Source organism: Burkholderia sp. Ed8 (assembly GCF_040761425.1).
GTDB classification, from domain to species: domain Bacteria; phylum Pseudomonadota; class Gammaproteobacteria; order Burkholderiales; family Burkholderiaceae; genus Burkholderia; species Burkholderia seminalis.
Genome location: NZ_CP142885.1, coordinates 1,356,254 through 1,471,596 on the forward strand (window position 1 = coordinate 1,356,254; position 115,343 = coordinate 1,471,596).

Sequence of the window (115,343 nt, forward strand, 5' to 3'; positions counted from 1 at the left end):
CCGAGCTGGTGCGGCGGTAGGTGCCGGTGACCTCGTAGCCCTTGTCGAGCAGCAGCTTGGTCAGGTACGCACCGTCTTGGCCCGAAATCCCGGTGATGATGGCCTTCTTGCGAGTTTGGCTCATGGCGTTGTCCTGGTAGAAACGATGGATGGTGAAATTCAGGCGGTCGTGCCGGCGGCGGCCGGCAGCGCGCGGCGTGCGGGGCCGCGCGTCAGGCGCCGTTCGAAGCCGTACCAGCTCAGGGTCGCGTAAGCGAGCGTGATCGCCAGCGCGAGCGCGGCCGTGACGAAACGGTTCAGGTGCAGCGGCCAGAGCGCATACAGCACGCTCAGGTGGATCAGGTACACGGTGTAGCTGACGGTGCCGACGTAGACGAGCATCGGGTTCGTCAGCACGCGTTGCACGAGGCCGCGCCCGCGCAGCGCGATCACGACGATCGACGTGCACAGCAGCAGCGAGATGCTGTAGAGCGCCGCATTCGACAGCGGCGTGTTCGCGGCGCGAAAGCGCGGGAACGACAGGTGCAGCCAGCCGAGGATCGCGAGCGACACGAGCGCGCCGACGATCGCGAGCGGGTAGAACGGCTCCAGCGCGCGCCGGTCGCGGCGCAGCACGATCGCGAGCAAGGCGCCTGCCGCGAGCAGGTCCATCCGGAACGGCGTCAGGTAGTAGATCGGCCAGAACGAATCGAACCACGGCGTCGCGATCGCGCGCAGCACCGGCGCGGCGACGACCAGCGCGGCGGCGACCCACAGCAGCGCGCGCTCCGAGCACCACAGCACGACGAACGGCCAGAAGATGTAGAACTGCTCCTCGACCGCGAGCGACCACAGCACGTTCAGGCTGTCGTGGCCGATGCTGCCGAGCGACAGGCCGATGTTGGTCGAGAAAAATGCAAACCACGGCCAGTGCGGCAGCCAGCTCGCGCCGAACAGGAGCGTCGACACCACCAGCAGCAGCACGTACGGCGGCAGGATGCGGCGCACGCGGCGCGCATAGAAGTGGCTGAAGTACGACTGCCCGCGCGCCTTGCGATCGAGCAGGATGCCGGTGATCAGCAGGCCGCTCAGCACGAAGAACAGGTCGACGCCCATCCACAGCGGCGCTTTCAGCGCGTGCTGCAGGAACACGGCGCCCACCGCGATCGCACGCAGCCCGTCGAGCTGCACGATGCGGCCGTGTTGCGGCGGGGTCAGGTCGGCGGTTCGCGAGGTGCCCGTCATCGCGCCGCTCCTTTGCGACGCGCGGCGCGGGCCGCGGCGTGTCGCACATCCGATGCGTGAACGTAATGCATGCCTTTAAATGAAATATCGAGTCGAAATCGATTCTAGGGAAAAGAAATCGGCAAAAAAACGCGCGCCATTTATCTGACGGAAAACATTCAAATGCCGATTATTCCGGTCGCGAGATGAAAGATTGACGCCGGAGGCCCGCGGCAGGCGGTGCGGAGCGGCATTTTCTACGCGGTGGCGAGCGCAAGGCGGTCGATATTGCCGTTTTCGGATGCCGATTACTGCATGTTCCGGTTCGATATCTCCGGCAGAAACATCCCCAAATATTTCCAAATTTCTTGTGATTATTTTTGCTTGTAACCTGCATCGCGACGTTTGAAACCCATTTAGCGGCAGGGCGCGCCGGCGGTAATCCGCGGCGGCGCCGGCCGCTGTTGCATCAAGTCTGGAGAAGCGCATTGCGACGTCTGATTCTGGTAGGCATGACGGTAGGCGCGGCGCTGCTGACGAGCACCGCGCCGGCCGAAACGGTGTTGCCCGCGACGACGTCGTGGATCGGCAACACGTTCGGCTATGGCGATGGCAGCTGGACGCAAATCGACATCCGCGCGATCGCGGTGACGCCTGACGGCAAGGTGTATACGAATGCGCCGTGGGACGAGAGCGGGGCCGAGGCGAGCGTCTACCAGGACGGGAAGATGCTCGGCTTCGCCGGCGGCACGCACGGCTGGGGCAATCTCGGCGGCAATGCCATCGCGGTGAACGGCAAGTACGCGTATGTCGCGATCGGCGTCGGCAACGAGCGCGGTCACCTGCAGTCGCCCGGCATCTGGCCGGACAAGGGCAAGCAGTGGTTCGGCATCTCGCGGCGCACGATCGGCGACATGAAGCAGCCCGCGCCGTTTCGCGCGTCGCCGCAGGTCGCGCCGGGCGGGCGCGCCGACGCCGGCCGCGCGCGGATGGCCGCGAGCTTCATGATGATGAACGAGGTACCGGCCCCCGCGCGCTCGGAAGTGGGCGAGGCGAAGGCGGAAGTGGGCGGCCTCGCGGCCGACGACAAGACGTTGTTTGCGACGAATCCGTCGCGCGACGTCGTGGATGTCTACGACGCCGAGACGATGCAGCAGAAGGGCACGTGGAGCGCGCACGAGCCGGGCCGCATCGCGCTCGCCGGGGACGGCACGCTGTGGCTGCTGACCGATACGCTGACCGGGCCCGCGCATCTCGTGCACGTGCGCGCCGACGGCCGCAAGCTCGACGATGCGCCCGCGCTGCCGGACGGTACCGACGCCGTGGACGTGGCGGTCGACGCGAAAGGGGGCGTGCTCGTCGCGGACAACGGGCCGCGCCAGCAGATCCTGATTTTCTCGAAAGGCGGCAAGGGTTATGCGCAGTCCGGCACGTTCGGCGAGCGGGGCGGCATTTTCGCGGGCCCCGTGCCGGGGCGTCCCGGGCCGCAGCGCTTCAACGGGCTGACGGGCGTCGGCGTCGACCGCGCGGGCAACATCTACGTGTCGATGAACGGCATCGGGCCGCGCCACGACACGATCGGCGCCGGGCTCGGCGCGGTGCTCGAAAGCTACACGCCGGACGGCAAGCCGCGCTGGCAGGTGCAGGGGCTGCTGTTCGTCGACGGCGCGTGGCTCGACCCCGCGCGGCCGAACAGCGTGTACACGGGCAACAAGCGCTTCGAGCTCGACCTGTCGAAGCCGCCGGGCCAGGACTGGAAATACGTCGGCTTCCTGTCGAACCGCTTCAAGTATCCGGACGACCCGGTGTTTCACACCGATCAGTATCCCGGCATGCCGCTCGCGCGGCGGCTCGACGGCCGCACGTTCCTGTACCTGACCGACATGTACGCCGATCACCTGAAGATCTACCGCTTCGACGCGAAGCGCGACGGCGAGGTCGCGATTCCGTCGGGCCTGATCGCGGGCCGCGCGCGGCCGGTCGACAAGGTGCCGAACAAGCCGCCGGGCGGCGACTGGCTGTGGCGCGACGCGAACGGCAACGGCCGGCTCGACGCCGACGAATTCACGACCAACACGACGACCAAGGCGAGGGCGGGCGGCTGGGGCTGGTGGGTCGACACGAAGGGCGACATCTGGCGCACGAGCGACGTACGCGGCATTCACCGCTTCGCTTACGGCGGGCTCGACAAGGCCGGCAACCCGGTCTACTCGTACGACAAGGTCACGACCTACCCGATGCCGCAGCCGTTCACGCAGCTGCGCCGCGCGATCTACGACGCGCAGACCGACACGCTGTACGTGACCGGCTACACGGCCGATGCGCCGCCGCAGCCGGGCATCAACAAGGAAGTCGGGCGCGTGCTGGTGCGCTTCGACAAGTGGTCGACCGGCTCGCCCGTGGTGCGTTACACGGTCGCGCTGCCGTGGCAGCTCGATGCGAAACCGATCCTCGACCTGATCGGGATCACGGTCGAGGGCCGCTACATCTTCACCGTGGAGCCGGTCGGCAAGATCCACGTGTACGACAAGGACACCGGCAAGGAAGTGGGCGTGATGAGCCCGGGCGCCGAGGTCGGCAAGGCATCCGGCTGGGTCGACGTGCCGTTCGGCATCAGCGCATTCCGGCGCGAGAACGGCGAATACCTCGTGTTCGTCGAGGAAGACGCGCGCGGCAAGGTGCTCATGTATCGCTGGAAACCGTGACGGGCGGCGCGCCGTCGTCGACGTCACTCAAGGCTCAAGCATGGACAAAGGCATACTCAAGAACGTTTCGATCAACTTCATCGGGCTGATCCTGCCGACCTTCGTGTCGCTGGTGACGGTGCCCGCCTACATCCACGCGCTCGGTGTCGAGCGTTATGGCGTCGTCAGTCTCGTGTGGACGCTGATCGGCTATTTCGGGATCCTCGATCTCGGGATGAGCATGGCCGCGCAGAACCACATCTCCAAGGCGCTCGCGAGCGGCAATGCCGACGAAAGCGCGCGCGTGTTCTGGAGCGCGTTCTGGCTGAATCTCGGCACCGGCATCGTCGGCGGGCTGCTGATCTATTTCGGCGCGTTCGTCTACACCGCGTACTTCACGAAGGTGTCGGCCGCGATGCAGCACGAGGTGTATCTCGCGTTGCCGTGGCTCGCGCTCGCGATTCCGCTCGCGAACGTGTCGTGGGTGTTCGCCGGCGCGATCAACGGCGCCGAGCGGTTCGGCGTGTTCAACACGAACCAGACGATCGGCACCTTCCTGTTCCAGCTGCTGCCGCTCGGCGCCGCGTGGTGGATCGCGCCGAACCTGCAGACGGTGCTCGCGGCGGCCGTCGTCGCGCGCCTGATCGCGGCGGTGATGCTCGGCCAGGCCAGCATCAAGGTGCTCGGCATCCGGCGCATCGATCCGCCGCAGTGGGGCACCGCGAAAGGGCTGTTCAACTTCGGCGGCTGGATGCTGATCGCGAGCACGACCAGCATGATCGCCGACACGCTCGATCGCGTGATGCTCGGCGCCGGCATGGGCGCGAAGTTCGTTACCTACTACACGGTGCCGCAGAACCTCGTCACGCGCCTGAACATGCTGCCGAACGCGCTCGTGCGCACGCTGTTCCCGCGCCTGTCGGCGGTCGGCCGCGACCATGCCGACACGCTCGCGCGCCAGTCGCTCGAATTCCTGAACGGCGTGTTCACGCCGGTCGGCATCGTCGCGATCTTCGCGCTCGCGCCGTTCCTCACGCTGTGGGTCGGCGCCGATCTCGCCGCGCATTCGGCGCCGGTCGGCCGCGTGCTGGTGATCAGCGTGTGGCTCGTCGGCCAGGCGAGCGTGACGCGGATCCTGATCCAGTCGCAGGTCAATCCGGCCCGTGCGGCATTCGCCGGGCTCGTCGAGATGCCGTTCTTCGTCGGCGGCCTGTGGTTCGGCATTCATCACTTCGGGCTGATCGGCGCGGCGGTGGTCGTCGCGGCGCGCGCGCTGGTCGACTACGGCGTGCTGCTGTACCTGTCGGCGATCCGGATGCGCGCGATCGTGCTCGACATGCTCGCGCACCTCGCCTTCCTGCTGGCGAGCCTGTTCCTGGCGCAGGCATGGCCGGGGCTCGGCGAGTCGATCGGCATGTGCGCGGTCGTACTGGTGCTGAACGTCGCGTGGTCGCTCACGATGACGCCGGGGTTGCGTGCGCTCGTGCGCGACCTGTTTGTCCGTCTCAATGCGAGGAAAACCGTATGAATCGCGATCTGGCGGAACACGCCGTATTGAATCTCTCCACGGCCGATGCCGCCGTGGCCGAAGCCGGCGACGTCGCCGCCCTGCGCCGGCCCGTGCCGGCCGGGCGCGCCAGCGCGCGGCAGCCGTCGCGCGCGCTGCGCGTGGCGATCGTCCACGACTGGCTCGTCACCTATGCCGGCGCCGAGCGCGTGCTGGAGCAGATCGTCGCGTGCTTTCCCGACGCCGACCTGTTCAGCCTCGTCGATTTTCTCGACGACCGCGCATTCGTGCGCGGCAAGCCGGTGACGACGTCCTTCATCCAGAAGCTGCCGTTCGCGCGCACCAAGTACCGCGGCTACCTGCCGCTGATGCCGCTCGCGATCGAGCAGCTCGACGTGTCCGAGTACGACCTCGTGATCTCGAGCAGCCACGCGGTCGCGAAGGGCGTGCTGACGGGGCCGGACCAGGTGCACATCAGCTACGTGCATTCGCCGATCCGCTACGCGTGGGACCTGCAGCACCAGTATCTGGAGCAGTCGAATCTCACGCACGGGCCGAAATCGCTGCTCGCGCGGATGATTCTCCACTACATCCGCAACTGGGACACGCGCACCGCGAACGCGGTGGACGGCTTCGTCGCGAATTCCGCGTTCATCGCGCGACGCATCAAGAAGGTCTACCACCGCGACGCGGCGGTGATCTTCCCGCCGGTCGACGTCGACGCGTTTTCGCTGAACGCCGACAAGGAGGATTTCTACCTGACCGCGTCGCGGATGGTGCCGTACAAGAAGATCGACCTGATCGTCGAGGCTTTCTCGCACACGCCCGAGCGCAAGCTCGTCGTGATCGGCGACGGCCCCGAGATGCAGAAGATCCGCGCGAAGGCCGGCCCGAACGTCGAGATCATGGGCTATCAGCCGTTCGCGGTGCTGCACGACCGGATGCGGCGCGCGAAGGCGTTCGTGTTCGCGGCCGAGGAGGATTTCGGGATCTCGGTCGTCGAGGCGCAGGCGTGCGGCACGCCGGTGATCGCGTACGGCAAGGGCGGCGCGCTCGAGACCGTGCTCGACCCGCAGTCGAACCCGAACCCGACCGGGCTGTTCTTCGACGAACAGACGCCGCACGCGATCGTCGCGGCCGTCGACGACTTCGAGCGCGCGCCGCAGCGCTTCACGCCGGGCGCCTGCCGCACGAACGCGGAGCGGTTCTCCGCCGATACGTTCCGGCGGCGTTTCCTCGACTACGTGGAGGCGGCGCTGCCCGGTTCGACCGCGCAGCGCGGCACGGCGATCGCACCGATGCCGGCCGCGCGCGGCCCGGCGACGCTCGTGCTCGACCAGAGCGGCGTGCTCGGCGGCGCCGAGCTGTCGCTGCTCGAGATCATGAAGCACATGCGCGCGAACGCCGACGTGCTGCTGTTCGACGACGGCCCGTTCCGCGCGGCGCTCGACGAGATCGGCGCGCGTGTCGACGTGGTCGACCAGGGCGCGCTCGCCGGCGTGCGCAAGCAGGGCGGCGTGTCGTTCGGCGCGGTGAAGCAGCTCGTGCGGCTGGTGCGCGACGTCGCGCGCCGAGCGCGCCGCGCCGAAGTGATCTATGCGAACACGCAGCGCGCGATGGTCGTCGCCGCGCTGGCCGGGCGGCTCGCGCGCAAGCCGGTCGTCTGGCATCTGCGCGACATCGTCAGCACCGACCATTTCGGCAGCAAGCAGTTGCTGGCGATCAAGTATTGCGCACGGCTCGGCGTGACGCGCGTGATCGCGAACTCCGACGCGTCCGCGCAGGCGTTCCGCACGCTGACGGGCTTCACGCCGCAGCACGTCGACGTCGTGTTCAACGGTATTTCGGCCGAGCCGTTCGACGCGCTGGAAGGCGTCAACCCGGCCGCGCTGCGCACGCGCCTCGGGTTGCCCGAGCACGCGTGGCTCGTCGGCTCGTTCAGCCGCCTCGCGCGCTGGAAAGGGCAGCACGTGCTGCTGGAGGCCGCCGCACGGCATCCCGACATGCACGTGGTGCTGGTCGGCGCGCCGCTGTTCGGCGAGGACGAATACGCTGCGCAGCTGCACGAATTCGTCGCGCAACACGGGATGGACGAGCGGGTGCATTTCCTCGGGTTCCAGCGCGACGTGGCCGCCTGCATGACGGCGGTCGACGTCGTCGCGCATACGTCCATCACGCCGGAGCCGTTCGGGCGCGTGATCGTCGAAGGGATGCTCGCGCGCCGGCCGGTCGTCGCGGCCCGCGCGGGCGGCGTCGTCGAGATCATCGAGGACGGCGACAACGGGCTGCTTTGCGAGCCGGGCGATGCGATCGCGCTGGCCAGCGCGCTGGAGACGCTGAAGCGCGACGGTGCGCTGCGCGAGCGGCTCGTCGCGAGCGGGCGCGCGACGGCGGTGCGCCGCTTCGGCACCGAGACCTATGTGGAGCGCGTCGAGAAGATCCTTGCGGATACGGCGAAGGCCGCGAAGGCGAAGAAGCGGTAGCCGTTGCCGGCGCGCGCCGGCGGGAAACGAGCCCTCATGCGGCGGTGCGCCGCGTGAGGGCTTTGCTTTTCAGCGGGCATGATGGGTCCGGCGAGCGCCGGGCCGGGCGGTTTGCGGCGCGCATGACGCGCAAGACCGGGCGATCGCGTCTGGATGGCGACCATGAAGCGGGGCAGCCGCGCGGCGGAAACCGGCCGGGAACGGCATGGGCGGGCCCTGGTGCGGTCGGACGGCGGCAGGCTGCCCATCCCCGCACACCCCGGCATGCAACCGCGTGCCGGCCATGAAAACGCCCCCGCACGGCGACACGCCGCACGGGGGCGCCGATACCCGGCCGACTGCGTCAGACGGCCCGTTCGGGCCCCGGCGCGACGACGCGGGCCGGGCGGGTCGGCTTGAAGCTGGCCGACCACATCATCGCCGGCCGTTCGAACAGCCGGTAGAACAGGTACGCGACGGGGATCGCGGCGGCCATGAACGCGAACGACGGCCAGATCGACAGCTGCAGCTCGGAGTGGAACAGCACCGAGCCGAGGCAGACGAACAGCGGCAGGTGGACGAGGTACAGCGAGTAGCTGAAGTCGCCGAACCAGCTCAGCACGCGCAGCGGCGGCGTCGGGCGCGGCGGGCGGGCGAGCGCGCGGTACAGGAAGCACGCGAAGCCGGCCGACCACAGCTGGAACGCGCCGTACTGGCCGAAATGGAACGCGCCGCAGCCGGCGGCCAGCAGCACGGCGGCCGCGGCGTACCACGCGCGCGACGGCACGGGGGCGGCCGCGCCGCGCGCCTGCTGCGCACGCACGTCGGCGATCCATGCGCCGATCGTCCAGGACAGCCAGTACGACGTGAAGAACTGCAGGTCGTGCCGTTCGAGCAACCACGCCGACGCGACGTTGACGAGCGCGATCGCGGCCACGACGGCCGGCATGCCGATGCGCCGGCGCAGCGCGAACAGCAGCGGGTAGATCGCGTAGAACTGCACCTCGAGCGACAGCGTCCACAGCGCGCCGTTCGACCCGTACGTGTAGCCGGCCACGCCTTGCAGCGAGAACAGGTTCACGAGGAACGCGACGATGCCGACGTCGCGGATCTTGTGGCTGACGGGCTCGATCTGCAGGCTGACCGAGTCGAGCGCGAGCGTGAACAGCAGCGCCGCGAGCAGCACCGGATAGATGCGCGCGAACCGGCGCACCCAGAAGTTCGGCGCGTCGAGCCGGTACGCGGGATTGGCCGCGAGCTTGAGCGCCGCGTTGCGGTGGATGCAGTAGCCGCTGATCACGAAGAAGATCGGCACGCCGGCGGAGCCCCACGCGAACGGGAAGGTCAGGTAGCCGGCGATCACGCCCGGGTTCAGGGCATGACCGTAAGCCTGATGGAAGCTCTGCATGCCGACCCAGACGACCTGCCGGCAGTGGAAATAGGCGACGAGCAGCGCCGCGAAGCCGCGCATCGCGTCGATCACGTGTTCCTTGTGATCGGTGACGGGCGGCGCGGCCAGAGACGATCCGCTGAAAGCTTGCATGCGATTCGATTCCTTGCGACGGATGGAGGGGAAGTTTCACCCCATCGTAATGCGCAAGAATTCGATCAATGAATAAAAAAATCTTGCCCGGAAATAACGGTTTTCCACATGATGGATTTATCCCGGTCTGAAAGCGGTTCCGCGGGCGCGTCAATTATTTACCGATTTTTTTCTGATAGTTTGAAGTTCCAGATGATTGATGCAAGGAGCGGCAAGATGGACATGCATTGGATCGCGAGCGCTGCAGTACTGCTGGTCATGGCCGTGCTGTCTGCGTACCGGGAGGCGCTGAAGAACGAACCGATTCGCCCGGGTCTCGAACGGGGCGGCGTGCCCTATATCGAGGAATTCGAATCGTAAGAATTTGTATCCGGAAAATCGGTAATTTGTTTCTGTATCGGTACTCGGTCCGGCAATATCGACCGAATGGAAGGGATTATATTTTTTTCGGAATCATTGGGCAATCGTCCATATCGATAATGAGCGGAGTGGAATTGGCCGTGCCGTCGATTCTCGATATGCCGTTCGGAACACAATCGCGCCGGGTCGCGGGTCGACGCGGCGCAGTCAACGCAATCAGGATGCGAACATGTTGAAAGTCACCAAGGCCGTGTTCCCCGTTGCCGGTCTCGGCACGCGGTTCCTCCCGGCAACGAAGGCGAGCCCGAAGGAAATGTTGCCCGTCGTCGACAAGCCGCTGATTCAGTACGCGGTCGAGGAAGCGATCAACGCCGGTATCACCGAGATGATCTTCGTGACCGGGCGCAGCAAGCGCGCGATCGAGGATCACTTCGACAAGTCGTACGAGATCGAGGCCGAACTCGAGGCGCGCGGCAAGGAAAAGCTGCTCGAACTGGTGCGCGGCATCAAGCCGAGCAACGTCAACTGCTTCTACGTGCGCCAGCCGGAAGCACTCGGTCTCGGCCATGCGGTGCTGTGCGCGGAGAAGCTCGTGCACGGCGAGCCGTTCGCGGTGATCCTCGCCGACGACCTGCTGCATGGCGAGCAGCCGGTGCTCAAGCAGCTCGTCGACGTGTTCGACCACTATCACAGCTCGGTGATCGGCGTCGAGACGATCGCGCGCGAGGACAGCCGCTCGTACGGCGTCGTCGAAGGCCGCGAATGGGAAGAGGACGTCATCAAGCTGTCGGGCATCATCGAGAAGCCGGCGCCCGAAGATGCGCCGTCGAATCTCGGCGTGGTCGGCCGCTACGTGTTCATGCCGACGATCTTCGATCATCTGCGCAAGCTGAAGCCGGGCGCCGGCGGCGAACTGCAGCTGACCGACGCGGTCCAGTCGCTGCTCGCGAACGAGCAGGTGCTCGCGTATCGCTACTTCGGCACGCGCTTCGACTGCGGCAGCAAGATCGGCTATCTCAAGGCGACCGTCGAGCTCGCGCTCCAGCATCCGGAAGTGAGCCGCGAATTCGAGGCCTACCTGCGTACCTGTTTGCCCGCGCTGGCGGCTGTCGCATAGGCCGCTGCGCGCTCCGTCGTTTCAGGTGGTGGTTGTTCCGTTGGCCCCGGCCGCTCAGGCGCCGGGGCTTTTTTGCGTCCGCACGTGCGTGCGCGGTCGTGGTGCGCGAAGGCGGTGTGTCGTACCGGATTCGGGCGTGGGGCGCGGGGGCGCGGTACCGGCGCGGTGGTGCGCCGCGGCTTAAACCGGTGCCGAAGGGCCGACCCCAGGTGTATGCGTCGGCGGTTCCGAGAGCGTCACGCACACGACGTGCGTGAAGGCGCCGGGCCGGCCGGTGTCGCGAGATGACGCCGTGCCGCTGCTCGACGGGCGCCGGGCAGCGTGAAGGCGGGGCTGTTTTTCCGTCGTCGGACCGGAGGCGCGTCTGCGTGACCTTCAGCGCGGCGACGCGCTCGGTTGCGTGGCGAAGTGCCGGGCGAGCATCGTGGCGATCGGCTTCTTGAAGTCGAGCAGCCGCTTTTCGAGATAGCGCCAGGACAGGTGCGCAAGCAGCACGGCGAAGGCGAATTGCAGCATCTCGGGCAGTGCTTCACGGACGAATGCCGGCATCGGCACGTGCGCGAAGGACGCGGGCAGCACGCCGAAGCGCGTCGGAATCAGGTTGTGGAACAGGTAGAAGCCGTAGCTGATCGTGCCGAGATAGACGAGCGGGCCCCCGTCGAGCAGCGCGACGACGGGGTGGTCGGGCTCGCTGACGAGCCACAGCATCAGCGCGCCGAGCGACGCGGACAGGCCGAGGTCCGCGAGCCCCGCGACCGCGTCGGGCAGCGTCGTGCACGCGGGCAGCACGAGGAAGAACACGACGCCGGCCGCGCCGAGCCAGCCGGGCGGCACGCGACGCACGGCGGCCGTGCCGCGATCGGCAAGCGCCATCGCGCCGACGCCGCCGAGCGCGATCAGTGCGAAATTCCACGGGGAAAACGCGTAGATCAGCACCGGCGACGCATCGGACAGGTAGAGCGCGAGATGCGCGAGCGCGCACAGCGCGACGGCCGCGATGCCGAGCGCGACGTGTCGCGCGGCCGGTACCGCGAGCAGCGCGAGCGGCGCGATCAGGTAGAACTGCTGTTCAACCGCGAGGCTCCAGAAGTGCGACGTGGAGCCGGGCCAGCCGTCCTTCACGACACCGATCCAGTAATTCGACAGGAACACCGCGTGCCACGCGAGCCCCAGGTTGACGCCGCGCTGGTAGAACAGCGCGTGCGCGATCGCGAGCGCGGCGAGCAGCAGGTAGTACACGGGAAAGATCCGCAGCGCGCGCTTCGCGAGGAACAGCGCGAGCGCGTGGCGGCGCGTCATGGTGCCGCGTTCGACGGCCTGGCGGTTGCGATGCAGCTCGCCGACGATCAGGAATCCGCTGATGAGGAAAAACGTCCACACACCGAGCTTGCCGACGTCGACGGCAAGGACGTGGCCCTTGTGGGACAGGAAAACGAGGATGACGGCGAGGGCTCGCAGGCCGTCGAGTCCTTTGACGTATCTGACTTCGCGCATGGAGGCATCCGGGCATTGAGCGTGCCCAGTATAGGTGCGCAAATATCGAACGTAATTCGCGTTCCGACGTATACGTGAAGGCGTTTTTTGATGCTCGAGCGTCGATGAAGTCGGTCGCGCGCAACAAAACCTGCGGGAAACCCCGCGAAAACGCATAAAAGTACTGCACGAAGCGTCAAGGCGCTTGTAGAATCCGGCGTTGAAGCGCGCGCGTTGCACGCTTCGTGTATCCAACGACCACACCTGGTAGGAGAAACATGGCGACTTCCGCAAAAAAGGTGGCCAAGAAGGCTGCCGCACCGGCGACCAAGAAAGTGGCTGCCAAAAAGGCTGCGCCCGCGAAGAAAGTAGTGGCCAAGAAGGCTGTCGCGAAGGCAGCACCGGCTGCTCCGACGCCGCTGAAGGACAAGTTCACGAAGGCATCGCTCGCAACGCACATCGCTGAGCGCGCAGCTGTCGAAGTGAAGGCGGTCAAGGCAGTGCTCGCCGCACTCGAGAACGTCGTGCTGGGCTCGGTCCACAAGAAGGGCGCAGGCGAATTCACGCTGCCGGGTCTGCTGAAGATCACGGCACAAGTCGTGCCGGCGAAGAAGAAGCGCTTCGGCAAGGATCCGTTCTCGGGCGAAGAGCGTTGGTTCCCGGCGAAGCCGGCCAGCGTGCGCGTGAAGGCTCGTGCGCTGAAGAAGCTGAAGGACGCGGCAGCGTAATGCCGCGCAACGACTGCCGAATACGTGTCGGCAGCCGTTGCGGAGTCCAGCGATCCCCGTACGCGAAAGCGTGCGGGGATTTTTATTGTGCCGCGCCACTCGCGCGGCGGCGAAGCGGCGGCGCGGCGACGATGCGCGCCACGACGTGCGACGCGCGTTGCATCGCGTGCCGCCCACGCGCGATACCGAAGGCGAACTGCGAACCGCAGTGGCGCCGGACGCGGTTTCGCCGCAGCCCGGCCATGCGCCGCTCGCGCCGCGGCCGTTGCGTGTGCATCGCAACGCACGCAGTCGTGACTGAATTCATCCCGGACGAAATCGCCGGACAGGTCGGCACGGCACGCGCCGCGATCGAGCGGCATCTCGGCGCAACGCTGGCAGCTATCCACCTGTTCGGATCGGCGCTCGACGGCGGCTTGAAACCGCGCAGCGACATCGACCTGCTGGTGACGGTGGCGGCGCGACCCGACGAAACGGTGCGGCACGCGTTGATGCACGATCTGCTCGCCGTGTCGGCGCCGCCGCACGGCGCAGGCGGCTTGCGCGCACTGGAGGTCACCGTCGTCGCGCACGGCGACGTGGTGCCGTGGCGTCATCCGGCGCGGCGCGAACTGCAGTTCGGCGAATGGCTGCGCCGCGATCTCGAGGCCGGCATCGTCGAACCGCCGCTCGTCGATCACGATCTGGCGATCCTGCTGACGAAGGCGCGGCAGCACAGTGTCGCGCTGGCCGGGCCGCCCGCGGTCGCGCTGTTCGAGCCGGTGCCCGCGCGCGATTTCGCCGCCGCGCTGCTCGATACCGTTGCGCAATGGAACGCCGAGCCGGACTGGCGCGGCGACGAGTGCAATGTGGTGCTCGCACTCGCGCGTATCTGGTACAGCGCCGCGACCGGCACGATCGCCCCCAAGGACGTTGCCGCGGCATGGGTGCTGGCGCGCCTGCCGGACGCGTATCGGCCGGTGGTGGCCGCCGCGCGCGACGCCTATCTCGGGGGCGACGCAGGCGCGGCAATCCCGGCCGGCGAACCGCTCGCCGCCTTCATCGGCTACGCACGGCGGGCCGTCGAGTCGATGCTGCGGGCGTAGCGGCGGATGCCGGTCGTGCGATCGGCGATCGGTCACGCATGCGTCGCAGCCCGGCGGGTGTCGTCAGCCCGCCGTGCCCGCGAAGGCGGCTTTCAACGCGGCGTCGTCGAACTTGACCATCCGCATCATCGCCGCGGCCACGCGCGCCGCCTTGACCGGGTCGCGGTCGGCCATCATCGGGATGAGCGCTTCCGGAACGATCTGCCACGACACGCCATAACGATCCCTCAGCCAGCCGCAGGCGTCGGCCGTGCCGCCGTTGTCGATCAGCGCGTTCCAGTAGCGGTCGAGTTCCGCCTGGTCGGCGCAACTGACCAGCAGCGAGATCGCGTGATTGAACGTCTCCGTGCGCGGGTGGCTCATCGCGAAGAACGGCTGGCCGAACAGTTCGAATTCGACCATCCGTGTGCCGTCGGTGCCGGGCACGGCCGTGACGCGCACGATGCGCGAATCCGGAAAGATGCCGGCGTAGAAGGCCGCTGCTTCTTCGGCTTCCGTCGAATACCAGAGGAAGGGCGTGATCTTCTGAATCGTCATGGCGTATCTCCTGTATGAATGGGGCGACGCGCGAATCGCGTGCCGCCATCGACACGACGGACGACGGTTGCCGAAATCGACACGCTGCGGCACATCGCGATCGCACCGGACGAGCGGCGCCGGCAGTGCGGAGGATAGTCGCTCGGCGAACGGATGGCGATCGGCGCTCCGCAAACGGCGTTCCCGGCGCTTTGCAGCCGTCAGGCGCCGCTGCCGGCCGGTCGGCGTGCGTGGGGCTCGGGTTCCGGCCGCCGGCCCGTGCAGCGGCTGCCGGCGCGCGGGAGACGGACGAAAAAAAGCCAGCCGCGGCCGAAACCGGGGCTGGCTTTCCAGGTCGGCGGCAAGGCGTCGGAGACGCCGTGCACGCCGGAAACGTACTTCTTAGAACTTGTGACGCAGGCCGAGCGCGACGATTTCCTGCGAGCTCTTGCCGGCGATGCCGTACGAGCCGACCGACGCTTGCGCATCGGTACCGTCGGCGTTGTGGCCGCTGGCGTGCTGGTATGCGCCAACCAGGTAGACGTCGGTGCGCTTCGACAGCGAGTAGTCCGCGCCGAGCGAAACCTGATGGTACTTGGCGTCCGTCTGGCCGCTACCCTTCGTGTAGATGTAGCCGACGCCCAGCAGCAGCGGTGCCGATGCCTGGTACGTGACGAATGCGCGACCCGTGTTGTACTTCTGGTTCGTGCCGAAGCCCGAGTTCGCATCAGCCTTGTACTGCGCGTTGCTGTAGCCGAGGCCGAACGTCACCGGGCCGAATGCATACTGGCCGGCGACTTGCGCGATCCCGATCGACGATGCCGACGTGTACGCGTTGTTGATGAAGCTGCCCGAGCCGTCGAAGATCGCGTCCGACGTGCCGGCCCAGCCGGTGCGTTGGCCAACTGCATTCAGCGGCGACGAGTTGTTGGCGTGGAAGTAGCCAGCAGCCAGGCCGAGCGGGCCGTTGTTGTAGGCTGCAGCTGCCGCCCACGTCTGACCCTTGCCGGTTGCGCCGGCGACACCGCCGAGTGCGTACATCGCTTCGACCTGCAGGCCTGCCCAGACCGGCGACGTGTACTTGATCGCGTTGCTGACGCGCAGGCTGTTGTCGTTGTTGTCGACGTCGCCCGGCGTGGCGAACACGCTGCCGAAGTAGTTGTCAGCCGTGACTGCCTGAACCAGGTCGACCAGCGGGTCGTACTGGCGACCCAGCGTCAGCGTACCGTACTGGCTGCTTTCCAGGCCGACGAAAGCCTGGCGGCCGAACATGCGGCCACCCTGGCCCAGTGCACCCGATGCCGAGTTGAAGCCGTTTTCCAACTGGAAGATCGCCTTCAGGCCGCCACCGAGGTCTTCGGAACCCTTGAGGCCGAAGCGGCTGCCTTGCAGGTTGCCGCTACCCATCGACCACGAATTGTTACCTTGACCGTCGTTACCGTGAACGTACGTGATCGACGTGTCGATCACGCCGTAGAGCGTCACGCTCGACTGAGCCTGAGCAGCACCGGCAGCGCCCAGCAGGGCGAGCGAGAGGGTCGAGAGAGCAAGTTTCTTCATCGTTGAGTTTCTCCACGCAAGTGATTCATCGTTATTTGTTGCGGATTGGAGAATAGCTCAGTGCCATACACGCAAGAAAGCTTAAAAAATAAAGTGTCTCGAAAAGGTAACAGCGTGAAAAAGTCCATATATATCAAGCACATCAACGACTGTTCCTGTTTTTGAAACAGTTGACAATTGCTGCGTCGCGATTGTTTCAAAAGTTGATGTACCGGACGGCCTGGTGCCTGTTTTGCGGGGTTCCGTCATGGAAACGAGGGTGTGCAAACGTTTGCCGTTGCAGCAATGTTCGTGTGGGCACGCAAGGTGCGTGGGTCCGCCGCGCAAGGGCGCGGCGGGGGCAGCGGGGTGGCGGAGGGGCGCGCGGGGGCGGGCGTGCGTTGTGCCGGGCGCCGTCAGTTGCCGCGCGTAAGGTCGTTGCCGGCACCGGGTTGCGGTTCTGCGGCCGCCGCCGCCGCGGCGCCGGCCGGCCGATGCGCGTTGCCGCGCGCCGCCGCGAATTCCGCGCCGAGCAGCAGCACGATCGCGGAGAAGTACAGCCACATCAGCAGGACCGCGAACGATCCGGCCGCGCCGAATGCGCTGGCCGTGCCCGCATGCGCGAGGTACAGCGCGAACAGCTTCTTGCCGCCGGAGAACAGGATCGCCGACACGATGCCGCCGACCGCGGCGTCGCGCCACGCGACGCGCGCATCGGGCAGGAACTTCATCAACGACGCGAACGCGGCCGCGAGCACCGCGATGCCGACGAAGAACTGCACGAGGTTGGTGACGACCACATACGGCGAATTGCCCAGCAGCCAGGTGCCGACGAACGTGATCGCGGTATCGAGCACGAGCGACACGATCAGCAGGAACGCGACGCCGAGCACGAGTCCGAACGAGATCAGCCGCACGCGCACGAGCCCGAGCATGCTCGACCAGCGGTTCTCGGTGGCCGGCCAGATCACGCTGAGCGCGGCGCTGAGCGACGCGAACGTGGCCGACGCGCCGATCGCGAGCGCGGCGAACGAGATCAGCGTGGCCAGCCCGCCGCGCTCGCCCGCGCGGTGCGCGTTCTGCACGATGGTCTGGATGCTGGCCGCCGCGTCGTCGCCGATCAGCTGGTGCGCCTGCTCGAATACCTGGCCGCGCGCGGCATCGTCGCCGTAGAACCAGCCGGCCACCGCGATCACCATCACGAGCGTCGGCGCGAGCGAGAACGCGGAGAAAAACGCGATGCCGGCAGCCATCGCGGAGCAGCGGTCGGACGAGAAGCGCTTGAACGCGGTGAGGGCCCAGTTGGCCTGTTGCTGGGCGAGACGGGTTGCTTCGGAAGTGATCTGTCGTTTCATGACGGGTCGGTTGTGCGCGGCGCGCGGATCGTCGTGGTTCATCGGATTATTCGGTATTGATCCGAGGATTCGATCATAGTTGCCTGAACTGTCTATAATTCCTTTCAGTTTCACCCCACCCCACAATAACGCCGAGACCGCCATGCTACAAATGTCCCGGCGCCAGTTCCTGAAGGTGACGGCCACGTCGCTTGCCGGATCGAGTCTTGCCCTGATGGGCTTTTCTCCGTCCGAAGCGCTTGCCGAAGTCCGACAGTACAAGCTGGCGCGCACCGTCGAAACGCGCAACACCTGTCCTTACTGTTCAGTGGGTTGCGGCATCCTGATGTACAGCCTCGGAGACGGCGCGAAGAATGCGCAGCCGAGCATCATCCACATCGAAGGCGATCCCGACCATCCCGTCAATCGCGGCACGCTGTGCCCGAAGGGCGCCAGCCTGATCGACTTCATCCACAGCCCGAACCGCCTGACGCACCCCGAGTATCGCGCGCCCGGCTCGGACAAGTGGGAACCGATTTCGTGGAACGACGCGCTCGACCGCATCGCGAAGCTGATGAAGGCCGACCGCGACGCGAACTTCGTCGAGACGGCCGAAGACGGCTCGAAGGTCAACCGCTGGCTCACGACCGGCATGCTGGCCGCGTCGGCGGGCAGCAACGAGGTCGGCTACCTGACGCACAAGACTGTCCGCAGTCTCGGGATGCTCGCATTCGACAATCAGGCGCGTGTCTGACATGGCCCGACGGTGGCAGGTCTTGCCCCGACGTTTGGCCGTGGAGCGATGACGAACCATTGGGTCGACATCAAGAACGCGGACGTGATTCTCGTGATGGGCGGCAATGCAGCCGAGGCCCATCCGTGCGGTTTCAAGTGGGTAACCGAGGCGAAGGCGCACCGCAAGGCGCGGCTGATCGTCGTCGACCCGCGCTTTACGCGTACGGCCTCGGTGGCCGATTACTACGCGCCGATCCGCACCGGCACCGACATCGTCTTCCTGGGCGGGGTCATCAACTATCTGCTGACGAACGACAAGATCCAGCACGAGTACGTGAAGAACTACACGGACTTCTCGTTCATCGTGCGCGAGGATTTCGCGTTCAACGACGGCATCTACTCCGGTTATGACGCGGAGAAGCACGCGTACCCGGACAAATCGAGCTGGGACTACGAGCGCGGCGACGACGGCTTCGCGAAGGTCGACCCGACGCTGCAGCATCCGCGTTGCGTGTACAACCTGCTCAAGCAGCACTACGCGCGCTATACACCGGACATGGTCCAGCAGGTCTGCGGCACGCCGAAGGAGAAATTCCTGAAGGTGTGCGAGATGCTCGCGACCACGGCCGTTCCCGGCCGCGCCGGCACGGTGCTGTACGCACTCGGCTGGACCCACCATTCGACCGGCGCGCAGATCATCCGCACCGGCGCGATGGTGCAGTTGCTGCTCGGCAACATCGGCATCGCCGGCGGCGGGATGAACGCGCTGCGCGGCCACTCGAACATCCAGGGGTTGACCGACCTCGGGCTGATGTCGAACCTGCTGCCGGGCTACATGACGCTGCCGATGCAGTCCGAGCAGGATTTCGACGGCTACATCAAGAAGCGCACGCAACTGCCGCTGCGGCCGAACCAGTTGAGCTACTGGAAGAACTACAAGGCGTTCCACGTCAGCTTCATGAAGTCGTGGTGGGGCGACGCGGCGACCGCCGAGAACAACTGGGGCTACGACTACCTGCCGAAGCTGGACAAGCAGTACGACCTGCTGCAGGTGATCGAGCTGATGAATGCCGGCAAGATGAACGGCTACATCTGCCAGGGCTTCAACCCGCTCGCGGCGGCACCGTCGAAGGTGAAGACGGCAGCGGGCCTCGCGAAGCTGAAGTGGCTCGTGATCATGGATCCGCTCGCGACCGAGACGTCCGAGTTCTGGAAGCATCACGGCGACTACAACGACGTCGATGCGTCGAAGATCCAGACCGAGGTGTTCCGTCTGCCGACCACGTGCTTCGCGGAGGAAAACGGCTCGCTCGTGAGTTCGAGCCGCGTGCTGCAGTGGCACTGGAAGGGCGCGGAGCCGCCGGGCGACGCGAAGAGCGACCTCGAGATCATGTCGGGGCTGTTCCTGCGCATGCGCAAGCTGTACCAGAAGGACGGCGGCAAGTATCCGGACCCGATCGTGAACCTGACGTGGCCGTACGCGAACCCGGAAAGCCCGACGCCCGAAGAGCTCGCGATGGAGTTCAACGGCAAGGCGCTCGCCGACCTGCCCGACCCGAAGGATCCGGCCAAGACGCTCGTGAAGAAGGGCGAGCAGCTGGCCGCGTTCGCGCAATTGAAGGACGACGGCACGACCGCGAGCGGCTGCTGGATCTTCTGCGGCGCGTGGACGCAGGCCGGCAACCAGATGGGGCGGCGCGACAACTCCGACCCGACCGGCATCGGCCAGACGCTGAACTGGGCGTGGGCGTGGCCGGCGAACCGGCGGATCCTGTACAACCGCGCGTCGTGCGACGTCGCCGGCAAGCCGTTCGACCCGACCCGCAAGCTGATCGGCTGGAACGGCAGCGCGTGGAAGGGCGCCGACGTGCCGGACTTCAAGGCGGACGAGCCGCCCGAAAACGGGATGGGGCCGTTCATCATGAACCCGGAAGGCGTGGCGCGCTTCTTCGCCCGCGCGGGGATGAACGAAGGTCCGTTCCCCGAGCACTACGAGCCGTTCGAGACGCCGCTCGACGCGAACCCGCTGCACCCGAACAACCCGCAGGCGCTGAACAACCCGGCTGCCCGCGTGTTCGCGGACGACCGCGCGTCGTTCGGCAAGGCGGCGGAGTTCCCGCACGTGGCGACGACGTACCGGCTGACCGAGCATTTCCACTACTGGACCAAGCATGCGCGGCTGAACTCGATCATCCAGCCCGAGCAATTCGTCGAGATCGGCGAAGACCTCGCGAAGGAAGTCGGCGTCGCGCACGGCGAGCGCGTGAAGGTGTCGTCCAAGCGCGGCTACATCATCGCGGTCGCCCTCGTCACGAAGCGGATCAAGCCGCTGACGGTCGACGGCAAGAAGGTCCAGACGGTCGGCGTCCCGTTGCACTGGGGCTTCAAGGGTCTGACGAAGCCCGGCTATCTCGCCAATACCCTGACTCCGTCCGTGGGTGACGGCAACTCGTACACACCGGAATTCAAGTCGTTCCTGGTGAAGGTCGAAAAGGCGTAAGGGGAAAGAGATGGCATTGCAATCGCTGGATATCAAGCGCGTCTCGGCCACCACGACGCCACCGCCCACGGTGCGCGAACCGGTGACCGGGAGCGTCGCGAAGCTGATCGACGTATCGAAGTGCATCGGCTGCAAGGCATGCCAGACGGCGTGCATGGAATGGAACGACCTGCGTGACGAGGTCGGCACCAACGTCGGCGTGTACGACAACCCGGCCGACCTGACCGAGCATTCGTGGACGGTCATGCGGTTCTCCGAATACGAGAACCCGGCGGGCGACCTCGAGTGGCTGATCCGCAAGGACGGCTGCATGCACTGCGAGGATCCGGGCTGCCTGAAGGCGTGTCCGTCGCCGGGCGCGATCGTGCAGTACAACAACGGGATCGTCGACTTCCACGAGGAGAACTGCATCGGTTGCGGCTATTGCGTGACCGGTTGCCCGTTCAACGTTCCGCGGATCTCGAAGAAGGATCATCGCGCGTACAAGTGCACGCTCTGTTCCGACCGCGTCGCGGTCGGCCAGGAACCGGCCTGCGTGAAGACCTGCCCGACCGGCGCGATCGTGTTCGGCACCAAGGAGGACATGAAGCAGCACGCGGCCGAGCGGATCGAGGACCTGAAGGAGCGCGGCTTCGAGCATGCGGGGTTGTACGACCCGCAGGGCGTCTGCGGTACGCACGTGATGTACGTGCTGCACCACGCCGACAAACCGTCGCTGTACCACGGGCTGCCCGACAACCCGTCGATCAGCCCGATGGTGAAGCTGTGGAAGGGCATCGCGAAACCGCTCGCGGTCGCCGGCCTCGCGCTGACCGCGCTTGCCGGGTTCTTCCACTATGTCCGGGTCGGTCCGAACGAGGTGAGCGAAGAGGAAGAATCGGCCGCGCGCGACGAGGCGCGACGCATCAAGGAGGACGCGAAATGAACCACGACGACCCCAACCTGATCGTCCGCTACTCGGCGAACGAGCGCACGAACCACTGGATCACCGCGATCACGTTCGTGCTGCTCGCGCTGTCCGGGCTCGCGCTGTTCCATCCGTCGATGTTCTGGCTGACCGCGCTGTTCGGCGGCGGCCAGTGGACGCGGATCCTGCATCCGTTCGTCGGGCTCGTGATGTTCGTGTCGTTCGCGATCCTCGTCGTGCGCTTCTGGCACCACAACACGCTCGACGCGGACGATCGCCAGTGGCTGAAGCAGATCGGCGACGTGCTGACCAACCAGGAAGACAAGCTGCCGCCTGTCGGGCGCTATAACGCCGGGCAGAAGCTGCTATTCTTTACGTTGGTGGCGTGCCTGCTGCTGCTCCTGCTGTCGGGAGTCGTGATCTGGCGGCGCTACTTCTCGTTCTACTTCCCGATCGGGGTGATCCGCGCGGCCGCTGTCGTGCATGCCGTGGCGGCCTTCGTGCTGATCGCGAGCATCATCGTGCACATTTACGCAGCGTTGTGGGTGAAGGGCTCGATCGGCGCGATGGTGCGCGGCACCGTCACGCTGGGCTGGGCCCGCAAGCATCACCCGAAGTGGTTCCGTGAAAGCGTGAAATAACGCACTGGAGCGGAGCGCCTCGCCGATCGCGGCGGGCCGCTCCGCGCCTTCGCCGGAACTGCCCGAAAGCGCCGATGCGTCGGCGCTTGTTTTTTTGGAAGACATTTCTGTGACACAACGCATTCTCGAACCGACCGAGATCTCGGCACTCGATCATTCGGCCATTCCGCGCTTTCGCCTGCCGGAGCGCGCGACCGCGTTCGCGGCGCGCGCCGCGCGCCTGCGCAAGCTTGCCGACCTGAACCCGATCAGCGGCTACCTGCGGCTGATGGCCACCGTCGCCGACGCGCAGCATGCCACGCTGCAGACGCTGGACCTGCCGCTGCCGTCGAAGGAAGCGATCGCGCGTGCGCAGGAGCACTCGATGCCGCTCTTGCCGGCGCTCGACGGCGAGCGCGACGCACGCTGGCGCGCCGTGCTGTACGAACTGCTCGACCGCGTCGAAGGCGCCGGGCTCGTCAATCCGCAGCTCGCGAAACTGCTCGACCGGTTGCGCCTGATGGCGCCCGCCGAACTCGACGCGCAGGCCGACGCGATCCTCGCGCTGCGCTTCGCCGAAGTCGACCCGGCCACCGCGCCGTTCGTGATGGCCGCGCTGCAGGTGGTCTGGACGGACCTCGCGAGCCGCGTGACGCCGGCCGATGTCCCGTATCTCGACCAGCCGGGGCTGTGCCCCGTGTGCGGCACGCATCCGGTCGCGAGCGTCGTGCGGGTCGGCGGCCCGTACCAGGGCTACCGGTTCCTGCAGTGCGGGCTGTGCACGACCGAGTGGCACATGGTGCGCACGAAGTGCTCGCACTGCGATTCGACCAAGGGCATCGCGTACCACGGGATCGAGGGCGGCAGCGAAGCCGTCAAGGCCGAGTCGTGCGACGAGTGCAAGACCTATCGCAAGATCGGCTATCAGGAGAAGGACTACGAGTTCGAGCCGCTGGCGGACGATCTCGCCAGTCTCACGCTCGACCTGCTGATGAACGAGGCCGGCTATCAGCGCAGTTCGCCGAACCCGCTGCTGTGGCCGGACGTCGCGCGGGAAGCGGACTGACGGCACGGGCCGGGGGCGGCGCGCGAGCGCCGGCGCCGGCCGACTGCGAAGCATGAGACTGGAGCCACAACGACGTGACCGAACCGGGTGTGAATGAATTGAATGCGGTGCTGGCGCGCGTGCCGTCCGTCGAGCGCGTGCTGTCGTCGGCACCGTTGCAACCGCTGATCGCGGACTATGGCCGCACGCGCGTGCTGACTGCCGTGCGCGCCGAACTGGAGCGCTGGCGCACCGCCGCGCAGCACGATCCGGCCGCGGCCGAGCCGCTCGACGAGCCGCGCATCGCCGCCACCCTCGCGCGCACGCTGGCCGCGCAGAGCACGGGCGCCGTGCGTGCCGTGTTCAACCTGACCGGCACCGTACTGCACACGAATCTCGGGCGCGCGCTGTTGCCCGACGACGCGGTGCGCGCGGTGGTCGACGCGCTCACGCAGCCCGTCAACCTCGAATTCGATCTCGCCACGGGCCGCCGCGGCGATCGCGACGACCTGGTCGACGCTTTGCTGTGCGAACTGACGGGTGCGGAAGCCGCGACCGTCGTCAACAACAACGCGGCGGCCGTATTGCTGACGCTGTCGGCGCTTGCGACGAAGCGGGAAGTCGTCGTGTCGCGCGGCGAGCTGGTCGAGATCGGCGGCGCATTCCGCATTCCCGACATCATGAGCCGCGCCGGCGCGAAGCTGCGCGAGGTCGGCACGACCAATCGCACGCACCTGCGCGACTACGCGGATGCGATCGGCCCGCGCACGGCGCTGCTGATGAAGGTGCACTGCAGCAACTACGCGATCAGCGGCTTCACGAAGGAGGCGACGCTCGCCGAACTCGCGCCGCTCGCGCGCGAGCGCGGCGTGCCGGTCGCCGTCGATCTCGGCAGCGGCACGCTTGCCGACCTGTCGCAATGGGGGCTGCCGCATGAAACGACCGTGCAGGAAACCGTCGCCGCCGGGGCAAACGTTGTCACGTTCAGCGGCGACAAACTGCTCGGCGGGCCGCAGGCCGGCCTGATCGTCGGCGACCGCGCGCTGATCGCGAAGATCAAGAAGCATCCGCTCAAGCGCGCGCTGCGCGTCGGCAAGCTGACGCTCGCGGCGCTCGAACCCGTGCTGCGCCTGTACCAGGCGCCCGAATTCCTGCGCGACCGGCTCACGACGCTGCGTCTGCTGACGCGGCCGCAGCGCGAGATCGCCGAAGCGGCCGAGCGCGTGCGCCCGGTATTGCAGGCCGCGCTCGGCAGCGGATTCGACGTGGCGGTCGAGCCGATGTTCAGCCAGATCGGCAGCGGCGCGCTGCCGGTCGACCAGTTGCCGAGCGCCGGGCTCGTCGTGCGCACGGCGGACGGCAAGCGCGGCGGCCGTGCGCTCGTGCAGCTCGAGAAGCGGCTGCGCGAATGGCCGCGTCCGGTGATCGGCCGCATCGCGGACAACGCGCTGCGGCTCGACCTGCGCTGCCTCGAAGCCGCCGACGAAGCGGCGCTCGTCGCGCAATGCTCGCCGCTGGCGGGGCCCGCTGCATGATCGTCGGGACCGCGGGACACATCGACCACGGCAAGACGACGCTGGTGCGCGCGCTGACGGGCGTCGATACCGACCGCCTGAAGGAAGAGAAGGCGCGCGGGATTTCGATCGAGCTCGGTTACGCGTATACGCCGCTCGACAACGGCGACGTGCTCGGCCTGATCGACGTGCCGGGCCACGAGAAGCTGATTCATACGATGGCGGCGGGCGCGTGCGGGATCGACTTCGCGCTGCTCGTGATTGCCGCCGACGACGGCGTGATGCCGCAGACGCGCGAGCATCTCGCGATCCTGCAACTGCTCGGCGTCACGCATGGTGCCGTCGCGCTGACCAAATGCGATCGCGTCGACGGCGAGCGTGTGGCCGAGGTGCGCGACGAGATCGCCGCGTGGCTGCACGACTCGACGCTGGCCGGCGTGCCGATCTTCGAAACGCAGGCGACGGCAGCGGACGATCCGGGTGTCGCCGCGTTGAAGCGTCACCTGGCCGACGCGGCGATCGCGTGGCGCGCGCGCCGCGACGACGGGCTGTTCCGGCTCGCGGTCGACCGCGTGTTCACGCTCGCGGGGCAGGGCACGGTCGTGACGGGCACCGCGTTCGCGGGCCGTGTCGCGACGGGCGACACGCTCGCGATCGTGCGTACCGGCGGCGCGGCGCGTGTGCGCAGCATCCATGCGCAGAACCGGCCGGTCGAGATCGGCCGCGCGGGCGAACGGTGCGCGCTGAATCTGGCCGGTGTCGACAAGGCCGACGTCGAGCGCGGCGATACCGTCGCCGATGCGCGGCTCGCCGCGACGTCGCCGCGTCTGGACGTCGAGCTGACGCTGCTCGCGGATGCAGGGCTGTCGCTCACGCACTGGGCGCCGCTGCACGTGCATCTCGGCACGCTGCACCGCGTCGCCCATGTCGCGCTGCTCGACGGCGACACGCTCGCGGCCGGCCAGCGGATGCGCGTGCAACTGGTGTTCGACGAGCCGGTGTTCGCGCTGCCGGGCGACCGGTTCATCGTCCGTAATCCGCAGGCGACGCGCACCGTCGGCGGCGGCCGGGTGCTCGATCCGTTCGGGCCGGCCCGCAAGCGTCGTACGCCTGCCCGCCGCGCGTGGCTCGATGCGCTGGCCGCGTGGCTCGACGAAGGGCGTCTCGATGCGCTGCTCGCGCAGGCTCCGCTCGGCATTGCGCGCGCAACGCTCACGCATCTGACGGGCTTCGCGCCGAATGCGCTGGCGTTGCCGGAAGACGCGCGGGCGATCGGGCAGCGCGACGCCGCGTCGAACGACGGCGCGGTGATTTCGCATGCGCACTGGCGCACGCTGCAGACGCGGGCGATCGACACGCTGCGCACGTATCACGAACGCATGCCCGACGAGCAGGGGCTCGACGCCGCGCGCCTGCGGCGGATGGCCGCGCCGCTCGTCGGCGATGCGCTATGGCGCGCGCTCGTCGATGCGCTGGTGGCCGGCGGCGAAGTCGCGCGCAGCGGGCCGTGGCTGCATCTGCCGTCGCATTCGGTGAGCCTGGAGCCGCGCGAGGAAGCACTCGCGCGGCAACTGTTGCCGCTGATTCAGGCGGGGCGCTTCGATCCGCCGTGGGTGCGCGACCTGGCGCGCGACACGGGCGCGGCCGAGGACGCGGTGCGCGCGTTGCTGCGCAAGCTCGCGCGGCGCGGCGACGTGCACCAGGTCGTGCGCGACCTGTTCTATCACGCGGACGTCGCGCGCGAGCTGGCGGCGCTGGTCGCGCATCTCGCGCCGTCGCGCGGCGGCGGGCTCGATGCCGCGACATTTCGTGATGCGACGGGGCTCGGCCGCAAGCGTGCGATCCAGATTCTCGAGTTCTTCGACCGGGTTGGGTATACTCGCTTCCACCGCGATCTTCACTACCTGCGGCCTGACAGCGGTTGGGTGGGTATTCAGGCGTAGGCGCTCGTTGTTCTTGGGTTCTTTTCCCACGGAAGGCATTCGTATCCGGTGGTACGGCCGGGCTTCAAACCCGGTTGGGGGTGTCAGACACTCCCGGGTCAGTTCGACTCTGGCTGCCTTCCGCCACCGCGATTCCCCGCGATCGGTGCGCGCCGCACGGCGCATCGCGTCTTGATTCGCTCGTCTTGAATCTTCCTCGTGGGAACCACGCACCGAGCAGCAAGCGGTGACGGCAAGGCGGCGTACGCGTTGCTTGTCGCGAACGAGGAAAATCCATCCCTGCCGTCGCGGGTCCGCAGAATTTTTCCGATTCGAATCCCGAAATAAAAGAAGGGTGAATTGCCGTGGGCCTGGCCTGTAAAGCAGGATTATCTTTCGTGGACTGAAGCGGTGTGCGTCGATAATTGAATAAGTGAAGAATATCGCAATCAAAACGCTAATGGTGATTGTGCGATTTCCAGAAACTATCAAACTGATTTTGATCCCGATTCCGATCGGACCGGTTTTGTGACGCGGGTTTGCAAGCTTGGCCGGGCGCATTGTCGGACGTCGGGCGGACAGGATGCCAACGCCGTCGCGCCGTGCGTGCCGCGCTGCTCGACCCTTCAACTTTTCCGGAAATCTGTCGACAATGTAAGGCGTTGCATTCCGAAATCGAGAACTGATTATTCCGGTTGCTGTGCGTGGTTTTATTTGGCAGGATTTTCATCACGTTGCCCGGTCCTAAAAAACAAAGCGGTCGATAATTCAATTAACGTAAATGACACGTTCCGGATGAGCGACGGTTTGACGGAAAGACGACAAGAAAAGTGAAGAGGCGGCGAACAGGCGGCATCGTTCGCAATTGGTGAATCAATCGCTTGCCCGGCAATGTCGATGCGTCACGCCATCGATCCGGGTGAATCCGACACGGGGCGGTCATGGCGATACTCAAGAACGATTCTTCCGGGGAAGCGTGCCTGCTGCGCGCGTATCACGTGTTCGGCCGCGATGCCGCGCGCTGCGATACGGTCATCCGGGACGCATCGGTGTCCCGGGTCCATGCCCATATCCGCTGGAGCGGCGGTCTGTGGGAACTGCACGATCACAGCAGCAACGGCACGTCGGTATCGGGCGTGCCGTTGCGCGACGGCGAGCACGCGGTGCTGCGGCCCGGCGACGTGATCCGGTTCGGCCAGGCCGGTACCGCGCCGTGGCGCGTCGATGCGCTCGACGATCCGGCCGATACGCTGTGGCCGATACGCGGCGCCGCGCCGCCGATCGTGCTTGCGCCGAGCCAGACCCTGCCTGCCCGTGCCGCGCGGCCGATCACGATCGTCCGGTCGGCGGCCGGCGAATGGCTGTGCGACGATACGTTGCCGCCACGCACGCTCCATGACGGCGACGAAGTGTCGAGCGGCGACTGCACGTGGTGCGTGACGCTCGTGAGCCGCGGCTCGACGATGATGCTCGCCGCGCCCGCCGATCCCGCCCTGCCGGGGCATCTGCTCGAATTTTTCGTCAGCCGCAACGAAGAGCACGTGCGCATGCTGCTGCACGTGCGCGGCGGCGTGGTCGACCTCGGCGAACGGGCTCATCACTACAGCCTCGTCACGCTTGCGCGTGCCCGCTCGGCCGACATGCAGGCCGGCTACGACGCCGTGTCGCAAGGCTGGATCGACCTCGGCCGGCTGGCGCACATGCTGGGTATCGATCCGTCCCATGTCAACGTGCAGATTCACCGCGCGCGGAGCCAGTTCGCGGCGCTGCCGGGGCTCGACGCGAGCCAGCTCGTCGAGCGCCGGCGCGGCAGCGTCCGTTTCGGCGATTTTCCGTTCCGCATCATGCGCGGCGAGCATCTCGAATGCCAGTCGGTGCCGGGCGTCGCGCTGCGTATCGGCGCACTTCGTCCCGTGTCGGGCCCGGTCGTCCATTACTCGTGAACGCGGGGGAACAGGCCATGTTGCCGACCGTGTCCCGCACGCCCGAATCGCGGCAGCCCGTCGCGCCTTTCGCCGAGCTTGCCGGCAAGCGGCACTACCGGCTCGGCCCGCTGCTTGGCGAAGGCGGCAACGGCGTGGTGTTTCGCGCGACCTGCGGCGAAACGGGGCAGGCGGTCGCGATCAAGCTGATGCGCGACGATGGGGCGCGGACCGCGTCGGAGCGCGCGCACCAGCGCGCGCGCTTTCGGCGCGAGACGAGCCTGTGCGAAGCGCTGCGGCACCCGAACATCGTGGCGCTGCTGGACCGGGGGGAAGCGCCGGACGGGCGGCTGTTCGCGGTATTCGAGCTGGTGCAGGGCCTGACGGTGCGCGACCGGCTCGCGGCGCAGGGGCCGCTGTCGGCCGTCGACACCGGGCGCCTGATGACGGAAGTGCTCGACGCGCTCGCGGCCGCGCATCGGCGCGGCATCGTGCATCGGGACCTGAAACCGCAGAACATCGTGATCGCGATCGCCGATGACGGGCCGCACGCGAAGCTGCTCGATTTCGGCATCGGCGCATTGCTGCCCGGCGCCGAAGACGTCGCGCGCCAGACCGCGACGCTGGCGACCGAGGTGCTCGGTTCGCCGTCGTATTGCGCGCCCGAGCAACTGCGCAACGAGCCGCCGACGCCGAGAAGCGACCTCTATGCATGGGGCCTGGTCGTGATCGAATGCCTGACGGGCAATGTCGTCATGCACGGCGCGAGCGTGGCCGACATTCTTTATCAGCAGCTCAGCCCGGTGGATGTCGCGCTCCCGCCGTCGATCGCGTCGCATCCGCTCGGCGCGGTGCTGCGGCGCGCGCTGAACAAGAATCCGGAGCAGCGCGCCGCGTCGGCCGACGAACTGGCGCGGCAGTTCCGCGCGCTGAACTTCGCGGCGCTCGTCGGCCAGTTCGACGCCGGCCGTGCAGGCCGGCAGCTGCGCCCGCACCCGTTCGCGCCGCGCGGCGACACGATCGCGGCGGCCGGCGAGTACCGGCAGGTCACCACGCTGTGCTGTTGCGTGGCGATTGCCGGGGAGGGCCGGCAACGCCACGCGGGAGCCGATCATGGCGACCTGCTCGACGGCTACGAGGAGCAATGGCTGACCAAGTGCGCCGACATCGCCGTCGGCTACGGCGCGCACGCGGGCGGGCGGCTCGGCGATACGCTGCTGTTCCATTTCGGCTTGCAGGGCGACATCGACCGGCCCGCCCGCCGCGCGGCGCGCGCGGCGCTCGACATGGTGCGGGTGGCCGAGCGCGCGCGGCTGCCGGTACCGGCGACGGCCGGCGGCCTCGGCGGCGGCGACGGCTGGCGGGTCGAAGTGGCCGCCGCGATTCACGTCGGGCAGGTGCTTGCGCATGCATCGCACATGTCGGGCGTATCGACGCCCGCCGCGGCATCGCGATTGTTGAGGCTCGCCGGACCCGGGCAGATCCTGGTCAGCGACGATGCGCGGCTCGCGCTCGATCGGCATGCCGACCATCGGCCGACCGCGTTGCGGCTGGCGCGCGCGGGCCTCCTGCCGCAGCCGGTCCATGAATTGCTCGGCGAGCGCCGCGCCGATACGCCGTTCGATTCGCTCGACACCGGCGTGCGGGTACCGATGGTCGGCCGCACCCACGAGCTCGACGCGCTGTTGCGCCATTGGCAGGAGACGCTCGCGCGATACCGTCGCGCGATGCGCGGCGAGCCTGCGCCGCACGGCGTGCCGCGGCTCGTCGTCGGTGAAGCGGGAATCGGCAAGTCGCGCCTCGTGCACGAGCTGTGTGAGGCCGTGCGGATCCAGGGCCATGCGTTCGCGCATTGCGGGTGCCTGCCGGAACGCGAGAATCATGCGTTGTTTCCGGTCCTGCGGTTCATCGGCGCGCATTGGCATATCGACGCCGACAGTCCGGCCGGCGGCGCGCTCGACGCGATCGACACGATGATCGCGCCGCTCGAGTGCGATCATGCGGCGGCCCGCGCCGCGCTCGCCACCTGGCTGGGGCTGCCGTGCGATGCGAAGGGGTTCCTGTGGTCGAGCGTACGCGAACGGCACGCGCTGTTCGACGTCCTCGAACAGTTGATCGTGTCGCTCGGCAACGGCGCGCCGGTGCTGCTCGTCGTCGAGGACGTCCAGTGGATCGACCGCGCGACCGAGGATTTTCTCGCCTACCTGCAGCGCTCGCCGCGCGCGGCGGCGCTCGCCGTCGTCTTCACGTCGCGCCCCGAGAAGCTTGGCCGGTGGCGCGCCGCGACCGAGCGCCTGGTGCTGCGCCGCCTGCCGCGTGCCGACGCGCAGCGCCTGATGTCGGCGTACCTCGGGCAGGGCGTGCCCGATCCGGCCTGGCTCGACCCGCTTGCCCGCCGCACGGCCGGCATCCCGTTGTTCATCGAGGCCGTCGCGCGCGAGTTGACGACGAGCGGCGCGGACGGCGCGCTCGCGGGGCCGCGGGCAACGGATCCCTTTCCGCTTCCGCTGAGTCTCGGCGGCATGCTCGGTCTCGCGTTCGACCGGATCGACGATGCGCGCGACACCGCGCAGCTCGCCGCGACCATCGGGCTCGAGGTGGATGCGCAATTGCTCGCCGATGCATCGCCGCACGATCGGGCCACGCTCGACGGGCATCTGCGGCTGCTGCTCGAAGAGCGGATCGTGTACGCGCAACATCGGCGCGATCGGGTGTTCTATGCATTCCGCCACGCGTTGATCCGCGACGCGGCCTATGAATCGATGCCGCCCGCCGTGCGGCGCGGCAACCATGCGCGGGTCGGCCGCGCATTGATCGCGGAAGCCGATCGGGGCGCCGGTGCGCACACGTTCGGTGTCGCCGGGCACTTCGCGCGCGCGGGCGCCCTGGCCGACGCGATCGCGCACGGCATCGACGCGGCGCGCCGTGCGCTCGAGGGCGCGCGGTACGACGACGCGATCCGCTACGGGCAAGCCGTGTTCGAATGGCTCGGCAATGCCGACTACGCGCAACGCGAACACGACAGCGCACGCCTCCGCACGACGCTGACGCACGCGACGATGGCACGGTTCGGCTGGGCGGACCCGCAGGTGCGCGAGCATGCCGAGCTGCTGCTGCGGCAGGTGCGGACGCTCGACGACCCGGGGCTCGAGATCAGCGCGCTGTGGACCTTGTCGACCTACTACCACGTCGCGGGCGACCGTCCCACCGTGCGCGGGATCGGCTTGCGGCTCGACGCGCTCGCGACCGAGCGCGGCGATGCCGGCGTTCAGGTCGCGGCGGACGCGATGCGCGGCATGAGCCTGTGGGTCGACGGTCACTATGCGCGCGCCCGCGCCGCGTTCGAGGCGGTGCTCGCGGGCTACGACGTGCGGCGCGACGCGAACCACCGGCGCATCCTCGGGCTCGATACGCGTGCATGGACGATGGCGTCGCTCGCAAGCGTGCGCTGGTGCATGGACGACGATCCGCGGGCCGCGCTCGCGATGGCGCACGACGCGGTGTATTGCGCGACCTGCCTCGACCATTTGCCGACGCTCGGCGTCACGATGATGTACCTCGCGCGCACGTACCAGCTTGCGGGCGATCGCGATGCGGCGCTCGCACTGTCGGACGCGATTCTGCGCCTGTCGGAGATTCACCGGCTGCGCGCGGTCGAGCACTACGCGGCGATCATTCGCGCGTGGGCGACCGGGGATCGCGCGGGTGTCGTCGAGCATCTCGACGCGCAGCGGCAATCGGGCGGGCGGCTCGGGCTGACCTACTACGCGTCGCTGCTGGCGGAACTGGATGCCGCGCGCGGCGAGTACGGCGCCGCGCTTGCCCGGATCGACGAATGCCTCGCACGGTGCGAATCGACCGGGGAGCGCTATTACGAAGCGCAACTGCTGATGAAGAAATGCGAATACTTGCGCCTGGCCGATCCGCGATGCGGCGGCGTGGCCGCGCTGGACGCGTGCCGGCGCGCAGTCGAAATTGCAACAGCGGCGGGCATGGGCCGCGTCGCCAGGCTCGCCGGAACGCTGTTGCAGTCGTTGCCGTAAGTGGTTCCATTCGTCCATCAGGAGAACAGAGAGATGAGCAAGGATCTTCGACTACCGACGTACGAGCAGTTTCTGGAATACCGCGCAACCGTCATCCGGGCGATCGCGCTGGCGTGGCATTCGCCGGCGTTTCTCGACGAACTCGAGGCCGACCCGATCGAGGCGCTGCGCGAGCATTTCGACTATCACTTTCCGTTCCGGCTCGACCTGAAGGTGCAGCCGAAATCGTCCGAGTGGACGCCGACCGTCAACGGCGACTGGACGGCCGGCCGGAGAAACAAGCTCACGCTGTACCTGCCGCCCGCGCCGGCGGACAAAGCGCAATTCGCGCAGGCGCTGGCCGCCTACAACGCGAACCACATCACCATCATGGAATGACCGCGGGGAAACCGACATGGCCAACAACAACGCGAATCCGACGCTCGAATCGATGCTGGAGTTCCAGAAGGTCTATCTGCGCGCGATCGCGCTCTCGTGGCGGGATCCGGAATTCAAGGACGAGCTGCTGGAGCGGCCGCTGGAGACGCTCGCGAAATACTTCGGTTACCAGTGTCCGTGGATCGTCGACATCGAGGTCGTCAAGACCCATGGCGATCATGGCTGGAAGCGCCATGCCAACGGCGGCGGGAGCTGGCACCTGCCGCGCAACGTGATGACGGTCGGCATACCGGAGCAGCCGTTGAGCCTCGACGAGGAGGCCGTTGCGCTCGCGGCCTACTGCGACGCCGGGCCGAGTTACCTGTTCACCTGCTGCTGACGCGGCGCGGCCGCGCAGTGTACCGTCGCGCGGCCCCGGCGCCGCGCGACGTTCGTTTCCCCGCCGCATGGAACCCGACGATGCTCGATGACCCTTCGCGCGTGTTGCGCTTCAAGCCGCATTTGCTCGTGCTCGATGCCGGGCCCGAGACCTTGTTCGTCGTCGACGAATTCAAGCGCGTGATGCTGTCCGGCGCGATTTTCGTGCGGATCGCGGCGTGCCTGCGGGCGCGGATGACGATCGCGGAGACCGTGACGTCGCTTGCCGGTGCGTTCGGCGAATGGGACGTGCTCGCGCGTCTCGATCAACTGGTGCGTCGCGGGTACGTGCGCGCGGACCTGCCGCACGACGACGATGCGGCGCGCGGCTTCTTCGAGCGTGCGGGGCTCGACGGCGACGCGGCTTGCGGGCACGTCGCGCAACTGCGTGTCGCGATCGAGCGGTTCGGTGCCGACGATACGGCGCTCGGGCGCGCGCTCGACGCAGCCGGCATCGACGTCGTGACGGAGGCCGGGCTGACCGTCGCGATCGCCGATACGCACGATCGCGACGATCTCGCCGCGTGCGCCGCCCGCGTCGCGGCGCGCGGCGGGGCGTTGCTCGTCGTGACGACGGGCGGCGTGCAGACGCTGATCGGACCGTTGCTGGCCGGCGGCGACGCGCTCGCCGACGCGCCGTGCATCGAATGCGTGCGCTACTGGATTCGCATCAACCGGCCCGTCGAAGCGCTGCTCGCGCGCCATCACGGCCGCGACGCGGCGCGTCTGCCGCCGGCGGCGTCGCGTGCGGCGGCCTTTGCCGCGGCGGGGCTCGTGGCGGCGACGGTCGAGCAGATCGCCGTCAACCCCGCGGCGTCGGCACGGGCGCAGACCCATATCGTGGCGCAGCGCATCGACACGCTGGCCGCCGAGCGTCACCGCGTGCTGAAACGTCCGCAATGCCCGTGCTGCGGCAATCCCGGGTGGATGCGCGAACAGGCGGCGCGCGCGCCGCGTCTCGCCGATCATGAACCGCTGGCGCGCTCCGACGGCGGCTACCGCATCGCCGATCCGCAGCAGGTGTTCGCGCGTCATGCCCATCTGGTCTCGCCGGTCAGCGGCGCGATCGCTTACCTGCATCCGATGCCGAAGCGGCACGCGGGTCTGCGCAAGGTCTACGCGTCGGGCTTTCTCGTGTGCCCGGCGGCCGTGCCGGGCAGCAACCGCTTCGACAGGATCTGCGCCGGCAAGGGTCGTACCGACGATCAGGCCCGCGCGAGCGCGCTGTGCGAGGCGCTCGAGCGATTCAGCAGCGTGTACCAGGGGGACGAGGCGACGCTGACGGGAAGCCTCGAAAGCCTGCTCGCCGATCCCGCATGCGACGCCGCCCCGATCCACGTGAACGCCCTTCAGCAGTTCAGCGAACGGCAATTCGACGCGCGCGACGCGATCAACGCGTTGACCCGCGATGTCCGGAAACAGGTGCCGCCGCGCTTCACGGCGCACGACGTCATCGACTGGACGCCGGCCTGGTCGCTCGTGACCGGCCGGCGTCACCTCGTGCCGCTGAGCTACTGCTATGCGGAAACGCCGGACAGCGCGCGGGCGCCGGCCGCGTGCGTGCACAACCCCAACGGCTGCGCGGCGGGCTCGAGCCTCGACGAGGCGATCCTGCAAGGCATGCTCGAATTGATCGAGCGCGATGCGGTCGCGATCTGGTGGTACAACCGGATCGCGCGGCCCGGCATCGAATTGTCGAGTTTCGATGATCCGTATTTCGACGCGCTCGTGCGCGAATACGCGACGCTCGGATGGCGTTTGTGGGCGCTCGACATCACCGCCGACCTCGGGGTGCCGACCGTGGCCGCGCTCGCGGAAAATCCGCAGGACGGGCGCTTCTCGATCGGCTTCGGCTGCCATCCGGACGGCGCCATCGCAGTGAACCGGGCGCTGACCGAAGTCAACCAGTTGCTCGATGTCGCCGCGGATGCGCCGGACCCGTGGGATCGCGGCAAGCTGGCGGACACCGGATTCCTGTATCCGGCGGCCGATTTGCCCCGCACGAGCCGCTCGACGTGGCAGCCGATCGGCGCCGCGTCGCTGCCGGCTGCGATCGCGCAGGGTGTCGGGCGCATCGCGGCGGCCGGCATGGACGTGCTCGTCGTCGACAAGACGCGACCCGACCTCGGCCTGTCCGTCGTGCAGGTGATCGCGCCGGGGCTGTGCCATTTCTGGCCGCGCTTCGGCGCGCAACGGCTCTATTCGGTTCCCGTTCGACTGGGTTGGCGGGGCCAGCCGAGCCGCGAGACGGAGTTGAACGAGGCGCTGCTGTTTCTCTGACGGGCCGGTCGCCGCGGCACGACGGCCCGCCACCGCGTCGACCGCGGCCGCGCGGCGGCCTCGGCCCGCCGGGCCGGATGCCGCCGCGCGCGGCCGCTTTCATGCCGTCGCGCTGCCCGATCGTGCCGCGACGACCGGCCGGCGTCACGCCAGCGCCTGGGCGGGCAGGCGCCGCGCGACGGCCTCGTCGGATTTCAGCGACGCGGCCAGATGCAGCGCGGTCGTCGTCATGCCGCCCAGGCCGACGATCACGAGCAGCGCGAGGAGCGAGATGCCCTCGGTCGCGGCGACCACCGCCTTGACGCCCAGGAAGCGGAACACCTGACCGGTGATCGTGTCGACGAACGCCTCCGCCGCTTCGACGCCATCCAGTTCCTCGCCGCTCTTCACGGCCCACACGATCGTCAGGGCCAGCCGCGCGCAGCCCCACAGATTCACCGTGACCTGATCCACTTCCGCGGGGATCTTGTACTTCTTGCCGGCGATCTTGAGCGCCGCGGCCCGTCCGTACCCGACGACGGTGTTCAACAGCCAGAGCAGGTTGTTGAGCCCCTTGCCGTCGTTGCACGAGAAGCCGCCCGCGTCGCTCGCGATCATCCACGGCACGCTGAAGAACGCGGAGCCGAAGCCCATGAACAGCGAGCCGGTGCCGATCGCCTCGACCTCGACCTCCTCGGTCTGCAGCGCGATCTCGATGGTGTCGAGAATGGTCGCGGCAAAGATGCAGACCGACGCCGATACGCCGAAGAAGACCGCGATGGCTGATTTCTGCTCGGCGCTGACCATCAGCGAAACCTCGGACTTCGGCGCGATTCCGCTCTGCTCGGCGAGCCACTGCGCGGTGAACGACGACTTGAAGCGGGTGACGCTCGCGGCGTCGGGGAACGGCGCTTCATGCTTCACGAGCTTGTACAGCAACGTGCCGGGGATGGCGACGACGTACGAGAACAGGTCGCGCACCTTGAAGCTCAGCGACGAGCCGGTGATCAGCTTGTAAAGCTGCGACACGAACGGGATTTCCCATTCGGTGTCGAACAGGTCCTTGACCGCGCCGATCACGTCGGCGACCAGGTCGAGAATCGTCAGGACCAGGCCCTTGGCCGCGCTCAACGCGAACTGGGTGACGGCCTCCATCACCTTGACGGTGCCGGCGAACAGCAGGTCGAGCACGCGATCGGGCGTGCGGCCGATCTGTTCGAAGTAGGCGGCGGCGTCGTGGAACGCGTTCTTGCCCTGGCCGAACTCGAAGTTGTCGGCGACTGCCTTCAGCTTTTCGCACAGGCCCTGGAGCGGATCGGCGGCGACGGCCAGCGCATCGCCACGGGACAACACGCGCGTCGATTTGTAGTTATCCGAAAAGGCGTTGAGCAGCACGTTGTGGCTGGTCGACTCGCCGATGCGCGGGTCCGGGCGATCGACGTCGTCCGCGTACTGGCCGATCCCGAGCTTCGGGTCGAGTTGCGCGAGGAACGTGTTGACGGCCTTGTCGATCTCCGTCTGCAGGTGGTCGAAACCGGCCGCCACCTGGCCTTTCACCGCCTCGACCGCCAGGAGCAGGTAGTCGAAGGTCGCGTCGAACGTATGGCGGGTCGCCTCCGCCGATCGCTTGATGTCGCCCCACGCGAAGAAGAAGGCCAGCCACTCGTACAGTTCCTTGAAGAACACCTTGAGCTTGTTCCAGATGCCCTCGACGATGTCGAACGCCTGCTGGAAGAGCTTGATGGTCTTGTCGATCAGGTACGTCACGCCGTCGATGAGGAAGTTGAAGACGACCTTGATCTCGTTGACGAGGCGCGTGACCGGATCGACGATGGTCGTCACGACGAATTCCTTCAGGCCGTCGATGATGCGGCCGACGCCGTTCTTGATCGCGTTCCAGATGTCGCCCCAGTCGATGCCGAGAAAGCCGGCATTCGCCAGGGTTTCGTCGCCGGACGACGCGAGCGCGCGGGAGCGCAACAGGTAGGCGCCGGCCTGGTCCGCGGTCAGGTCGTCGTAGTGCACGCCGGTATCGGTGAACGACACCCGCCAGTGCTGGGCGGGCACGTCTTCCGGCACGAGCGCGAACGGGTCGGCCGTGCCACGCGTCGTATGCCGCAGCCCGACGAGCGAGCGGTTGGCGCCGAGGTAGCGCAGGCTCCGGGCCGACGCGTTGGCCGGCATGCCGAACGACATCGACTGGCGCATGATCTTCGCCACGTTCTCGGCGTTTTCGCGGGTCCGGAAATCCCCGGCCAGCAGGTAGGCGCCGGAGGCGGTCTTCGCGTTCCAGACGGCGTCGGTGTCGACCGCGTGCATCTTCTCCTGCAGCGCGCCGTTCGGCTCCACGGTGACGCCTTCGCCCGGCTGCATGAACTGCGTGCGGACGTGGTAGCTGGGGCTCGCGAGGCTGTTGGTGAAGCGCTCGATCACCACCTTGCCGCCGCCGCCCGACAGCACCGGGATCGTGTAGTCCGGGCTCGCCTGGTAGTAGAGGCCGTTGATGCGCAGCGGCACCATCGACGCGGCATCGATCTGCACCCGGGCGTTGACGGCAAGCTGGCCGGCGTCGTCCAGCACCGTGATCTCGGTGGCATGGGTCGGCACCGACGTCATCTCGCCCGTGCCCTGCAGGCGGATTTCCTCGTTGGTCCACTGGGTCGTCTTCGGGTCCTGCCAGAAGCGGTACAGCCTGCTGTCCGACGACACGGAATACGCTTCCGAGTAGCCGGCGGCGTTGCGGCCGACGGTGAATTTCGTGTTGGGCACCGGGTTGCCGAGTTCGAACAAGCTCGACCAGCTCACCTTGTTGAGCCCGCTGCTGATCTGCCGCGTATGGTAGAGCCGCTGATCCTTGCCGATCGCGAAGACCTCGAGCAGGCCGCCTGCGTTGATGACCGCCCGCAGGCCCGTGACCGGCGCCGCGTTGCTGACCAGCACCCAGTCGTCGAACTGGATGCCCGACGTGCTGTATTTCTTCTCGCGCTTTTGCCAGATGCCGAAGTCGGTATCGACGATGAAGATGTTCAGGCGCTTCTCCTGGTCGGCCACGACGGCGAGGTCGATCGCCTTCTTGTAGCCGAGCGTCGTGAAGTAGGAGAAGCGGAAGTCGCTCTGCGCGAACAGCACGGCGTTGTCCGGACCGATGGCGAACAGCGACTGCTGCACCGGATCGTTCGCGCACATTGCGATGCGCTTGACCGTGGCGTTGTCCGGGCTGCCCTGGCTCTTGCGGATCGGTACCCAGTCGGTCGACCCCCAGGTGCCGTCCGGCCGCAGATAGCTGCTGCCGACTTCGTCGTTGTCGAGCACGACGTTGACGTAGACGTTGCCGAAATTCCGGGTCGACAGCATCTGCTTGAGCGGGCGTTTCGCGCCGGCGGGCTGGCAGTCGGCCTGCGCGTAGCGGCCGTCCTGCCATCGGCTCAGCGTCAGCTTGCCGCTGGCGCCGATGCCGAGGAGATTCGGATTGTCGTAGTCGTTGCTGCGCGCGAGACAGGGGCTGATCTGGCTCGCGGTGACGCCGAGGTCGGTTTCGGTCCAGCCGGTGTCCGACTGGTTGTCCGCGCGGATCCGGTAGACCTTCTGCGCGGTGCCGGACGAATAGATATCGAGGCGCCCGGCGGCATTGAGGAACGTCGAGATGTCGCTCGCGCCGGTGACCGGGCGGATGATCTCGTAGCTTTCCATCAGACGGGTGCTGACCTGCAGGCCCGATTTCGGATCGGGTGCGTTGCCGTAGAGCGAAGCGGACAGCGACGGTGGGACGGTATGAACGCCAGGCATGGGATCTCTCCAGTGAAAGGGTGGGCGGTGACGGCTAGGGCGTGTCGCGCGTGAGCGTGCGCGCCGTTTGCAACAGGGGCGCTGTCCAGCGCCAGTGCATGTCGGTGGACGAGCAGACCGTGGCCTGCGCGCCGGCGTGGGGGCCGAGCATCCCGGCCAGCTGCGCGGCCGCGCGCGCGAAACCGGTGACGCCGTGCCGGGCGCCGCGGCGCAGCGCATGCACGAGTTCCCACAGGTCGGGGTAAAAGGCGGTCAGCCGCGCGCGATGCGCGGGGTTCTCCGCGACGAACGCGATGGCGTCCAGCACGGTGTCGCGCGCCGCGCGGCAGGCGGCGTGGCCGGCGCCGCCCAGCGAGGTCAGCGCCGTCGCGACGTTCGCGTTCACGCATGCATCCACCGGATTGGGGGCCGCACGGCGGTCGAGCCAGGTCCGGCACGCCCCTTGCGCGATCCACGGATCGGCGGACTCCGGGCGGTAGTGCAGCCGCCACGGATGCAGCACACGCTCCAGCGCGTCGCAGGCCTCGGCCGCGGTGCGCCGTCCGAAGCGGGCAAGCAGCGTCAGCGCGAGCGCGGTATCGTCGGCATCCGCGGGCAGGTCGACGCCCAGCCAGGACGGCATCCGGCCGGGCGGATAGAAACGGAACGCGCCCGGGCAGGTGAGCGAGGCGCAGCTTTCGAGGAAGTCGAGGCCGCGGGCGATCGCGCGATCGGCCGTCCCGGCCGGCAGGCGCGCAAGCGCGTCGAGGACCAGGGCCGTGACGAAGGCGTTCTCGTCCGCGTAGCGCCGGTCGCCGACGGTCACGCGCGACGGGAACGCGCCGCCGGGCGCCTGCGCGGAGAGGAGCGCATCGAGCGCGTGGACCGGGGCGCGGCTCGCGCGGGCGGGCAACGCGGCGCTCATGACGACGTCTCGGGATGGTCCGGCGTCAGTCCGATGGCCACGGTCGCCGGCTGGTCCGATGCCACGACGATGCCGAACATCCCGTGCCGGGTCACGAAGCCGCTCGCGCCGGCCAGCGGTTCGCTGAGCGCGCGATAGAAGTGCGTGTCCCATCCGCGGGCGGCGGCCACGCGCAGCACCGTTTCGCGGATGCGGCCGTCGCCGCCGAACAGGTCGTTGGCGACCGCATACAGCGTGAACGTCGACGCGCCGTCCGGGCCGGCATCGATGCTGACGCCGAAATCGGCCGCCGGCAGCGCGGCCTCGATCGCGCTGCAGCAGGCATCCTGCAGCAGGCCGAGCACTTCGTCTGCGCGGTGCTCGAGTCGTGCCGCCGCCATCAGCAGCGGCACGTCCGCGCGGAACAGCCGGCGCGTGCGGAGGTAGAGCTCGGCGCGCCGGCCCGCCGGTTGCCAGCCGGCCATGACGGGCCACGCGCCGCGCCGGACGATGCCCGACAGGTCGCCGAGATGGCGGGTGCCCCAGGCCAGCGCGTGCTCGGCGCCGCGCCCGGGCACCTCCGCATAGAGCTTGAAGCGGGGCTTGCCGGCGCCGTGCCGGCCGCCGATCCATGCGCCGTAGGCGAGCGCCGCGTTGTCCTGGAACGACGCGATCGCCGCGAGGTCCGCGGGTTCGATCGACTCGTCCGACAGCGCGGCGATCGCGGCACCCGCGCGACTCAACCGGCGCGCGGGCGGCGTGTCGGGGCCGGCGGGCTCGACGGTATAGCGCAGTTCCGGGCGGCCGAACGCGATGGAGATTTCCACCGGAAAGCCGCTGCGTCCCAGTTTGCTGTCGTTCCAGGCGGTGGGTTCCGCCGGCGAACGGTCGCGCAGCAGGTGCCGCAGCGCGGCGTCCGGCGCGGGCGCCGCGGCCTGGCGTGCGGGCGTCCCGTGCGAGGACGCCAGCGCCAGCGCTCGCTGCACTGCCGGGTGGAGTTCGGCCATGGGCATGGTGGGCGTTCGTGCGTGAAGGCCGCGCTCAGGACAGCGTCGGCGGCAGCGACAGGCGCGGGTTGTCGCTGGACGTCGGTGCCTTGTGCTGTGGCGACGTGCCGTCGGCCGGATAGTAGGTCGCCGACCATCGGAACGACGGGCCGTAGGTTCCCGATGGCGGCAGGTAGGCCCACCACGCATCGGCGCTGTTGCGGTCGAACGAGATCGTCTGTTCGTTTTCACGTGCGGCATCGCTGCCGGTCCACAGGCTCGCTTCCACGCGCACGTAGCGCTCCCAGGAGACGGACTGCGCCGATACCTGGACCGTCGCGAGCGCGATCTCCGGCCCGGCGGGCGTCAGCTCGAATGGCGATCGGGTCAGCGCGATCGGCTTCGGCCTGCCGCCGCCGTCGGGCGTTGCCGTGCCCGCGAAGCTCAGCACGACCCGCTCCGGCTCGACCGCGGCGACGCGCGTTTCCCAGGTCGGCGCGCTCGGGGTGAGGTTGATCTGCGGCAGGCCGGTCTGGAGTTGCCAGCCGGAGCCCAGTTCGAGCGTCTGGACCGACGTGAGGCGCATCGCGCTGTAGAGCGGCGGCGTGGTCAGCATGCCGGGCGCAAAGACGCGCACCAGCCGCGTGCTGAGCGGATAGGGCACCTCGAAGCGGCCCTGCGGCACGGCCTCGCCCTCGAGGTTCGTCGATCCGCTGGACAGCACATAGGTCAGGCCGGCCACCAGCGGCCGCGCACGATCGTAGTCCTGGCCGGGGCGCAGCAGGACCGACCGTTGCGCGCGGGACAACTCGGCCGTCTTGGGTTGGTTGTCGTACTGCCAGGTCAGCGTCACTTTCTCGACCACGTCGAAGTCGATGGCGTCGCTGGCCAGCAGGATGCGGCCGAAATCGTCGAGCACGATCGACCGCGCGCCGTCGCTCGCGCGGGCCGGCGCGGTCCACGCAGGCGTGCCGTCGGTATAGGTGACCGTCCAGTCGTAGACGAACCATGCCTGTTCCGGCGGTGCGAACGGCAGCGAGAGCGTCACGCTCGGGTGCGTCTTGGCGAGTTCTGCAGTCCTGACCACGCCGTCGTAGCCGGTCACGCGCAACGCGACGGCGGCCACCGCGAATGCGTCGACGTCGGCGGCGGCGATCGAGAAGCGAACGTCGGCCGGCGGCGCGGGGATGATGGCGATGCCTTGCGTGGCCACGCCCGTGCCGGATCGCCGGGTGCCGTCCGTCATCGCGTAGTCGGCGGCCCATTCGACGATGCCCGGGCCGGGCAGCGCGAAGCACCACGCATACGGACGCTCGCGGGTGAAGGTGTGGGACTGTCCCCCGACGGCGACCTGTACCGAGGACACGGCCGTCCAGTCGAGCGCGTCGAGCAGCGCCGTGACGGAGACGGGTTCGGCGGCGGCGCCGATCGTGGCCTCGGTGCCGACGAAGGGGACCGGAGCGCGCGCGACCTGTTCGCCGGCCTCGTAATCGAGCACCGAGGCGTAGAACGCCTGTCCCGTGTCGGCCGCGGCCACGTCGATCTGCCACGTGCGCCGCGGCGTGTCGGTGTCGAGGACGAGCGTCGCTTGCTGGTAAGCGTTGCGTACCGGATCCTTGAACTCGAGCAGCAGCGTCGCCCGCCGGGGGGCGGGAGGCGATGCGGGGCCGGATTCGGTCGCCAGCTTGACGGTGTAGGTGAGCGTTGTCATGGTCGCGCGCTTGGGTCGGTCGGGAGGGCGGTCAGACCAGGTCGGTCTCGTCGGCCTTGTCGGTCTCGTCGAGGTCGCGGGTCAGGACGTCGCTTGCCGGCAGCCGTACCGAATAGACCGGCTTCGTCCCGCCCTTGGTATCGTGGGGCAGCACCAGCGTGTTGTTGTCGTAACTGCCCTGCGGCCCTTCGACGCCGCGGTTGGTCCCGGCTTCGAAGTAGGTCGTCGCGTACTGGAATTCCGTCGACGCATCGACTTCGCGCGCGAACGTGTAGTAGTAGGGCGACGGGAGGATCGTGGTGCCGTTCGACAGCGTCGTGGGCTTGAAGATGCAGGAGTCGATGTCGGTCTTGCCCGACCCCGACGCGCGGTACATCTGGACTTCGACCTGGATGTACGTCTTCCAGTCGACCAGCGACGGATCGAACGTCACCGTGAAGGGCAACTGGACCGGGAACACGTCCAGTGCGAACGACGGCGTGTTGCCGTAGCGCACCTTGCGGACCGCGACGGATTTGCGCGTGTTGTTCTTGTCGCGGTAATAGACCGTGCCGTCGACCTGGACGGTCGAGGTGCTGCGCTTGACGGCCTGGTATTCCCACGTGCCGGTGTAGTAGTCCTCGATCCCCAGTTCGTGGAACTTGTGCGTCTGGCGATCCGGGCTGTCCGGCTGGTCGGTGTAGCCGGTCGTCAGCGAGACGCCGGTGATCGCCGGCAGCGCGATACTACCCCCCGGAATCGTGTCGTTCATGACGGTGACCGTGAAATCGGCGGGGGCGATCATGCTGTAGACGGTCAGGGTCTGGCTGTTCACCACCGGGTACACCGACTGCGGCTGGTTGACGATGATGTCGCCGTTCGTCAGCACGTAGGTGACCGCATAGCTGTAGTTCGCGCCGCTCGGCTGATAGCTGTGGCTGCGGAACTGCACGGCCTGGGCGTTCTTGGTGACCTTGCGTTGATCGACGAACAGCTTGGAGCCGGCGGTCGGCAGGTACGTGAAGTCGATCAGCACGAAGTCGACGTTGTTGCCCGGTTTTTCCGATGCGAATGCGATGTTCGAGCAGATGAACTCGGCTTGCTGGTAGCCGAGGTCGGTGTTGGAAATCTGGAGCTGGTCGCTGCTGCTCTTGAATGGCGGCGACGTGAAGGCATCGCCGTCTTCGGGCTCGACCTGGTACCAGTACGTGTATTCCGATACGAATTGCTTGTTCGCGCCGAAGAAACCGTTGGATTCGTAATGCCAGGTATTGGCCGTGTCGGCGGTGAATGCGTTGGATTCCGGCTGGCCCTTGCCCGGATAGTCGATCGTCACGGTGACCTTCCTGATGCCCGCGTTCTTCAGGTCGGCCGACATCGTCACGGACACATCCAGCGTGCGGTTGTCGACCGTCTTGTCCAGCCGGCTCCAGACCGTCTTGTCGAAGGTCGGCAGGAAGCCCTGCGGCATGATCGTCCAGTCGATGACCTCGTTTTCCTGGTAGACGCGCTGGAACGAGCCGATCGAGTTGATGCTGAAATCGTCGGCCGCGCTCGCGCCGAGGCGGCGCGCGACATCGTCGGCGGCGGCCTGGACCAGCCCCTCGAGCGTCGTGAACGCCCAGTCGTGGACGCGTTGCCGGAACTCGTCCGACGGCTGGACCGACCACGCCAGGTCGACCTTGCCGGAATCGGACTTCTGCATGTATTCGCGGATCGTGGTGCGCCGTCCGGTCTCGCTGCCCCAGACGTTGCGGTCGATGTGGACGGTCTTCTGGTAGCTGGCGGCGATCGCGCAGTCGTAGGTCACGGTGGCCTTGACGGCCGGCAGCTGGCTCAGCGTCGTGGCGACATACTGGATCGACCAGGTCGACAGGCCGACGCCCGAGTCGAAGATGTCGCGAATCGCCTTGACGTCGGCGGCGGTCTTCAGGTCGATGATGAACGTCGCCGCGTTGCTGCCGAAATTGGACGGCGTGACGTTGAGCTGCGTATCGGGCGCCGTGGACGGAAGCGTCAGCGTCAGGAACGCCTGGGCGTCGTTCCACACGAACTGGCCGAATTCGATGCCCTGGCCCAGGACGTTCTTCACGGCCTGGTAGGCCTCCGGGTCGATCACGAGTTCGGCCGTAAACGTCACCGTGCCGGCCGAGCCGCTGTTCGTCCTGAACTCGGTCAGCGCGAACGCCGGAAGGGTGATGCCGTCGACGGTCTGGGTGGCGAGCTGGGGTTTCGGCACGATGTACCAGAGATTCGTGTTCGCGAAATCGCGATAGACGGTGACGCTCTTCCTGTCGTTGTCGTACTTGATGACTCGGGAGTCCTGAATATTGATCATTTCCATCTCCAGTTGAGAACGTGTGGTGTGTCATGCGAGTCCGGCGGAAATTCGCGCGCGGTGCGGCCCGAATCCCCGCCCCCGGACCGAGGGCCGGGTCGAGGTGCGGGGTTTCCGAACCGCGTTACGCCGGACATGTGCCGGTTCGAGGTCAAACGCTCACGGACCCTTCGGGCGGGCTTCCCGTATCGATGCGCCGAAGGTACAGGTGGAAATTAGGCAGTCTGGTGCGACGGTGCAATTACAGGCAATTACACCCGGCGCGATGGCGTGAGACCGATCGGTGCCGGGCGAGGAACGTGGGCCGCGGGCGGCCGCCTGGTTGGCGCCGGGAACGAACCGGAAGGGGCGCGCCGGGTGGCGCGCGGATCGTTTGTCGGCCCCCGGGCCGAACGGGGCACGATTTTCCCGGTCAAGCGGTCGCGACCGGTAAAACTTGATCGGTAAATGTCCGGACGCGCAGTGAATTATTTTCCGGCTATAGTGAAACCACTGAGGGTAGACGCGGCGCCTTTTGCCGATGCCGTTCAGGTCACGACTGTAGACGGGTGCTGTATGAAAAATAAAACCGACAAGATCACCGGACCGATCTGGGGCGTAGCAGCAGGATTGCTTCTTGCTGGGGCAGGATTGAGTCTGGGCATTCTCCCGGCGTCGCTGCGCGGCGCGGGAAGCGCAAACGACTTCATGGCGTCCGGCATCGCGATGCTCGGCATCTTTCTCGTCGTTTATTCCACGCACGAATTGCGAAGACAGCGCACGCACTGAGCGTTCGCGCGCCGCCGATCCACGAACGACGACCCGAGCGGGGCGACCGCACGCTCGCGCGCGGTGCGCTTACGCCTTGCGGATTTCGTGGTTGTAGACGAGTTCGACGATTCGCTTCGTCGGAATACTGGCGCGCAGCCCGTCGACACCGTCGATCGGAAACCACTTGCATTTCTCGATCTCGTTGCTCGCTTGCGGCGTCTGGTCCGGGCCGACTTCCGCGAAGAACACGTGATGGATCTTCGCGAGCCCGGTGAACTGCATCGAATACGTCAGGTCCTGGCCGGTCATGCCGGTTTCTTCGCACAGCTCGCGATGCGCGGCCTCGAGCGGCGTTTCCCCGCGTTTGATGGTGCCGCCGGGCAAGGCCCAGCGTGACGCCGTGCGCGCGACGAGCAGCACGCGCGCGTCGCGGTAGCAGACGATGGTCGCGCGTTCCTTGACCTGGACGGTCGTTGCCGCGGGGGCGTTGTTGGGGGCGGGGACTTGGGGCATATCGTGATTCTAACCAGCACGAATCGATCGACCAAGGTGGCCTGACCGGGTTTGACTTTTGATTGTCCTGGCCGGCGCGCCCAGGCGCCGTCGGGGCCATGCCGCGCCGGCTACCCGGCTGCGGCTCAAGCATCGGGTGCCGCGCGTGCTGCAACCGGCCAGGCCGCAAGTCATCCTGACCGGTTCCACGTCAGCGCTTCGGCGGAGCGGGCGGCCGGACGTCGCGTTCGGCGCGTCGAGGTTCGCGCGCAGCGGCGCCGCCTGTCAGGCACGCCGCGTCGCCCTGCGGCGCGTCCGGTCATTTCTTTTCCGGCAGGAACCAGTTCATCACGAGCGCGCAGATGCCGCCCGTCGCCACACCCGATTCCAGCACGTTCTTCAGCGCGTGCGGCAGGCTGTTGAGGATGTCCGGCACCTGCGACACGCCGAGGCCGAGCGCCAGCGACACCGCGATGATCAGCAGCGCGCGACGATCGAGCTGGACACCCGCGAGGATGTTGATGCCCGAGGCGGCCACCGCGCCGAACATCACCATCGCCGCGCCGCCGAGCACGGGCTCCGGCACGGCCTGCAGCACGCCGGCGACGACCGGGAACAGGCCGAGCACCACGAGCATCCCCGCGATCCAGATGCCGACGTGGCGGCTCGCGACGCCGGTGATCTGGATCACGCCGTTGTTCTGCGCGAACACCGAGCTCGGGAACGTGTTGAACACGCCGGCCAGCAGCGAGTTCGCGCCGTTGACGAGCACGCCGCCCTTGATGCGCTGCATCCACACCGGGCCTTCGACCGGCTCGTTCGAGATCTTGCTGGTGGCCGTGACGTCGCCGATCGCCTCGAGCGACGTGACGAGATAGATGATCAGCATCGGCACGAACAGCGACCACGAGAAGCCGATGCCGAAGTGCAGCGGCGTCGGCACCTGGAACAGCGCGGCCTGGTGCATGCCCGTGAAGTCGAGGCGGCCGAGGAACGCGGCCGCGAGGTAGCCGATCACGAGCGCGATGACGAGCGCGGTACTGCGTACCCAGACGACCGGCACGCGGTTCAGCAGGATGATCGTGCCGAGCACGAGCCCCGACAGCGTCAGGTTCTCCGCGCTCGCGAACGTGCCCTTGGCCATCGCGCCGTAGCCGCCGCCCATGCTGATGAGGCCGACCTTGATCAGCGTGAGGCCGATCAGCAGCACGACGATGCCGGTGACGAGCGGCGTGATCAGGCGCTTCACGAACGGCAGGATGCGCGACACGCCCATCTCGACGAACGAACCGGCGATCACGACGCCGAAGATCGCGGCCATCACGGTCTCGACCGGCGTGCCTTGCTTGACCATCAGGCTGCCGCCCGCGATCAGCGGGCCGACGAAGTTGAAGCTGGTGCCCTGGACGATCAGCAGGCCGGCGCCCAGCGGGCCGAAGCGCTTGCACTGGACGAAGGTGGCGATGCCGGAAATCACCAGCGACATCGACACGATCAGGGTCGTATCGCGGCTGGGCACGCCGAGCGCCTGGCAGATCAGCAGGCCGGGCGTGACGATCGGCACGATGATCGCCAGCAGGTGCTGTAGCGCGGCGACGAACGCGACCATCGGCGCCGGCCGGTCGTTCGGGCCGTAAACGAGGTCGCGGGCCGCATCGGCGGCGTCGGCGCCGTGGGCGACGGGTTGGGCGGAGGAGGCGGGTTGCATGGCGAGCGGGCCGGACAAGGTGGAAAGTGCGGCATTTTAGCCGAAGGCCCCGCCCGCGCCGCCGGCGCGCGCTGCGCTGGTGGCGATTCGGCGGAGCGAGGAAAGGGGCTGGATCGGCGCCGGGCGGTCAGCGGGTTGGCCGCGCGTCAGCCGGCCTTGCGGGTGCCGGCGCCGCGCGCCGTCGCGCGCGGCGCCCGGGAATCCGGATACGCACGCTGGCAGACCGCGATGACCGCGTCGCGCAGACGGCGATGCACGGGGTCGCCGTGCATGCGCGGATGCCACAGCGCGGACACGAGGATGGCCGGCAGGCGAACCGGGATCTCGAAGCTGCGCAGCCCGAGGGCATCCGTGAGCCCCGGCGAGAAGGCGTTGCCGAGACACGAGCGCGGCACGAGCGCGATCAGGTCGGTGCTGGCCGCGACGCGCATCGCGTCGGGGTAGCCGGGTACCACGACGTGCACGGGCGGGCCCGAGCCGGTTCGATCGGCCGAATCGCCGGCCGGCCCGCTGAAATCGCCGAGCTGGGCCGAGATGACGTGACGGCAGGCCGCGTAGCGCGCCGGCGTGATCCGGGCCGACGCGAACAGCGGGTGCCCGGCGCGCGCCACCGCGACGTGCCAGTCGTGAAAGAGCATGCGCGTGTGCAGTTCGGGCGCATCGTCGCCGCGTTTGCCGATTTCCAGGTCGACCGTGCCGTCGCGCAGCGCCTGCGGATCGCGGTCCGGCTTCGCTACGAAGCGGATACGCACGTGCGGGGCGATTTCGCCGAGCGCGGCGACCACCGGGCCGGACAGCATTTCCATGAACGACGCGGCCGCACGAATGGTGAACGTCGCCGCGAGCGTCGCCATGTCGACGTCGGCCGTGGCCGGCCGCAGCACGGCGCGTGCGTCGCTCGCGAGCGCATGCACGCGATCGCGCAATGCGGCCGCGTGCGGCGTCGGCACGAGCCTGCGCCCGGCGCGGACGAGCAACGGGTCGCCGGTGGCCAGCCGCAGCCGCGTGAGCGTGCGGCTCATCGCGGACGTGCTCAGGCCAAGGCGGCGCGCGGCGCCGGTCACGCTGCTTTCCGACAGCAGCGCGTCGAGGGCGGTGACGAGGTTCAGGTCGATGTCTTCCATCCGGACAGGATACGCTCGTTGCGCGGCTGACATGGCGTTGGATGCAACGATGGATTGCATCCGGTGCGTCTGGCGCCTGCCGTGACGTCTGCCTATAGTGGGCGCATGACGCAACCCCGCAAAGGCGAACACCATGCAATCGACCGAATCGAATCGAAACATCCCCGCGATCCTGCTCGTCGCGGCCTCGCGCGGCCTCGGGCTGGCGATGGCGGAAGCATTCCTGGACAAGGGCTGGAACGTGACGGGCACCGTGCGCGCGGGATCGGGACGCACGAAGCTGCACGACCTCGCGGGCCGGTACGACGGCCGGCTCGACATCGAGACGCTCGACATCTGCGAGCCCGCGCAACTGGCCGCGCTGCGCGAGCGCCTGTCGGGCCGGCGCTTCGACATGCTGTTCGTGAATGCCGGGACGACCAACGACCCAGGTGAAACGATCGGTGAAGTGACGACCGACGAATTCGTGCGCGTGATGATCACGAATGCGCTGGCGCCGATGCGCACGATCGAGGCATTGCAGGATCTCGTGACCGAAGACGGCCTGATCGGCGCGATGTCGTCGGGGCAGGGCAGTGTCGCGAACAACGTCAGCGGGATGCGAGAGGTGTATCGCGGCAGCAAGGCGGCGCTGAACCAGTTCATGCGCAGCTTCGCGGCGCGTCAGGCCGATACGCGGCGTGCGCTGGCGCTGATGGCGCCCGGATGGGTGCGCACCGAGCTCGGCGGGCCCGAGGCGCGCCTGACCATCGACGAGAGCGTGCCGAGCCTCGTCGATGTGCTGCTGGCGAAGCGGGCGCGGCCGGGGCTCGAATACCTCGACTATCTGGGGCGCACGGTGCCGTGGTAGCCGCCGTGGCGTCGGCGGGCGGAAAGGGCGGCCGGTTGCGATCCGGCTTGCGTTGAAAGCGTCGCGGAACCCGACGGTTTCAGCGCCCGGTCGCGGTACTGCGAACGCATGGCCGATTGAATACAATGCGACGACGAGCCAGTGATACGGTGCCGCGTCTTCGCGTTCGACGCATTGCGCGCGTCCCGTCACGGCAGGTTTCCGCAAACACGGAGCGCAGCATGAGCCAACCCTACCTGCAGGTCATCGCGCACTTCTTCGCGTCTCCCGGCAATGGCGGCCGCGTGGTCGAACTGCTCGCGGAACTCGCGACGGCGACGCGCGCCGAGCCGAAGAATCTCGACTACGAATATTTCCGGTCGCCGGAGAATCCCGACCACATCGTGATCCTCGAGCGCTACCGCGAGGCGGACGGCCTCGACGTACATCGGGAAACGCCGCATTTCCAGCGGATCGGGATCGGTGCGATCTTTCCGTTGCTCGAGCGCCGCGAAGTATCGCGCTTCATGGTGCAGCCGGACACCGGCACGGCGACGCTACCGGGAGGCATCCGATGAACCCGTTTCAATTCCGTACCGTTCCGACGCAGATCGTCGAATTCGGCGCTGCGCGCCGGCTCGGCGCGCTGTTGCGCGAACGCTTTCCGGCGCTCGCGCGGCTGTGCGTCGTCACCGATGCGTTCCTGCATCGCAGCGGCGTGCTCGCGCCCGCGCTGGAGAGTCTCGCCGCGCACGGCTGGCAGGTGACCGTGATCGACGACGTGATCGCCGATCCGCCCGAGCACGTGGTGCTCGAAGCGACCGAGCGCGCCGTCGCGGCCGATGCCGAGATCGTGCTCGGCCTGGGCGGCGGGTCATCGATGGACGTCGCGAAGCTGATCGCGGTGCTCGCGCCGCGGCAGCAGGCGCTGGCCGACATGTACGGCGTCGACAAGGTCACGAGCGCGCGGCTGCCGCTCGTGCAGATGCCGACGACGGCCGGCACCGGCTCCGAGGTCACGGCCGTGTCGATCGTGACGGTCGGCGAGGCGCGCAAGATGGGTGTCGTGTCGCCGCACCTGTTCGCGGACGTCGCGATCCTCGACGCGGAACTCACGCTCGGCCTGCCGCGTGCGGCCACCGCCGCGACCGGCATCGACGCGATGGTGCATGCGATCGAGGCGTATACGTCCGCGCGGCTGAAGAATCCGGTGTCCGACATGCTGGCGACGCACGCGCTCACGCTGCTGTCGCGCAACCTGCTCGCGGCATGCGACGACGGCCGCAACCGGCACGCGCGCGAGGCGATGCTGGTCGGTGCGATGTTCGCGGGGCAGGCATTCGCGAACGCGCCGGTCGCGGCCGTGCATGCGCTGGCCTATCCGGTCGGCGGAATTTTCCACGTGCCGCACGGGCTGTCGAATGCGCTGGTGTTGCCGCATGTGCTGCGCTTCAATGCGCCGGCCGCCGCGCCGCTGTACGCGGAACTCGCGGCGATCGTCGCGCCGTCGGCGACCGGCAGCGACGAAGCGCGCACGCATGCGCTGATCGCCGAGATCGATCGGCTGATCGTCGCGACGGGCATTCCGCGCACGCTGCGCGAAGTCGGCATCGGCGAGCGCGACCTGCCGCGCATGGCGTCGGATGCGATGCTGCAGACGCGCCTGCTCGTGAACAATCCGCGCGAGGTGACGGAGACCGACGCGCTGGAGATCTACCGGCAGGCGTGGTGACGCAGCGTGCGGTCGCCCGGCAGGTTCAGGCGCGCGACGCGTCGGCGTCGGCCGCCACCACGTACGCCGACGCCTGCTTCGTGCCGTCCGGCCGCGTCTGCAGGTACACGCCCTGGATCTCCGGCTCGAAGCCCGGCAGCGCGTTGATCCCGGCTTCGAGCGCCCGGAAGTAGTCGAGTGCCGGGCCGCCCCAGGCTTCGCCGGGCACCACGCAGAAGATGCCGGGCGGATAGGGCAGCGCGCCTTCGGTCGCGATCCGGCCTTCGATGCGATCGAGCGTGACGAGCTCGACGTTGTTGCGGATCAGCTCGGCGTTCGCGGCCTGCGGTTGCATCACCTGCTTCGGAAACTGCGCGCGCCGGAACATCTGCTTCTGCAGGTGCTTCATGTCGTGGCTGCGGTAGAAGTCGTGCATGCGCTGGCACAGCTGCCGCAGGCGCATGGTGCCGTACAGCTCCGGATAGGCTTCGCACAGCGACGGAATCGCTTCGCGCAGCGGCGTGTCCTGGTCGAGATGGCGTTCGAACTGCGCGAGGTGCGCGACCAGATGCTGCAGCTTGCCGAAACTTTCCGACGGCGTGAGCAGGAACAGGATCGTGTACAGGTCGGCTTTCTCGGGCACGACGCCGTGCTCGCGCAGGTAGCGCGCGAGGATCGGCGCCGGTGCACCGAACGGCGCGTACTCGTGCGTGTCGCGATCGATGCCGGGCGTCGTCAGCAGCAGCTTGCATGGATCGACGAAGTACTGGTCGTCCGCATAACCTTCGAAGCCGTGCCACGTGTCGGACGGGTGGAAGCGGAAGAAGCGCAGGTCGTCGACGATCTGCTCGGTCGGGTAGTCGGCCCACGGGCGGCCGTCGATCTGTTGCGGAACGAACGGACGGATCTGGCGGCAGGTCTTCATCAGCAGCTTGCGCGTATCGACACCGTGTGCGACGCAGTCGCGCCACAGACGCTTGCCGGCCGGGCCCGCGTGCATCTGCGCGTTGACGTCGAGCGCCGCGAACATCGGGTAGAACGGGCTCGTCGACGCGTGGATCATGTACGCGTTGTTGAAGCGGCGGTGATCGCAGAAGCGCTTCTGGCCTTCGATGTGGCTGTCCTTCTTGTGGATTTGCGACGTTTGCGAGAAGCCGGCCTGCTGCTTGTGCACCGACTGCGTGACGAAGATGCCGGGATCGTCGGGGCCGAGCGTCAGCATCAGCGGCGAGCAGTCCTGCATCATCGGGATGAACTGCTCGTAGCCGACCCACGCCGAATCGAACAGGATGTAGTCGCACAGATGGCCGATCCGGTCGACGATCTCGCGGGCGTTGTAGATCGTGCCGTCGTAGGTGCCGAGCTGGATCACCGCCAGCCGGAACGGGCGCGGCAGGTCCGCGCGCTCGGGCGCGACGTCGCGGATCGCGTCGCGAATGCGCGCTTCGTCGAGCGCCGCGCTGTCGACGCCGCCGATGAGGCCCCACGCGTTGCGCGCGGTTTCGAGGTACACCGGCCGCGCGCCGGACAGCACCAGCGCGCCGAGGTGCACCGACTTGTGATTGTTGCGGTCGAACAGCACGAGATCGTCCGGCGCGAGCAACGCGCTCGTGACGACCTTGTTCGACGTCGACGTGCCGTTCAGCACGAACCAGGTCTTGTCCGCGTTGTAGATCCGCGCGGCATTGCGCTGCGCTTCCAGCGCCGGGCCTTCGTGGATCAGCAGGTCGCCGAGCCGGACGTCCGCGTTGCAGAGGTCCGAGCGAAAGATCGTTTCGCCGAAGAAGTCGAAGAACATCCGGCCGAGCGGATGACTGGAGAAGAACTGGCCGCCCTGGTGGCCCGGGCAGTCGAACTCCACGTAGCCGCGCTGCACGTATTCGCGCATGACCTTGAAGAACGGCGGCAGCAGGTTCTCGCTGTAGATGTCGGCGGCGGCGGAAATCTGCCGGCCGTAGTAGTGGCGGCCGCCGTGCCGGAGCTGGATCACGCCGCTCGCGCGCGGCAGCACCGACGGCGGCACTTCCTGGTCGGGCTCGACCGCGACGAAGAACGGAATCGCGAAACCGGTTCTTTCGACGGTATTCAGCACCTTTTGTGCCGAATCAATTCCGACGACGACTGCCGCGATATTCGTGAAATCGGTCTGGAATACGTCGACCTGTTCGTGCGTGGTGAGGAAGGCGCCAATCAGCGCCGGCTCGACTGCGATTTTCAACAGGCTCACGCAAACTCTCCCGTAAATGTGCGGAAGCGGGAGCCGTATTCGCACCGGCACGTCGCTCTGATCCGACATGCGCCGCAGCCGATTGAAACGCTCCCGCGAATGCCGAAGGCCGAATGCGCGCTGCGCGATGGAGCCTTGCGCGGCGCGGCACGGCCGCGATCGGGCCGTGCCCGGTGCAGCCGATCGTAGCAACAAAAGCGTGCGAATTCAATCGACCGGAATCGACAATGTCATTCAAGGATGAGAAGGATCAAATAATCGGGAATTGCCGTGCTGCATTGCACATAAAAATGATTCAATTATGAAATCCGTTTTGAAAGGCGCCGATGGTTTTACCGAATCGTCAGCTTTTCACCGAAAGGCATCTATGGCATAGTCGGCTCCGAATTGGATGGCGAATCAAACCGGAATTGCGAGCGTCTCACGCCGCGGACCGTGGCCTGCTGTTCGCGTGCTCGTGAGATGAACAACACAACAATCGAAGCATCGGAACCGCGAGGGCAACATCATGAATACTTCTGCCGGTGGCATTCGTCGGCTCGGCATGCGCGCGCTGCTGGTCGACGACGAGATCACGCAGGAAACGGCGACCGGGCGAGCGGTTCGTACGCTGAGCGCGGAGCTCGCGCAACGCGACATCGACGTGCTCACGGCGACCTCCGCCGACGATGCGATCATGCTGATCCGTTCCGATCCGTCGATCCAGTGCGTGCTGCTCGACTGGGATCTCGGCGTGGACGGCCACGGGCCGTCCGAGGCCGTGGTCGACGCGGTCCGGCAGCGCAACGGCAACGTGCCGATCTTCCTGCTGGCCGACCGCAGCGTGGCATCGTCGGTGCCGTCCGCGGTGATGGGGCAGGTCGACGATTTCGTGTGGCTGCTCGAGGATACGGCCGACTTCATCGGCGGCCGCATCCACGCGGCGATCGAACGCTATCGCGCGAACGTGCTGCCGCCGATGTTCGGCGCGCTCGCGAAGTTCTCGCGGGTCTATGAGTATTCGTGGCATACGCCCGGCCATACGGGCGGCACGGGCTTCCTGAAATCGCCGGTCGGCCGCGCGTTCTTCGAATACTTCGGCGAATCGCTGTTCCGCTCGGACCTGTCGATCTCGGTCGGCGAACTCGGCTCGCTGCTCGATCACTCGGGCCCGATCGGCGAAAGCGAACGCTACGCGGCGCGCGTGTTCGGCGCGCATCGCACGTATCACGTGACGAACGGCTCGTCGACGTCGAACCGCATCATCCTGATGGCGAGCGTGAGCCGCGACCAGATCGCGCTGTGCGACCGCAACTGTCACAAGTCGGCGGAGCACGCGATGACGATGTCGGGCGCGATCCCGACCTACCTCGTGCCGACACGCAACCGCTACGGGATCATCGGGCCGATCGCATCCGAGCGTCTCACGCAGACGGCGATCCGCGAGGCGATCGCGTCGAACCCGCTCACAGCCGGGCTGGCCGATCGCCAGCCGAAGCACGCGATCATCACGAACTCGACGTACGACGGGCTCTGCTACAACGTCACGCGCGTGGAAGAACTGCTCGGCGCGAGCGTCGACCGGTTGCATTTCGACGAAGCCTGGTACGGTTACGCGCGTTTCAACCCGATCTACCGCGACCGCCATGCGATGCACGGCGACCCGCGCGACCATCATGCCGATCGGCCCACGGTGTTCGCGACGCAGTCGACGCACAAGCTGCTGACCGCATTGTCGCAGGCGTCGTACATCCACGTGCGCGACGGCCGCAGCCCGATTCCGCATGGCCAGTTCAACGAAACGTTCATGATGCACGCGTCGACGTCGCCGAACTACGCGATCATCGCGTCGAACGACGTCGCGGCGGCGATGATGGACGGCCCCGGCGGCGCGGCGCTGACGCACGAATCGATCGAGGAAGCCGTCGCGTTCCGGCAGATGATCGCGCGGATGAACAACGAATTCGGCGCGAAGGGCGACTGGTTCTTCGAATGCTGGCAGCCCGACACGGTACTCGAGGCGCGCACGGGCCGTACGCTGCCGTTCCACGACGCGCCGGCCGAGCTGCTCGCGAGCGGCCCGTCATGCTGGGTGCTGCGCCCCGGTGCGCAATGGCACGGCTTCGGCAACATCGAGGACGGCTACTGCATGCTCGATCCGATCAAGGTGTCGATCGTCACGCCGGGCGTCGCACCGGCCGGCGGCCTGATGCCGGTCGGCATCCCGGCGAGCGTCGTGACCGCGTATCTCGACGCGCGCGGGATCGTCGTCGAGAAGACGACCGACTTCACGATCCTGTTCCTGTTCTCGATCGGCATCACGAAGGGCAAGTGGGGCTCGCTCGTCAGCGCGCTGTGCGATTTCAAGCGCGACTACGACGCGAACCTGCCGCTCGACATGGCGATTCCGTCGCTCGCGAAGGAGCATGGCGCGCGCTACGCGGGCATGGGGCTGAAGGACCTGGCCGACACGATGTTCGCGGCGATGGAACAGCTCGGCACGACCCGGCTGATGTCGGAAGCGTTCTCGATCCTGCCGAAGCCGGAGATGAGCCCGGTGCGCGCGTACGAGCATCTCGTGCAGGGCCGCGTCGAGCAGGTCACGCTCGACGAACTGGCCGGGCGCACCGTCGCCACCGGCGTCGTGCCGTATCCGCCGGGCATTCCGCTCTTGATGCCGGGCGAGAACGCGGGGCCGGCAGGCGGCCCGGTGCTCGGTTACCTGAAGGCGCTCGAGGCGTACGACCGGCGTTTCCCGGGTTTTGCGCACGACACGCATGGCGTGGAAGTCGAGGACGGCACGTACCGCGTGTACTGCTTGACCGCGTGAGCGCCCGAACGAACGAGCGACCGGCCGCGCGGCGGCCCCACATCGAAGGATCGACATCATGGAAAACGCAGCGCGCATGACCGACGCGGCCCCGGCGGCCGTGCAGAAGAACCGGATGAACGTCTGGCAGCTGACCATTCTCACGGCGGTCAACATGATGGGCTCCGGCATCATCCTGCTGCCGTCGAAGCTCGCGCAGGTCGGCACGATCTCGCTGCTGTCGTGGATCGTCACGGCCGGCGGCTCGCTCGCGCTGGCCTACGCGTTCGCGCGCTGCGGGATGCTGAGCCGCAAGCCGGGCGGGATGGGCGGCTACGCGGAGTACGCGTTCGGCAAGGCCGGCAACTACATGGCGAACTACACGTACGGGCTGTCGCTCGTGATCGCCAACGTCGCGATCGGCGTCACGGCGGTCGGCTACGGCACCGTGCTGTTCGATGCGACGCTGTCGCCGCTGCAGACGGGCCTGTGGACGATCTTCCTGCTCGTGCTCACGACGGTCGCGAACTTCGGCGGCTCGCGCATCACCGGCCGGATCGGCTCGGTGACCGTGTGGGGCGTGATCATTCCGGTCGTCGTCGTGTCGCTGATCGGCTGGTTCTGGTTCAGCGGCGCGACCTGGGGCGCGGCATGGAACCCGGGCAACCTGCCGTTCGGGCCGGCCGTCGGCAGCTCGATCGCGGTGACGCTGTGGGCGTTCCTCGGGCTCGAATCGGCGTGCGCGAACTCGGACGCCGTCGAGAATCCGGAGCGCAACGTGCCGATCGCCGTGCTCGGCGGCACGATCGCGTCGGCGATCTTCTACATCGTATCGACCAACGTGATCGCGGGCATCGTGCCCAACGCGATCCTCGCGAAGTCGAACGCGCCGTTCGGCATCGCCTTCGCGACGATGTTCACGCCGACCGTCGGCACGATCGTCACCGCGCTGATGGTGATCGCGTGCATCGGCTCGCTGCTCGGCTGGCAGTTCACGGTCGCGCAGGTGTTCAAGAGCTCGGCGGACGTCGGCTACTTCCTGCCGGTGTTCGCGAAGGCGACGCGCACGGGCACGCCGATCGTCGGCATGGTGATCCTGCTCGTCGCGCAGGTCGTGCTGGCGCTGATGACGATCAGCCCGGAACTGAGCAGCCAGTTCCAGAAGATCGTCGATCTCGCGGTCGTGACGAACCTCGTGCCCTACGTGATGTCGATGGCCGCGCTGATCACCATCCAGAAGGTCGCGAAGGTGCCGCCCGGCAAGGCGCTGGTGACAAACGTGATCGCGATGGTCGCCACCGCGTACAGCTTCTATGCGCTGTTCAGCTCGGGCGAGCAGGCGCTGATGCTCGGCGGCCTGTGCGTGTTCCTGGGCTGGACGCTGTTCGGTTTCGTCAGCGCGCGATTCTACCAGATGGAGGTCGACGCGCACGTGAAGGAGCCGGGGAAGTCGCTGCAGGCGTGAGCGCGGCCGCCTGCGGCCGGTGACGGCTACCGGTGTGCTGCGTGAGCCGCGGCGGGAGTGCCTGCTTCAGCAGGTCGACGACCGCCCGCACGCGCGGCGGCAGCGGCCGCTGCGCGTGCACGAGCACGTTGAGCGCGAAGTCGGGGACCCCGTATCGTGGCAGGAGCCGGACCAGCCGGCCGTGCGCGAGCGCGTCGGCGCACGCCGGCTGCTGGACCACGCCGATGCCGCCGCCCGCCGCGATCGTGTCGAACATCGGGCGCCAGTGGCTCGTGGTCATGACCGTCCGGATCCGCGCGTATTCGACCGCGCCGCCGTCATGCTGCAGCGGCACCTGTTCGCTCGCGAACACGCCTTTCACGCGGATGAACGGGTGGTGCGCGAGATCGGCCTTCGTTTCGATCGGGCCGTGCCGGTCCAGATACGACGGCGCGGCGACGAGCACGCGGCCGACCGCGCCGAGCGCGTACGCGATGTACCCGCCGTCGCCCAGCTGGCCGACCCGGATCGAAATATCGACGCCCTCGGTGACCGGATCGACGATCTCGTCGTTCAGCACCAGGTCAATATGCAGCTTCGGATAGGCGGTGCGAATCTGCATCAGCACACCCGGCATCACGACCTCGCCGAAGCATTGCGGCGCCGCGAGCCGGATCGTGCCGTCGAGCGCGTTTTCCGTCTTCGATACCGATGCGACCGCCATTTCGGCCGCTTCGAGCAGCGCCTTGCTGCGTTCGTAGAAGAGGCGGCCTTCCTCCGTGCAGGCGAGGGTGCGTGCACTGCGCATCAGCAGCCGCGTGCCGAGATGCTTTTCGAGTTTTTCGATGCGTTCGCTGACGGCCGGCTGGCCCATGTCGAGATCCCGCGCCGCGCCGGACATCGTGCCGCGCTCTACGACCCTGACGTAGATGCGCATCGTCGCCAACAAATCCATGAAGTCGCGCCTTTTGTCTTCCGGTTCGATTCCTGCCGATCGACGGATGGTACCAAAGCAGCGGCGGTGCGGCGGTGTGCGTGGCGCCGATAGTGACTATCGGCAAGAGGGCGGCCGGTGCCGAGGCCGCGTGCGTTCGGCGGCGTCGTGAGCGAAAATCGGCTTCCTTGCGCGCGACCGACAGGAGAGCACGACATGACGCAACCGACCGAAGCGATACGCACGCACTGCGTCGCATGGCAGATCGAGCGGACGTGGCAGGCGTGCGAATGGTGCCGGCTCGCCGAATCGCACTCGGGCATCGACCTGTCGGGTTCGGTGTCGGGCGCGATCGACGGCACGCCGTTTCGCGTCGACTACGCGATCGCATGCGGCGCCGACTGGCTCACGCGCTCGGCCCGCGTGACACGCTGGGCCGGCACGACGCGGCAGCAGTGGGACATCGCCTGCGATGCCGGCCAATGGACGATCGACGGCGTCGAGGCGCCGGCGCTTGCCGGTGCGACCGATATCGACCTCGGTTTCAGCCCGTCGACCAATACGCTGCCGATCCGGCGGCTCGCGCTCGCCGTCGGCGAAGCGGCCGTGATCCGCACGGCGTGGTTGCGCTTTCCGGATGTCGACCTGGTGCGCGGCGAGCAGCGCTACACGCGCACGGCACCGCGGCGCTATCGCTACGAGAGCGGCACGTATGCGGCCGATATCGCGGTCGACGACGCGGGACTCGTCACCGACTACGACGAATGGCGGCGCATCGGCGCCGCGGCCGCGCCGTAACGCGTCAGCGTGCGCTGGCGACCGACAGCTTGCCCGGAATCAGCTTCAGCGTGCTGAACGTGTCGGCGATGTTCTGCTGATACGCGACCGTCGCATCGGTGATGGGCTGCACGCCGTAGCCGGCGCGCTTGAGCGCGATTTCGAGCGTCGGCGCGTCGAGGCCGACGAGCGGTGACAGTTGCGTGGCGACCTCGGGCACGTGATCGCGGGCCCAGCGGTCGACCGCGTCGACTTCGTCGAGCAGCGTGCGCAGCACCTGCGGGTGGGCGGCCGCATACTTGCGCGCGGCGAGGTAGTACTGCGTGTTGCGCACGAGCCCGTCGCCGTTCGCGACCACGCGCGCGCCGAGCTGCCGCTCGGCGGCGGCGAAGTACGGATCCCAGATCACCCACGCATCGACACTGCGCTGCACGAACGCGGCACGTGCGTCGGCGGGCGTCAGGTAGATCGGCTGGATGTCCGCATACGTGAGGCCCGCGCGTTCGAGCGCCTTCACGAGCAGGTAGTGGACGTTCGAGCCCTTGTTGAACGCGACTTTCTTGCCGCGCAGTTGCGCGACGGTGCGAATCGGCGAATCGGGCAGCACGATGATCGCCTCGCCCTGCGGCGCGGGCGGCTCGTTGCCGATATAGACGAAATCGACGCCGCCCGCCTGCGCGAAGATCGGCGGCGTTTCGCCGACCGTGCCGACGTCGATCGCACCGGCGTTCAGTCCTTCGAGCAGTTGCGGGCCGGCCGGGAACTCGAGCCATTGCACGGCGACGCCCTGGCTCGCCAGACGCTTCTCGAGCGTGCCGCGTGCCTTGAGCACGACGAAGTTGCCGTACTTCTGGAAGCCGATGCGCAGCCGCGTGCCGGTGTCGTCGGCGAGCGCGGGCCGGGCCGCGAGCGGGCCGAGCGCGAGCCCGGCCAGACCGGCGGCCGCGCCGTGCAGCCAGCGGCGGCGGCGCGGGTTCGCCGGGGTCGTTTCAATGTCTGCGAGCGGGGTGTCGTTCATTGGGTCATCCTGCGTGCGGGTTCACGGGCCGCGCGCGAGGACGGCGCGGCCGGCGCACGGCAGGGCCGGATGCGGGCGATGCACGCAACGGGCCCGGCCCGCGCCGGATTCAGGACGATACGGCGGCACCGGCCGGTGGCCAACCAACGAATGCGTATATGCAAATCAGCGGCGCGGCGGTGCTCAATCGGTGCCGGCGGCGCTTTCCTCGATCGCGTCGACCCGGTCCGGATAGAACGCGAGGTGCCCGCGAATCGCCTCGACGGCCGGGTACGGCTGCTCGTAGGTCCAGACCGCGTTGATCGAGCGTTCGCCGCCCGCCGGAATCGAGTAGTACGCGCAGTCGCCCTTGTACGGGCAATAGGTCGCATGGTCGGTGCGTTGCAGCAGCGACAGGTCGGCGTCCTCGCGCGGCAGATAGAGCACGGCCGGGTAGCTGGCCTCGCGCAGTACCAGCGCGCGGCGCGTATCGGCGACGACCTTGCCGGCCACCTTGACCACCACGCGCCGCGCATGGGGTTCGACCGTGATCGGATGATCGGGGCCCGGCGATTTCACGGGGCGGGCGAGCGTATCGGGGCTGATCGACATCGTGGGTCCTCCATGACGCGGCGGTGCGGCGGCGCCGGGCGGATCCCGGCGCCGCCGGTGCCGGCGTTAACCAGCCGATACGATGCGCTCATTCCGGAAAGTCTGCAGGGGGCCGGAAGGCGGCGGCGCGAAAGGCCGCCGGATCGCGCGCCGGCGCTCGCGTGGACGTTTTCATGCACGGGCAGCGGGATGCGTCGGCAACGATAAGCAACGCCGAATTAATTGGTAAGCGATCGGCGGGAGGCGCGCGAAGATCGGCGGTCGTCATTCGCATGACAGCCATCCTTTCTTTCCGTCACCATGAAGAACGCTTACGTTTCGTCAGCCACGCGTCGTGCGCGTGGCGTCCCGCATGCCGTTGCCGCGCTTCGCTGCATCGCCGCGTCGCTGTTGCTCGCCGGCGCCGCGACACCGGCGCTGGCCGCGCCGACCGGCAAGACGCTCGTGTACTGCACCGAAGGCAGCCCGGCCGGCTTCGATCCGGGCCAGCACACGACGAGCACCGATTTCGACGCGAGCACGTACACGATCTACAACGGGCTCGTGCAGTTCAAGCGCGGCACGCTCGATATCGAACCGTCGCTCGCGACGAGCTGGGACGTCTCGCCCGACCAGCGCACGATCACGTTCCATTTGCGGCGCGGCGTGAAATTCCAGACGACCGCATGGTTCAAGCCGACGCGGCCGTTCCAGGCCGACGATGTCGTATTCACGTTCCGCCGCATGCTCGATCCGGACGATCCGTTCCGCAAGGCCTACCCGGTCAGCTTCCCGTATTTCAGCGATCTCGGGTTCGACCACAACGTCGAGCGCATCGACAAGATCGACGACTATACGGTGCGCTTCACGCTGAAGACGCCCGATGTCGTGTTCGTGCGCAACCTCGCGATGGCGTTCGCGTCGGTGCTGTCGGCCGAATATGCGTCGCAGCTTGCCGCGCGCCATCGCGAGTCCGACATCAACCAGTTCCCGGTCGGCACCGGGCCGTTCCTGCTGCGCACGTACCAGAAGGATGCGCTGATCCGCTACGACGCGAATCCCGATTACTGGAAGCCGGACGACGTGAAGCTCGCGCGCCTCGTGTTCGCGATCACGCCCGATCCGGCCGCGCGCCTGCAGAAGCTGGTGGCCGGCGAGTGCCAGGTATCGGCATTCCCGCGTCCGGCCGATCTCGAGACGGTGCGGCGCGACCCGAAGCTGACGCTGTTCTCGGGCGTGGGGTTCAACGTCGGCTTTGTCGCGTACAACACGCAGCATCCGCCGCTCGATCGCGTCGACGTGCGGCGCGCGCTCGACATCGCGATCGACAAGACGGCGATCGTGAAGACCGTGTTCAACGGCGATGCGACGATCGCGACGAACCCGATGCCGCCCGCGCAATGGTCGTACAACCCGCGCCTGAAGGACGCGCCGCGCGATCCGGCCGCCGCGAAGGCGCTGCTCGCGCAGGCCGGCTTCCCGAACGGTTTCGACCTGACGCTGTGGGCGATGCCGGTGCAGCGCCCGTACAACCCGAATGCGCAGCTGATGGCGCAGCTGATCCAGCAGGACTGGGCGAAGATCGGCGTGCGCGCGAAGATCGTCAGCTACGAGTGGGGCGAATACAACCGCCGCGCGAAGCACGACGGCCAGCACGACGCGATCCTGTACGGCTGGTCGGGGGACAACGGCGACCCGGACAACTGGCTCGGCACGCTGCTCGGCTGCGACGCGGTGCACGGCAGCAACCTCGCGAAGTGGTGCAATCAGGATTTCGAAAAGCTCGTGAGCGCGGCACGCTCGAATGCGGATGTCGCGAAACGCACGTCGCTGTACGAGCAGGCGCAGGTCGTGTTCAAGGATCAGGTGCCGTTCACGCCGATCGCGACGTCGATCGTGTCGTTGCCGATCTCGCGGCGCGTCCACGGGTTGACGTTCTCGCCGCTCGGCGGGCACCGGTTCGACGGCGTGTGGCTCGATTGATCGGGAAGCGGCCGGCGCGCGCGTGCGCGCCGGTGCCGGAAGCGGACGGTCGAATCCGTCGGGTCAGTTGAGTGCGACGGCCGCGGCCGTTTCGACCGGCGAGCCTTCGAGCGCGACCGACGGCCGGCCGTCGGGGCCGACCGGCACGTCGCCGGTCAGCGTCGTGCGGTAGAGCTGCCGGTCGAAGTCGAGATCGAAGATGTCGACAGGCGCCAGATGCGCGGTCGCGCGGTTGTCCCAGAACGCGATGCTGCGCGGTTCCCACTTGAAGCGGATCGTGAATTCCGGCCGCGTCACGTGTTCCCACAGCAGTTCGAGCAGCGCCTGGCTCTCGCGCGGCGTCAGCCCGACGATCGATTTCAGGAAGCTCGGGCTGACGTACAGCGCGCGCTCGCCGGTCTCCGGATGCACGCGCACGAGCGGATGCTCGGTCACGAGCGGGCGGCGTTCGACGGCCTCGTCGAACGCGCCGGTGGCGCGCGCACCGGCCGGCGGCGTGAAGCGGTGAATGCCGCGCAAGCCGTCGACGAAGCCGCGCAACGGCGCGGACAGCGTCTCGTACGCGCGGACCAGGTTCGTCCAGTGCGTGTCGCCGCCGTACGGCGGGATCGTCACGCCGCGCAGGATCGACGCCCACGGCGGATTCACGGCGGCCGTCACGTCCGTGTGCCAGCCCGTCCACGGCCGGCGCACCGGTTCGCCTTCGAAGCGTGTCGCCTTGCGATGTTTCGCGATCGAATAGACGGCAGGGTGGCCGTCGACATGCCCGAATACCGGGTGGCCGACCGTCGGGTCGCCGAACTGCGCGGAGAACGCGACGTGCTGTTCGTGCGTGAGGAATTGTTCGCGAAAGAAGATGACGCGCCATTTCAGCAGCGCGGCGCGGATCGCGGCGATCTGCGGCGTGGTCAACGGCTGGGTGAGGTCGACGCCGCGGATTTCCGCGCCGATATGGGCGGACAGCGGAATCACGTCGACCGGCTGGGCGGCGGGTTCGAGTAGGGCGCTCATGCGACGCTCCTGACGGAAGTGAACGGGGCGGAGGGCCGACATCGTTGCGCGTGCAAGTGTCGGTGCGGTGACGGGACGCTCATGATCGGATCTTCGGTGGGAAACGGTGCGGCGGCGCGCGGCGCAGGCCGCCGCCGCGGGAGACGGGCGTTACTGCAGCGTGGCGCCCGGCCCTTTCAGCACGACGCTCTGGCGGCCGTCGATGCCGACCGGCACGTCGCCGTGAACGGTCGCGCGGCGCACGACGCGGCGCGCATCGCCGTAGTCGTTGATCGCGTAGTGCTGCGTCGCACGGTTGTCCCAGATCGCGACGTCGCCTTCCTGCCAGTTCCAGCGCACGGTGTTCTCGAGACGCGTCACGTGCTCGTGGAATACCTGCAGCAGGTGCGCGGAATCCTGCGACGACAGCCCCTTGAGCCGCTGGACGAAGTGGCCGAGCACGAGCGTGCGCTCGCCGGTTTCCGGATGCACGCGCACGACCGGGTGCTCGGTTTCATAGACGGTCGACGTGAACACTTCGCGGTAGCGCTTCAGTTGCGTGTCGTCGGCATGGACATGCGTCGACGCGTAGTCGTATGCGTTGGTGTGCAGCGCCCACAGCGTGTCGGCGAGCGCGCGCAGCGGGTCGGGGAGATGCGCGTACGCGGCGGCCGTATTGGCCCAGACGGTATCGCCGCCGAACGGCGGAATCACGACCGCGCGCAGGATCGAGATCTTCGGGTACGCATCGACGAATGTCACGTCGGTGTGCCACGAATTCGCGCGTGCGCCGTGTGCCGAATCGAGTTCGAGCAGATGGGCGCTGCCGTCGACGGACGGCACGGTCGGGTGCGCGACGGTGTCGCCGAAACGGCGAGCGAACGCTTCCTGCGCCGTGTCGTCGAGATGGTGCTGGCCGCGGAAGAACAGCACCTTGTGGCGCAGCAGCGCGGCCTGGACCGCATCGAACGTCGCGTCGTCGAGCGTGGCCGACAGTCGGACGCCGGAGATTTCGGCGCCGATCCGGCCGGCGACCTGGCGAAGCTGAAGCGGAACGGCGGCCGTGCGCGGCGCGGCGTGCGAAACAGGCGAAGACGGTTGTGCGGCGTGCTGGACTTCGGACATCGTGAGTCTCCTGGAGTCGGGTCGGTCGAGTCTCCATTCAAGCAGGGACTGCGCGGAACCGGAACCGATGAATCGTCACAACCTTAGTGTTCCTGCTGCGATGAACGATATGCGCTGCCAAGCGATCCGTTCGGGTCACGCGGTTACCATGCGAGCCGCCATTCGCCGATCCGGTGCGGGCGCGGCGTGTCGACGGGCTTGCCGCCCGTGCCGTCGCGGTGCGGCGGTTCGTGTTCGTCGAAATCGGCGAGCACGGTGTCGCGCAACCGCGCGAATTCCGGCGAATCGCGCCGGCGCGGCCGCGGCAGCGCGACATCGACGATGCGTTCGATGCGGCCCGGGCGCGGCGCCATCGTGACGACGCGGTCGCCGAGATAGACGGCTTCGTCGACGTCGTGCGTGACGAGCATCATCGTGATGCGCTCCTGTTCCCAGATGCGCAGCAGTTCGTTCTGCATCCGCGCACGCGTCTGCGCGTCGAGCGCGCCGAACGGCTCGTCGAGCAGCAGCACGCGCGGGCGGTTCACGAGGCCGCGCGCGATCGCGACGCGTTGCGCCATCCCGCCCGACAACTGGTTCGGGAAGGCGCGCTCGAAGCCGTTCAGCCCGACGAGCGCGACGTGTTCCGCGACCGCGCGCCGCTTCGCGGCCGCGTCGAGCGGTGCGTTGCGCAGCGCGGCGGCAATGTTCTGCTCGACGGTCAGCCACGGGAACAGCCGGTGGTCCTGGAACACGATCCCGCGCTGCAGCGACGTGTCGCGCACGTATTCGTCGCCGGCGCGGATCTCGCCGGCATAGTCGGTGTCGAGCCCGGCAACCAGCCGCAGCAGGGTCGACTTGCCGCAGCCGCTCGCGCCGACGATCGTGACGAACTCGCCGGCGCGTACGTGCAGCGAGACGTCGTCGAGCACGGCGAGCGTCGTGCCGCGTTGTGTGTAGTGCTTGCTCACATGGAGGATGTCGAGCGAATCGGAGGCGAGCGTCGTCATGGCGGGGCGATGAAAGGGGTGACGGACAGGGGACGGAATATCAGAGCGGCAGGTCGCCGCGGCGGGCCAGCACCTTGCGCTCGATCGCCCGCGCGATCGCGTTCAGCGCCCAGCCGGTGATCCCGACGACGATGATCCCGAACAGCACGAGATCCATGCGGAACTGCTCGCTGCCGTCGATCAGCGTGTTGCCGATGCCGGCGCCCGCGACCAGCAGGTATTCGGCGCCGAGCGTCGCGAGCCACGAATAGATCAGGCCGAGATACAGGCCGGTGAAGATCGACGGCAGCGCGGCCGGCAGGATCACGTGGCGAATGAGCTGGAGCCGCGAGTAGCGCAGCGCACGGGCGACGTCGACATACGCGCGCGGCACCGCGTGAATGCCGTCGCACGTGTGCGCGGCGACGGGCAGCAGCGCGGCGAGCGACAGGAACACGACCTTGGCGACGTCGCCCAGGCCGAACCAGACGGAAATCAGCGGAATCCACGCGAACAGCGAGATCTGCTTGAACGTGTCGAAGCTCGGGCCGATCATTCGTGCGGTGACGCGCGACAGCCCGAGCGCGGCGCCGAGCAGCAGGCCGCCCGCCGCGCCGATCGCGAAGCCGCACGCTTCGCGCGCGAGCGATGCGGACAATGCGCGGCCGAGCGCGCCGCTCGTGGCCTGCACCCATGCGGTGCGCAGCACGTCGGACGGGCTAACGAGCAGCCCGCTTTTCACGAGATGCGCGGAAGCGATCGCCCACCAGAGCGCGATCGCCACGAGCGGCAGCACGATGCCGCGCCAGTCGGGCGCGTGCAGGCGGCGCACGGGCGTCGGCGTATCGTCCGGCGCGAATGCCGGGGGAGCGGGGTGCGGCACGGGTGACTCTCCTTCGATTGGGCGGGCGGGCTCAACCGCGAAACGCGGACGGCACGCCGCGGCGCAGGCGCGCCTCGAGCGCGTCGAGCAGCCGGTTGATCAGCAGGCCGACCGCGCCGACCACGACCACGGCCGCCATCACGAGATCGAGCTGGAACAGTTGGCGCCCGTACACGATCAGGTAGCCGAGCCCTTCCGACGAGGCGACGAGCTCGACGACGACGAGCGCGAGCCACGACTTCGTGAACGCGAGCCGCACGCCGGTCGCGAGCGTCGGGATCGCGGCCGGCAGCACGACATGGACGATGCGTTGGCGGCGCGTGTAGCCGAACACGCGTGCGACTTCGTCGAGCGCGGGCGGTGTCTGGCGGAAACCCTGCAACGTGCTCAGCGTGACGGGGACGAGTGCCGCATGCGCGATCAGCAGGTATTTGAGCGGCTCGCCGACGCCGACGAGCAGCAGCAGGAACGGCAACCAACCGAGCACCGGAATCTGCACGAGCGCGTTGAAGCTCGGCAAGACGTAAGCTTCCAGCGTACGGGACAGCCCGAGCGCGACGCCGATCGACAAACCGAGCAGCGTGCCGGCCGCGAAGCCGACCAGCACGCGTTGCAGGCTGATCAGCGTGTGGCGCGCGAGATCGCCGCTCGTCACGAGGTCGGAGAGCGATTCGTACACGCGTTCGGGCGGCGGCAGGATTTGCGGCGCGATCCAGCCGCGCGCGCTGCCGACGGTCCACAGCACGAACAACAGTGCGGGCAGCACCCACGGGGCGAGCTGCCACGCGAGCCGCTTCACGAATGCCGCGCGGTGCGGCGGCGCGGCGAGCGCTTGAGGCTCGGATCTCAGGGCGGGAAACGCGGTGTCGCTCATCGGCGCAGGTCCGGGTCAGGAAAGCGGTTTGCCGGCGGCGTCGTAACGTGGCCAGTAGTTTTCGAGCTTCAGCGTGCGCAGCGCGTTGTCGAGATACTTCGGCTCGAACCAGCCGTCGACGTCGACCGGCTGCCGGATCAGCTTCAGGTTCAGCGCATCCTGCGCGACGGCCTTGTAGCGTGCGACGACGAACGGATCGATCAGCGGGGACAGCCGGTCCTTCAGGCGCTGGTTCGCAAAGTCGGCTTGCCACGACGTGTACGGCACGCCGCTTTTCGTCCACAGCTTGAACAGCGCATCGCGGTTCGCCTCGTCGGACGACCATTGCGCGCCTTTCACGTACGCGGTGACGACGCGCTGCACGATGTCCGGGTGCGCGCGCTCGAAATCGTCGAGCACGAGCAGGTGGGTCTGCCGCGTCAACTGCGGGCCGTCGTTCTGCGATTCGTAGATGATCTTCGCGAGCCCCGCGTCGCGCAGCTTGTACAGCTGATAGTCGCCGACCGCCGCATCGATGCCTTTCGACGCGAGCGCGGCGAGCGAGCTGGCGGAGTCGAGGTTGATCACGCGCAGGTCGCGTTCGCCGAGGCCGTTCTTCGCGAGCGCGTTGTCGGCGACGAGCTGCAGGTTGGTGCCGCGGAAGATCGACACGCGGCGCTCTTTGAGGTCCTTGATCGAACGGATCGTCGAGTCGGGCGGCACCGCGATCTTGATGCCCGAGCGCACGCTGGCCGCGAGCAGCAGGTGCGTCTTGATCCCGTTCGAGCGGGCGAGCACGGCAGGCAGGTCGCCCTGGTACGCGAAGTCGAGCGCCTTGTTGGCGATCGCCTCGTTGACGGCCGGCCCCGCGCCCTTGAAGAACAGCCACTGCACCTTGATGCCGTCGGCGGCGAATTCCTTTTCGACGAGTTGCTGCAACTGCACGGTGGCGGCGCTCGATCCGCCGAAGGTCGGCGGATCGCCGGTGCCTTGCTGGGCGACGCCGATGCGGATGGTCGTGGGCTTGTCGGCATGCGCGGCGGCAGCCGGCAACGTAATGAGGGACGCGATCAGCAGCGATCGCAGCAGGCGCAGTGGGAGCATGAATCGATCGGTCAGGAGTACGTTGGAGAGGCGGCGACACGTGTCGGTCCGTCGAATCATTCTCGATGACGGGACGGGGGCGGACAAGAAACGATTTGAACTATGCTTATCGCGGGACGATGCAGGACGAAACCATGTCGCGCATGGCACGCAGTCGTTGCGGTTGCGTGCACGACGGCGGGAAGGTCGTCCGACTCGACGGTCGTACGGAGGGGGCACGCAAGTCCGGAAGCCGACACGCGCGCCGTGCGCGGCCGGGACATGCCGCGGCCCCGTCGAAAGCCGTCAAGCAGACACGTTGCGAATCGCGATCGACGCGACGTCGACGCGCCGCGGCAGGATCGCGTCCGCCGCCGCGCGGTCGGCAACGCGCTGCAGCACGTCGATGTCGGCGCCGCTGAGGCTGCGCTGCGCGAGCGCCGCGCGGTGCGCGATGTCGGCGGCTGCGTCGGGCGGCAGGCGCGTGAGCGACGCATAGACGTTCGCATAGTCGGACGGGTGCGCCAGTGCCCATTGGCCCGCGCGGGCCAGCCGGGCGAGCACGTCCGCGAGCGTCGCGCGTTTCGCGGCGTCGTTCAGCGTCTCGATCGGCGACGTGAGGAAAGCGAGCCCCGAATTGATGCCGCTGCCGTCCCGGACGACGCGCGCGCCGCGTCGTACCGCATGCCCGTAGTACGGGTCGAAGGTCGCCCAGATGGGGATCCGTTTCGCCTCGAACGCGGCGAATGCGTCGACGGGCAGCACGAAGCGCACGTCGACGTCGCGCGGCGCAAGGCCGTGTTCGCGCAGTGCGCCATACAACTGGTATTGGGAAATGCTGCCGCGCGCCGACGACACGACGACGGTCTGCCCTTTCAGGTCGGCGACGGCGCGAACCGGCGAATCGGGCTGCACGACGATGCCGAGCGACGCCGGCGAGCCGACGCGCGTCGCGACGATCCGCAGTGACGGATCGCCGAGCGCGGCTGTCAGCACCGGCAGGTCGCCGGCCGGCGCGAGATCGATCGCGCCCGCGCGCTGGGCCTCGAACAGCGGTGCGGCGCCCTGGAAATTGGCCCAGCGGAACCGGTAGGGCGTGCCGTCGAGCACGCGCGCGGCCTCGGCCAGCGCGCGCAGGCCGCCGGCCTGGTCGCCGAGCACGAGCGTGACGCCCGACAGGTCGGCGCCGGCCGCATGGGCCGGCAGTGCGATACCGCCGGCGAGCGGGGCGGCGGCGAGCGCGGCAAGGCGCTGCAGCACGCGGCGGCGCGCTGCGGTGGAAGAGGGATTCATCGGCGGCATGTCCTGGGTAATCCGCGCTCGTGCGGCGCGGCTGCCGGGCAGGTTACGGAATCGGTTTCCGGCCGACAAACATCGAATCGTGCAATGCATATTCGCGCGGCGACTGCCGGGCCGGCCTCGACGCGTGCGGGCGCCGTTCTCAGGCGGCGTTCGACCCGGCCGGCACGACCGTGCGCAGGAACGCGCGCACGGCCGGCGCCTTTTCGAAGCGCCGGTGCGCGAGCGCCAGCTCCGACACGATCGGCTTGCCGGCGATCGGCCGGTACACGACGCCCGGCAGCGACACGCAGCCGGCGAGCGCATCGGGAATCACCGCGACCCAGCCGTTCACGGACACACAGGCGAGCACCGCGAGCAAGCCGCCCGGCCGCGCGGCGATCAGCGGTGCGAAACGGCCGCGGCGCGCGACGTCGAGCGTGCCGCGCTCCTGTTCCGGCACCGCGAAGCGCGCGCCGGCGAGGTCGGCCGCCCGCACGGTCGCCGCTTCCGCGTAGCGCGAATCGGCAGGCACGGCCGCGACGAACACGTCGCGCTGCAGCGTGACGATCCGCAGGCCGCCGGGCAGCGGCAGCGGCGGGCGCACGTACGCGAGGTCGAGCCGGCCCGTGTCGAGCTGGTTCGCGACGTCGTCCATCGGCACTTCGCGCAGGTTCAGCTCGATGCGCGGGTGCGCGGCGCGGAACGCGCCGACCGTGCGCTGCAGCGTGCCCGAATAGACGGCGGACGACACGTAGCCGATCTCGATCCGGCCGAGTTCGCCGCGCTCGGCCAGCGCGGCGAGTTCGCGGCCGCGCTGCAGGTGTTCGCATGCGGCGCGTGCTTCGGCGAGATAGGCCTCGCCGGCGGCGCTCAGCGTGACCGCGCGGCGCGACCGGTGAAAGAGCCGCACGCCGAGCACGCGTTCGGCTTCCTGGATCTGCCGCGTGAGCGCGGGCGGCGCCATGTCGAGCGCTTCGGCCGCGCGGGCGAAATGCAGGTGCTGCGCGACGCTCAGGAACGCGCGCACGTGACGGAATTCGAGCCGGTCCATGATTGCAATTTTCGTCAACAAAACAGCATGTGAGTGTCAATGACAGGCAATACCGGGCAAGCCTAGCATACGGCTTGTCCATCCTGCTCCGGAGTTGCCGATGTCCCAGTCCTCACCCGCGTCGCGCGCGGCCGCCGTCCCGCATGCGGGCGCCCGCCTGCCGGCCGCCGCGACGCTCGCGGTCGCGTCGGCGACCTGTTCGCTGATCGTGCTCGACACGAACGTCGTCGCCGTATCGCTGCCGAGCATCGCGCGCAGCTTTCATGCGAGCTTCGCCGACATCGAATGGGTCGTGAGTGCGTACATGACCGCGTTCGCCGCGTGCCTGCTGCCGGCCGGCGGGCTCGCCGACCGCTTCGGGCGCAAGCGGATGCTCTTCGCGGGGCTCGCGCTCTTTTGTCTCGCGTCGCTCGGCTGCGGCGTCGCGCCGTCGGCCGGCTGGCTGATCGCCGCGCGCGCGGCGAAGGGCGGCGGCGCCGCGCTGCTGCTGACGGCCGCGCTCGCGGTGATCGCGAACCGTTTTCCGGACGGGCGAGAACGGGCGCGTGCGTGGGCGATCTGGGGCATGTGCATGGGGATCGCGACGGCGATCGCGCCGCTCGTCGGCGGTGCGATCACGCAATGGATCGGGTGGCGCTGGGTGTTCCTGCTGAACCTGCCGGTCTGTGTGCTGCTGGCGGCCGGTGCACGCGTCGCGATCGACGAGTCGAGGGATCCGCACGCGAAACGCGTGGACGCGGCCGGCAGCCTGCTGTTCGGCGCGGCGCTCGCGTGCGCGATCGCGGCGCTGATCGGCGCGCCGGCGCACGGCTGGCTGTCGGCCGCGACGCTCGGCCGGCTCGCCCTTGCCGCGGCGCTGCTGGCGGCGTTCATCGGCGCGGAGCGCTGGCAGGCGCGGCCGATGATCGATCTCGCGCTGTTCCGCCAGCCGCGTTTCGTCGGCGCGGTGCTCGCGATGTTCGGTTATGCGGCGTGCGCGCAGGTGATGATGACGTTCCTGCCGCTGTACCTGCAGAACGCGTTCGGGATGTCGGCGATCGACGCGGGGCTCGGGATGCTGCCGTTCGCGTTCGCGATGATCGCCGGCCCGTCGCTCGGCGCGGCGCTTGCCGCACGCGTGTCGTCGGGCGGCGTGCTGGCGGGCGGGCTCGCGCTGATCGGCGCGGGCAACCTCGTCACCGCGGCGCTGACGGCCGGCGGCGACTACCGGCTCGTCGCGCTCGGCATGTTCGTGACGGGCTGCGGCGCCGGCATCATGAACGGCGACACGCAGAAGGCGATCATGGCGTGCGTCCCGGCGGACCGCACGGGCATGGCGTCGGGCATCAGCACGACGACGCGCTTCACGGCGATCGTGACGGCCGTCGGCGTGCTCGGTGCGGTGCTGGCAGCGAGCACGCACGCGCGGCTCGACGCGCTGCTGAGCGCCGCACCCGGCCTGCGTGCATTCGCCGATGCGCCGTTCATGTCGAGCCTGCTGGCCGGCGACCTGGCGCAGGCACTCGGCCGCGTGCCGCCGTCGGCCGTGGGCATACTCGCCAAGGCGGCGCCCGTCGCGTTCGCGAGCGGGTTCGCCGCTGCGCTCACCGCGAGCGGCGTGCTGGCGCTCGGCGTGGCCGTCGTTGCATACAAGTTGCTTGCGCAACCGATGCGCGACGGTGCATGACGCCGCACGGGGCGCGCTGCCCGGTGCCTCGTCAGTGCTTCAGCGCATCGCGGCTGGTTTCCGCGTCGTGCAGCGCACGCGTTGCGTCGCGCAGCTTGCGCTGCTTGTCGGCGAGCTTGCGCTGCGCCTTCGCGAGCTTGCCCGCGTCATCGCGCGTTTCCGCTTGTCGCACCGCGGCTTCCGCCTCGTGCGCCTCGTCGCGTGCCTTCGCGAGATCGCGCTGCTCGTCGCGTACCTTGCGTTCGGCGCGCGCAAGCTGGCCGGCGTCCGTGCAGTTCGCACCGATCGCGTCAAGCGCGGCTTGCTGGCGCATGGCCTGTTGCGTATTGCCGTGCAGTTTCGCGTAGTCGATCTGCGTCTGCAGCGCGCGGATGCGCGTCGCGCAGTCCTGCGTGTCGGCCGTCGCAGGCGGGCTGGCGAGCGTTGCAAGCGCAAGCGTGATGGCGGTCAGGGGGCCTTTCATCGGGGATTCCTCGGTATGTTGCCGGCGACAGCGCATGCGGCCGGCGGTGTGCGAGACGACGCATGGCCGTTCATCGGTCCGCATTGTGCAAGGCGGACCCGGGCGGGTAAATAGGATCAGTCTGACATGCGATCGACAGCGCGCGACGCGGGCACCATCGATGCGACGACGTGAGGTATGCGTCAATGGCGTCAGTGCGATTTCGTCGTGAGACGCGCATGACGCGCGACACGCGCGACGAACGGCTGCCGCTCGGTACGGCAGCGCGTGGTCCGGCGTGCGCGCGGCCGTCGCGGCGGTTCGGACTCGGATGGCGCGGGCGGTGCGGGCAAGCCGGCGGCGGCGACCGCCGCGACCGCCGGCAGCATCGCTTCAGCCTCGAGCCATGCGTGCGTCGCCTCCGCGATCAGCCCGCGCAGCCAGCTCACGCCCTCGGCGCACGATCCCGCTTCGTTCCACGTCATCCGGTACACGATGTCCGGCGGTTCGGCCGGCAGCGCGATCGCGGCGAGCGGCAGCAGCTTCGCATAGTGCCGCGCGAGCCGGTACGTGGTCGTGAGGATCATATCGGTGCGGACGAGCGCGTGCGCGGCAAGCTCGAAGTGCGGCAGCGTGACGACGATCCGCCGTTGCAGGCCCACGCGTTCGAGCTGCCGGTCGATCGCGCCGGACGCTTCGAGCCACGACGGCGTCGGGCACAGCTGCGGCGCCGCCACGAAGTCGGCGGCCGTCATCGCGCCGCGCCGCGCGAGCGGATGCGTCGCGCGCATCAGGCACACGACGCGGTCGTCGAACAGGTCGTCCTGCCGGAAGCGCGACCGGCGTGCGGGGCGGTTGTCGATCACGACGTCGAGCTCGCCGTCGGCCAGCGCACGCTCGTCGTCGAAACCGTCGCCAAGCGGATGGAAGACGAGTTGCGCGTTCGGCGCGCGCTCGCGGAACAGCGCGACGAGCTTCGGCACGAACAGCACGTTCAGGTAGTCGGGGCAGCCGATCCGGTAGGTGCGCACCGACGTGCGTGCGTCGAACGTCGGCTGCTGGATGCGGATGAAGTCGATCACGCGCAGTGCGTTGCGCAGCGGCTCGATCAGCCGCGCTCCGAACTCGGTCGGCACCATCCCGTAGCGGCTGCGTACCAGCAGCGGATCGCCGAGCAGCGTGCGCAGGCGCTTGAGCGCGGCGCTCGTCGCCGGCTGCGACATGTTCAGGCGCACGGCCGCACGCGACACGGTGCGCTCGGTCAGCAGCACGAGCAGGATGCGCATCAGCCGCGCATCGAGCACGTCGAGCGCGCCCGTGGCGTCGGCCGCGTCGCGCGGCAGGGTGGTCGGGTCTAGCGGGTCCCACATGCCGATCCGTCTCCCGGCGATACCGTGACCGCGCGCGACGCGACTGCCGGCCGGCGGCCCGGCGTCATTTTGCGAAGGCTCCCGGCCAGCCGACGATCCGCTTCGGGCGCGGCGGCGCGTACGTGCGGACCTTCGACGTCTTCAGCTTCAGGCGCACCAGCGACTCGGCGAGCGCGACCGCGGCCGATACGCCGTCGACGACCGGCACGCCCGTGCATTCCTCGATCTGCCGGTCGAGGCCGGCCATCCCGCCGCAACCGAGACAGATCACTTCCGCGCGGTCGTCCTGCACCGCGCGCTGCGCCTGGCCGACGATCGACTCGATCGCGCGGGCCGGGTTCTCCTCGAGTTCGAGCACCGCGAGGCCGCTGGCACGCACCGACGCGCAGCGTGCGTCGAGCCCGGCCAGCTTCAGGCGATCCTCGATCAGCGGCACCGTGCGGTCGAGCGTCGTGACGACCGAGTAGCGATGGCCGAGCAGCATCGCGACGCTCGCGGCCGCTTCGGTGATGTCGACGACGGGCACCGTCAGCAGCTCCTGCAGGCCTTCGCGGCCGTGTTCGCCGTAGCCTGCCTGGATCACCGCGTCGTACGGTTCGTCGTAGCTCGACACGCGGTCCATCACGGCGATCGCCGCGAGGTAGCTCTCGAAGTTGCCTTCGATCGATTCCGCGCCGAAGCGCGGCGTGAGCCCGACGATCTCCGTGCCGGGCGATGCGACGGCCCGCGCCTGCGCGGCGATCGCGTCGGTGATCGACTCGGTCGTGTTGACGTTGACTACCAGGATTCTCATCGGTGGCTCCGTGTGCGTGTGTGTCAGTGTTGCGCGCAGTCGACCGCGATGGGTTCGCCCGAGCGCTCCTCGTATTGCCGTTTGCGATCGGCCAGCAGCCAGTACACGCTGCCCGCGATGGCCGCGCCGAGCAGCCAGGAGAACGGTGTCATCGCACTGAAGGCCGGCACGACCGCGAGCGTGATCGAGATCAGCGCGGACGGCACGAGCGCCGCGAGCGCCTTGCGGTTCACGCCGCGCGTGTAGAAGTAGGCGCCGGTCGGCGCTTCGGTGTAGAGGTCGGGCACGTTCACGCGCTGCTTGCGCACGAGCCAGTAGTCGACCGTGATGATCCCGTACAGCGGGCCGAGCAGCGCGCCGAGGCCCGACAGGAAGTAGACGATCACGATCGGGCTGTTGTACAGGTTCCATGGCAGGATCAGCACCGCGATCGTCGCGCTGATCAGGCCCGCGCGGCGGAACGACAGGCGGTGCGGCGCGAGGCTCGTGAGCACGAAGGCCGGTGCGACGAAGTTCGCCATGATGTTCACCGCGACCGTCACGATCAGGAAGGCGAGGCAGCCGAGTACCAGGAACAGCTTGTTCGGCACCGTCGCGATGATCTCCGTCGGGCTGTGGATGATGTGGCCGTTCAGCTTGAACTGCGCGCCGGCCAGCACGAAGCTGATCGTCGCGAACACGAGGATGTTGACCGGCAGGCCCCAGAAGTTGCCGACGCGCACCGTCTTCGCGCTCGGCGACGAACGGGCGAAATCGCAGAAGTTGAGCACCAGCGTGCCGTAGATCGCGAGCCACAGCGAGCCGCCCGCGAAGATTTCCGTCCACATCTTCACGCCCGTCATCGGCTTGCCGATCGACATCGCGAGATGGCCGCCCGTGCGGCTGAACATCCACGCGGCGAGCGACAGCGTCGTGACGAGGATCACCGGGCCCGCGAGCCCCTCGTACTTGCGGACCATTTCCATCCCGTACGTGAGGATGCCGATCTGCACGAGCCAGATCGCGACGAACGTGATCCAGCCGAGCGTCGACAGCCCGAGGATCGCATTCTGGTCGAACGCGGCGAGGCCGGGCCAGATCGCGGTAAGCAGCACGCGCAGCACGACGGACGCGAGATAGGTCTGGATGCCGAACCACGCGATCGCGATCACCGCGCGGATCATCGCGGGCAGCAACGCGCCGTAGATGCCGAAGCTCATCCGGCTGATCACCGGGAACGGCACGCCGGTCTTCTGACCCATGTAGCCGGTGAGGTTCATGAAGCAGTACACGAGCACCGCGCCGATCGCGAGCGACGCGAGCATCTGCCAGCCCGACAGGCCGAGCGCGAACAGCCCGATCGCGAACGAGTAGTTCGCGATGTTGTGCACGTCGTTGGTCCACAGCGCAAAGATGCTGTAGCGGCCCCACGTCCGGCCTTCGGCCCGGGTCGGCGCGAGGTCGGGATTGTGCAGCCGCGGGCTCAGCGCGGGGTCGCGCGCGGCCGGATCGGTTCGATGCGATGCGTCGTCCGCGCCGAGCACGATGCCCGGGCGGTGGGTGGCTTCCAGTTGCACGCCGTTGTCTCCTTCCATGTGCGGGGCGCGAAACCGGCGGCGTGGGTACGCCGTGCCGGCTCGGGCCGCCGTGGACGTTATGTCTCGGATTTGTTCGCGAGTATGGAAGGCGGTCGCGACGATGGGAAATTAAATATTCGGCTGGGTGTCATTTGAAAAATGAATGGAGCGCGCGGCTGCGGCGGCCGGGCGGCGGCACGCAAATTGCGGGTCAGCGGGTTCCATCCACATCGACATCAGCGGAGGTGTCATGCAGCGATATTCATTTCGTCACGTATCGCGAGCCGTCTTCGCCGGCATCCTGATTGCGGGCCTGGCGGCGGGCGCGGGCTGCCAGAAGAAGGGCGACAACGGCGGCGGGGCCAGTTCGGACGCCGGCGCGACGGGCGGCATGTCGGCCGCGCCGTCCACCGCGCCGTCGGGCACGCCGAGCAGCGGAGCGGCCGGCAGCAGCGGCGACAGCGGCGCGAGCCTGCCGGGCGCGGCCTCCGCGCCGGGCGGCGCCAGCGGCGGCTGACGAGCGCTTGACCGGACGGGCGGCGCGCCGGCTGCGTGCGGGTGTGCCGTCCGCTTTTTTTGCGTGCGGCGCCCGGCGGCGTGCGTGCGCGTGGCCGGCCGCATGAAAGATTTGCAAGGACGGTTGTAGCGCTTTCCGGACCGGCGGCGACGGCATGACGCCGGCGCTGGCGGGCCGGGCAAGGAGGTGCGATGCAGAACGCGGAATCAAACCCGACCCCGGAAAAGCAACGGGAACAGATCGAGAAGAGCCCGGTGAAGACGCCGGCGGCGGGCGACATGCCGGATGCCGCGACCCAGGCCGCGCAGGTGGCGCGGCATCCGATGACGCCGGAAGCGATCGCCGGGAAAATGCCGACCGGCCTGCCGCCGATCGACGTCGACGCGCATGCGGTCGACAGCGGCGATCCCGTGCGCCGGGCCGCCGGCCGGATCGTCACGCTCGACAACGCGAACATGGCGATGACCGACAACACGGTCGATGTCGACGGCAAGGGCATGGAGGCGCGCACCGGTGCGTCGGAACTTCAGGACAACGTGATTTACTCGAACGCGTCGCTGGACGACGCAGTCGAGACGCCGGACGAAGGGCTCGCCGGGATCGAGAGCCGGCCGTCCGGCAACCTGCCGCAGATCGCGACGCGGCCGGGCTGGCGCGTGCGCCATGTCGGCGATGTCGATGTCGAACACGGCGACGGTACGCGCGCCGAGCACGTGATCCGTCTCGAGCGCGTCGACTGATGCGCGGGGCGCGGTCGCGGCGGCCGCCGCGACCGTCGGCGGTCCTTACTGCGGACCGAGCTCCTGCGCGGACGTATCGGCGTCGTTGCCCTGCGCGACGAGCACGTGAATGTCGTTCGGCGTCACGTCGCCGACTCCGCCCGACGGAATCGTCAGCAGCAGCCAGTCGGCATTGTTGTTGATGGTCACCGGTGCGGTCTTGAGGATCGGCGACTTGCTGCCGGCCGTCGTGACGATCACCTGGTAGCTGCCGCCGTTCAGGTAGGTCGAATCCTGCGTCGTGGCCGGCACCGCGTTCTGGTAGGCCGCGCCCGCCATCGTCGGGCTTTGCGTCGTGATGTCGGTGCCCGGCGGGACGACGTACACGTCGACGTTCTGCGCGTTCGGCGACGCGTTGAAGCTGCGCACGCGCGCCTTGTCCGACAGCAGGCCCTTGTCGTACGGATCGTCGATCACGGAGATCAGCGACGTCGTGCTCGGCAGCGCGATCGTCGTGTAGTGGTGGCCGTTCGACGCGCCGAACGATTGAGCGGCGATGGTCGTCGTCGTGCCCGAGACGTCGTAGCTCGCGTTTTGCGTACCGGAGTCGATGTCGTGATAGCGCGTCACGCCCTTGTAGGCGACGCCCGCCTGGTCGATTTTCGCATTCAGGTAGTAGTCGAGATTCGGGCCGGCCGGCACCGCGTTGATGAAGCGCGCCTGCGGCTTCGAGATACCGAGTTCGGTGCCGGCGTCGTCGCCGCCACACGCCGCAAGCACGGAAACGATTGAGCACAGGGCCGCTACCGTTCGTATTGATTTCATGTTGTCCTCTCGTTCAGGGAACCTGCTGACGATGCGGGACCGCCGCGCGAAGCGTCGCGCGGTGCGCAGCGCCGGTTGAGGGAAGGATGTCGACCGCCGGGAAGGCGGACGCGGGGATGGCGCAAGCGATGTGCCTGTGCGGGGAATCCCGCTGGATGACGGCGTGGGCGCACGCCGGTGCGGCGGCGTGCGCGGGAGGGGGCGGGGGGCGGGGCGGGTCGCGCGGCCGGCGCGGTTGTAAAAAAGACAGCGTCGCGCGGGCGACGCGATGCGTCAGCGGTTCACGAGCCTGGCCGGATACGCGAGCGCGAGTGCGCAGCCGACCACCATGCACGCGGCGAAGCCATACAGCCCCGCGCTCTGGGAATGGAACGTGTCGCGCAGCCAGCCGATGAAGTATGTGCTGCCGAACCCGCCGAGGTTCGCGATCGAGCACGCGAATGCGATCCCGCCGGCAGCGGCGGAGCCCTTCAGGAACGTCGACGGCAGTGCCCAGACGACCGGCATCGCGGCCGCCGCGCCCGCGTTGATCAGCGAGAACAGCAGCACCGTTCCGAGCGTGCCGTGCGGCGACGAGGCCGCGACCGCCAGCGCGACGGCCGACACCATGAACGGCACGACGATATGCCAGCGGCGTTCGCGCACACGATCGGAGCTTGCGCCGCAGTACAGCGTGGCGAGCACGGCGGCGGCATTCGGGATCACCATCAGCCAGCCGATGTGATACGCGTCTTTCACGCCGGTGTCGCGCAGGATCGTCGGCAGCCAGAAACTCACCGCGTACAGGCCGAGCAGGACGCACAGGTCGATCAGGCCGAGCGCCCACACCTTCGGATCGGAGAATGCCTTGCCGAGCGCATGGCTCTTGTTGCCGGCGGGATCGGCGTCGAGATTCGCGCGCAGCGCGCGTTTCTCGTCGGCGTTCAGCCATTGCGCGGATTCGATGTTGTTGGGCAGCCAGCGCAGCACCGCGAAGCCGAGCAGGACCGACGGCAGCGCCTCGAGCAGGAACAGCCACTGCCAGCCGCCGAGCCCGTGCACGCCGTCGAACGCGCGCATGATCCAGCCGGAGATCGGGCTGCCGATCATGCTCGACAGCGGCAGGCCGACCATGAACAGCGCGACGATCCGCGCGCGGCGCGCATCGGGATACCACTGCGTCAGGTACAGCAGCACGCCCGGCAGGAAGCCGGCCTCGGCGGCGCCGAGCAGGAAGCGCACGAGGTAGAACTGCATCGGCGTATGCACGAACATCGTTGCACCCGACAGCAGGCCCCACGTGATCATGATCCGCGCGATCCACAGCTTCGCGCCGACGCGTTGCAGCACCAGGTTGCTCGGGACTTCGAACAGGATGTAGCCGCCGAAGAACAGGCCGGCGCCGAGGCCGTACACGGTGTCGCTGAACTTCAGCGCGTCGAGCATCTGGAGTTTCGCGAGGCCGATGTTGATGCGGTCGAGATAGGCCGCGAAGTAGCACGGGCAGAAGAGGGTGATGAGGCGCAGCGTGACCTTGCGATAAAGCGGGCCGTGCAGCGCGTCGTCGGCGGAAACGGCGGCGCTCGGGTGTACGGTAGACATGGGACTGCCCCTGTTCGAGTGTGACGGATGAATGGGTGGCTCGATCGACGCGCGCGGTGTTTTCGCTGCGCCCCGGAGTCTGTATATCACGGCAATTAAATAGCGTACACACTAGAAAATACCGAATCGAACAGGCATGAATCCGGCCGCCGGGAGGAAAGCGTTTGCGAGTGAAAAACCGCGTTTATGACGCGGTTTTTTGCGATGTTGAGTGTGCGCTTAAAAGATCGATCCGGGTACGGCGGCATGCACGAAATTCGTGCGTATGCGCTCAAAAAAGCAGTGTGTGCGCGAAAGCCGGCCATCACGCGCGAGTGTGCATGCGGCAGCCGCTGCGGATGCGCGCGGCGGCCGTCGAGCGGGTGCCGTGATCGGGCGATCCGCTGCTGCCGGAGGAGCGTCGGGAGCGGGGCGTGCCCGATGCCGCGAATCCTGATGCACCGCAATGACGCAACGCTCCGCCCGCCGATTGCACCGATTTGAGGGTGTACACTGCTTGTCTTTCATTGACACGCGGCACGGGCCTGCACGTTCATGGCTTCTTCCAAGGATTCCTACGACTTTCACGACCAGGTCGGGCACCTGCTGCGCCGCGCGTATCAGCGGCACGTGTCGATCTTTCAGGAAGCGATCCCCGATTCGGACCTCACGGCCGCGCAGTTCGTGACGCTGTGCGCGGTCAAGGAGCGGCAGGCGTGCTCGCTGAACGACATCGTCAAGGCGACCGCGATCGACCAGGCGACGATCCGTGGCGTCGTCGAGCGTCTGAAGGCGCGCGCGCTGATCGAGGTGCTGCCCGACCCGAACGACGGCCGCAAGCTGCTCGTGCGCGCGACCGCGCCCGGCCTCGCGCTGATCGACCGCACGGTGCCGTTCGCGCGGCAGGTGACGGAGCGCACGTACGGCGCGCTCAATCCGGGCGAACGTGTCGCGCTGCAGTTCCTGCTGCGCAAGATGATGGAAGAAGACGGCGACGCGTGACATGCCGGTAGCGCGGGCCCGGCTTACGTCGCGCCCGCCGCGACGGATGCGCCGGCTTCGTCGGCGCGCATCAGCCGGCCGGCTTCGCGCAACGCGGCGCGCACCGTCTCGGGCGTAAACGGCGGCGCGTGGAACCGCACGCCGGTCGCATCGAACAACGCGTTGGCAACCGCGGCGGGGCCCGGAACCGACGCCGATTCGCCGGCGCCGAGCGGCGGCTCGCCCTGCCTCGGCATCAGGACGACATCGACGTCCGGTACTTCCGCGAACGTCAGGATCGGATAGCCGGCCCATTCGCGCGACGCGACCTTGCCGTCCGCGAACCGCACGCGCTCCTTCAGCGTACGGCTCAAGACCTGGATCACATTGCCGTGGATCTGGTGGCGCACGCCATCCGGATTGATCATCGTGCCCGTGTCCTGGCCGACCGTCACGCGTTCGATGCGGATGTCGCCCGATACGCGATCGACGCTCAGGTCGACGATCCACGCCGACCACGCCGCGCCGAATCCCGGGAAGCGGCTGTGTACGTAGCGTGCGTAGGCGATGCCGCGGCCGCGCACGTGCCGCGACCCGTCGTGTTCGTGAGGCGGGCGCCGCGCGCGCGGCGTCCAGCCCGCGCGGTCGGCCACGGCCTGCAGCAGCTCGGCGGCGCGCGCGTCCTGCAGATGGCGCAGCCGGAACGCGAGCGGATCGATGCCGGTCAGCGCCGCGCATTCGTCGGCGAATGCGTCGTGCGCGAACGAGTTCGGCAGCGCCGATACGCCGCGCAGCCATGACGCGCGCACGAGCGGCGCGAGATCCTCGCAGACGAAGCGGCGATGGGGGCTCGCATACGGCGACACGGCCGTGCGGTCGCCCATTTCGAACACGCGCGGCTCGGGCGCGATCGCGCCGGTCAGCAGCGCCGCGAGCAGCGGCGCGTCGTTCGACGGATAACGTGTCGTGAAGTCGTAGCCGAGCAGGCGGCCGTCGCGTGTGACGGTGCCGGTGACCTGCATCAGCTGGGCCGTGCCTTTCGGTTCCCACAGGTGCTCGTCCGCGCGGGACAACTGCACGCGCACCGGGCGGCCGACCGCGCGCGACAGCAGCAGCGCATCGCCGCACACGTCGTCCGCGCCGTTGCGGCCGTAGCAGCCGGCCGCCTCCATCCGCACAACGTCGAAATCGGCTTCGTCGCGCGCGACGAGCGTCGCGAGGTCGTGGCGCAGCGACACGGGGTTCTGCGTGCCGGACCAGACGGTGATCCGCCCGTCGCCCGGTTCGCGATAGTCGGCGAGCGCGCAGGACGGGCCGATCGAGCCGTGCATCTGGAACGGCCACGCATAGGTGCGCGACAGCGTGATCGTGTCCGGTTGCGTTCGCGCGGCATCGACGTCGCCTTCGTCGAGCAGCACGCGGCGCGCGGCCGGCGCCGCGGCGATGGCGGCGGCCGGATCGTCGAGCGGCGGCAGCGCGGGATGCGGCCGCCACGTCACGCGCAGCTGGCGCGCCGCGCGGATCGCGTGTTCCTCGCGCTCGGCGACGACGCCGACGAAATCGCCGAGCGCGACGACGGCCACGAGCCCCGGCACGTCGGCCACCGATGCACGGTCGATGTCGACGAGCGACGTGCCGACGAATGCGCCGCTGTCGTGGCCCGCGTACGGCGGCCGCACGACGCGGCCGTGCAGCATGCCCGGCACGCGCATGTCGTGCACGAACGTGAGCTCGCCGGTCGCCTTCGCGGGCAGGTCGACACGCGGCGATGACCGGCCGACGATCCGGTAATGCGCGGGGTCCTTCGTGCGCGTAGTCAGGTCGAGCGTTAGCGCGATCCGGCGCGTGGCGACGAGCGCGGCGAACGTGATCGCCTGCCCGTCGGCCGAAATCGTTCCATCGTCGACGCTCAGGCGCGCCGCATCGACACCGAATCGCCCGGCGGCAAGGGCCAGCAGCGCATGGCGCGCCTGCGCGGCCGCGCAGCGCAGCGGCGTCGCGGAGATCTGGATCGTCGCGCTCGCGATGGTCGGGCCCTGGTTCGGTGTCGCGGCCGTGTCGCCGAGCACCATCGTCACGCGCGCGGCCGGCACGTCGAGTTCCTCTGCGACGATCTGCGCGAGCGACGTGCGGATGCCGGTGCCGAGATCGACGTGGCCGTTGAACGCGAGGATGCGGCCGTCGTCGAGAATCGCGACGAAGACTTCGGGCCATGCCGGCACGTAGGACGACAGGCTGCCCGGCTGGCCGGGGGCCGGCTTGACGGGCGGCGCGGGTGGCCGGATCACGGTCAGGCAGCCGTTGCGCGCGAGCAGTTCGGAGCGGTTCACGGGGGAGGTGTCCTGTCGGGGGCGGCGCGGCCCGCGGGCGGTGGCGTCGGGGAGCGTTCGGGCGGCGGCGTGCGTGAAGCGAATCTAGGCCGCCAAAAGCGCAGCGTCAATCGCGGGCGATGCCGGTGCCGCCCGCGACCGGTCGCGACTCAGCGCGTGCGGGCCGGTGCGGCATCGATTGCCGCGATCGCGTCGTCGAGCGGCAGCACGGCTGCATATTTCTGCTGCATGTCGAACAGGTTCGCGTCGTGCGGCGCGATCGCGCGATCGCCGACGCAATCGGCGAGCACCAGCGGACGGAAGCCGTGCGACATCGCGTCGACGACGCTCGCGCGCACGCAGCCGCTCGTCACGGCACCCGCGACGAGCAGCGTCTGTACCGCGCGCTGCGCGAGCCACGGCGCCAGCTGCGTGCCGAAGAACGCCGACGGCACGGTCTTGCGCACGACGAGTTCGCCCGGCGCGGGCGTGAGTTCGGGCACGATCGCGCTGTTGGGATGATGCTCGGTCAGCGTCGCCATGCCGGGCACCTTCAGCGAGAACACGTTGTCGTCGCTGCCGTCGTCGGCATACACGATGCGGCTGTGCGCGACGGGCCAGCCGCGCGCGCGGGCCAGCGCGAGCGCATGCGTCGTGCGTGCGATCGCGGGCGCGATGTTGCCGCCGCCGAACGTCGCGGGATCGGCGAAGCCGACCACGAAATCGACGATCAGCAGGCCGATGTTGCCGTGCGGCGGCAGCGGCGTGCCGAAACCCTGCTGGCGATACACGTTCGCTTCGGCGTGACGGGAAAGATCGTTCATGGTGTCGAGTGCTCGTCGGTCAGGCGGGTTGGTCGGTCACGCGGCCGTCGCGCACGACGGTTTCGCCGTCGAGTTCGACCGTGCAGCGGCGCAGCGGGATGTCGATGTGGCAGGTGGTCGTGCGCGTGCCGCCGCCTTCGTTGTTCGGGCCGAGCGAGAACAGGAAGTTGCCTTCGAACGCGCGCGCATCCATCCCGATCGTCGCCTCGCGGTCGTACAGCCCGAGCGTCGACCAGCGCGCGCGCGGCTGCAGCCCCCAGCCGATATGCGAAATCGCATAGCCTTCGGGATCGGCGAACGTTTCCATGTAGTCGCGCAGCAGGTCGGCGTCGACGCCGCCTTCGATGCGCGTCGCATAACCGCCCTCGACCGTCAGCGCGATCGGTTCGGTCACATAGTGCTTCTGCGGCAGCAGGATGTCGCCGCGATCGATCACGATTGTGCCGCGCGCGGTGCGGTCGTTCGGGTAGGTCAGCGCGAAGCCGCTCGGCCAGTGGTCCCAGCGGCCCGGCGCGTCGACGAAGCCGTATTCGGCCGTCGGCGGGAATTCGCCGAGCGGGCACACGAGCGCGGTGCCGGCCGCCGACGTCACGCGCATCTCGCGGGCGGCGGCGATGGTCTTCGCGGCGGCGAGCACGCGCGTGCGGTCGGCCGGCGTCGGCACCATCCGCACGAGCACTTCGGGCGGCTCGACCGCGAGCAGGATCTTCGTGCCCGATTTCAGGATCGCGTGCTGTTCGGGCGAGAACAGCAGCGTCATCAGGTCGAGCACGAGGTCGCTCTCGCGCAGCGCGGCGATCGCGGCCTTGTTGCCGGTCAGCGGCGTCGTGCCGAGATAGGCGAGGGGGTCGCGGCTGAATGCCTTGTCGCCGTTCACCGGCGGCAGGTCGAGCCGGTTGACGATCGCGCCCATCGATTGCGTCGCGATCAGCGCGCACGACAGCGTCTGCGGATGGGTGGCCGCGCTCGTCAGGATCGTGACGGTCTGGCCCGGTTCGAGGCGCGACAGCGTGAGCACCTGCTTCCACGCGTCGATCAGTTGGGTATCGCTGACGGGCATCGTCGGCTCCGGTTATGGCGTGAAGAAAAGGGGCGGGCGCCGGGCGGTCAGGCCGCGAGCGGCGCGCCGAGGAAGTCGCCGAACGCCGCGTAGAAGCCCGCCGCGTTGTCCCATGGAATCATGTGGCCGGCGTCGGGCACGCGCACGTGCCGCATCGACGGCGTCGCGCGCTGCAGTTCGGCGACATCGTCGTCGCGCACCACGTCGCCGCGCTCGGCCGTGATCAGCAGCGACGGCACGGCCAGCTGCGCGGCATCCGCGTGGAAATCGTCGGTATGGAATCCCTCGTATGAAGCGCGCACCGCGCGTTCGTCGCAGGTATGCAGCCATTCGGCGCGCAACTGCAGTTCGGCATCGGTCCAGGTCGGACAGAACGCGCGCATCCCGTCGGCGTCGGTGCCCGCGCGGGCCAGCGCCATCGAGTCGATGTACCACGGCAGCTTGCCCGGATAGTCGCGGCGGTTCGGGCCCGAGACGGGCGGGTCGACGAGCACGACCGATTCGAGCCCGCGGATGCCGCGCCGCGTCGCGCGCGCGGCGATCCGCGCGCCCATCGAATGGCCGACGAGGCTCGTGCGCGGCAGGCCGAGCGCGGCGACCAGCGCCGCGATGTCGTCCGCCTGCGCATCCAGGCTGTAGTCGAGCGACGGCGACGCGTCCGACAGCCCGCGGCCGCGCACGTCGAGCACGTAGGTGTCGAATGCCGCGCCGAACGTTTCGCCGACGAAGCCCCACGTGATCGCGGGGCTCGTGATGCCGGGGATCAGCACGATCGCCGGGCGCGACGCGCGCGCGCCGGCCGTGCCGCCATAGCGCAGGTAGTGCTGGCGGATGCCGTTCGCGCGGATGTTCGCGCCGTAGAGGAAGGTCGAGGACATGAAGGGACTCCGTTCGAAGGGCGCGCTCAGTACGCGCCGGACAGCAGCGCGCCGGCGCCCGGCACGACGGGTTCGAGATCGAGCTCGCGCAGCATCGCGTAGGTGGTCGCGATTGCGGCCGTGACGACCGGCTTGCCCGTCATCGCCTCGACCTTCGCGACGGCCGGCAGCGACGGCATCTGCACGCACGCGGACAGCACGATCGCATCGGCATCCTGGTACGGCAGCGTCTTCACGATGTCGGGCAGGCGCGCCGGATCGTGGCGGCCGACGTCGAGATTGTCGGGAATCTCCAGCGCGTGGTAGGCGAGCACGTCGAAGCCTTCGTGGCGGATGTAGTCGACCACGAGTTCGGTCAGCGGCAGCATGTACGGCGCGACGACGACGATGCGCTTCGCGCCGATCACCTTCAGCGCGTCGACGAGCGCACCCGCGCTCGTCAGCACGGGCGCCCGCGCGCCGTTGTCGGCCGTGTGTTTCGTGAGGCGCGCCTGCGACACGCGGTGGTAGCCGTGCCCCATCGCCATGATCGCGACGAGGCAGGCATAGCCGAGCACGTCGACGCGCGCATCGCTCAGTTCCACCGCGCAGCGGTCGGATTCGGCATCCATTGCCGCGAGTTCTTCCTTGACGACCTTCTTCATCCGCATCCGGCTCGAATGGAACGTGAAGCGCTCGGGACGGATCGTTTCGCGCAGCCGCAGCATCGCCGGGATCTCGGTTTCCATCGTCGTGTTGGAACTCGGCACGATCTGGCCGATGCGGTAGGTCTTGCTCATGACGGGGGCTCCGTGTCGGTAAGGGAGGGCGGCACGCAGGTGCGGGATCGCCGGATGTCGAGCAAAGTCTAGTGTGTACATTTGAAAATGGCAATGGATCAAAATGAGGTTGCGCCTGCCATACCTGTTTGTATAGATGGATATTCGAGGAATTATTGGTGTTTTCCCGTATGTGATAGAGACGCCAAACAATCCGCTTGTCCTGAGTAAATTGAGTGTGTACGCTACATAAACGCCATTCAATCCGCCCGTATCCGTGCCGTGTTCGGCGCCGGGCCCACGATCAGGAGATCCGCATGAGCAAACCCCGTATCGCAATCATCGGCGCCGGTCTCGGCGGCACGGCCGCGGCTGCGCTGCTGCAGCGCGGCGGTTACGACGTCGCGCTGTACGAGCAGGCGCCCGCTTTTTCGCGCCTCGGCGCGGGCATCCATCTCGGCCCGAACGTGATGAAGATCATGCGGCGCATCGGCTGCGAGGACGCGCTGGAGACGATGGGTTCGCATCCGGATTGCTGGTACAGCCGCGACTGGCGGACGGCCGACGTGCTGTCGCAGATCCCGCTCGGCGACTACGCGCGCAAGACGTACGGGGCGAGCTACCTGACCGTGCACCGCGGCGATTTCCATGCATTGATGACGCAGGCGGTCACGCCCGGCACGATCCGCTTCGGCAAGCGGCTCGCGGCGGTCGAGGACACCGGCGATGCGGTGCGCCTGACGTTCGCCGACGGCAGCGTCGAGACGGCCGACATCGTGATCGGTGCGGACGGCGTGAATTCGCGGATCCGCGAGCATCTGCTCGGCGCGGAACCGCCGCGCTACACGGGTTATGTCGCGCACCGCGCGGTGTTCCCGGCGTCGCTGCTCGGCAACAAGCCGTACGACATGTGCGTGAAGTGGTGGTCCGAGGATCGCCACATGATGGTCTACTACGTGACCGAGAAGCGCGACGAGTACTACTACGTGACCGGCGTGCCGCAGGCCGAGTGGCCCGAGGGCGTGTCGATGGTCGACAGCAGCCGCGACGAGATGCGCGAGGCGTTCGCGGGTTTTCACGCCGACATCCAGCACCTGATCGACGTTTCGCCGTCGATCACCAAGTGGCCGCTGCTCGAGCGCGATCCGCTGCCGTTGTGGAGCCGTGGCCGTCTCGTGCTGCTCGGCGACGCATGCCATCCGATGAAGCCGCACATGGCGCAGGGCGCGGCGATGGCCATCGAGGATGCCGCGATGCTCGCGCGCTGTCTCGACGAAGTCGGCGTCGGCGACTACGCGGGCGCGTTCGCGCTGTACGAGGCGAACCGTGCGGCACGCGCGTCGAAAGTGCAGCGCGTGTCGCACAACAATACGTGGCTGCGCACGAACGAGGATCCGTCGTGGGTATTCGGTTACGACGTGTTCGACGTGCCGCTCGTCGCGCCGTCGCGCGGCGACGTGGCGGCCGCGGCCTGACGCATCCACGGTGCCCGCGCCGGGCCGGCGCCTGGCCGGCGCGGGAATCGAGGCGCGCAGGTACGTGCGCATTTCGGCGTGTTATATGTCAGGGGCGCGCCGGCGGGTGCCAGCCGGCGGCCGTGCCCGCCGCCGGCCGTCACGGCCGGCACGCCGCATTCCGGATCCATTCAATGTCCCATCCCGCATCTCCGTCGCGGCCGCTGGCGTTTCGCGTGAACGGCACGCCGCATACCTTCGACGAGGCCGCACCCGACGCGCCGCTGCTGCTGGTCCTGCGCAACGACTGCGCGCTCAACGGCCCGAAATACGGCTGCGGGCTCGGGCAGTGCGGGGCGTGCACGGTGCTCGTCGACGGGCAGGCGACCCGCTCGTGCGTCGTGCCGGCCGCCGCCGCGAACGGGCGCGACGTCACGACGCTCGAAGGGCTCGGCTCGCGCGACGCGCTGCATCCGATCCAGCGCGCGTTCGTCGACGAGCAGGCCGCGCAATGCGGTTATTGCCTGAACGGGATGATCATGAGCGCGAAGGTGCTGCTCGAACGCAACCGCGCGCCGGACGACGCGGCGATCCGCGACGCGTTGCGCTTCAACCTGTGTCGCTGCGGCACGCATCTGGAGATCATCCGTGCGGTGCATCGCGCCGCACGTTATCTGCGAGACGGCGATGAAGCGTGACGCGCGCCTGCCTGCGCAGCCGGAGCGCGCGGCGGCGCCCGGCACGCGCGACGCAACTGCCGCCGAGGCCTCGCATGCGCACCGCGCGCGCTACGAATGGCCGATCGGCGACGCGCACGCGCGGGCATCGTTCGATATCGAAACGCAGACCGCACCCGACGGGCGGATGATGGCCTGGCGCTATCGCGCGCAGGCGGCCGGCGCGGATGGGCACGATGCTCGCGGGGCTGAAGACGCGCGAGCGGATGCGGGCCCGGCGTCGCCGTTCGTCTACCGGCACGCGCGGACGTCGATCGAGCTGGCCGATGCCGGCGCAGCGATTCCCGGCCACGCGCACGCCTTTGCCCGCGAATCCTTCGTCGACGAACTCGCCGGCGCGTTGCGGCGCGACCCGGTCGCGCTGCGGCTGCAGCATCTCGATGCCGCGCGGGATGCGGGGCCGCGCGAGACCATCCGGATGGTCAGCGAGCGCGCCGCGTGGGGCGCACCGGTCGCGGCCCGCGCGACCCCGCCGTCGACGCTCAGCGGTCGCGGCTTCGCCTTCGACGGCGAGCCCGCGGCCGAATCCGGCGACGCCCGTCATGACGGCGATCCGCACTGGTCCGCCTGGGTCGTCGATCTCGATGTCGACCGTGCGACGGGCGGCGTCGCGGTGCGGCGCGTCGTGGCTGGACAGGGCGTCGGCGAGCCGGGCGACGCGTCGACGGTCGGCGTGCCCGCGTGGCAGATCGAAGCGGCGATTTCGCGCGTGATGGGGACGCGGCTGACCGCGCGTCCCGCGCATGACGAAACCGGGGCCGACGCGCAGCCGGACGCGATCGCGCTCGAGCTGGCTGTATCCGACGCAGCGGCGCCCCGTGCGCACGGCGAGCTGTCCGTACACGATGCGCGGCGGATCGAACAGGCGGCCGCGCCGGCCGCGGCTGCGATCGCGAACGCGCTGTACGACGCGACGGGCGTGCGTTTTCGTGCGCCGCCGTTCGATGCCGCGCGGATTCGCGCGGCGCTTGCGCAACCGGTGCCGGTCGATGCCGCCGGCGGGTTGCATGCGGGCCCGCGCCGCGCGTCGCGCTGGCGCCGCTGGCTGGCCGGCGCGGGGGCGGGCGGTGTGGTCGGCGGGCTGCTCGGGCTGGCGTGCGCGATCCTGCCCGGGCACGCGCCGATTGCACCGATTGCGCCCGGCGGCGCGGACGGCGCGATGTGGAGCGCCGCGACCCTCGAACGTGGCCGCCAGGTTGCCCTCGCCGGCGATTGCGCGGTGTGCCACACGGCGCCCGGCGGCGCGACCAACGCTGGCGGGCTCGCGCTCGATACGCCGTTCGGCACCATTTACACGACGAACCTCACGCCCGATCCGGAAACCGGCATCGGCGCCTGGTCATATCCGGCGTTCGCCCGCGCGATGCGAGAAGGCATCTCGCGCGACGGCACGCACCTGTACCCGGCGTTCCCTTATACGGCGTTCGCGAAGCTGAGCGAGCCCGACCTGCTCGCGCTCTATGCGTACCTGATGTCGCAGCCGCCGGTGAAGCACGTGCCGCCGCCGACCAAGCTGCCGTTCCCGCTCGACCGGCGGCGTCTCGTTGCCGGCTGGAACTGGCTGTATCACGACGCGCGGCCGTTTGCGCCGGACCCGGCGCGCTCGGCGATGTGGAATCGCGGCAAGTATCTGGTCGACGGCGCCGGGCACTGCGGCGCATGCCATACGCCGCGCAACGCGCTCGGTGCGGAGAAGGGCGGCCTGGCTTACCTGTCGGGCGGCGAAGCCGAGGGATGGGTCGCGCCGCCGCTCGTCGCGCCGCCGGCTTCGCCCGTGCCGTGGACCGAAGGCGCGTTGTTCGACTATCTGCGCACGGGCTTCTCGGCGCAGCACGGCGTCGCGGCCGGGCCGATGGCGCCGGTCGTCGCGGGGCTCGCGGCGCTGCCCGAGCACGACGTCCGGGCGATCGCGCACTATCTGGCGTCGCTGTCGCCGCCCGTCGATGCCGCGCTCGCCGCGGACGCGGCGACCCGCCAGATGCGCGGCGCGGAAACCGTCGCGACGCTCGGCCTCGAGAACGGTCGCCGCGCGTTCGACGCGGCGTGCGCGGTCTGTCATGCGGAATCGGGCGGCGTCGGGCATTTCGGCGTGCGTCCGCTGATGGGGCTCAACACGAGCGTCAGCCAGGCGGCGCCGGACAACCTGCTGCGCGTGCTGCACCACGGGATCGCCCAGCCGGCGACCGACCATCTCGGCTACATGCCGGGCTTCGGCGAGGCCTTCGACGACCGTCAGATGGCCGAGCTGGCCGCCTACATCCGGGCGCGCTACGCGCCGGGGCAGCCGGCGTGGCGCAACCTGGCGGAAGCCTCAGCGAGGATCCGCCAGGCGGCCGCGCATTGACCGTCGCACCGGTGTGAGCGGCCGGACCGGCGTGCGGGCAGGGCGAAATGACCTGTCCGACGAAAACGGTCGCTGGCGATGGCTGTAAATCTTGCCTGAATCGGCCATCGTTTAACCATTCGAAACAATGTGTTCACTGAAAGGGGCATGATCTCCGGCGATCGGGCAGGCATACTGTCGCCTATGTTGCTCAATGCACGTCGGACGGCGTGCGCTTGCCCCCCATGTCCATTCCAGTCTCTTTTCGAACCCTGCGATGGTTGACCGTCGCGGCTGCCGCATGCTTGCTCGCCGCGTGTTCGACCGCTTCCGACGTGACCGCGACGTCGAACCCGAACGTGTACACCGTGACGACGCGCACGGTCGGCGTGTCGACGACGTGGGCCGACGCCCACGAGAAGGCCGTCAACGAAGCCACCAACTATTGCACGCAGCGCGGGATGCGCGCGAGCATGAAGACGGAATCGCTGACCGGCGGCCGCCGTGTCGACGCGCGCTCCGAACTCGCGTTCGAGTGCCATCCGACCTTCGAGACGGCCTCGAACCCACGCGGCTGAACGAACGGCGGTGCCGGTCGCACCGCCGGCGCCCGGCCCGGCGCCCGCATTTCCTTCCCCGGCATGCAGACCGACCCGCGAGGCCGGACCGGCCCGTCGCGGGTCGGTGCACGTGCGGCGTCGGCCGTGCGGGTCAGGCCGGCTGCGCCTCGTACAGCTTCACGCACGCGGAGAAGTCGAGCGTGCCGAGCCCCTGCTGGCTCATCGACTGGTAAAGCTGCTGCGCGAGCGCGCCCATCCACACCGGTTGATGCGCGCTCCGCGCGGCCTCGGTCGCGAGCCCGAGGTCCTTCAGCATCAGGTTCGCCGCGAAGCCGCCCGCATAGCCGCGCGCGGCCGGCGCCGTCTCGCTCACGCCCGGATACGGGTTGTACGTGTCCGAACTCCAGCAGCGGCCGGTCGACGTGTTGATGATGCCGGCCAGCACGGCCGGATCGATGCCGAGCGCCGCACCGAGCGCCATCGCTTCCGACACGCCCATCATCGAGATCCCGAGCAGCAGGTTGTTGCAGATCTTCGCGATCTGTCCGGTACCCGTGCCGCCGCAATGCACGACGTTCTTGCCCATGTCGAGCAGCACGGGGCGGATGCGCTCGAACAGCGCACCGTCCGCGCCGACCATGAAGGTCAGCGTGCCGGCCTGCGCGCCGCCGGTGCCGCCCGATACCGGTGCGTCGGCGAGCGGGAAGCCGCGTTGCGCGGCGGCGTCGGCCACCGCGCGCACGGTGCCGGGATCGATCGTGCTGCAGTCGATCAGCGTCGCGCCGGCGCGTGCGCCGGCCAGCACGCCGTCGTCGCCGAGATAGACGGTGCGCACGTGCTGCGCGGCCGGCAGCATCGTGATCACGACGGCGCCGTGCGCCGCCGCTTCGCGCGGCGAGCCGGCCGCCGTCGCGCCCGCGCGTAGCGCGGCATCGACCGCGTGCGCGTCGAGGTCGAACACCGTCAGCGCATGGCCGGCCTTGAGCAGGTTGGCGGCCATGGGGCCGCCCATGTTGCCGAGCCCGATGAATGCGATTTCCATGTGCAGGCTCCCGGTCAACGCAGCGCGATCGTCGTGTTCACGCCGCCGGCCGTCGCGTCGTCGTCGAACCAGCGCGCGGTGACCGTCTTGGTCTGCGTGTAGAACTGCACGACCTGCTTGCCGTACGGCCCGAGATCGCCGAGCTTCGAGCCGCGCGAACCGGTGAAGCTGAAGTAGGGCACCGGCACCGGGATCGGGATGTTGATGCCGACCTGGCCGATGTCGATCTCGCTCTGGAACTTGCGCGCGGCCGCGCCGCTCTGCGTGAACAGGCCCACGCCGTTGCCCATCGGGTTGCGGTTGACGAGCGCGATCGCGTCGTCGAGCGTGTCGGCTTCGAGCACGACCACCACCGGCCCGAAGATTTCTTCCGTATAGATCGACATGTCGGTCGTCACGCCCGAGAAGATCGTCGGGCCGACGAAGTTGCCCTGCTCGTAGCCGGGCACCTTCACGTCGCGGCCGTCGAGTTCGAGCTTCGCGCCGGCCTTCACGCCTGCTTCGATCAGCGCGGTGATGCGCGCATGCGCGGCCTTCGACACGACCGGGCCGACATCGGTGCCCGGTTCGTGGCCCGCATTGACCTTCAGCGCCTTCGCCTTCTCGACGAGCTCGGGCAGCCAGTCGCGCGCCTTGCCGACCAGCACGACGACCGACGTCGCCATGCAGCGCTGGCCGGCCGCGCCGAAGCCCGCGCCGACGAGCGCGTTGATCGACTGCTCGCGGTGCGCATCGGGCAGCACGACCGCGTGGTTCTTCGCGCCCATCATCGACTGCACGCGCTTGCCGTGCTGGCTGCCGAGGTTGTACACGTGCGTGCCGACGCGCGTCGAGCCGACGAACGAGATCGCCTTGATGTCCGGATGCGTGCACAGGCGGTCGACCACCGTCTTGCCGCCGTGCACGACGTTCAGCACGCCTTGCGGCACGCCGGCCTCGATCGCGAGTTCGACGAGCTGCATCGTCGACAGCGGGTCCTGCTCCGACGGCTTCAGCACGAACGTGTTGCCGCAGACGATCGCCATCGGGAACATCCACAGCGGGATCATCCCGGGGAAGTTGAACGGCGTGATGCCCGCGCACACGCCGATCGGCTGGCGCAGCGTATACGTGTCGACGCCGCCCGCGACGTTCTCCGCGAACTCGCCCTGCTGCAGCGTGCCGATCGAGCATGCATGCTCGACGACTTCGAGGCCGCGGAAGATGTCGCCCTGCGCGTCGGGCAGCGTCTTGCCTTGCTCGGCGGTCAGCGTATGCGCGATCCGTTCGAGATTGCGGCGCACGAGATCCTGGAATTTCAGCATGATGCGCAGCCGCGCACCGATCGGCGTCGTCTTCCAGGTCTGGAACGCGCGCTGCGCGGACGCGATCGCGGCATCGACCTCGTCGAGCGTCGCGTACGGCACGCGGCCGATCGTTTCCTGCGTCGCGGGGTTGACGATGTCGCCCCATTCGGCGCTTCGCGAGTCGACGAACGCGCCGTCGATCAGCAGCTTGGCGGTGGGCAGGGCGAGGGTGGTCTGGGGAACTGCGGCGTTCATGGAACTCTCCGGAAAACGGTGGGGCGATGACAAAGGGCGCCTGCTTCCGCCGCGCGTGCACGCACGGCGGAGCACAGGACGAAAGGGGTTCGACTGGCGGCCGGCGGCAGGCTCAGGTGCGCGCCGGACGCATCAATGCGGTACACACGAGCGCGAATACGCCGAAGCCGACGAGGTACGCGATCACGTAGTGCGGCTGGCCGCCGCCGGCCTTGAGCAGCGACGTCGCGATCATCGGCGCGAAGCCGCCGCCGATCACGCCGGCCAGCTGCACCGACAGCGAGATGCCGCTGTAGCGGATTTCCGCCGGGAACTGCTGCGCGAACAGCAGCGATTCCGGCGCATAGAGGATCGGGAACACGACGCCGAGGCCGAGCACGATCGCCCACCACGCATACGACGTCTGCTGCGTGCCGAGCATCATGAAGAACGGCGCGGCGAACGCGCACATCAGCACGAGGCCGATCGCGAACATCCGGCGCTGGCCGATGTGGTCGCTCAGGTGGCCGCACAGCGGCATCGTGACGAGCGACAGCGCGGCGCCGGCCGTGATCGCGTGCAGCATCTCCGCCTTCGGCAGATGCAGCTGCTGCGTCGCGTAAGCGAGCGCGAACGTGACGACCATGTAGAACCACGTGTTCTCGGCGGCGCGTGCGCCGACGATCGTCAGCACTTCACGCGGATGGCGGCGCAGCGCGGCCGTCACCGGCGACTTCTCGGCCTTGCCCTGGCGCTGCATCTTCTCGAAGTCGGGCGATTCGGGCACTTTCGCGCGGATGAACCAGCCGAGGCCGACGAGCGCGATGCTCGCGAGGAACGGCACGCGCCAGCCCCACGACAGCATGTCGGCTTCCGGCAGCGCGGCGACCGCGGCCATCGCGACCGACGACAGGATCAGGCCGAGCCCGACGCCCGTCTGCGGCAGGCTGCCGAACAGCCCCTTGCGGCCCTTCGGCGCGTGTTCGACGGCCATCAGCACCGCGCCGCCCCATTCGCCGCCGACCGCCATGCCCTGCAGGAAGCGCATCGCGATCAGCAGCGCGGCGGCCCAGTAGCCGATGCGGTCGTACGACGGGATCAGCCCGATGATCATGCTCGGCACGCCCATCAGCAGCAGCGTGATCATCAGCATCGACTTGCGGCCGATGCGGTCGCCGAAGTGGCCGAACACGATGCCGCCCATCGGCCGGCCGATGAAGCCGACCGCGAACGTGCCGAATGCGGCGAGCGTGCCTACGACGGGGTCCAGCGACGGGAAGAAGATGCGGTTGAACACGAGCGCGGCGGCCGTGCCGTAGAGGAAGAAGTCGTACCACTCGATCGTCGTGCCGGCCATGCTGGCCCAGCCGGCCAGCAGGTAGTGCTTCGCGGTGCGCTCGGGCGCCGGCGTCGCGATGGTCGCATGCTCATCGAGGGTGGATCGGGTCTGCATGGTGTCTCCGGTTTTATTGCCTGCAGCTCATGGTCCGCAGGTCAGGGTCGAGTATAGTTATGCGCGGATTCATCATGTACCGATAAAGAAACCGGTTGGATGTGCATTTATGCATATCGACGGCCGGCCCCCGAGACGCCAGCCCCTTTTCCCCTCGCCGATGCGACATGCCACCGAGCCGGTTTCCGGCAACCTGAACTGGGACGACCTGCGGTTCTTCCTCGAAGTCGCGCGCACGCAGCGCGCGAGCGGCGCCGCGAAGCGGCTCGGCGTCGATTACACGACCGTCGCGCGGCGCGTGCGCGCGCTCGAGGCGGCGATGGGCACGCTGCTGTTCGACAAGTCGCGCTCCGGCGGCTTCACGCTGACGGCCGAGGGGCAGCGGCTCGTCGCGTATGCGGACGCGATGGAGACGACCGTGCAGTCCGCGTGCGACCAGATCGCGAACACGGGCGAGGCGCTGTCGGGCCACGTGCGGATCGGGTCGACCGAAGGGTTCGGCTGCTTCTTCCTCGCGCCGCAGCTCGCGCAGTTTCGCGCCGAACATCCGCACGTGACGGTCGACCTGCTGCCCGTACCGCATTTCGTCAACCTGCCCAAGCGCGAGGCCGATCTCGCGATCACGCTCGAGCGGCCCGAGCGCGGGCCTTACGTGGTCACGAAGCTGTGCGACTACCGGTTGCGGCTCTATGCGACGCGCGACTACCTCGCGCACCACGCGCCGATCACGTGCACGGACGATCTCGCGCGGCACACGTTCATCAGCTACGTCGACGATCTCGCGTTCAGCAACGAGCTGCTGTACCTGGATCGCGCGGTGCCGGGCGCGACGGCCGGGCTGCGCACGACGAGCGTGATCGCGCAGTACTTCGCGGCGCTGCAAGGCGGCGGGCTCGCGATCCTGCCGTGCTTCATGGCGGCCACGCAGCCGGCGCTCGTGCCGGTGCTGCCGGACGATGTCGTCGTCACGCGGTGTTTCTGGCTGACGTGCCGCGAGGATCTGCGCAAGCTGCGGCGCGTGACCGCGCTGTGGGATTACCTGCGCGCGGCGGCGGACGCGAATCGCGCGCTGCTGTCGGGCGAAGCGGGGACGTTGAAATTCGTCGGCGAGGCGGAATAGCGACGCGCGTGCTCGCTCGTCGAGATGGCGACGGCGGCGACGTGATCGGCATCGATGGAAAAACGGCCGGCGGTAATCGGGCCGGCTCGCGGGAGAAAGGGGAGGGCAGATGGCTTTGACGCATGCGGGCAAGGTTTTCGTGGTGTGTGTGGCCGTATTCGGCGTGGCGGCGTACTGGCTCGCCGCGCGCATGGTGCGCCGCCAGACCGGCGGCAAGCGCGGGGCTGGCGGCGCGGTCGCGTTCTGGTGGCTCGTGTGTTTTTGCCTGGTGTCGCTGTTTTTCCCGTTCGCGTACTGGATCGGCGACGAACTCCGCGAACTGGCGGTGTCGCCGAAATACGAGGCGACCGTCGTGTCCTACCAGTCCGAGTGGGACACCTGCGAGCGGCGCGACAGCAGCGGGCGCACCGAGCGCTACCGGTGCATCATGTACACGTCGATCCTGGAAGCCGTGATGCCGGATGGCAAGCGGGTCGTGCTGCCGGGCAACGTCCGCTCGGGCGGCATGCCGGAGATCGGCGAGAAGATCGATGTCGTGTTGCCGGCCGGGGCGACGCAACTGCATGAACGCAGCGTGCGCAGTATCGGCCTGCTGGCCGGTGGGGCGTTGATGGTCGCGATCATCGGGTATTTCGTCTACCTGATCGCGGCGTACGGCGCGGGAAAGAACATCGACGGTGCGGCGCGCTTTGGCATGGCTGCGGTGATGAACGGGCTCGTGCCGCTCGGCGCGCTGCTGATGGAAATCGGGTTCCTGAGCGTGCCTTACCGCTACTGGGCGCACGGGAACCCGGAGCAATGGCCGGTGTGGGTGCTGGCGCTTTGCATGGTGTTCGCGCTGGCGCTGCTGCCGTTGCTGCTGATCTATGCGCGGACTGCATGGCGCGCGGTGGTGAAGTAACGGAGGCGGGGTGACGTCGGGTGAGCACCGTGCTCAGCGCGCGAGGGGCTTCAGGCCGGTGTGGCGGATCTGCCTGTGGATCCCGCCGACGCCGGCCCGCCGGTATGCGGCGCGCAACTCGCGGCGCCGCACGATCGCGGCATAGGGGCGTGCCGTGCAACCGGCACTCGACCCGGGCACTCGACCCGGGCACTCGACCCGGGCACTCGACCCGGGCACTCGACCCGGGCACTCAACCCGGGCACTCGAGCCGGTCCGCGAGTTCGTTCAGGTCCCTGACGTCGAAATCCCACGCGTCGTCGGCCTGCAGGTCGGTCGTCTGGCCGGGCCCGTGCTCGGTCGGCCGCAGCACGAATGCGGTCGACAGCCCCTGCTGGCGCGCGGCCGCGAGATCGCCGTTGTGCGCCGCGACCAGGCACAGCTCGGCGGGCGCGAGGCCGAGAAGGTCGACGGTGTCGGTGTACACCTGCGGCGACGGCTTGTACGCGCGAACGACTTCCGCGCCGAGGATCGCATCCCAAGGCAGCCCCGCGCGCTTCGCGACGTCGACCATCAGCCGGATGTTGCCGTTCGACAGCGGCGCGATGATGAAGCGCCGCTTCAGCCGGTGCAGCGCCGCGACCGCGTCGGGCCACGGGTCGAGGCTGTGCCATGCGAGGTTGAGCGTGTCGATGTCCGCGTCGGGCACGCCGTCGATGCCGAAACGGTCGAGCGTGCGGACCAGGTTTTCGCGATGCAGCACGTCGAGCCGCACGTAGCGGCGGCGACCGCTGCGGATTTCTTCCATCGACGGCGAGTATTCGGCGCGCCAGGCATCGGCGAACACGAACGGGTCGAGGGTCGGCGCGTGGCGCTCCAGGAACGCGGCGGCGCCGCGTGCGACACCACTTCTCCAGTCGACGATCGTTCCGAAGACATCGAAAACGAGCGCCTTGATTTCGGCAGGGTTCGTCATGGTGATCCAGTGAAGGTCGTTCGATGAGGGTACCTATCGCCGGGCCGCCGGAATGCGCGACGCCGGTTCCGTCGACATTGAATCACGGATACGAAAACGCGGTCTGGCCGGCCGCGATGCTGTCCGATAGCAGCCGGCACGACCGACGATGCCCGAGGCGTTCGCAGACGCGCGAACCTTTCGGAAGGCTGACCGCCGGCCGCGAACGGCATCGCGACCGAGCGTAACCCCTGATGCACACGGACGCGCGGGGCGTCCCGTATTGGTGTTAAATATATTTCGGCGCACCCTGGCTCGGTGCGCGAAAACGGGGCGCATCGGGCATCGGCGTAAACCCGGAGCGAAAACGGCACGAAGGATCGATAACGAATCGGGCGCATCAGACCCGATCGGACAGACGGCAGGATTCATCTTGAATACCGAACCGCAGAGCTCTCGTTACAGCCTCGGTCTCGCGGCGGAAGTACTCGCGTCCGAGCAAAGCGTGCTGAGGCTGATCACGCGCAATACACCGCTGCCGGAACTGTTGGTCGAGGTCTGTCGGCGCGCCGAGACTTTGCTCGGCGATGGCGCGTCATGCACGATCCTGCTGCTCGATGCCGACGGCATGCACGTGCGCGTCGGCGCCGCGCCGTCGCTGCCCGCGCAGTACAGCGCCGCGATCGACGGCGCGACGATCGGCCCCGCGGCCGGCTCGTGCGGCACGGCGATGTACGAGCGCCGGATGGTCGCCGTCGAGGACATCGAAACCGATCCGCTGTGGGCCGACTACCGTGGCGTCGCGTTGCCGCTGGGTCTGCGCGCATGCTGGTCGGTGCCGTTCGTCGACGACGCGGGTGCCGTGCTCGGCGCGTTCGCCGTCTATCACCGCCGGCCGCGGCGGCCCAGCGACGAGGAAACCGAACTGTTGCGCGACATCGGCAACAGCGTCGGCCTCGCGGTACACCAGGACCGGATCGCGCGGCAGCTCGCGCGCAGCGAGGAACATCACCGGCTCGTCGTCAACAGCCTGAACGAAGGCATCCTCGTCGTATCGCGCGACGGCATCGTGATCGCGAGCAACCCGAGCGCGAGCCGGATGCTGCGCGTGAAGGGCGATCTCGTCGGCCGCCGGCTGTCGACCCTGATCCCGCGCAAGCTGCGCGAGGACGGCACGCCGATTGCGCCGCACGACTGGCCGAGCCGGCGTGCGCTCGAGACGGCCACGCCGATGCTCGACTACACGGTCGGCTTCGGCCTCGCGGACGGCGACATCATCTGGGTGCGCGGCAACGCGGTGCCGATCGTGCGGCCGGGCGAGACGCAGGCCGATTCGGTGCTCGTGTCGTTCAACGACATCGGCCCCGTGCGCGAAGCGCAGCAGCAACTGCGCTACCTGGCGACGCGCGATGCGCTGACGGGCCTCTACAACCGCCGCTGGCTCGCCGAGCGCATGCGCGAGCTGTTCGGCGGGCACGATGCGGGCCGGCCGGCACGCGTCGCGATCCTGTTCATCGATCTCGTCGGGTTCAAGAAGGTCAACGACACGGCCGGGCACGACGCGGGCGACGCGCTGCTGCGCAGCGTCGCGGCGCGGCTCGCGGCCTGCGCGGGCGGTCGCTACGCGCTGACGCGCGTGGGCGGCGACGAGTTCGTGATCCTCGTCGACGACTGCGACGATCCCGAGCGCCTCGCGGTGCTGGCGCGAGAGGTGATCGACGCGATCGCGAAGCCGTTCGCGATCGCGAACAACGAGTACTGGCTCGGCGTGTCGATCGGGATCAGCGTCGCGCCGCGCGACGGTGACGATGCGGTCACGCTGATGCGCAACGCCGATTCGGCGATGTACGACGCGAAGCAGCGGGGCCGCAATCACTTCACGTTCTTCACCGCGCAGCTCAACCTGCGGCTGCAGCGCCGCTTCGCGGTCGAGCAGTCGCTGCGGCGCGCGCTGACGTCGGACATGCTGCGGCTCGCGTACCAGCCCGTCGTCGACGCGCGCAGCGGCCGCACGGTCGGCGCCGAAGCGCTGCTGCGCTGGACCAGCCCCGAACTCGGGCCGATGTCGCCGGCGGAATTCATCCCGGTCGCGGAAGATACGGGGCTGATCGTCGCGATCGGCCAGTGGGTGCTCGAAACGGCCTGCAGGCAGATGGCCGAGTGGCGCCGCACGATCGCGCCGGACCTGATGCTGGCCGTCAACCTGTCGCCGCGGCAGTTTCACGAAGGGCTCGTCGAGTCGGTCGGCCGCTGTCTCGCGCAAACGCGGCTCGATCCGTCCGCGCTCGAGCTCGAGATTACCGAAGGACTGCTGATGAATGACACGGATACCGTGCTGCCGATGCTCGAAGCGCTCACCGACATGAACGTGCGGATCTCGGTCGACGATTTCGGCACCGGCTATTCGTCGCTCGCTTACCTGAAGCGTTTCCCGCTGCACAACCTGAAGGTCGACCGCTCGTTCGTGTCGGGCGTGCCCGATCACCACGACTCGGTCGCGATCACGCAGGCCGTCGTCGCGATGGCGCATTCGCTCGGCATGAAGGTGACGGCGGAGGGCGTCGAGACGCAGGCGCAATCGTGGTTCCTGCAGCAGATCGGCTGCGACATGCAGCAGGGCTACCTGTTCAGCCGCCCGCTGGACCCGAACGACTACGCGCGCCGGCTCGGCGCCGCGTAAACGGACGGGCGGCTCAGTCGCGTGGCACGCCGAACCCGCCGGCGCCGGGCGGCGGCGGCGACGAATCGATCTCGACGCGGTTCTTGCCTTCGTGTTTCGCGCGGTACAACGCACGGTCGGCCGCCTCGATCAGCACGGTCGTCGGCAGGCCGGGCGTGGGCACGATGCTCGCGCCGCCGATGCTGATCGTCACGGTGTTGCCGGTCGACGAATGCGCGTGCCGCAGTTGCAGCGCCTCGACCGCGAGCCGGATCTTCTCGCCGAGCAGCCGCGCGGCGCCCGGCGACGTGGCCGGCATCACCACCGCGAACTCCTCGCCGCCGAAGCGCGCGGCGAGATCGCCCGATTGCCCGAGGCAGCGCTCGATGGTCGACGCGATCTGCTTGAGCACGCTGTCGCCCGACACGTGTCCGTACGTGTCGTTGTACAGCTTGAAATTGTCGACGTCGATCATCAGCAGCGACAGCTCGCTGCGCTCGCGCGTGCCGCGGCGCCATTCTGCCGCCAGGTATTCGTCGAGATAGCGCCGGTTCGACAGCCCGGTCAGGCCGTCGGAATGCGTGAGACGCCGCAGTTCGAGATTGGCCTCGAGCAGTTGCTGCTGCGATTGCCGCAGCGCGCGATAGGCCTCGTCGCGCTGCAGCAGGTTCATGTACGAGCGCGAATGGTAGCGGATGCGCGCGACGAGCTCGATGCGGTCGGGCAGCTTCACGAGATAGTCGTTCGCGCCGGCCGCGAACGCGGCGCTCTTGATCACGGGTTCTTCCTGCGTCGACAGCACGATGATCGGCACGTCGCGTGTCGCCGCGTTCGCGCGGTACGACTTCACGAGGCTCAGCCCGTCGATGCCGGGCATCACGAGGTCCTGCAGGATCACGGTCGGCCGCGTTTCGATCGCGGTGGTCAGCGCGTCGTCCGAGCGCGGGCAGTAGTGGAAGTCGATGCCTTCCTCGTCGACGAGCGCGCGCCGGACGGCTTCCGCGACGATCGTCTGGTCGTCGACCAGCAGCACCATGGCCGGCACGTCGGCGCTCGGCGTGGTTGGGCTGCCCGGCGGGCGGGTCAGGTCGCTAGTCATGTTCGATGCGGTGTGTTGCGAGGGCAGGCATGGGTGTTGCGCGGGTTCATCGGGCTCAGATCCGGGCGAGCGCCGCCAGCTCGCCCGCGATGCGGCCGAGCGGCAGGATCGCGCGCGCCGCGCCGAGCGTCGCGGCCGCCTTCGGCATGCCGTATACCGCGCTGGTCGCCTCGTCCTGCGCGATCGTATGGTAGCCCTTCATCCGCAGCGCCTTCAGGCCGATCGCGCCGTCGCGTCCCATTCCCGTGAGCAGCACGCCGATCACGCGGCCGGACCAGTGCTCGGTCAGGCTGTTGAAGAACACGTCGACCGACGGACGATACGGCGTCGCGGCCGGCTCGCGCGTGTATTCGAGCGTGCCGGCGCGGGTGATGCGCAGGTGGTCGTCGGTCGCGGCGAGCAGCGCGACGCCCGGTTGCGGGCGGTCGCCTTCGCGCGCGACGCGCACGGTGAGCGGCGTCTGGCCGTCGAGCCATTGCGCCATGCCTTCCGCGAACGCGCGGTCCACGTGCTGCACGATCACGATCGGCGCGTTGAAATCCGCCGGCAGGCCGCCGAGGATCGATGCGAGCGCGCCCGGGCCGCCGGCCGACGCACCGATCGCGATCAGCGGACCGCCGCCGGCGCGCGCGGCCGTACCGGCGAGGCGCGTGCCGTCCGGCGCGTCGAGCAGCCGGCCGATCTGATCGATCTTCGCGAGCAGGAGTGCCGTCGTGTCGCCGGCCGCGCCGGCGCCGAGCCGCGGCGTATCGACCGCGTCGAGCGCGCCGGCGCCCATCGCCTCGAACACGCGCCACGCATTCGCGCCGATGCAGCTCGTCACGATCAGGATCGCGCACGGTCGTTCGGATCGCATGATCCGCCGCGTCGCTTCGATCCCGTCGAACTTCGGCATGATCAGGTCCATCAGCACGACGTCGGGCGGCTGCGCGGCGCACAGTTCGACGGCCTGCGCGCCGTCGGTCGCGACCCACAGCACGCGGTGCTCGGGTCGTCGCGCGATCGCGCGGCGCATCGCCTCGACGGCAAGCGGGAGGTCGTTGACGATGCCGATGTTCACAAGCGGAATGCTCCGGTCGGTTCGTAGTGTTGGAGATGGGCCGGGTTCATGGAAAGCATGGCCTGTCCGGCGCCGCCGAACGGCATCGGCGGGCGGACGGCACGGAATTCTTTTCGGTTGGCGACGCCCGCATGCTGTCATGCGGCGCGAGCGGCGGCAATCGAAAAATTCGCGCATGGCGCCGTTTCAGTGTTTTTGCTCTATGACGGTGCGGTGTTTTCCGGCGCCTGAGGGCGGCGGCCCGGTGCCGGCCGTGCATGTCGGGGCGACGGATCGTGCCGACGCGCCGTGCGGAAGCCGGCATGTTACCGTGCCGGCGTCGACAAAAAAGAAAGAGGAGAGCCTGATGACCGTGCCCGATACCGTACTCGTCAGCCGCGACCCGTACGCACCGATCGTCATCGAGCGGGCCGGCCGGTTGCTGTACCGGATCTTCATCGAGAGCGGACATGCGTCGTTCTGCCGCGATTTTCCGGTCGAGCCGGACGCGGTGCGCGTGCTGCGCGACGACGCCGAGCGCTACTATTTCCTGTTCGCGGCACTTCACCATCCGTACCAGCTGAGCGCGACGAACCTGTCCGACGCGGAGCGCGCGCGCTATTTCAGCACCATCCTGTTTGCCGGCCGCGACGAGGTCGAAGCCTTCATGACGGAACTGGACCGCGCCAGTCACGGCGCGCTCGCCAACCTGCTGAGGATCTTCACGCAAGCCGACTACCGGCAACTGCGCGCGGGCCGGTGGTTCGGCATGGGCGCGGGCACGCCGGCCGCGTAGCGGGCCGGATCGGCCACACCGGGCTGCCGGCCGCACGAGCCGATGCGCGGCCGCGCCGTCAATGGCTGCGCGCGTAGCCCTGGATCAGCGCGCGCATCATCCCCTCGACCGTCGCGTCGCGCAGGTCGCTTTCCTGCTCGGCTTCCTCGACGAGCGCGGCATAGGCCGTCGCGAGCGTCACGCGGTCGACTTCGTGGCGTTGCTCCATCAGCGTCACCATCCCGTCCTTCGCCAGATGAGCGGAGAACGCGCGGCTGCCGATGGTCTGGAATACGTCAATCATGGCGGCTCTCCCGTCCGTTGCCGATGCTTTCCAGTTTAGTCGGCGGCCATGGGCTCCGCCACGCGCGCCGGCCGCCCGATTCCTCCGATGAAATACCGCCGACACAGGGTGCGTGCACGGTGTTCGCCGGTTTCAACGTTTACCCGAATCTGTAATTTGTCGACTTTTTATCGATAAAGTCTCGTGTTAGATTGCGCCGTCCGAGCCCGGTCGAAACCGGGCGGGCAGCGCGTTGCCTGGGTGCCGCGCATCCGACACAAGGAGGGGAAATGCTGGTGCTGATTGGGGTGCCGATCGTGGTGATCGGTTTCGCGCTGCGCTTCAACGCGCTGCTGGTGGTCACGATCGCGGGGCTCGCGACCGGGCTGGCGGGCGGCCTGAATCTGGTCGACATCGTCAGCGCATTCGGCAAGGCGTTCACCGAAAACCGCTACATGGGGCTGATCTGGCTGACGCTGCCGGTGATCGCGCTGCTCGAGCGCAACGGGCTCAAGGAGCAGGCGCGGCAGATGATCTCGCGCGTGCAGGCGGCGACCACGGGCCGCGTGCTGATGCTGTACTTCGTGCTGCGCCAGGCCACGGCCGCGCTCGGCCTCACGTCGCTCGGCGGCCATGCGCAGATGGTGCGGCCGCTGATCGCGCCGATGGCCGAAGCCGCCGCCGTCAACCGGCACGGCGAGCTGCCCGACGCGGTGCGCCAGCAGATCCGCGCGCATGCGTCGGGCGCCGACAACGTCGCCGTGTTCTTCGGCGAGGACATCTTCATCGCGATCCAGTCGATCCTGCTGATCAAGGGCTTTCTCGAGCAGAACGGCATCGCGATCGAGCCGCTGCACCTGTCGGTATGGGCGATCCCGACCGCGATCGCCGCGCTGCTGATCCATTGCACGCGCCTCGCGCTGCTCGACCGCCGGCTGACGCGCGGCTTCGGCCTGGTGAAGCAGGAGGGCGCGCGATGATCGGCCTCGAATCGCTGTACACGCTCGCGGGGCTGATGTTCGCCGCGTTCGCGTACTTCAACCTGACGGATCGCACGAACCCGCGCCGCGTCGTCAATTTCGCGTTCTGGGCGATCTACGCGGTCACGTTCCTGCTCGGCGCGCGGCTGCCGCACTTCGTGACGGGCTGCCTCGCGATCGCGCTGGCGGTGATCGCCGGCTCCGGCAAGCTCGGGCGCGGCAAGTCCGACGAAGCCGGCGACGCGGCGGCCGCGCGGCGCGAGACGCTCGCGCGGCGTTTCGGCAACCGGCTGTTCCTGCCCGCGCTGCTGATTCCGGTCGTCACGCTGATCGGCACGTTCGCGCTGAAGCTCGTGCCGTTCGTCGAACCGAAGAGCGTGACGCTGATTTCGCTCGTGCTCGGCACGATCGTCGCGTTCGTCGTCGCGCTCGCGATGCTGCGCGATTCGCCCGTGCATGCGCTGAAGGAAGCGCGTCATACGATGGACGCGGTCGGCTGGGCCGCGATCCTGCCGCAGATGCTCGCGGCGCTCGGCGCGCTGTTCGCGGTCGCGGGCGTCGGCGGCGTGGTGTCGGGGCTCGTGAAGGACTGGGTGCCGATCGATTCGCCGTTCGCGGTGGTGGCGGCCTACACGGTCGGCATGGCGCTGTTCACGATGATCATGGGCAACGGCTTTGCCGCGTTCCCGGTGATGACGGCCGGCATCGGCCTGCCGTTGATCGTCCACCAGTTCCACGGCAACCCGGCGATCGTCGGCGCGATCGGGATGCTGAGCGGTTTCTGCGGTACGCTGATGACGCCGATGGCCGCGAACTTCAACATCGTGCCGGCGGCGCTGCTCGAACTGAAGGACAAGAACGGCGTGATCAAGGCGCAGTGGCCGACCGCCGTGCTGCTGCTCGCCGTGAACACGCTGCTGATGTATGCGTTCGCATTCCGCTTCTGATTCGATGGACGAGACCCTCATGACCGACCGACTCACCCCCGAACTCGCGTCGAAATTCGCGTCACTCGCGCTCGCGCACCTGACCCGCGAATATCCGAACAAGCTCACGCATGCGCTCGCAGGCCCGCACGACGTGCAGGCGCCGCGCGCGCTGCACCCGATCTTCTACGGCAGCTACGATTGGCATTCGTGCGTGCACGGCTACTGGCTCGTGCTGCGCGTGCTCGAACGCTATCCGGCGTTGCCGGAGGCCGAGCGCATCGTCGCGACCGTCGATGCGCATTTCACCGACGCGAACGTCGCCGGCGAGCGCGCGTATCTCGCGCTGCCGCACAACAGCGGCTTCGAGCGGCCGTACGGCTGGGCGTGGCTGCTCGCGCTGTCGGCGCAGCTCGAGCGGCTCGCGCTGAAGGGCGCGCTGCCGCAGGCCGCGCGCTGGGCGAAGACGATCGCGCCGCTCACCGACCTGTTCGTGTCGCGCTTCGAGACCTTCCTGCCGAAGGCGACCTATCCGCTGCGCGTGGGCACGCACTTCAACACCGCGTTCGCGCTGGCGCTCACGCTCGACTTCGCGCGCGACACGCAGCGCGACGGGCTCGCGGCGATGATCGTCGATACCGCGAAACGCTGGCACCTGAACGACGTCGCGTGCCAGGCGTGGGAGCCGTCGGGCGACGAATTCCTGTCGCCCGCGCTGATGGAGGCCGAGCTGATGCGGCGCGTGCTGCCGGCCGCCGAATTCGACGGCTGGTTCGCGCGCTTCCTGCCCGATCTCGCGCGCGGCGAGCCGGCGACGCTGTTCGAGCCGGCGACGGTCAGCGACCGCAGCGACGGCAAGATCGCGCACCTCGACGGGCTGAACCTGAGCCGCGCGTGGTGCCAGCGCGCGCTGGCCGGCGCGCTGCCGGAGGGCGATGCGCGGCGCGTGAAGCTGCTCGACGCGGCCGACCGGCATCTCGCGAGCGCGCTCGCGCACGTGGCCGGCGACTACATGGGCGAGCACTGGCTCGCGACGTTCGCATTGCTCGCGCTGGACGCGTAGCGCGCGAAACCCCGCCGGCGGCAAGGTCTTCGGCGCGCGGCTATACTCGCCGCTCGGGCCGATTTGCGCAGCATGCGTTGCGCGAATCGGCTCTCCGCCAGTTCGCCGCCTCGCCATGGACAAGCTCATTTCCTACGTCGCCGCGATCCACGGGCTCGCGGGCCCGGTGTCGATCGTGTCGCATGTCACGTCGCACGACCGCTGGACCGACGACGACGTCGAGGTCACGCGCGACGAAACCGAATACCGCTTCGACAACGGCGCGATCGTGCGCCGCTCGGTCGAGCAGGACCGCGCGCCATCCGATCTGCTGTGCGCCGAATGCTGGATCGACTACGACGTGCTCCACCATCCCGATGCGCAACCGATCAGCCCGTCGCGGCTGACGTTCGACAACGCGTGCCGCGAAACCTTCTGGCTGCGCTACCACCTCGCGTGAACGGGTGTCCGGCCGACACCGGCGCTTCGCGCATCGACGAAGCGATCCGGATGTCGAACGGCACCGGCCATGCGCTGTCGTTGGTGTGCACGAACCGCTTCCACCACATCACGCGCTTCGTCACCGAGCTGGAAGTCGGCAGCATGAACGTGCGCGACGTGCCGGGCTCGCGGCTCGAACCGACACCGTTCGGCGGCGTGAAGGATTCGGGGCTCGGGTACGAGGAAGGCGTGCAGGAAGCGATGAAGCGCTTCACGAACGTGAAGACGCATTCGCTGCCGCGGTGAGCAGGGCGGGGCAGGGCGCATCGCGCCCGCCCGCCTGCGGCGTCATTGATAGAAGTTGAGCGTGACCATCGCCGAGCGGCCCGGCGCCCACGTCGCGTAGATCGGGTACGCGCTCGCGTAATACTTCTTGTCGAACAGGTTCTGCACGTTCAGCTGCACGTCCATCGTCTTGTTCACGCGCCACGTCGCGGCCGCGTCGAAGCGCGCATAGCCGGGCGTCCACTTCTTCACGGTCGGCGACACCGATGCATAGGTCTTGCTCATCACCGTCGCGCCCGCGCCGAGCGTCAGCTTCGGCATCACGTCGTAGCTCGTCCACAGCGTGAAGCTGTGCTTCGGCACCATCACCATCGGCAGGCCCGAGCCGCCCGGATTGCCGGGGCCCGCATCGACCGTCACCGCATTCAGGTACGTGTAGCCGCCGAACACGTGCCACTTGTCGGTCACGTTGCCGGCGAAACCCAGCTCGGCGCCGCGCACGCGCTGCTTGCCCGCGTTGATCGTGTGGCCGAGGCCGTCGCTGACCTGCGCGTTGGTCTTCTCGGTGTCGAACAGCGCGGACGTCAGCGACAGTTGCTGGTCGATCACGTCCCACTTCGCGCCGACCTCGATGTTGCGCGTGCGCTCGGGCGACAGGTTCTGGTTGTTCGCGGTGATCTGGTCGGTGCCGCCGCCGAGGCCGCCGTTCGAACCGGGCGGGTTCGACGACGTGCCGTACGACGCATACAGGCTCACGGTGCGCACCGGCTTGTACACGAGGCCGAACTGGTAGCTGAACAGGTTCGACGTGTTCGACAGGTCGGCGGCGCCGGCCTGTTTCGCGGTCAGGTCGTAGCGGTCGAAGCGCAGCCCCGCGTTGAACAGCCACTGCTCGGTCAGCTTCACCGTATCGAACAGGTACGCCGACGCGGTGGTCGTGCGCGTGTTGGTGGTCGCGCCGGGGAAACCCTTGTCGCCGTTCAGCACGATGTTGCCGGTCCACGGCATGTTCGGGTTCCAGCCGCCGGAAATCGGCGCGCAGAACGCGGGCGACGTGACGCAAATATCGCCGGTGCGCAGGTTCGTGCCCGATGCATCCGTGACGAGGTAGCCCTCGTAGCGGTTCTGCTCCTGGCTGAATTCCACGCCGGCGGTCATCGTATGCTGCATGCCGAACAGGTTGGCGCGGCCGGTGATCTCGGTCTGGTTCGCGATGCCGTTCGTCGCGTACTTGCCGCTCTTGGCCTGCATGCCGAGCCGGTCCGGATACCGGGTCGAGATCTGCGGATTCGTCGCCACGTAATCGAGCGTCGTGCGCCCGAACATCGTCGTGTTCTTCAGTTTCCAGTCGTCGTTGAGCTTGTGCTCGACGCGTACTTCGCCGGTGTCGGTCTGCCCGTAGCGGTAATCGCGCGTGTTCAGCCCGAAGAACTGACCGCGGTCGGTCGGCACCGGCGTGCCGCCCGACGCGCGGAACGGCACGCTGAAGTCCGGCATGTCGTACGCGTTCATGTGGTAGTAGCTGACCGTGACCGTGGTCGGCGTGTTCAGCCCGAACACGATCGATGGCGCGACGCCCCAGCGCTTGTTGTACACGTCGTTGCGGCCGGCCTGGTTCGCGTCGTGACCCATCACGTTTAGCCGCACGGCCGTCGTGTCGTTGATCTTGCGGTTCGCGTCGACCGTCGCGCGCTTGTAGCCGTCGGTGCCGAAGCCGATGCTGCTGTTGATGAAATTGTCGTTCTTCGGCGTCTTCGTGACGATGTCGACGCTGCCGCCCACCGAGCCGCGGCCCGCATAGACCGAATCGGGGCCCTTGATCACGCTGATCTGCTCGACCGCGAACGTCTCGCGGTTCTGCAGCCCGGAGTCGCGCATCCCGTCGACGAAGATCGAGTTGCGCGATTCGAAGCCGCGGATCACCGGGCGGTCGGCCGACGGGTTCGCGGCCGCGTCGCCGCCGAGGAACGTGATGCCGGGCACCGAGCGCAGTGCGTCCGCGAACGACGTGACGTTCTTTTCCTTGATCAGCTGCTCGGGGATCACCGTGACCGAGCGCGGCGTATCGAGCAGCGGCGCGGTGAACTTGTACGACGGCGAGCGCTTCACCTGCATGTCCGACAGCGCGGACGACTGGACCGCGATCGTCGGCAGCGTCGCCGGTGCGTCGGCGGCCGGCGCGGGCCGGTCGGCGGCAGGGGCGGGAACGGTAGCGGGTGCGGTTGCGGCGGAAGCGAGCAGCGGTGTCAGGAAAACGGAGCAGGTCAGCGCCGACACGAGGGCACGAGGCCTCGTCTTGAACTGGGCGGGCATATCGGGAAGCAGCGGAAGGTTCGGTGATCGGGTGCGTTTTCTCGATGTGGGCCGCACGGGCCGAAACATCGGAAGATGTCAATGTAAATGCGTATGATTCGCGTTTGCGGTCGCAATTGTACGGATTGGCATCAAATATGTAAACGATCGAAGGGTTGTTGTACGTATCCGGTCAGGCTTTCGTGGGGGCGCGATCACCTTTGCGTCGCGTGCAACACCGCTTTCCATCGTCGGGACGGCGCGCGGCGGCAGCGACTCGCTACACTGCCGTACCGGTTGGACGGGCCCCGGCAATCAGGCCCCGAGCAAGGAGACAAGACACGATGGAGACCCCACGCGCAGCGGTTGTCACATACCGCGGCAACGCGATCGAGAACACGCACGTCGCCCATGTGGCGGTGGTCGATGCACGCGGCAGGCTGCTGGCCCGATTCGGCGATCCGTTCCGGATGACGCTGGCGCGGTCGGCCGCCAAGCCGGCGCAGGCGCTGTCGGTGATCGAGACGGGCGCGCCGGAGCGCTTCGGTTTCGACGATGCGGACATCGCGCTGATGTGCGCGTCGCACAGCAGCGAGGAGCGTCACATCGAACGGACGCGGGCGATGCTCGCGAAGGTGGCCGCGCACGAATCGGACCTGCGTTGCGGCGGCCATCCGCCGCTGTCCGAGGCGGTGTACCGATCGTGGATCAAGCGCGACTACACGCCGACCGGCGTGTGCAGCAACTGTTCGGGCAAGCATGTCGGGATGCTGGCGGGCGCGCGGGCGATCGGCGCGCCGATCGCCGACTACCATCTGCCCGACCATCCGATGCAGGTGCGCGTGAAGCATGGGGTGGCCGATGCATGCGGGTTGCGCGACGACGAGGTCGACTGGGGCATCGACGGGTGCAACCTGCCGACGCCGGCGTTCCCGCTGGATCGCCTCGCGCGTCTTTACGCGTCGCTGGCCGACGGTGCGGACGCGGTGGAAGCGGGCGGCGGCGCGCTCACCGATCGGGTCCGCGCGCTGGCGCGTATCCATCGTGCGATGACGGCCTATCCGGAACTCGTCGCGGGCGACGGGCGCTATTGCACGGTGCTGATGAACGCGTTCGACGGGCAGGTGGTCGGCAAGCTCGGCGCCGATGCGTGCTATGGGATCGGCGTGCGCGCCTCGGAACGCACGCGGCAGCTCGGCGCGGATGGCGCGCTCGGCATCTCGGTGAAGATCGAGGACGGCAATCTCGACGTGCTCTACATGGTCGTCAGCGAAATCCTCGAGCGGCTGCGGATCGGCACGGACGCGCAGCGCGCGCAACTGGCCGGCTTCCACCGGCCGCGGATGCTCAACACGCAGGGCGTCGAGTTCGGGCACGCCACGTTCCCGTTCGAATTGCAGGCGGTCTGAGCGGCGCGGATGCGCCGCTGCCGACGGCCCGCGACCCGGGCCGTGCGCGGCGGCGGGCACATGCCTGCCGGCCGGCGCCGACGTGAACGCGGGCGCGGGCGCTACGTGCGCGCGCCGCGAATCTTCGCCAGCTCCAGCGCCGACAGCTCGCCGATCTGCGCGAGGTGTTCCGCGAGAAAGTCCTTCAGCACGCGCAGCTTCGCCGAGCTGCGCCGGTTCGCCAGATACGCGATGTAGATGTATTCGCCGGTCAGCCGGTTCTGCAGCCGGTAGCGCGGCAGCACGGCTTCGAGCCGGCCGCTCGCGAGCAGGTCGCGCACCAGCCAGATCTCGAACTCCGCGATGCCGAGCCCCGCGCAGGTCGCTTCGAGCAGCAACTCGGAATGATCGGTGACGAGATTGCCGGCCGGCAGCACGCTGTGCCGGGCGTTGCCGTTCACGAAATCCCAGCGCGGATCGCCTTCCGGATGCACGTAACGCAGGCAGTTGTGGTGCTTCAGGTCGTCCGGTGACGCCGGGCGGCCGCAGCGGTCGAGATAGCCGGGTGTCGCGCACAGGATGCTGTCGTTGCGCGACAGCCGGTGGACGACCAGGTTGTCCAGGTAATTCTCGCCTTCGTGAATGTCGAGATCGTAGCCGCCGGCCACGAGGTCGTTGTGGTTGTCGGTGAGCCGCACGTCGAGCTGGATGGTCGGATAGCGCGCGAGAAACGGCGCGACCAGCGGCGCGAGATGGCGGCGGCCGAACGCGACCGGCGCGGTGAGCTTCAGCGGGCCGCTCGGCTGCGCATTCAGCTCGGCGACGACGCGCAGCGTGTCGTCGAGATCGGCGATCAGCGTGACCGCGCGTTCCAGGTAGATATGGCCGGCCTCGGTGAGCGTCACGCTGTGCGTCGAACGATGCAGTAGCGCGACGCCGAGTGCGTCCTCGATCGCCGTCACCTTGCGCGCGACGGTCGACGTCGACACGTGCATCTCCTTCGCGACCGCCGAAAAACTCCCCGTTTCGACCACTCTCACGAACGCACGCATCGCGCCCAGGTGATCGATGCCGGTTTCTCTCGCGCCTTTTTTCATTCGCTTCTCGCTGTTGCGTCCCACGCAAAACCGCTTTCGATAATACAGAAGCGAGCTTGTTTTTGCAAAGGCATAGAATGCGAACCCGTCGCGTCGGGAAGCGGCGGACGACGAGCGGCACGAGACACTCAGGAGGGCACGATGACAGAAAGCGGCTTCCGCGTCGAAGCGGATCTTTTAGGTAAACGAAGTATCCCGGCGGACGCCTATTACGGTGTCCATACGCTGCGCGCGAAAGAGAATTTCGACATCACGGGCCGCACCATTGCTTCGCTGCCGTACCTCGTGCTGGCGCTCGCGGCCGTGAAGGAAGCGGCGGCCGACGCCAACTGCGAGCTCGGGCTGCTGCCGCGGCCGTATCGCGATGCGATCGCCGCCGCGTGCGTCGAGATTCGCGAGGGGCGCCTGCACGACCAGTTCGTCGTCGACGTCATCCAGGGCGGCGCCGGCACGTCGACCAACATGAATGCGAACGAGGTGATCTGCAACCGCGCGCTCGAAATCATGGGGCACGCGCGCGGGCAGTACGAATACCTGCACCCGAACGAGCACGTCAATCTCGCGCAGAGCACCAACGACGTCTATCCGACCGCGATCCGTGTCGCGACGTGCTTCGCGGTCGAGCACCTGCTCGAGGCGATGGCGCGGCT

General features: G+C 68.3%; 93 protein-coding genes, 1 tRNA gene and 1 pseudogene (2 of these 95 running past the window's edge). 47 read left to right on the forward strand and 48 right to left on the reverse strand.

Translation table 11 applies throughout. The features are described 5' to 3' along the window. The 3 genes from gmd to VXM69_RS06355 form a co-directional block, all read right to left on the reverse strand. Positions 1-124 carry the 5' end (the start) of a GDP-mannose 4,6-dehydratase gene (gene gmd, locus VXM69_RS06345; protein WP_034185824.1) on the reverse strand. It extends 923 nt beyond the left edge of the window, so the window shows 124 of its 1,047 coding nt (coding positions 1-124); it begins with the start codon at positions 122-124; the stop codon falls past the left edge of the window. A gap of 35 nt (positions 125-159) precedes the next feature. After that, positions 160-1,224: an acyltransferase gene (locus VXM69_RS06350; protein WP_049033171.1), complete on the reverse strand. Its 1,065-nt coding sequence runs from the start codon at positions 1,222-1,224 to the stop codon at positions 160-162. Between the two features lie 75 nt (positions 1,225-1,299). Next, positions 1,300-1,692 (reverse strand): hypothetical protein, encoded by a 393-nt coding sequence (locus tag VXM69_RS06355; RefSeq protein ID WP_083286503.1) that lies wholly within the window; start codon positions 1,690-1,692, stop codon positions 1,300-1,302. A 23-nt stretch (positions 1,693-1,715) separates the two neighbouring features. Here VXM69_RS06355 and VXM69_RS06360 point away from each other — a divergent pair, with 23 nt between their 5' ends. Genes VXM69_RS06360 through VXM69_RS06370 form a run of 3 tightly spaced genes read left to right on the forward strand, consistent with a single transcriptional unit; the run spans position 1,716 to position 7,877 of the window. Beyond that, positions 1,716-3,908 carry a hypothetical protein gene (locus VXM69_RS06360; RefSeq protein ID WP_367189227.1) on the forward strand — a complete coding sequence of 731 codons (2,193 nt, stop codon included), beginning with the start codon at positions 1,716-1,718 and terminating at the stop codon, positions 3,906-3,908. Positions 3,909-3,948: 40 nt separating this feature from the next. Then, positions 3,949-5,415, forward strand: a complete 1,467-nt coding sequence (locus tag VXM69_RS06365; protein ID WP_034185827.1) for a flippase — start codon at positions 3,949-3,951, stop codon at positions 5,413-5,415. Further along, positions 5,412-7,877, forward strand: a complete 2,466-nt coding sequence (locus VXM69_RS06370) for a glycosyltransferase family 4 protein (RefSeq protein ID WP_034185828.1) — start codon at positions 5,412-5,414, stop codon at positions 7,875-7,877. The genes VXM69_RS06365 and VXM69_RS06370 overlap by 4 nt, the downstream gene beginning before the upstream one ends. A 343-nt stretch (positions 7,878-8,220) precedes the next feature. Here VXM69_RS06370 and VXM69_RS06375 read toward each other — a convergent pair whose 3' ends face one another. After that, positions 8,221-9,399: an acyltransferase gene (locus VXM69_RS06375; protein WP_034185829.1), complete on the reverse strand. Its 1,179-nt coding sequence runs from the start codon at positions 9,397-9,399 to the stop codon at positions 8,221-8,223. Positions 9,400-9,507: 108 nt separating this feature from the next. Between VXM69_RS06375 and VXM69_RS06380 the strand changes: the two genes are divergently transcribed. After that, positions 9,508-9,759, forward strand: a complete 252-nt coding sequence (locus VXM69_RS06380) for a hypothetical protein (protein WP_367189246.1) — start codon at positions 9,508-9,510, stop codon at positions 9,757-9,759. 229 nt (positions 9,760-9,988) lie between these two features. Next, positions 9,989-10,876, forward strand: coding sequence for a UTP--glucose-1-phosphate uridylyltransferase GalU (gene galU, locus VXM69_RS06385; RefSeq protein ID WP_034185830.1), 888 nt, complete (start codon positions 9,989-9,991; stop codon positions 10,874-10,876). A 375-nt stretch (positions 10,877-11,251) separates the two neighbouring features. Here the strand turns inward: galU and VXM69_RS06390 are convergent, their stop codons facing one another. Then, the gene (locus tag VXM69_RS06390; RefSeq protein ID WP_367189169.1) at positions 11,252-12,370 is read right to left on the reverse strand and encodes an acyltransferase family protein; all 1,119 of its coding nucleotides are present in this window, start codon (positions 12,368-12,370) and stop codon (positions 11,252-11,254) included. A 257-nt stretch (positions 12,371-12,627) separates the two neighbouring features. On the opposite strand from VXM69_RS06390, the gene VXM69_RS06395 reads away from it, so the two are divergent. Together VXM69_RS06395 and VXM69_RS06400 are read left to right on the forward strand one after the other, a co-directional pair. Continuing rightward, complete coding sequence (locus VXM69_RS06395) at positions 12,628-13,077, forward strand: HU family DNA-binding protein (protein WP_034185832.1); 450 nt, start codon at positions 12,628-12,630, stop codon at positions 13,075-13,077. A 293-nt stretch (positions 13,078-13,370) separates the two neighbouring features. Then, positions 13,371-14,162, forward strand: a complete 792-nt coding sequence (locus VXM69_RS06400; protein ID WP_367189170.1) for an AadA family aminoglycoside 3''-O-nucleotidyltransferase — start codon at positions 13,371-13,373, stop codon at positions 14,160-14,162. A gap of 63 nt (positions 14,163-14,225) precedes the next feature. On the opposite strand, the gene VXM69_RS06405 is transcribed toward VXM69_RS06400, so the two are convergent. The 3 genes from VXM69_RS06405 to VXM69_RS06415 all read right to left on the reverse strand — a co-directional run bounded on the left by VXM69_RS06405 (position 14,226) and on the right by VXM69_RS06415 (position 17,572). Beyond that, a complete protein-coding gene (locus VXM69_RS06405; protein ID WP_059558330.1) occupies positions 14,226-14,699 on the reverse strand; it encodes a VOC family protein in 474 nt (157 codons plus the stop codon). A gap of 381 nt (positions 14,700-15,080) precedes the next feature. Then, positions 15,081-16,238: a porin gene (locus VXM69_RS06410; protein WP_034185834.1), complete on the reverse strand. Its 1,158-nt coding sequence runs from the start codon at positions 16,236-16,238 to the stop codon at positions 15,081-15,083. A 395-nt stretch (positions 16,239-16,633) separates the two neighbouring features. Next, complete coding sequence (locus VXM69_RS06415) at positions 16,634-17,572, reverse strand: YihY/virulence factor BrkB family protein (RefSeq protein WP_059558658.1); 939 nt, start codon at positions 17,570-17,572, stop codon at positions 16,634-16,636. A gap of 142 nt (positions 17,573-17,714) precedes the next feature. Between VXM69_RS06415 and fdnG the strand changes: the two genes are divergently transcribed. The 12 genes from fdnG (at position 17,715) to VXM69_RS06475 (ending at position 35,834) form a co-directional block, all read left to right on the forward strand. After that, complete coding sequence (gene fdnG / locus VXM69_RS06420) at positions 17,715-20,786, forward strand: formate dehydrogenase-N subunit alpha (protein WP_082744713.1); 3,072 nt, start codon at positions 17,715-17,717, stop codon at positions 20,784-20,786. Between the two features lie 10 nt (positions 20,787-20,796). Then, a complete protein-coding gene (gene fdxH / locus VXM69_RS06425; RefSeq protein ID WP_367189171.1) occupies positions 20,797-21,711 on the forward strand; it encodes a formate dehydrogenase subunit beta in 915 nt (304 codons plus the stop codon). Then, a complete protein-coding gene (locus VXM69_RS06430) occupies positions 21,708-22,334 on the forward strand; it encodes a formate dehydrogenase subunit gamma (protein ID WP_034185838.1) in 627 nt (208 codons plus the stop codon). Before fdxH ends, VXM69_RS06430 begins: the two co-directional genes overlap by 4 nt. Positions 22,335-22,443: 109 nt before the next feature. Further along, the gene (gene fdhE / locus VXM69_RS06435) at positions 22,444-23,379 is read left to right on the forward strand and encodes a formate dehydrogenase accessory protein FdhE (protein ID WP_185732908.1); all 936 of its coding nucleotides are present in this window, start codon (positions 22,444-22,446) and stop codon (positions 23,377-23,379) included. Positions 23,380-23,453: 74 nt separating this feature from the next. Next, positions 23,454-24,893: an L-seryl-tRNA(Sec) selenium transferase gene (selA, locus tag VXM69_RS06440; RefSeq protein WP_367189172.1), complete on the forward strand. Its 1,440-nt coding sequence runs from the start codon at positions 23,454-23,456 to the stop codon at positions 24,891-24,893. Then, positions 24,890-26,815 (forward strand): selenocysteine-specific translation elongation factor, encoded by a 1,926-nt coding sequence (gene selB, locus VXM69_RS06445; protein WP_175028754.1) that lies wholly within the window; start codon positions 24,890-24,892, stop codon positions 26,813-26,815. The genes selA and selB overlap by 4 nt, the downstream gene beginning before the upstream one ends. 30 nt (positions 26,816-26,845) lie before the next feature. Continuing rightward, a tRNA-Sec gene (locus VXM69_RS06450) sits at positions 26,846-26,941 on the forward strand. A 794-nt stretch (positions 26,942-27,735) separates the two neighbouring features. Beyond that, on the forward strand, positions 27,736-28,737 hold the full coding sequence (locus tag VXM69_RS06455; protein WP_124609409.1) for an FHA domain-containing protein: 1,002 nt from the start codon (positions 27,736-27,738) through the stop codon (positions 28,735-28,737). A 17-nt stretch (positions 28,738-28,754) separates the two neighbouring features. Then, positions 28,755-32,759: a TOMM system kinase/cyclase fusion protein gene (locus VXM69_RS06460; protein WP_156444792.1), complete on the forward strand. Its 4,005-nt coding sequence runs from the start codon at positions 28,755-28,757 to the stop codon at positions 32,757-32,759. Between the two features lie 33 nt (positions 32,760-32,792). Further along, positions 32,793-33,137, forward strand: coding sequence for a BMA_0021/BMA_0022 family TOMM bacteriocin (locus tag VXM69_RS06465; RefSeq protein ID WP_049029779.1), 345 nt, complete (start codon positions 32,793-32,795; stop codon positions 33,135-33,137). Between the two features lie 16 nt (positions 33,138-33,153). Then, the gene (locus VXM69_RS06470) at positions 33,154-33,516 is read left to right on the forward strand and encodes a BMA_0021/BMA_0022 family TOMM bacteriocin (RefSeq protein ID WP_034185845.1); all 363 of its coding nucleotides are present in this window, start codon (positions 33,154-33,156) and stop codon (positions 33,514-33,516) included. A gap of 80 nt (positions 33,517-33,596) precedes the next feature. Continuing rightward, positions 33,597-35,834, forward strand: coding sequence for a TOMM precursor leader peptide-binding protein (locus VXM69_RS06475; protein ID WP_367189173.1), 2,238 nt, complete (start codon positions 33,597-33,599; stop codon positions 35,832-35,834). Positions 35,835-35,978: 144 nt separating this feature from the next. Here VXM69_RS06475 and VXM69_RS06480 read toward each other — a convergent pair whose 3' ends face one another. Genes VXM69_RS06480 through VXM69_RS06500 form a run of 5 tightly spaced genes read right to left on the reverse strand, consistent with a single transcriptional unit; the run spans position 35,979 to position 45,496 of the window. Then, complete coding sequence (locus tag VXM69_RS06480; RefSeq protein WP_059558316.1) at positions 35,979-39,599, reverse strand: hypothetical protein; 3,621 nt, start codon at positions 39,597-39,599, stop codon at positions 35,979-35,981. Positions 39,600-39,633: 34 nt separating this feature from the next. Next, a complete protein-coding gene (locus VXM69_RS06485) occupies positions 39,634-40,503 on the reverse strand; it encodes a hypothetical protein (protein WP_175028869.1) in 870 nt (289 codons plus the stop codon). Continuing rightward, positions 40,500-41,495, reverse strand: a complete 996-nt coding sequence (locus VXM69_RS06490) for a hypothetical protein (protein WP_367189174.1) — start codon at positions 41,493-41,495, stop codon at positions 40,500-40,502. The genes VXM69_RS06485 and VXM69_RS06490 overlap by 4 nt, the downstream gene beginning before the upstream one ends. 28 nt (positions 41,496-41,523) lie before the next feature. Continuing rightward, entirely contained in the window at positions 41,524-43,179 is a 1,656-nt protein-coding gene (locus VXM69_RS06495) for a hypothetical protein (protein ID WP_367189175.1), read from the reverse strand. 31 nt (positions 43,180-43,210) lie between these two features. Continuing rightward, positions 43,211-45,496, reverse strand: a complete 2,286-nt coding sequence (locus VXM69_RS06500) for a hypothetical protein (RefSeq protein ID WP_124609795.1) — start codon at positions 45,494-45,496, stop codon at positions 43,211-43,213. 555 nt (positions 45,497-46,051) lie between these two features. Between VXM69_RS06500 and VXM69_RS06505 the strand changes: the two genes are divergently transcribed. Continuing rightward, positions 46,052-46,264 carry a hypothetical protein gene (locus tag VXM69_RS06505; RefSeq protein ID WP_034185851.1) on the forward strand — a complete coding sequence of 71 codons (213 nt, stop codon included), beginning with the start codon at positions 46,052-46,054 and terminating at the stop codon, positions 46,262-46,264. Between the two features lie 69 nt (positions 46,265-46,333). Here VXM69_RS06505 and VXM69_RS06510 read toward each other — a convergent pair whose 3' ends face one another. The 3 genes from VXM69_RS06510 to VXM69_RS06520 all read right to left on the reverse strand — a co-directional run bounded on the left by VXM69_RS06510 (position 46,334) and on the right by VXM69_RS06520 (position 49,570). After that, complete coding sequence (locus VXM69_RS06510) at positions 46,334-46,759, reverse strand: NUDIX hydrolase (RefSeq protein WP_034185852.1); 426 nt, start codon at positions 46,757-46,759, stop codon at positions 46,334-46,336. Positions 46,760-47,057: 298 nt separating this feature from the next. Further along, the gene (locus tag VXM69_RS06515; protein WP_049028406.1) at positions 47,058-48,446 is read right to left on the reverse strand and encodes a nucleobase:cation symporter-2 family protein; all 1,389 of its coding nucleotides are present in this window, start codon (positions 48,444-48,446) and stop codon (positions 47,058-47,060) included. A 146-nt stretch (positions 48,447-48,592) separates the two neighbouring features. After that, positions 48,593-49,570, reverse strand: a complete 978-nt coding sequence (locus VXM69_RS06520) for a LysR substrate-binding domain-containing protein (RefSeq protein WP_226252057.1) — start codon at positions 49,568-49,570, stop codon at positions 48,593-48,595. A 133-nt stretch (positions 49,571-49,703) separates the two neighbouring features. Between VXM69_RS06520 and VXM69_RS06525 the strand changes: the two genes are divergently transcribed. The 3 genes from VXM69_RS06525 (at position 49,704) to VXM69_RS06535 (ending at position 52,131) form a co-directional block, all read left to right on the forward strand. Beyond that, a complete protein-coding gene (locus VXM69_RS06525; protein WP_059558302.1) occupies positions 49,704-50,420 on the forward strand; it encodes an SDR family oxidoreductase in 717 nt (238 codons plus the stop codon). 221 nt (positions 50,421-50,641) lie between these two features. Further along, positions 50,642-50,977, forward strand: a complete 336-nt coding sequence (locus tag VXM69_RS06530; protein WP_367189176.1) for a putative quinol monooxygenase — start codon at positions 50,642-50,644, stop codon at positions 50,975-50,977. Further along, complete coding sequence (locus VXM69_RS06535; protein WP_367189177.1) at positions 50,974-52,131, forward strand: iron-containing alcohol dehydrogenase; 1,158 nt, start codon at positions 50,974-50,976, stop codon at positions 52,129-52,131. Before VXM69_RS06530 ends, VXM69_RS06535 begins: the two co-directional genes overlap by 4 nt. 25 nt (positions 52,132-52,156) lie before the next feature. On the opposite strand, the gene VXM69_RS06540 is transcribed toward VXM69_RS06535, so the two are convergent. Next, entirely contained in the window at positions 52,157-54,337 is a 2,181-nt protein-coding gene (locus VXM69_RS06540; protein ID WP_367189178.1) for an ornithine decarboxylase, read from the reverse strand. A gap of 508 nt (positions 54,338-54,845) precedes the next feature. Between VXM69_RS06540 and VXM69_RS06545 the strand changes: the two genes are divergently transcribed. Both VXM69_RS06545 and potE read left to right on the forward strand, forming a co-directional pair. Beyond that, positions 54,846-57,146 carry an Orn/Lys/Arg decarboxylase N-terminal domain-containing protein gene (locus VXM69_RS06545; RefSeq protein WP_367189179.1) on the forward strand — a complete coding sequence of 767 codons (2,301 nt, stop codon included), beginning with the start codon at positions 54,846-54,848 and terminating at the stop codon, positions 57,144-57,146. A gap of 58 nt (positions 57,147-57,204) precedes the next feature. Further along, positions 57,205-58,590, forward strand: a complete 1,386-nt coding sequence (potE, locus tag VXM69_RS06550) for a putrescine-ornithine antiporter (protein ID WP_034185860.1) — start codon at positions 57,205-57,207, stop codon at positions 58,588-58,590. Here the strand turns inward: potE and VXM69_RS06555 are convergent. Next, positions 58,520-59,524 carry a LysR family transcriptional regulator gene (locus tag VXM69_RS06555; protein WP_367189180.1) on the reverse strand — a complete coding sequence of 335 codons (1,005 nt, stop codon included), beginning with the start codon at positions 59,522-59,524 and terminating at the stop codon, positions 58,520-58,522. The two genes, potE and VXM69_RS06555, sit on opposite strands and share 71 nt — an antisense overlap. A 195-nt stretch (positions 59,525-59,719) precedes the next feature. Between VXM69_RS06555 and VXM69_RS06560 the strand changes: the two genes are divergently transcribed. After that, positions 59,720-60,301, forward strand: a complete 582-nt coding sequence (locus VXM69_RS06560) for a putative glycolipid-binding domain-containing protein (RefSeq protein WP_200089516.1) — start codon at positions 59,720-59,722, stop codon at positions 60,299-60,301. Positions 60,302-60,305: 4 nt separating this feature from the next. Here VXM69_RS06560 and VXM69_RS06565 read toward each other — a convergent pair whose 3' ends face one another. Next, positions 60,306-61,298, reverse strand: coding sequence for a sulfonate ABC transporter substrate-binding protein (locus tag VXM69_RS06565; RefSeq protein WP_034185863.1), 993 nt, complete (start codon positions 61,296-61,298; stop codon positions 60,306-60,308). Between the two features lie 183 nt (positions 61,299-61,481). Continuing rightward, the gene (locus VXM69_RS06570; protein ID WP_367189181.1) at positions 61,482-61,889 is read right to left on the reverse strand and encodes a DUF427 domain-containing protein; all 408 of its coding nucleotides are present in this window, start codon (positions 61,887-61,889) and stop codon (positions 61,482-61,484) included. 300 nt (positions 61,890-62,189) lie between these two features. On the opposite strand from VXM69_RS06570, the gene VXM69_RS06575 reads away from it, so the two are divergent. Further along, a complete protein-coding gene (locus tag VXM69_RS06575) occupies positions 62,190-63,851 on the forward strand; it encodes an ABC transporter substrate-binding protein (protein WP_059558290.1) in 1,662 nt (553 codons plus the stop codon). A gap of 63 nt (positions 63,852-63,914) precedes the next feature. Here VXM69_RS06575 and VXM69_RS06580 read toward each other — a convergent pair whose 3' ends face one another. From VXM69_RS06580 to VXM69_RS06615, 8 genes are all read right to left on the reverse strand, one after another. Beyond that, positions 63,915-64,862, reverse strand: coding sequence for a TauD/TfdA family dioxygenase (locus tag VXM69_RS06580; protein ID WP_034185866.1), 948 nt, complete (start codon positions 64,860-64,862; stop codon positions 63,915-63,917). 150 nt (positions 64,863-65,012) lie between these two features. After that, positions 65,013-65,966 carry a TauD/TfdA family dioxygenase gene (locus VXM69_RS06585; protein WP_034185867.1) on the reverse strand — a complete coding sequence of 318 codons (954 nt, stop codon included), beginning with the start codon at positions 65,964-65,966 and terminating at the stop codon, positions 65,013-65,015. A 143-nt stretch (positions 65,967-66,109) separates the two neighbouring features. Continuing rightward, positions 66,110-66,955 (reverse strand): ABC transporter ATP-binding protein, encoded by an 846-nt coding sequence (locus VXM69_RS06590; RefSeq protein ID WP_034185868.1) that lies wholly within the window; start codon positions 66,953-66,955, stop codon positions 66,110-66,112. Positions 66,956-66,995: 40 nt separating this feature from the next. Continuing rightward, positions 66,996-67,817, reverse strand: a complete 822-nt coding sequence (locus tag VXM69_RS06595) for an ABC transporter permease (protein ID WP_367189182.1) — start codon at positions 67,815-67,817, stop codon at positions 66,996-66,998. Positions 67,818-67,848: 31 nt separating this feature from the next. After that, positions 67,849-68,691, reverse strand: a complete 843-nt coding sequence (locus VXM69_RS06600) for an ABC transporter permease (RefSeq protein ID WP_034185870.1) — start codon at positions 68,689-68,691, stop codon at positions 67,849-67,851. A gap of 15 nt (positions 68,692-68,706) precedes the next feature. Then, positions 68,707-69,774, reverse strand: a complete 1,068-nt coding sequence (locus VXM69_RS06605) for an ABC transporter substrate-binding protein (protein WP_069245927.1) — start codon at positions 69,772-69,774, stop codon at positions 68,707-68,709. 285 nt (positions 69,775-70,059) lie between these two features. Beyond that, entirely contained in the window at positions 70,060-71,046 is a 987-nt protein-coding gene (locus tag VXM69_RS06610; protein WP_367189183.1) for an ABC transporter substrate-binding protein, read from the reverse strand. 148 nt (positions 71,047-71,194) lie between these two features. Then, complete coding sequence (locus VXM69_RS06615; protein WP_124609788.1) at positions 71,195-72,085, reverse strand: LysR family transcriptional regulator; 891 nt, start codon at positions 72,083-72,085, stop codon at positions 71,195-71,197. Between the two features lie 100 nt (positions 72,086-72,185). Between VXM69_RS06615 and VXM69_RS06620 the strand changes: the two genes are divergently transcribed. Further along, complete coding sequence (locus VXM69_RS06620) at positions 72,186-73,751, forward strand: MFS transporter (protein ID WP_367189184.1); 1,566 nt, start codon at positions 72,186-72,188, stop codon at positions 73,749-73,751. 31 nt (positions 73,752-73,782) lie between these two features. Here the strand turns inward: VXM69_RS06620 and VXM69_RS06625 are convergent, their stop codons facing one another. The 4 genes from VXM69_RS06625 to VXM69_RS06640 all read right to left on the reverse strand — a co-directional run bounded on the left by VXM69_RS06625 (position 73,783) and on the right by VXM69_RS06640 (position 77,930). Beyond that, positions 73,783-74,214, reverse strand: a complete 432-nt coding sequence (locus VXM69_RS06625) for a DUF1090 family protein (protein ID WP_034185874.1) — start codon at positions 74,212-74,214, stop codon at positions 73,783-73,785. A 191-nt stretch (positions 74,215-74,405) separates the two neighbouring features. After that, positions 74,406-75,563, reverse strand: coding sequence for a LysR family transcriptional regulator (locus VXM69_RS06630; RefSeq protein WP_367189185.1), 1,158 nt, complete (start codon positions 75,561-75,563; stop codon positions 74,406-74,408). Positions 75,564-75,627: 64 nt separating this feature from the next. Further along, positions 75,628-76,356 (reverse strand): aspartate/glutamate racemase family protein, encoded by a 729-nt coding sequence (locus tag VXM69_RS06635; RefSeq protein ID WP_059558278.1) that lies wholly within the window; start codon positions 76,354-76,356, stop codon positions 75,628-75,630. 23 nt (positions 76,357-76,379) lie between these two features. Then, complete coding sequence (locus tag VXM69_RS06640; protein ID WP_226226771.1) at positions 76,380-77,930, reverse strand: NCS1 family nucleobase:cation symporter-1; 1,551 nt, start codon at positions 77,928-77,930, stop codon at positions 76,380-76,382. A 232-nt stretch (positions 77,931-78,162) separates the two neighbouring features. On the opposite strand from VXM69_RS06640, the gene VXM69_RS06645 reads away from it, so the two are divergent. Together VXM69_RS06645 and VXM69_RS06650 are read left to right on the forward strand one after the other, a co-directional pair. Next, the gene (locus VXM69_RS06645; protein ID WP_034185878.1) at positions 78,163-78,429 is read left to right on the forward strand and encodes a hypothetical protein; all 267 of its coding nucleotides are present in this window, start codon (positions 78,163-78,165) and stop codon (positions 78,427-78,429) included. A gap of 191 nt (positions 78,430-78,620) precedes the next feature. Further along, a complete protein-coding gene (locus VXM69_RS06650) occupies positions 78,621-79,169 on the forward strand; it encodes a DUF3005 domain-containing protein (RefSeq protein ID WP_034185879.1) in 549 nt (182 codons plus the stop codon). A 45-nt stretch (positions 79,170-79,214) separates the two neighbouring features. Here VXM69_RS06650 and VXM69_RS06655 read toward each other — a convergent pair whose 3' ends face one another. Beyond that, the gene (locus VXM69_RS06655) at positions 79,215-79,973 is read right to left on the reverse strand and encodes a DUF4397 domain-containing protein (protein WP_034185880.1); all 759 of its coding nucleotides are present in this window, start codon (positions 79,971-79,973) and stop codon (positions 79,215-79,217) included. 273 nt (positions 79,974-80,246) lie between these two features. Continuing rightward, entirely contained in the window at positions 80,247-81,554 is a 1,308-nt protein-coding gene (locus VXM69_RS06660; protein ID WP_367189186.1) for an MFS transporter, read from the reverse strand. 534 nt (positions 81,555-82,088) lie between these two features. Here VXM69_RS06660 and VXM69_RS06665 point away from each other — a divergent pair. After that, entirely contained in the window at positions 82,089-82,535 is a 447-nt protein-coding gene (locus tag VXM69_RS06665; protein ID WP_034185882.1) for a MarR family winged helix-turn-helix transcriptional regulator, read from the forward strand. A 23-nt stretch (positions 82,536-82,558) separates the two neighbouring features. On the opposite strand, the gene VXM69_RS06670 is transcribed toward VXM69_RS06665, so the two are convergent. The 5 genes from VXM69_RS06670 to VXM69_RS06690 form a co-directional block, all read right to left on the reverse strand. Further along, positions 82,559-84,844, reverse strand: coding sequence for a molybdopterin cofactor-binding domain-containing protein (locus tag VXM69_RS06670; protein ID WP_034185883.1), 2,286 nt, complete (start codon positions 84,842-84,844; stop codon positions 82,559-82,561). A 149-nt stretch (positions 84,845-84,993) separates the two neighbouring features. Then, the gene (locus tag VXM69_RS06675) at positions 84,994-85,647 is read right to left on the reverse strand and encodes an isochorismatase family protein (protein WP_034185884.1); all 654 of its coding nucleotides are present in this window, start codon (positions 85,645-85,647) and stop codon (positions 84,994-84,996) included. Between the two features lie 19 nt (positions 85,648-85,666). Next, a complete protein-coding gene (locus VXM69_RS06680) occupies positions 85,667-86,707 on the reverse strand; it encodes a 2,5-dihydroxypyridine 5,6-dioxygenase (RefSeq protein WP_034185885.1) in 1,041 nt (346 codons plus the stop codon). 47 nt (positions 86,708-86,754) lie between these two features. Next, the gene (locus tag VXM69_RS06685; protein WP_069705069.1) at positions 86,755-87,585 is read right to left on the reverse strand and encodes an alpha/beta hydrolase; all 831 of its coding nucleotides are present in this window, start codon (positions 87,583-87,585) and stop codon (positions 86,755-86,757) included. A gap of 26 nt (positions 87,586-87,611) precedes the next feature. Further along, positions 87,612-88,364 carry an Asp/Glu racemase gene (locus VXM69_RS06690; RefSeq protein WP_367189187.1) on the reverse strand — a complete coding sequence of 251 codons (753 nt, stop codon included), beginning with the start codon at positions 88,362-88,364 and terminating at the stop codon, positions 87,612-87,614. Positions 88,365-88,660: 296 nt separating this feature from the next. On the opposite strand from VXM69_RS06690, the gene VXM69_RS06695 reads away from it, so the two are divergent. The 4 genes from VXM69_RS06695 (at position 88,661) to VXM69_RS06710 (ending at position 93,435) form a co-directional block, all read left to right on the forward strand. Further along, positions 88,661-89,818, forward strand: coding sequence for an FAD-dependent monooxygenase (locus VXM69_RS06695; RefSeq protein ID WP_059558271.1), 1,158 nt, complete (start codon positions 88,661-88,663; stop codon positions 89,816-89,818). A gap of 173 nt (positions 89,819-89,991) precedes the next feature. Continuing rightward, positions 89,992-90,495: a (2Fe-2S)-binding protein gene (locus VXM69_RS06700; RefSeq protein ID WP_034185889.1), complete on the forward strand. Its 504-nt coding sequence runs from the start codon at positions 89,992-89,994 to the stop codon at positions 90,493-90,495. Then, complete coding sequence (locus tag VXM69_RS06705; protein WP_367189188.1) at positions 90,485-92,878, forward strand: c-type cytochrome; 2,394 nt, start codon at positions 90,485-90,487, stop codon at positions 92,876-92,878. Before VXM69_RS06700 ends, VXM69_RS06705 begins: the two co-directional genes overlap by 11 nt. A gap of 224 nt (positions 92,879-93,102) precedes the next feature. After that, positions 93,103-93,435, forward strand: coding sequence for a hypothetical protein (locus tag VXM69_RS06710; protein ID WP_034185891.1), 333 nt, complete (start codon positions 93,103-93,105; stop codon positions 93,433-93,435). Positions 93,436-93,568: 133 nt separating this feature from the next. On the opposite strand, the gene mmsB is transcribed toward VXM69_RS06710, so the two are convergent. The 3 genes from mmsB to VXM69_RS06725 form a co-directional block, all read right to left on the reverse strand. Further along, complete coding sequence (gene mmsB / locus VXM69_RS06715; RefSeq protein WP_059558268.1) at positions 93,569-94,459, reverse strand: 3-hydroxyisobutyrate dehydrogenase; 891 nt, start codon at positions 94,457-94,459, stop codon at positions 93,569-93,571. A gap of 14 nt (positions 94,460-94,473) precedes the next feature. Further along, the gene (locus VXM69_RS06720; protein WP_034185893.1) at positions 94,474-96,000 is read right to left on the reverse strand and encodes a CoA-acylating methylmalonate-semialdehyde dehydrogenase; all 1,527 of its coding nucleotides are present in this window, start codon (positions 95,998-96,000) and stop codon (positions 94,474-94,476) included. Between the two features lie 112 nt (positions 96,001-96,112). Continuing rightward, a complete protein-coding gene (locus VXM69_RS06725; RefSeq protein ID WP_367189189.1) occupies positions 96,113-97,432 on the reverse strand; it encodes an MFS transporter in 1,320 nt (439 codons plus the stop codon). Positions 97,433-97,592: 160 nt separating this feature from the next. Between VXM69_RS06725 and VXM69_RS06730 the strand changes: the two genes are divergently transcribed. Next, the gene (locus VXM69_RS06730) at positions 97,593-98,552 is read left to right on the forward strand and encodes a LysR family transcriptional regulator (RefSeq protein WP_049034419.1); all 960 of its coding nucleotides are present in this window, start codon (positions 97,593-97,595) and stop codon (positions 98,550-98,552) included. 109 nt (positions 98,553-98,661) lie between these two features. Continuing rightward, the gene (locus VXM69_RS06735; RefSeq protein WP_301742954.1) at positions 98,662-99,453 is read left to right on the forward strand and encodes a uracil permease; all 792 of its coding nucleotides are present in this window, start codon (positions 98,662-98,664) and stop codon (positions 99,451-99,453) included. A 232-nt stretch (positions 99,454-99,685) separates the two neighbouring features. Here the strand turns inward: VXM69_RS06735 and VXM69_RS06740 are convergent, their stop codons facing one another. Beyond that, complete coding sequence (locus tag VXM69_RS06740; RefSeq protein ID WP_367189190.1) at positions 99,686-100,408, reverse strand: haloacid dehalogenase type II; 723 nt, start codon at positions 100,406-100,408, stop codon at positions 99,686-99,688. A 412-nt stretch (positions 100,409-100,820) separates the two neighbouring features. Between VXM69_RS06740 and VXM69_RS06745 the strand changes: the two genes are divergently transcribed. After that, positions 100,821-103,067 (forward strand): EAL domain-containing protein, encoded by a 2,247-nt coding sequence (locus tag VXM69_RS06745; RefSeq protein ID WP_069705076.1) that lies wholly within the window; start codon positions 100,821-100,823, stop codon positions 103,065-103,067. A gap of 13 nt (positions 103,068-103,080) precedes the next feature. On the opposite strand, the gene VXM69_RS06750 is transcribed toward VXM69_RS06745, so the two are convergent. Together VXM69_RS06750 and VXM69_RS06755 are read right to left on the reverse strand one after the other, a co-directional pair. After that, positions 103,081-104,145 (reverse strand): diguanylate cyclase, encoded by a 1,065-nt coding sequence (locus VXM69_RS06750; protein ID WP_034185899.1) that lies wholly within the window; start codon positions 104,143-104,145, stop codon positions 103,081-103,083. A gap of 55 nt (positions 104,146-104,200) precedes the next feature. Beyond that, positions 104,201-105,205 carry a chemotaxis response regulator protein-glutamate methylesterase gene (locus VXM69_RS06755; protein ID WP_034185900.1) on the reverse strand — a complete coding sequence of 335 codons (1,005 nt, stop codon included), beginning with the start codon at positions 105,203-105,205 and terminating at the stop codon, positions 104,201-104,203. 48 nt (positions 105,206-105,253) lie between these two features. Here VXM69_RS06755 and VXM69_RS06760 point away from each other — a divergent pair, with 48 nt between their 5' ends. Next, the gene (locus tag VXM69_RS06760; RefSeq protein WP_156444790.1) at positions 105,254-105,436 is read left to right on the forward strand and encodes a hypothetical protein; all 183 of its coding nucleotides are present in this window, start codon (positions 105,254-105,256) and stop codon (positions 105,434-105,436) included. 115 nt (positions 105,437-105,551) lie between these two features. Further along, entirely contained in the window at positions 105,552-105,980 is a 429-nt protein-coding gene (locus VXM69_RS06765) for a hypothetical protein (RefSeq protein WP_034185990.1), read from the forward strand. 58 nt (positions 105,981-106,038) lie between these two features. Here VXM69_RS06765 and VXM69_RS06770 read toward each other — a convergent pair whose 3' ends face one another. After that, complete coding sequence (locus VXM69_RS06770; protein WP_034185901.1) at positions 106,039-106,263, reverse strand: hypothetical protein; 225 nt, start codon at positions 106,261-106,263, stop codon at positions 106,039-106,041. Positions 106,264-106,532: 269 nt separating this feature from the next. Here VXM69_RS06770 and VXM69_RS06775 point away from each other — a divergent pair, with 269 nt between their 5' ends. From VXM69_RS06775 to VXM69_RS06795, 5 genes and pseudogenes are all read left to right on the forward strand, one after another. Further along, complete coding sequence (locus tag VXM69_RS06775; protein ID WP_049035857.1) at positions 106,533-107,222, forward strand: DUF969 domain-containing protein; 690 nt, start codon at positions 106,533-106,535, stop codon at positions 107,220-107,222. Continuing rightward, on the forward strand, positions 107,219-108,169 hold the full coding sequence (locus tag VXM69_RS06780; protein WP_034185903.1) for a DUF979 domain-containing protein: 951 nt from the start codon (positions 107,219-107,221) through the stop codon (positions 108,167-108,169). The genes VXM69_RS06775 and VXM69_RS06780 overlap by 4 nt, the downstream gene beginning before the upstream one ends. A gap of 19 nt (positions 108,170-108,188) precedes the next feature. Beyond that, positions 108,189-109,211 (forward strand): DUF2891 domain-containing protein, encoded by a 1,023-nt coding sequence (locus VXM69_RS06785; RefSeq protein WP_069705078.1) that lies wholly within the window; start codon positions 108,189-108,191, stop codon positions 109,209-109,211. Between the two features lie 115 nt (positions 109,212-109,326). After that, complete coding sequence (locus VXM69_RS06790; RefSeq protein WP_034185905.1) at positions 109,327-109,650, forward strand: hypothetical protein; 324 nt, start codon at positions 109,327-109,329, stop codon at positions 109,648-109,650. A 32-nt stretch (positions 109,651-109,682) separates the two neighbouring features. Continuing rightward, positions 109,683-109,937 (forward strand): annotated as a pseudogene (locus VXM69_RS06795) (aldehyde dehydrogenase family protein); the annotation flags it as partial. Between the two features lie 42 nt (positions 109,938-109,979). Here VXM69_RS06795 and VXM69_RS06800 read toward each other — a convergent pair. Then, positions 109,980-112,229, reverse strand: a complete 2,250-nt coding sequence (locus VXM69_RS06800) for a TonB-dependent receptor (RefSeq protein WP_367189191.1) — start codon at positions 112,227-112,229, stop codon at positions 109,980-109,982. A 323-nt stretch (positions 112,230-112,552) separates the two neighbouring features. Here VXM69_RS06800 and VXM69_RS06805 point away from each other — a divergent pair, with 323 nt between their 5' ends. Then, positions 112,553-113,617 (forward strand): asparaginase, encoded by a 1,065-nt coding sequence (locus VXM69_RS06805; RefSeq protein WP_049028893.1) that lies wholly within the window; start codon positions 112,553-112,555, stop codon positions 113,615-113,617. Positions 113,618-113,718: 101 nt separating this feature from the next. Here the strand turns inward: VXM69_RS06805 and VXM69_RS06810 are convergent, their stop codons facing one another. Continuing rightward, entirely contained in the window at positions 113,719-114,693 is a 975-nt protein-coding gene (locus tag VXM69_RS06810) for a LysR family transcriptional regulator (RefSeq protein WP_034185909.1), read from the reverse strand. Positions 114,694-114,834: 141 nt separating this feature from the next. Here VXM69_RS06810 and aspA point away from each other — a divergent pair, with 141 nt between their 5' ends. Beyond that, positions 114,835-115,343, forward strand: partial view of an aspartate ammonia-lyase gene (gene aspA / locus VXM69_RS06815; RefSeq protein ID WP_034185910.1) — the 5' portion only. The gene runs 898 nt beyond the window's last position; only the first 509 of its 1,407 coding nucleotides appear in the window; its start codon is at positions 114,835-114,837; its stop codon lies off the right edge, out of view.

Bases quoted from the DNA above. Each gene is read 5' to 3' on its own strand.
- VXM69_RS06350 (WP_049033171.1), bottom strand. From the start codon at position 1,224: ATGACGGGCACCTCGCGAACCGCCGACCTGACCCCGCCGCAACACGGC.
- VXM69_RS06355 (WP_083286503.1), bottom strand. From the start codon at position 1,692: ATGCGCTTCTCCAGACTTGATGCAACAGCGGCCGGCGCCGCCGCGGAT.
- VXM69_RS06360 (WP_367189227.1), top strand. From the start codon at position 1,716: ATGACGGTAGGCGCGGCGCTGCTGACGAGCACCGCGCCGGCCGAAACG.
- VXM69_RS06365 (WP_034185827.1), top strand. From the start codon at position 3,949: ATGGACAAAGGCATACTCAAGAACGTTTCGATCAACTTCATCGGGCTG.
- VXM69_RS06370 (WP_034185828.1), top strand. From the start codon at position 5,412: ATGAATCGCGATCTGGCGGAACACGCCGTATTGAATCTCTCCACGGCC.
- VXM69_RS06375 (WP_034185829.1), bottom strand. From the start codon at position 9,399: ATGCAAGCTTTCAGCGGATCGTCTCTGGCCGCGCCGCCCGTCACCGAT.
- VXM69_RS06380 (WP_367189246.1), top strand. From the start codon at position 9,508: ATGATGGATTTATCCCGGTCTGAAAGCGGTTCCGCGGGCGCGTCAATT.
- galU (WP_034185830.1), top strand. From the start codon at position 9,989: ATGTTGAAAGTCACCAAGGCCGTGTTCCCCGTTGCCGGTCTCGGCACG.
- VXM69_RS06390 (WP_367189169.1), bottom strand. From the start codon at position 12,370: ATGCGCGAAGTCAGATACGTCAAAGGACTCGACGGCCTGCGAGCCCTC.
- VXM69_RS06395 (WP_034185832.1), top strand. From the start codon at position 12,628: ATGGCGACTTCCGCAAAAAAGGTGGCCAAGAAGGCTGCCGCACCGGCG.
- VXM69_RS06405 (WP_059558330.1), bottom strand. From the start codon at position 14,699: ATGACGATTCAGAAGATCACGCCCTTCCTCTGGTATTCGACGGAAGCC.
- VXM69_RS06410 (WP_034185834.1), bottom strand. From the start codon at position 16,238: ATGAAGAAACTTGCTCTCTCGACCCTCTCGCTCGCCCTGCTGGGCGCT.
- VXM69_RS06415 (WP_059558658.1), bottom strand. From the start codon at position 17,572: ATGAAACGACAGATCACTTCCGAAGCAACCCGTCTCGCCCAGCAACAG.
- fdxH (WP_367189171.1), top strand. From the start codon at position 20,797: ATGGCATTGCAATCGCTGGATATCAAGCGCGTCTCGGCCACCACGACG.
- VXM69_RS06430 (WP_034185838.1), top strand. From the start codon at position 21,708: ATGAACCACGACGACCCCAACCTGATCGTCCGCTACTCGGCGAACGAG.
- selB (WP_175028754.1), top strand. From the start codon at position 24,890: ATGATCGTCGGGACCGCGGGACACATCGACCACGGCAAGACGACGCTG.
- VXM69_RS06455 (WP_124609409.1), top strand. From the start codon at position 27,736: ATGGCGATACTCAAGAACGATTCTTCCGGGGAAGCGTGCCTGCTGCGC.
- VXM69_RS06460 (WP_156444792.1), top strand. From the start codon at position 28,755: ATGTTGCCGACCGTGTCCCGCACGCCCGAATCGCGGCAGCCCGTCGCG.
- VXM69_RS06465 (WP_049029779.1), top strand. From the start codon at position 32,793: ATGAGCAAGGATCTTCGACTACCGACGTACGAGCAGTTTCTGGAATAC.
- VXM69_RS06470 (WP_034185845.1), top strand. From the start codon at position 33,154: ATGGCCAACAACAACGCGAATCCGACGCTCGAATCGATGCTGGAGTTC.
- VXM69_RS06475 (WP_367189173.1), top strand. From the start codon at position 33,597: ATGCTCGATGACCCTTCGCGCGTGTTGCGCTTCAAGCCGCATTTGCTC.
- VXM69_RS06480 (WP_059558316.1), bottom strand. From the start codon at position 39,599: ATGCCTGGCGTTCATACCGTCCCACCGTCGCTGTCCGCTTCGCTCTAC.
- VXM69_RS06485 (WP_175028869.1), bottom strand. From the start codon at position 40,503: ATGAGCGCCGCGTTGCCCGCCCGCGCGAGCCGCGCCCCGGTCCACGCG.
- VXM69_RS06490 (WP_367189174.1), bottom strand. From the start codon at position 41,495: ATGCCCATGGCCGAACTCCACCCGGCAGTGCAGCGAGCGCTGGCGCTG.
- VXM69_RS06495 (WP_367189175.1), bottom strand. From the start codon at position 43,179: ATGACAACGCTCACCTACACCGTCAAGCTGGCGACCGAATCCGGCCCC.
- VXM69_RS06500 (WP_124609795.1), bottom strand. From the start codon at position 45,496: ATGATCAATATTCAGGACTCCCGAGTCATCAAGTACGACAACGACAGG.
- VXM69_RS06505 (WP_034185851.1), top strand. From the start codon at position 46,052: ATGAAAAATAAAACCGACAAGATCACCGGACCGATCTGGGGCGTAGCA.
- VXM69_RS06510 (WP_034185852.1), bottom strand. From the start codon at position 46,759: ATGCCCCAAGTCCCCGCCCCCAACAACGCCCCCGCGGCAACGACCGTC.
- VXM69_RS06515 (WP_049028406.1), bottom strand. From the start codon at position 48,446: ATGCAACCCGCCTCCTCCGCCCAACCCGTCGCCCACGGCGCCGACGCC.
- VXM69_RS06520 (WP_226252057.1), bottom strand. From the start codon at position 49,570: ATGGAAGACATCGACCTGAACCTCGTCACCGCCCTCGACGCGCTGCTG.
- VXM69_RS06525 (WP_059558302.1), top strand. From the start codon at position 49,704: ATGCAATCGACCGAATCGAATCGAAACATCCCCGCGATCCTGCTCGTC.
- VXM69_RS06530 (WP_367189176.1), top strand. From the start codon at position 50,642: ATGAGCCAACCCTACCTGCAGGTCATCGCGCACTTCTTCGCGTCTCCC.
- VXM69_RS06535 (WP_367189177.1), top strand. From the start codon at position 50,974: ATGAACCCGTTTCAATTCCGTACCGTTCCGACGCAGATCGTCGAATTC.
- VXM69_RS06545 (WP_367189179.1), top strand. From the start codon at position 54,846: ATGAATACTTCTGCCGGTGGCATTCGTCGGCTCGGCATGCGCGCGCTG.
- potE (WP_034185860.1), top strand. From the start codon at position 57,205: ATGGAAAACGCAGCGCGCATGACCGACGCGGCCCCGGCGGCCGTGCAG.
- VXM69_RS06555 (WP_367189180.1), bottom strand. From the start codon at position 59,524: ATGGATTTGTTGGCGACGATGCGCATCTACGTCAGGGTCGTAGAGCGC.
- VXM69_RS06560 (WP_200089516.1), top strand. From the start codon at position 59,720: ATGACGCAACCGACCGAAGCGATACGCACGCACTGCGTCGCATGGCAG.
- VXM69_RS06565 (WP_034185863.1), bottom strand. From the start codon at position 61,298: ATGAACGACACCCCGCTCGCAGACATTGAAACGACCCCGGCGAACCCG.
- VXM69_RS06570 (WP_367189181.1), bottom strand. From the start codon at position 61,889: ATGTCGATCAGCCCCGATACGCTCGCCCGCCCCGTGAAATCGCCGGGC.
- VXM69_RS06575 (WP_059558290.1), top strand. From the start codon at position 62,190: ATGAAGAACGCTTACGTTTCGTCAGCCACGCGTCGTGCGCGTGGCGTC.
- VXM69_RS06580 (WP_034185866.1), bottom strand. From the start codon at position 64,862: ATGAGCGCCCTACTCGAACCCGCCGCCCAGCCGGTCGACGTGATTCCG.
- VXM69_RS06585 (WP_034185867.1), bottom strand. From the start codon at position 65,966: ATGTCCGAAGTCCAGCACGCCGCACAACCGTCTTCGCCTGTTTCGCAC.
- VXM69_RS06590 (WP_034185868.1), bottom strand. From the start codon at position 66,955: ATGACGACGCTCGCCTCCGATTCGCTCGACATCCTCCATGTGAGCAAG.
- VXM69_RS06600 (WP_034185870.1), bottom strand. From the start codon at position 68,691: ATGAGCGACACCGCGTTTCCCGCCCTGAGATCCGAGCCTCAAGCGCTC.
- VXM69_RS06605 (WP_069245927.1), bottom strand. From the start codon at position 69,774: ATGCTCCCACTGCGCCTGCTGCGATCGCTGCTGATCGCGTCCCTCATT.
- VXM69_RS06610 (WP_367189183.1), bottom strand. From the start codon at position 71,046: ATGAATCCCTCTTCCACCGCAGCGCGCCGCCGCGTGCTGCAGCGCCTT.
- VXM69_RS06615 (WP_124609788.1), bottom strand. From the start codon at position 72,085: ATGGACCGGCTCGAATTCCGTCACGTGCGCGCGTTCCTGAGCGTCGCG.
- VXM69_RS06620 (WP_367189184.1), top strand. From the start codon at position 72,186: ATGTCCCAGTCCTCACCCGCGTCGCGCGCGGCCGCCGTCCCGCATGCG.
- VXM69_RS06625 (WP_034185874.1), bottom strand. From the start codon at position 74,214: ATGAAAGGCCCCCTGACCGCCATCACGCTTGCGCTTGCAACGCTCGCC.
- VXM69_RS06630 (WP_367189185.1), bottom strand. From the start codon at position 75,563: ATGTGGGACCCGCTAGACCCGACCACCCTGCCGCGCGACGCGGCCGAC.
- VXM69_RS06635 (WP_059558278.1), bottom strand. From the start codon at position 76,356: ATGAGAATCCTGGTAGTCAACGTCAACACGACCGAGTCGATCACCGAC.
- VXM69_RS06640 (WP_226226771.1), bottom strand. From the start codon at position 77,930: ATGGAAGGAGACAACGGCGTGCAACTGGAAGCCACCCACCGCCCGGGC.
- VXM69_RS06645 (WP_034185878.1), top strand. From the start codon at position 78,163: ATGCAGCGATATTCATTTCGTCACGTATCGCGAGCCGTCTTCGCCGGC.
- VXM69_RS06650 (WP_034185879.1), top strand. From the start codon at position 78,621: ATGCAGAACGCGGAATCAAACCCGACCCCGGAAAAGCAACGGGAACAG.
- VXM69_RS06655 (WP_034185880.1), bottom strand. From the start codon at position 79,973: ATGAAATCAATACGAACGGTAGCGGCCCTGTGCTCAATCGTTTCCGTG.
- VXM69_RS06660 (WP_367189186.1), bottom strand. From the start codon at position 81,554: ATGTCTACCGTACACCCGAGCGCCGCCGTTTCCGCCGACGACGCGCTG.
- VXM69_RS06665 (WP_034185882.1), top strand. From the start codon at position 82,089: ATGGCTTCTTCCAAGGATTCCTACGACTTTCACGACCAGGTCGGGCAC.
- VXM69_RS06675 (WP_034185884.1), bottom strand. From the start codon at position 85,647: ATGAACGATCTTTCCCGTCACGCCGAAGCGAACGTGTATCGCCAGCAG.
- VXM69_RS06680 (WP_034185885.1), bottom strand. From the start codon at position 86,707: ATGCCCGTCAGCGATACCCAACTGATCGACGCGTGGAAGCAGGTGCTC.
- VXM69_RS06685 (WP_069705069.1), bottom strand. From the start codon at position 87,585: ATGTCCTCGACCTTCCTCTACGGCGCGAACATCCGCGCGAACGGCATC.
- VXM69_RS06690 (WP_367189187.1), bottom strand. From the start codon at position 88,364: ATGAGCAAGACCTACCGCATCGGCCAGATCGTGCCGAGTTCCAACACG.
- VXM69_RS06695 (WP_059558271.1), top strand. From the start codon at position 88,661: ATGAGCAAACCCCGTATCGCAATCATCGGCGCCGGTCTCGGCGGCACG.
- VXM69_RS06700 (WP_034185889.1), top strand. From the start codon at position 89,992: ATGTCCCATCCCGCATCTCCGTCGCGGCCGCTGGCGTTTCGCGTGAAC.
- VXM69_RS06705 (WP_367189188.1), top strand. From the start codon at position 90,485: ATGAAGCGTGACGCGCGCCTGCCTGCGCAGCCGGAGCGCGCGGCGGCG.
- VXM69_RS06710 (WP_034185891.1), top strand. From the start codon at position 93,103: ATGTCCATTCCAGTCTCTTTTCGAACCCTGCGATGGTTGACCGTCGCG.
- mmsB (WP_059558268.1), bottom strand. From the start codon at position 94,459: ATGGAAATCGCATTCATCGGGCTCGGCAACATGGGCGGCCCCATGGCC.
- VXM69_RS06720 (WP_034185893.1), bottom strand. From the start codon at position 96,000: ATGAACGCCGCAGTTCCCCAGACCACCCTCGCCCTGCCCACCGCCAAG.
- VXM69_RS06725 (WP_367189189.1), bottom strand. From the start codon at position 97,432: ATGCAGACCCGATCCACCCTCGATGAGCATGCGACCATCGCGACGCCG.
- VXM69_RS06730 (WP_049034419.1), top strand. From the start codon at position 97,593: ATGCGACATGCCACCGAGCCGGTTTCCGGCAACCTGAACTGGGACGAC.
- VXM69_RS06735 (WP_301742954.1), top strand. From the start codon at position 98,662: ATGGCTTTGACGCATGCGGGCAAGGTTTTCGTGGTGTGTGTGGCCGTA.
- VXM69_RS06740 (WP_367189190.1), bottom strand. From the start codon at position 100,408: ATGACGAACCCTGCCGAAATCAAGGCGCTCGTTTTCGATGTCTTCGGA.
- VXM69_RS06750 (WP_034185899.1), bottom strand. From the start codon at position 104,145: ATGACTAGCGACCTGACCCGCCCGCCGGGCAGCCCAACCACGCCGAGC.
- VXM69_RS06760 (WP_156444790.1), top strand. From the start codon at position 105,254: ATGGAAAGCATGGCCTGTCCGGCGCCGCCGAACGGCATCGGCGGGCGG.
- VXM69_RS06765 (WP_034185990.1), top strand. From the start codon at position 105,552: ATGACCGTGCCCGATACCGTACTCGTCAGCCGCGACCCGTACGCACCG.
- VXM69_RS06770 (WP_034185901.1), bottom strand. From the start codon at position 106,263: ATGATTGACGTATTCCAGACCATCGGCAGCCGCGCGTTCTCCGCTCAT.
- VXM69_RS06775 (WP_049035857.1), top strand. From the start codon at position 106,533: ATGCTGGTGCTGATTGGGGTGCCGATCGTGGTGATCGGTTTCGCGCTG.
- VXM69_RS06780 (WP_034185903.1), top strand. From the start codon at position 107,219: ATGATCGGCCTCGAATCGCTGTACACGCTCGCGGGGCTGATGTTCGCC.
- VXM69_RS06785 (WP_069705078.1), top strand. From the start codon at position 108,189: ATGACCGACCGACTCACCCCCGAACTCGCGTCGAAATTCGCGTCACTC.
- VXM69_RS06790 (WP_034185905.1), top strand. From the start codon at position 109,327: ATGGACAAGCTCATTTCCTACGTCGCCGCGATCCACGGGCTCGCGGGC.
- VXM69_RS06800 (WP_367189191.1), bottom strand. From the start codon at position 112,229: ATGCCCGCCCAGTTCAAGACGAGGCCTCGTGCCCTCGTGTCGGCGCTG.
- VXM69_RS06805 (WP_049028893.1), top strand. From the start codon at position 112,553: ATGGAGACCCCACGCGCAGCGGTTGTCACATACCGCGGCAACGCGATC.
- VXM69_RS06810 (WP_034185909.1), bottom strand. From the start codon at position 114,693: ATGAAAAAAGGCGCGAGAGAAACCGGCATCGATCACCTGGGCGCGATG.